At 49.7% G+C, this 91,936-nt stretch carries 80 protein-coding genes, 1 tRNA gene and 1 riboswitch (1 of these 82 only partly in view); of the genes, 31 read left to right on the top strand and 50 right to left on the bottom strand.

All coding sequences use genetic code 11. The features are described from left to right. Positions 1-28: 28 nt before the first annotated feature. A tRNA-Met gene (locus L2712_RS12790) sits at positions 29-105 on the top strand. A 692-nt stretch (positions 106-797) separates the two neighbouring features. Here L2712_RS12790 and L2712_RS12785 read toward each other — a convergent pair. The 13 genes from L2712_RS12785 to L2712_RS12725 form a co-directional block, all read right to left on the bottom strand. Then, the gene (locus L2712_RS12785) at positions 798-1,331 is read right to left on the bottom strand and encodes a cell division protein ZapC (protein WP_248977993.1); all 534 of its coding nucleotides are present in this window, start codon (positions 1,329-1,331) and stop codon (positions 798-800) included. A 158-nt stretch (positions 1,332-1,489) separates the two neighbouring features. Then, on the bottom strand, positions 1,490-2,515 hold the full coding sequence (gene pyrD / locus L2712_RS12780) for a quinone-dependent dihydroorotate dehydrogenase (RefSeq protein ID WP_088904737.1): 1,026 nt from the start codon (positions 2,513-2,515) through the stop codon (positions 1,490-1,492). 67 nt (positions 2,516-2,582) lie between these two features. Next, on the bottom strand, positions 2,583-7,421 hold the full coding sequence (locus L2712_RS12775) for an NAD-glutamate dehydrogenase (RefSeq protein WP_033538336.1): 4,839 nt from the start codon (positions 7,419-7,421) through the stop codon (positions 2,583-2,585). A 264-nt stretch (positions 7,422-7,685) separates the two neighbouring features. Next, positions 7,686-9,989, bottom strand: a complete 2,304-nt coding sequence (locus L2712_RS12770; RefSeq protein WP_033538335.1) for an efflux RND transporter permease subunit — start codon at positions 9,987-9,989, stop codon at positions 7,686-7,688. Between the two features lie 12 nt (positions 9,990-10,001). Beyond that, the gene (locus L2712_RS12765; protein ID WP_248977992.1) at positions 10,002-11,015 is read right to left on the bottom strand and encodes a WD40/YVTN/BNR-like repeat-containing protein; all 1,014 of its coding nucleotides are present in this window, start codon (positions 11,013-11,015) and stop codon (positions 10,002-10,004) included. A gap of 83 nt (positions 11,016-11,098) precedes the next feature. Continuing rightward, on the bottom strand, positions 11,099-12,463 hold the full coding sequence (locus L2712_RS12760; protein ID WP_248977991.1) for a DUF1329 domain-containing protein: 1,365 nt from the start codon (positions 12,461-12,463) through the stop codon (positions 11,099-11,101). Between the two features lie 18 nt (positions 12,464-12,481). Continuing rightward, positions 12,482-14,530 (bottom strand): DUF1302 domain-containing protein, encoded by a 2,049-nt coding sequence (locus L2712_RS12755; protein ID WP_248977990.1) that lies wholly within the window; start codon positions 14,528-14,530, stop codon positions 12,482-12,484. Between the two features lie 324 nt (positions 14,531-14,854). Beyond that, positions 14,855-15,070, bottom strand: coding sequence for a DUF2835 domain-containing protein (locus tag L2712_RS12750; RefSeq protein ID WP_033538331.1), 216 nt, complete (start codon positions 15,068-15,070; stop codon positions 14,855-14,857). A gap of 53 nt (positions 15,071-15,123) precedes the next feature. After that, positions 15,124-17,685: an aminopeptidase N gene (gene pepN / locus L2712_RS12745; protein ID WP_248977989.1), complete on the bottom strand. Its 2,562-nt coding sequence runs from the start codon at positions 17,683-17,685 to the stop codon at positions 15,124-15,126. Positions 17,686-17,757: 72 nt separating this feature from the next. Then, the gene (gene prc, locus L2712_RS12740) at positions 17,758-19,803 is read right to left on the bottom strand and encodes a carboxy terminal-processing peptidase (RefSeq protein WP_248977988.1); all 2,046 of its coding nucleotides are present in this window, start codon (positions 19,801-19,803) and stop codon (positions 17,758-17,760) included. Positions 19,804-19,833: 30 nt separating this feature from the next. Beyond that, entirely contained in the window at positions 19,834-20,475 is a 642-nt protein-coding gene (gene proQ / locus L2712_RS12735; protein ID WP_248977987.1) for an RNA chaperone ProQ, read from the bottom strand. A 275-nt stretch (positions 20,476-20,750) separates the two neighbouring features. Then, positions 20,751-21,209, bottom strand: a complete 459-nt coding sequence (locus L2712_RS12730; RefSeq protein ID WP_033538327.1) for a GAF domain-containing protein — start codon at positions 21,207-21,209, stop codon at positions 20,751-20,753. 18 nt (positions 21,210-21,227) lie between these two features. Next, a complete protein-coding gene (locus L2712_RS12725; protein ID WP_033538326.1) occupies positions 21,228-21,512 on the bottom strand; it encodes a YebG family protein in 285 nt (94 codons plus the stop codon). Positions 21,513-21,755: 243 nt separating this feature from the next. Here L2712_RS12725 and L2712_RS12720 point away from each other — a divergent pair, with 243 nt between their 5' ends. The 4 genes from L2712_RS12720 (at position 21,756) to L2712_RS12705 (ending at position 26,788) form a co-directional block, all read left to right on the top strand. Then, positions 21,756-22,382: a paraquat-inducible protein A gene (locus L2712_RS12720; protein WP_033538325.1), complete on the top strand. Its 627-nt coding sequence runs from the start codon at positions 21,756-21,758 to the stop codon at positions 22,380-22,382. Continuing rightward, entirely contained in the window at positions 22,375-23,007 is a 633-nt protein-coding gene (locus L2712_RS12715) for a paraquat-inducible protein A (RefSeq protein WP_033538324.1), read from the top strand. Before L2712_RS12720 ends, L2712_RS12715 begins: the two co-directional genes overlap by 8 nt. Then, on the top strand, positions 22,994-25,618 hold the full coding sequence (locus L2712_RS12710; RefSeq protein ID WP_248977986.1) for an MlaD family protein: 2,625 nt from the start codon (positions 22,994-22,996) through the stop codon (positions 25,616-25,618). Before L2712_RS12715 ends, L2712_RS12710 begins: the two co-directional genes overlap by 14 nt. Before the next feature lie 150 nt (positions 25,619-25,768). Beyond that, a complete protein-coding gene (locus L2712_RS12705; RefSeq protein ID WP_088904746.1) occupies positions 25,769-26,788 on the top strand; it encodes a GGDEF domain-containing protein in 1,020 nt (339 codons plus the stop codon). On the opposite strand, the gene L2712_RS12700 is transcribed toward L2712_RS12705, so the two are convergent. The 3 genes from L2712_RS12700 to pdsO all read right to left on the bottom strand — a co-directional run bounded on the left by L2712_RS12700 (position 26,759) and on the right by pdsO (position 30,435). Next, a complete protein-coding gene (locus L2712_RS12700) occupies positions 26,759-27,430 on the bottom strand; it encodes a class GN sortase (protein ID WP_248977985.1) in 672 nt (223 codons plus the stop codon). The genes L2712_RS12705 and L2712_RS12700 overlap by 30 nt on opposite strands. After that, positions 27,427-29,565, bottom strand: a complete 2,139-nt coding sequence (locus L2712_RS12695; protein ID WP_248977984.1) for a marine proteobacterial sortase target protein — start codon at positions 29,563-29,565, stop codon at positions 27,427-27,429. The genes L2712_RS12700 and L2712_RS12695 overlap by 4 nt, the downstream gene beginning before the upstream one ends. Positions 29,566-29,688: 123 nt before the next feature. Beyond that, positions 29,689-30,435, bottom strand: a complete 747-nt coding sequence (pdsO, locus tag L2712_RS12690; protein WP_033538321.1) for a sortase-associated OmpA-like protein PdsO — start codon at positions 30,433-30,435, stop codon at positions 29,689-29,691. A gap of 219 nt (positions 30,436-30,654) precedes the next feature. On the opposite strand from pdsO, the gene pdsR reads away from it, so the two are divergent. The 3 genes from pdsR (at position 30,655) to L2712_RS12675 (ending at position 34,816) form a co-directional block, all read left to right on the top strand. Next, a complete protein-coding gene (pdsR, locus tag L2712_RS12685; RefSeq protein WP_033538320.1) occupies positions 30,655-31,347 on the top strand; it encodes a proteobacterial dedicated sortase system response regulator in 693 nt (230 codons plus the stop codon). A gap of 2 nt (positions 31,348-31,349) precedes the next feature. Further along, positions 31,350-33,524 (top strand): proteobacterial dedicated sortase system histidine kinase, encoded by a 2,175-nt coding sequence (gene pdsS, locus L2712_RS12680; protein ID WP_248977983.1) that lies wholly within the window; start codon positions 31,350-31,352, stop codon positions 33,522-33,524. Positions 33,525-33,628: 104 nt separating this feature from the next. Next, complete coding sequence (locus L2712_RS12675) at positions 33,629-34,816, top strand: cystathionine beta-lyase (RefSeq protein WP_248977982.1); 1,188 nt, start codon at positions 33,629-33,631, stop codon at positions 34,814-34,816. A gap of 186 nt (positions 34,817-35,002) precedes the next feature. Here L2712_RS12675 and L2712_RS12670 read toward each other — a convergent pair whose 3' ends face one another. Together L2712_RS12670 and yegD are read right to left on the bottom strand one after the other, a co-directional pair. Then, the gene (locus L2712_RS12670) at positions 35,003-35,491 is read right to left on the bottom strand and encodes a CreA family protein (RefSeq protein WP_248977981.1); all 489 of its coding nucleotides are present in this window, start codon (positions 35,489-35,491) and stop codon (positions 35,003-35,005) included. A 17-nt stretch (positions 35,492-35,508) separates the two neighbouring features. Next, entirely contained in the window at positions 35,509-36,876 is a 1,368-nt protein-coding gene (gene yegD / locus L2712_RS12665) for a molecular chaperone (RefSeq protein ID WP_248977980.1), read from the bottom strand. Between the two features lie 114 nt (positions 36,877-36,990). Here yegD and L2712_RS12660 point away from each other — a divergent pair, with 114 nt between their 5' ends. Together L2712_RS12660 and L2712_RS12655 are read left to right on the top strand one after the other, a co-directional pair. Further along, positions 36,991-38,454 (top strand): NfeD family protein, encoded by a 1,464-nt coding sequence (locus L2712_RS12660; RefSeq protein WP_248977979.1) that lies wholly within the window; start codon positions 36,991-36,993, stop codon positions 38,452-38,454. After that, positions 38,454-39,257, top strand: a complete 804-nt coding sequence (locus tag L2712_RS12655; protein ID WP_033538314.1) for a slipin family protein — start codon at positions 38,454-38,456, stop codon at positions 39,255-39,257. Before L2712_RS12660 ends, L2712_RS12655 begins: the two co-directional genes overlap by 1 nt. On the opposite strand, the gene L2712_RS12650 is transcribed toward L2712_RS12655, so the two are convergent. From L2712_RS12650 to trhO, 4 genes are all read right to left on the bottom strand, one after another. Next, positions 39,254-40,282, bottom strand: coding sequence for a DUF2955 domain-containing protein (locus L2712_RS12650; protein WP_248977978.1), 1,029 nt, complete (start codon positions 40,280-40,282; stop codon positions 39,254-39,256). The two genes, L2712_RS12655 and L2712_RS12650, sit on opposite strands and share 4 nt — an antisense overlap. Positions 40,283-40,291: 9 nt before the next feature. Beyond that, positions 40,292-41,350, bottom strand: coding sequence for an HlyD family secretion protein (locus tag L2712_RS12645; protein WP_248977977.1), 1,059 nt, complete (start codon positions 41,348-41,350; stop codon positions 40,292-40,294). A 5-nt stretch (positions 41,351-41,355) separates the two neighbouring features. Beyond that, positions 41,356-41,835 carry a transcriptional regulator SlyA gene (slyA, locus tag L2712_RS12640; protein ID WP_248977976.1) on the bottom strand — a complete coding sequence of 160 codons (480 nt, stop codon included), beginning with the start codon at positions 41,833-41,835 and terminating at the stop codon, positions 41,356-41,358. A gap of 508 nt (positions 41,836-42,343) precedes the next feature. Then, positions 42,344-43,330: an oxygen-dependent tRNA uridine(34) hydroxylase TrhO gene (trhO, locus tag L2712_RS12635; RefSeq protein ID WP_088904755.1), complete on the bottom strand. Its 987-nt coding sequence runs from the start codon at positions 43,328-43,330 to the stop codon at positions 42,344-42,346. Between the two features lie 220 nt (positions 43,331-43,550). On the opposite strand from trhO, the gene L2712_RS12630 reads away from it, so the two are divergent. Then, on the top strand, positions 43,551-44,201 hold the full coding sequence (locus L2712_RS12630; protein ID WP_033538309.1) for a glutathione S-transferase: 651 nt from the start codon (positions 43,551-43,553) through the stop codon (positions 44,199-44,201). Between the two features lie 81 nt (positions 44,202-44,282). Here the strand turns inward: L2712_RS12630 and L2712_RS12625 are convergent, their stop codons facing one another. Then, complete coding sequence (locus L2712_RS12625; protein WP_248977975.1) at positions 44,283-46,145, bottom strand: choice-of-anchor I family protein; 1,863 nt, start codon at positions 46,143-46,145, stop codon at positions 44,283-44,285. 233 nt (positions 46,146-46,378) lie between these two features. Here L2712_RS12625 and L2712_RS12620 point away from each other — a divergent pair, with 233 nt between their 5' ends. The 5 genes from L2712_RS12620 (at position 46,379) to L2712_RS12600 (ending at position 52,457) form a co-directional block, all read left to right on the top strand. Beyond that, the gene (locus L2712_RS12620) at positions 46,379-47,251 is read left to right on the top strand and encodes a class II glutamine amidotransferase (protein ID WP_033538307.1); all 873 of its coding nucleotides are present in this window, start codon (positions 46,379-46,381) and stop codon (positions 47,249-47,251) included. 196 nt (positions 47,252-47,447) lie between these two features. Continuing rightward, complete coding sequence (locus tag L2712_RS12615) at positions 47,448-48,671, top strand: multidrug effflux MFS transporter (protein ID WP_248977974.1); 1,224 nt, start codon at positions 47,448-47,450, stop codon at positions 48,669-48,671. A gap of 404 nt (positions 48,672-49,075) precedes the next feature. After that, entirely contained in the window at positions 49,076-50,797 is a 1,722-nt protein-coding gene (locus tag L2712_RS12610) for an acetolactate synthase 3 large subunit (RefSeq protein WP_088904760.1), read from the top strand. Further along, on the top strand, positions 50,797-51,291 hold the full coding sequence (gene ilvN / locus L2712_RS12605; RefSeq protein WP_033538304.1) for an acetolactate synthase small subunit: 495 nt from the start codon (positions 50,797-50,799) through the stop codon (positions 51,289-51,291). Before L2712_RS12610 ends, ilvN begins: the two co-directional genes overlap by 1 nt. A 245-nt stretch (positions 51,292-51,536) precedes the next feature. Next, complete coding sequence (locus L2712_RS12600) at positions 51,537-52,457, top strand: LysR family transcriptional regulator (protein WP_248977973.1); 921 nt, start codon at positions 51,537-51,539, stop codon at positions 52,455-52,457. Positions 52,458-52,532: 75 nt separating this feature from the next. Here the strand turns inward: L2712_RS12600 and L2712_RS12595 are convergent, their stop codons facing one another. From L2712_RS12595 to L2712_RS12565, 7 genes are all read right to left on the bottom strand, one after another. Then, entirely contained in the window at positions 52,533-53,120 is a 588-nt protein-coding gene (locus L2712_RS12595) for a cytochrome c3 family protein (RefSeq protein WP_033538302.1), read from the bottom strand. A gap of 10 nt (positions 53,121-53,130) precedes the next feature. Further along, a complete protein-coding gene (locus L2712_RS12590) occupies positions 53,131-53,610 on the bottom strand; it encodes a nitrate reductase cytochrome c-type subunit (RefSeq protein WP_248977972.1) in 480 nt (159 codons plus the stop codon). A gap of 11 nt (positions 53,611-53,621) precedes the next feature. After that, complete coding sequence (napA, locus tag L2712_RS12585) at positions 53,622-56,111, bottom strand: nitrate reductase catalytic subunit NapA (protein WP_248978000.1); 2,490 nt, start codon at positions 56,109-56,111, stop codon at positions 53,622-53,624. Positions 56,112-56,113: 2 nt separating this feature from the next. Next, complete coding sequence (locus L2712_RS12580) at positions 56,114-56,371, bottom strand: chaperone NapD (protein ID WP_033538300.1); 258 nt, start codon at positions 56,369-56,371, stop codon at positions 56,114-56,116. A 40-nt stretch (positions 56,372-56,411) separates the two neighbouring features. After that, complete coding sequence (locus tag L2712_RS12575) at positions 56,412-56,570, bottom strand: periplasmic nitrate reductase, NapE protein (protein WP_033538299.1); 159 nt, start codon at positions 56,568-56,570, stop codon at positions 56,412-56,414. Between the two features lie 419 nt (positions 56,571-56,989). Continuing rightward, the gene (gene hrpA / locus L2712_RS12570; RefSeq protein WP_428848618.1) at positions 56,990-60,901 is read right to left on the bottom strand and encodes an ATP-dependent RNA helicase HrpA; all 3,912 of its coding nucleotides are present in this window, start codon (positions 60,899-60,901) and stop codon (positions 56,990-56,992) included. 157 nt (positions 60,902-61,058) lie between these two features. Beyond that, on the bottom strand, positions 61,059-61,475 hold the full coding sequence (locus L2712_RS12565; RefSeq protein ID WP_088904763.1) for a CBS domain-containing protein: 417 nt from the start codon (positions 61,473-61,475) through the stop codon (positions 61,059-61,061). A 343-nt stretch (positions 61,476-61,818) separates the two neighbouring features. Here L2712_RS12565 and hyaA point away from each other — a divergent pair, with 343 nt between their 5' ends. The 12 genes from hyaA to L2712_RS12505 all read left to right on the top strand — a co-directional run bounded on the left by hyaA (position 61,819) and on the right by L2712_RS12505 (position 73,881). After that, positions 61,819-62,955 carry a nickel-dependent hydrogenase small subunit gene (hyaA, locus tag L2712_RS12560; protein WP_248977971.1) on the top strand — a complete coding sequence of 379 codons (1,137 nt, stop codon included), beginning with the start codon at positions 61,819-61,821 and terminating at the stop codon, positions 62,953-62,955. A gap of 4 nt (positions 62,956-62,959) precedes the next feature. Beyond that, on the top strand, positions 62,960-64,666 hold the full coding sequence (hyaB, locus tag L2712_RS12555) for a nickel-dependent hydrogenase large subunit (protein WP_248977970.1): 1,707 nt from the start codon (positions 62,960-62,962) through the stop codon (positions 64,664-64,666). A gap of 10 nt (positions 64,667-64,676) precedes the next feature. Next, positions 64,677-65,348 carry a Ni/Fe-hydrogenase, b-type cytochrome subunit gene (gene cybH, locus L2712_RS12550; RefSeq protein WP_033538295.1) on the top strand — a complete coding sequence of 224 codons (672 nt, stop codon included), beginning with the start codon at positions 64,677-64,679 and terminating at the stop codon, positions 65,346-65,348. An 11-nt stretch (positions 65,349-65,359) separates the two neighbouring features. Continuing rightward, the gene (locus L2712_RS12545) at positions 65,360-65,923 is read left to right on the top strand and encodes a HyaD/HybD family hydrogenase maturation endopeptidase (protein ID WP_033538294.1); all 564 of its coding nucleotides are present in this window, start codon (positions 65,360-65,362) and stop codon (positions 65,921-65,923) included. Beyond that, entirely contained in the window at positions 65,904-67,661 is a 1,758-nt protein-coding gene (locus L2712_RS12540; RefSeq protein WP_248977969.1) for a NiFe hydrogenase, read from the top strand. Before L2712_RS12545 ends, L2712_RS12540 begins: the two co-directional genes overlap by 20 nt. Before the next feature lie 2 nt (positions 67,662-67,663). Beyond that, positions 67,664-70,033 (top strand): carbamoyltransferase HypF, encoded by a 2,370-nt coding sequence (gene hypF, locus L2712_RS12535; protein WP_248977968.1) that lies wholly within the window; start codon positions 67,664-67,666, stop codon positions 70,031-70,033. A gap of 143 nt (positions 70,034-70,176) precedes the next feature. Further along, entirely contained in the window at positions 70,177-70,959 is a 783-nt protein-coding gene (gene hypB / locus L2712_RS12530) for a hydrogenase nickel incorporation protein HypB (protein ID WP_248977967.1), read from the top strand. 2 nt (positions 70,960-70,961) lie between these two features. After that, on the top strand, positions 70,962-71,210 hold the full coding sequence (locus L2712_RS12525; RefSeq protein ID WP_033538291.1) for a HypC/HybG/HupF family hydrogenase formation chaperone: 249 nt from the start codon (positions 70,962-70,964) through the stop codon (positions 71,208-71,210). After that, positions 71,207-72,322 carry a hydrogenase formation protein HypD gene (gene hypD / locus L2712_RS12520; protein WP_248977966.1) on the top strand — a complete coding sequence of 372 codons (1,116 nt, stop codon included), beginning with the start codon at positions 71,207-71,209 and terminating at the stop codon, positions 72,320-72,322. Before L2712_RS12525 ends, hypD begins: the two co-directional genes overlap by 4 nt. Positions 72,323-72,324: 2 nt before the next feature. Further along, a complete protein-coding gene (gene hypE, locus L2712_RS12515) occupies positions 72,325-73,341 on the top strand; it encodes a hydrogenase expression/formation protein HypE (protein WP_248977965.1) in 1,017 nt (338 codons plus the stop codon). Continuing rightward, entirely contained in the window at positions 73,341-73,691 is a 351-nt protein-coding gene (locus L2712_RS12510) for a hydrogenase maturation nickel metallochaperone HypA/HybF (protein ID WP_248977964.1), read from the top strand. The genes hypE and L2712_RS12510 overlap by 1 nt, the downstream gene beginning before the upstream one ends. Before the next feature lie 25 nt (positions 73,692-73,716). Beyond that, a complete protein-coding gene (locus L2712_RS12505) occupies positions 73,717-73,881 on the top strand; it encodes a hypothetical protein (RefSeq protein WP_011865552.1) in 165 nt (54 codons plus the stop codon). 371 nt (positions 73,882-74,252) lie between these two features. On the opposite strand, the gene L2712_RS12500 is transcribed toward L2712_RS12505, so the two are convergent. Next, on the bottom strand, positions 74,253-76,235 hold the full coding sequence (locus tag L2712_RS12500; RefSeq protein WP_088904772.1) for an ORC-CDC6 family AAA ATPase: 1,983 nt from the start codon (positions 76,233-76,235) through the stop codon (positions 74,253-74,255). 736 nt (positions 76,236-76,971) lie between these two features. On the opposite strand from L2712_RS12500, the gene L2712_RS12495 reads away from it, so the two are divergent. Beyond that, positions 76,972-77,208: a hypothetical protein gene (locus L2712_RS12495; RefSeq protein ID WP_248977963.1), complete on the top strand. Its 237-nt coding sequence runs from the start codon at positions 76,972-76,974 to the stop codon at positions 77,206-77,208. 74 nt (positions 77,209-77,282) lie between these two features. On the opposite strand, the gene L2712_RS12490 is transcribed toward L2712_RS12495, so the two are convergent. The 5 genes from L2712_RS12490 to L2712_RS12470 form a co-directional block, all read right to left on the bottom strand. Then, entirely contained in the window at positions 77,283-77,672 is a 390-nt protein-coding gene (locus tag L2712_RS12490) for a hypothetical protein (RefSeq protein ID WP_248977962.1), read from the bottom strand. Between the two features lie 195 nt (positions 77,673-77,867). Next, positions 77,868-78,272: a hypothetical protein gene (locus L2712_RS12485; RefSeq protein ID WP_248977961.1), complete on the bottom strand. Its 405-nt coding sequence runs from the start codon at positions 78,270-78,272 to the stop codon at positions 77,868-77,870. Between the two features lie 51 nt (positions 78,273-78,323). Next, positions 78,324-78,776: a GNAT family N-acetyltransferase gene (locus L2712_RS12480; protein ID WP_033538282.1), complete on the bottom strand. Its 453-nt coding sequence runs from the start codon at positions 78,774-78,776 to the stop codon at positions 78,324-78,326. A gap of 32 nt (positions 78,777-78,808) precedes the next feature. Next, a complete protein-coding gene (locus L2712_RS12475; RefSeq protein WP_248977960.1) occupies positions 78,809-79,414 on the bottom strand; it encodes a GNAT family N-acetyltransferase in 606 nt (201 codons plus the stop codon). Between the two features lie 228 nt (positions 79,415-79,642). Beyond that, positions 79,643-80,146, bottom strand: coding sequence for a GNAT family N-acetyltransferase (locus L2712_RS12470; protein ID WP_033538280.1), 504 nt, complete (start codon positions 80,144-80,146; stop codon positions 79,643-79,645). A gap of 76 nt (positions 80,147-80,222) precedes the next feature. On the opposite strand from L2712_RS12470, the gene L2712_RS12465 reads away from it, so the two are divergent. Both L2712_RS12465 and L2712_RS12460 read left to right on the top strand, forming a co-directional pair. Continuing rightward, complete coding sequence (locus L2712_RS12465; protein WP_088904776.1) at positions 80,223-80,840, top strand: chemotaxis protein; 618 nt, start codon at positions 80,223-80,225, stop codon at positions 80,838-80,840. A gap of 41 nt (positions 80,841-80,881) precedes the next feature. Continuing rightward, positions 80,882-81,613, top strand: a complete 732-nt coding sequence (locus L2712_RS12460) for an oxygen-binding di-iron domain-containing protein (protein ID WP_033538278.1) — start codon at positions 80,882-80,884, stop codon at positions 81,611-81,613. Positions 81,614-81,780: 167 nt separating this feature from the next. Here L2712_RS12460 and L2712_RS12455 read toward each other — a convergent pair whose 3' ends face one another. From L2712_RS12455 to L2712_RS12390, 14 genes are all read right to left on the bottom strand, one after another. Continuing rightward, positions 81,781-82,329, bottom strand: coding sequence for an NAD(P)H nitroreductase (locus L2712_RS12455; RefSeq protein WP_248977959.1), 549 nt, complete (start codon positions 82,327-82,329; stop codon positions 81,781-81,783). Positions 82,330-82,453: 124 nt separating this feature from the next. Beyond that, positions 82,454-83,044: an HvfX family Cu-binding RiPP maturation protein gene (locus tag L2712_RS12450; protein ID WP_248977958.1), complete on the bottom strand. Its 591-nt coding sequence runs from the start codon at positions 83,042-83,044 to the stop codon at positions 82,454-82,456. A 138-nt stretch (positions 83,045-83,182) separates the two neighbouring features. Further along, positions 83,183-84,223: a phosphotransferase gene (locus L2712_RS12445; protein ID WP_248977957.1), complete on the bottom strand. Its 1,041-nt coding sequence runs from the start codon at positions 84,221-84,223 to the stop codon at positions 83,183-83,185. A gap of 38 nt (positions 84,224-84,261) precedes the next feature. Next, positions 84,262-84,915 (bottom strand): nicotinamide riboside transporter PnuC, encoded by a 654-nt coding sequence (gene pnuC, locus L2712_RS12440; RefSeq protein ID WP_248977956.1) that lies wholly within the window; start codon positions 84,913-84,915, stop codon positions 84,262-84,264. Between the two features lie 41 nt (positions 84,916-84,956). Continuing rightward, positions 84,957-85,217: a hypothetical protein gene (locus L2712_RS12435; protein ID WP_248977955.1), complete on the bottom strand. Its 261-nt coding sequence runs from the start codon at positions 85,215-85,217 to the stop codon at positions 84,957-84,959. Between the two features lie 48 nt (positions 85,218-85,265). Beyond that, complete coding sequence (locus L2712_RS12430; protein WP_248977954.1) at positions 85,266-87,407, bottom strand: TonB-dependent receptor; 2,142 nt, start codon at positions 87,405-87,407, stop codon at positions 85,266-85,268. Between the two features lie 72 nt (positions 87,408-87,479). Then, positions 87,480-87,600, bottom strand: a riboswitch (TPP riboswitch). A 107-nt stretch (positions 87,601-87,707) separates the two neighbouring features. Then, positions 87,708-88,097, bottom strand: coding sequence for a YcfL family putative periplasmic lipoprotein (locus L2712_RS12425; protein WP_088904782.1), 390 nt, complete (start codon positions 88,095-88,097; stop codon positions 87,708-87,710). Positions 88,098-88,130: 33 nt separating this feature from the next. Continuing rightward, positions 88,131-88,595 (bottom strand): PaaI family thioesterase, encoded by a 465-nt coding sequence (locus tag L2712_RS12420; protein WP_033538271.1) that lies wholly within the window; start codon positions 88,593-88,595, stop codon positions 88,131-88,133. Continuing rightward, the gene (locus tag L2712_RS12415; RefSeq protein ID WP_033538270.1) at positions 88,592-89,089 is read right to left on the bottom strand and encodes a PaaI family thioesterase; all 498 of its coding nucleotides are present in this window, start codon (positions 89,087-89,089) and stop codon (positions 88,592-88,594) included. The genes L2712_RS12420 and L2712_RS12415 overlap by 4 nt, the downstream gene beginning before the upstream one ends. Before the next feature lie 30 nt (positions 89,090-89,119). Next, positions 89,120-89,473: a purine nucleoside phosphoramidase gene (gene hinT / locus L2712_RS12410; protein ID WP_033538269.1), complete on the bottom strand. Its 354-nt coding sequence runs from the start codon at positions 89,471-89,473 to the stop codon at positions 89,120-89,122. 188 nt (positions 89,474-89,661) lie between these two features. Further along, positions 89,662-90,228 (bottom strand): hypothetical protein, encoded by a 567-nt coding sequence (locus L2712_RS12405; RefSeq protein ID WP_088904784.1) that lies wholly within the window; start codon positions 90,226-90,228, stop codon positions 89,662-89,664. Between the two features lie 258 nt (positions 90,229-90,486). Next, entirely contained in the window at positions 90,487-91,335 is an 849-nt protein-coding gene (locus tag L2712_RS12400) for a CsgG/HfaB family protein (RefSeq protein WP_033538267.1), read from the bottom strand. Between the two features lie 2 nt (positions 91,336-91,337). Then, complete coding sequence (locus L2712_RS12395; RefSeq protein ID WP_283104838.1) at positions 91,338-91,757, bottom strand: curli assembly protein CsgF; 420 nt, start codon at positions 91,755-91,757, stop codon at positions 91,338-91,340. Positions 91,758-91,772: 15 nt separating this feature from the next. Beyond that, positions 91,773-91,936, bottom strand: the final stretch of a protein-coding gene (locus L2712_RS12390) for a curli production assembly/transport protein CsgE (RefSeq protein WP_248977953.1). It continues 304 nt past the right edge of the window; 164 of the gene's 468 nt are visible here — the last part of the coding sequence; the start codon falls outside the window, past its right edge; it ends in the stop codon at positions 91,773-91,775.

Here is a 91,936-nt window from a genome sequence, read left to right as displayed (position 1 = left end):
TCAAAACAACTACAGCGTTTCTTACGGACGCGGGATGGAGCAGTTTGGTAGCTCGTCGGGCTCATAACCCGAAGGTCGTCGGTTCAAATCCGGCTCCCGCAACCAATTTCTAATGATATAACTTTTCTAAATACTCCCTTGTTACCCCCCCTTTTCTCATACAGGTAGCAAAAAAGCTAAAGTAAAAAGCTCGTCGGGCTCAGCTCTTATAAAGCCGCGAAGGTCGTCGGTTCAAATCCGGCTCCCGCAACCAATTTCTAATGAAACACCTTTTCTAAACTCTCTCTTGTTTAAATCCCTTTCTCAAACAGCTAAAACCAAAACGCTAAAGCAAAAAGCTCGTCGGGCTCAGCTCTTATAAAAGCCGCGAAGGTCGTCGGTTCAGATCCGGCTCCCGCAACCAATTTCTAATGAAATAACTTTTCTAAACACTCCCTTGTTTAAATAGCTACCGCCAAAACCTAAAGTAAAATGCTTGGCTGCCCTACACCAATCGGGCCGTTTCAAAATTTTCTGCATGCTCAAAACCGATATCCGGTTAAAAAATAATCTATAGCCGTTAACTGTTTTCTCGCGCTTTAATTTACCTTAGCAAGCTAGCCCTTCTATAAAGGCCTTCTATAAAGGATATGGGAGTTGTCGATTTTATAAGCATTAAGCGAGAAAAACGCGAGAGGTTGATTTAATCAATAGATCGGAAAAATGATTTACGAGCAATCGTCGTAATAAAATAAATTGATCAAAAAACAGGCATAAAAATAGGGAGCATCTGCTCCCTAAATAAATCTTGAAATTTTTTAAGCTGCCGCGATCTGACGATTGGCTTTTAATGGATGCAATCTATCATTCATCACTTTAATGCAGTCAAACTGGCGCATCGTCTTACTGTCACTCAACTGCAACTGGGGTGATAACAGCATAACCAGGGAGGCCTGAATATTCGATTCGACCACTAATACCTGTACCACTTCCCCTTGGCATTTCAACTGGAAGACCTTGCCTAGCTCACTGTAAACACACACCGCCGATGTATCAAAAAACCATGACTTAGGCATCTGTGGCTTTAACAAATAATGAGCCGCTGTTGCGTTCAACGCCAACTGAACCCTCACCGCATCGGCAATATTTAAAGACTTTCCAATACGCTCAATAAATTCGATATAGAACTTGGCATGTTCTACACTAAATTCCGTCGTTGCCAAGGCATCTGGAATAAGTGCTTTCGTTTGATAGGGAGTCAGAAATTCCATATCCGAACCTAACGAAACGCTTAATACCCCATACGAATCGTTATATATCCATTGCCAATCCCTTTGTGGCATTAATAACATAACGTGTACCTATATACCTTAATACAGCTCGATAATAGATTATATTTCACCCAATATCAAAAAAAATTTTACAAATATGATATAGATAACAACATGTTATATTGATCTAACGCGATCTAAATAAGATCGCGCGATCGTTTTGAGATCTAAATAAGATCTTATTTATTTTTTACGCGATATGCGTCGACGATCTCTTTAATTAATTCTGGACCACGATAAATAAAACCAGAATAAATTTGTACCATAGTCGCTCCTGCATCCAATTTATCAAATGCATCCTCCGCACTATTAATACCACCAACACCGATAATAGGTACTTGGCCTTTAAGACAAACCGCTAACTGTTTGATCACTTTAGTTGATAATGAATTCAATGGCTTACCACTCAAACCACCGGCTTCATTAGAATTAACCAAACCACTAACACCATCACGTGTCAGGGTTGTGTTGGTGGCAATGGCACCATCAAACTCATTACGGATCAAAGATTCAGCAATCTTTTCAATTTCTTCAGGTTGCAGATCCGGGGCAATTTTTAATGCGATCGGCACATACTTACCATGCTGCTCGGCAAGATCTTTTTGCTTGGCTTTTAATGATCCAAGGAGATCATCAAGCAGGTCTCCATACTGTAAACTGCGCAGGCCAGGAGTGTTAGGCGAGGAGATATTCACGGCAATATAGGCCGCATAAGGATACACCTTGTCCATACAGATAAGGTAATCTTCCTTGCCCTGCTCTACCGGTGTGTCCTTATTTTTACCTATGTTCACCCCAACCATGGCGCCAGACTTAGCCGCTTTTAGATTGGCCACCAAGTTATCAACACCTTTGTTGTTAAACCCCATACGGTTAATGATCGCCTTAGCCGGCTTCAAACGAAACAAACGTGGCAAGTCATTCCCAGGTTGAGGTCTCGGTGTAACAGTACCAACCTCTATATGTCCAAAGCCCATCGCATGGAACGCATCGATACATTCACCATCTTTATCCATGCCGGCAGCGAGTCCGACAGGATTTGGAAATGTAAGCCCCATAAACTCTACCGGCGCAGCTTGCAGCTTCTGCGCGTAAAAGCAGTTTAACGGCGAATTCGCAGTTGATTTCAGACTACCTATAGCTAAGTTGTGCGCCTTCTCTGGGTCCATCTGAAACATCACTTTCTGTGCGATTTTGTAAAACATGCATTCTCCTAGACCGAAAAAAGCCCCGGCATTTGCCAGGGCTGATGACTATATTTTAGTTTTATGATTAACCTTCACAATGAAGGATCAACAGATTTAGCTCACGTAGGGCGACTGAGAACTTAGCAAACTCATGAGTCTGCGAGGTCTTAAAGTCTGCAAGCATGTGGAACCATCTTTCCAATAAGCCCTGATTGGATTCGACCCACTGTTCAATAATGGCATCAGCGTCACAAACCGATGTGCAAGTACGTAACACCGCTGAACTCAGTGAACGTTGCTGCCAATCAAGCTCTTCCCTAAATGCCGCTCGCGCCAACGCTTGCCAATGGTTCGCCACTGGTTGTGCGCTGATCTGCTCAAGGAACCAGTGCAGGTCGATGCGCGCACCAAGTTTATAGTAAGTCTCGGCAACTAAGGCTACCGGCTTATCTTCCAACTCAGCAATTTGCGAGATATCCAAGGCGGAGAACAGCGTACTCATATTAACGACATCAGTCGCTACCTGCTCTGGCACACCTTCTCTCACTAGGGCAGCGATCTCGGCGCGTATGCCGTTGACTTCATCTTCCACCATATATTGGTGAACATTTTGACGAAGCTCTTGGAATACAGGGCTGAAGAAGGCCACTACCTGTTCAATCGTCTGGTTACGATTACGATGACGTAAGAACCAACGACATGCGCGGCGTAGATTACGACGCAACTGGTGTAGCATCTCACCCTGAACAACCGCAGGAACCACACCATTTAGCGCCGTGATCGATTTAGTTAATTCAGCTAAACCAAATACTTCACGTGCCATAGTGTAGCAGATCGCTGCTTCAGCGACTGAGGCACCAGTCTCATCTTTCATACGCTGTACGAAATTTAATCCCATATCGTTGACCAACTCGTTGGCCAACGAAGTCGCGATAATTTCAGCTCGCAGCGGGTGAGTCACCATACGGTCGCTATACTTCTCTTGTAGCTGACGCGGGAAATACTCAATCAACAGCTGACTCAAGAATGTATCGTCAGTAATTTCCGGTGTCAGCAACTGCTCTTTCAATACCATCTTGGCGTAAGCCACTAATACCGACAGTTCAGGACGAGTTAGTGCTTTGCCATTAGCTAAGCGCTCTGCCAGCTCATCATCAGTTGGCAGGAACTCTAAGGCTCTGTCGAGCTTGTCTTCTTTTTCCAAGTAATGGATGAAGCGGATCTGCTCTTTCAACTGCTCGGCGCCGCGCACCTGAGTCACAGAGATGGTACGGGTCTGATCCTTACAGTCTTGCAGTACGATGCGGCTGACTTCGTCAGTCATCTCAACCAACAGACGATTACGCTGTTTCACCGTCATCTCACCTTCGGCCACCATAGCGTTTAGCAAGATCTTGATGTTAACTTCATTGTCCGAACAGTCCACACCACCCACGTTATCCACGAAGTCGGTGTTCATACGGCCGCCGTTTGCAGCATATTCGATACGACCAAGCTGGGTACAACCTAAGTTACCACCCTCGCCTATGATGCGAGCCTGAACTTCTTTACCGTTAACACGCAGTGCGTCGTTGGCACGGTCGCCTACTTCAGCATGAGTTTCGCTGGTAGCCTTAATATAAGTACCGATACCACCGTTCCAGATCAGATCCACCTTCATCTTCAGCAGCTCTTTAAGCAGCTCGTTAGGTGTCATAGATGCTTTCTTAGTATCAAGCATCTTCTTCATCTCTGGTGTCAGTGTGATTGACTTGGCAGAGCGCAGGAAGATGCCGCCACCCTTTGAGATCAAGTCTTTATTGTAATCTTCCCAGCTAGAACGCGGCATTTCGAACAAACGTGCACGCTCTTTGTAACTGATCGCCGCATCCGGATTAGGGTCGATGAAGATATGCATATGGTTGAAGGCTGTGACCAGACGGGTGTGCTCAGAGAGCAGCATACCGTTACCAAATACGTCACCGGCCATGTCACCAATCGCCAAACAGGTGAAATCAGTTGTCTGGCAGTCGATACCAATTTCGCGGAAGTGGCGCTTAACCGATTCCCAAGCACCACGTGCCGTGATACCCATCTTCTTATGATCGTAACCGTTGCTACCACCAGATGCGAAGGCGTCACCTAACCAGAAGCCATACTCTTCAGAGATAGCGTTAGCGATATCTGAGAAGGTCGCGGTGCCTTTATCGGCCGCCACAACCAAATATGGATCGTCTTCATCATGACGTACCACATTAATAGGAGGAACGATTTCACCTTCGACAATATTGTCAGAGATATCCAGCAGTCCACGGATAAACAGGCGGTAACATTCTTGACCTTCGGTAAAGAAGGCATCTCGTCCACCGTCTGTTGGCAGTTGCTTACAAACGAAGCCCCCCTTGGCACCTACAGGGACAATTACGGTGTTCTTCACCTGCTGGGCTTTCACCAGACCCAACACTTCGGTACGGAAATCTTCACGACGATCTGACCAGCGCAGACCACCACGAGCCACCTTACCACCACGAAGGTGAACACCCTCTACTCTTGGAGAGTATACAAAGATCTCAAACTTCGGCAGCGGACGTGGCATTTCTGGGATCTCTTCAGGCGAGAACTTAAATGACACGTAAGGCTTGTTACTACCATCTGGCAGCACCTGATAGAAGTTGGTACGCAGCGTTGCATTGATCAGATCCAGGTAACGACGAATGATACGGTCGTCATCCAGGCTAGACACATCTTCCAGACGCATATCAATCTGTTCAACAAACTTAGCTAAAGTACGAGTCTTGAGCTTAGGGTTGAACTTACGGATAAACATCTTCACCAGAAGATCGGCTATCTGTGGGTAGCAACTGAAGGTCTCTTCGATATACGCCTGACTAAAGGTCGCATCGATTTGACGCATATATTTTGCGTAGGCACGTAGCACTGAAACTTCACGGCCCGATAAGCCAGTAGCCAGAACCAGACGGTTAAAGCCGTCATCTTCAAGCTCTTTACGCCAAACCTGTGATAATGCTGTCTGGAATCTATCTTGGCTATCGGCCAAATTATCGACCGCAGCACCTTGTACCGTCATCAAGAAGTCCAAGATCCAGAAAGTTGCACCATCTGCGGTGATCACTTCATAAGGACGCTCATTGATCACACGTAGGCCGAAATTTTCCAGCATAGGCAATACGTCAGATAGATGGATCGGCTCATCTTTATGGAACAGCTTTAGACGGACTTTGTTGTCTTTTAATGCCGTTTCCTGTGGCTGATAGAAGAGCATGCCCAGTTTATGGTCATCGTCAAGCGCCTCTAGGTGCTCGACATCGACCACGGCTGAGCTAGGCAACACATCTTCTTTATAGCTACGGGGGAACGCATTAACATAACGCTTCACCAAACGGTTACCCGACTCTTCACCTTGGGCAGTGATCAGCGCTGTGTTTAACTTATCTTCCCATGAACGCGCAGCTTCAATTAGATTGTTTTCGATGGCAGCCACATCTACATCCGTAATATTATTTTCAACTTTGACTATGTAATGAGTACGCGCGAGCGTTGACTCAGAAAAATAAGTCGTAAATTCAACATCTTCTTTAGTATTGAAGTGTCGAGCCAAGATACGCTGAGTATCTTCACGCAGCTTAGTGTTGTATCTGTCCTTAGACACATACACCAGGCAAGAGAGAAAGCGGCCAAAGCCATCTTTACGAACAAATAGCTTAAGCTTGTCGCGATCTTGCATCTCAAGCACGCCGCGGGCCATGTTAGCCAGTTCAGTTTCGCGCGCCTGAACAATCTCGTCTCTTGGCAAGGTTTCGAGAATATGCATCAAAGCCTTGTAGTCATGAGAGTGTGGCGTCAGGCCAGAGTCGTCGAGCACACGCTGGATCTTCTCTGCCAGCAGCGGGATCTCACGTGGGCTGCGGTTGTAAAGATTAGAGGCGTACAGACCGATGAATCTATCTTCACCTATCACATTGCCTTGCTCGTCAAATCGCTTAATACCGATATAATCAACATATGCAGGACGGTGAACACGGCTCTTCTCTGTGCTCTTGGTCAGAATAAGCAAGCTACTATCCAGTGCTTCCTTACGAGCAGAATCAGACAAGCTAGAAAGCATCAAGCCTTTAGTATTCTTAGGTTTTCCCGGTACGTTCATCAGGCCGAGACTGGTCTCATTTGCCGGTACCAATTCTAGATCGCCCTCCACCTTATGCAGGTCGTAACGACGATAGCCCAACAAGGTAAAGTGATGATTGTTAAGGTAAGTTAAGAAGTTAATCGCTTCATCTAACTCACGCTTCTCACCAGGAAAAGGACGGTCTGGCAGCTCGGCAATGGTCTCGGTCAACTTGTTAGACATGGCCTGCCAATCGTTAACCGAAGCGGCGACATCACCCAGAACAGACTGAATCTCTTTCTCAAGGCTCTTGATATCAGCGTCGCTGCTGAGTCTATCGATCTCAATCAGGAACACAGCCACTCTATCGTTATGTTCGTCCTTATCGTCGTTATAGCTGACACTAGTGATGTCGCCTTGCTCACGCTTCACGGTCAAAGGCGTATGCAGCATCATATGGGTAGTGATCCCCATACGGTTTAGCGCCATCCCCACAGAGTCAACCAGGAAAGGCATATCAGGTTGAATCACCTCGATAATCGAGTGGGATGATTTCCAACCATGCTTAGATTGACTCGGATTAAACACGCGAATATGGGTCTCGCCAACAGGCGTTTTGTTCGCGGCATTCCAGAGACTGAGTACGGCGCCGTAAAGATCACTGTCATTGCGGTGTTGCAAGTCATCTTTCGACATATGGGCATAAATACAAGTTGCGAACTGTTCAACTTGTTTGGCTTGTGTATTGGGAACTTTGGAGTGAATGAGGCTGACTACGTTCTCAAGTAGTACTGAAGGCATTGCATCTTTCAAGGCCATGTTGCTGTTTCCTTTAGGGTCTATGGCAGCGTTTTTGTAATTTTATGGATGCTTGAGCATATGACAGGCCAAATCTAATTATGTGACCTAAGTCATAGCGCGAAGTTTATTACTAAATGTGCCAATTTTCGAGAACTATTTTAGTGGTAGATCCTCATCCCTCGGGGTTTTGCGGCCATATGGAAGCTCATGATGAAAAAACAATCGTAAAGTAAGCGTAACTATGCAAAAAAAGAGAGAGCCAATGCTCTCTCTTTCAGTCCACTATCGCGGCTTACGCCAAAAAACAGCGCCGATCGCCGGTAAAATAATTATTGCGCCTAACATATTCACTAAAAACATGAAAGTTAACAGGATCCCCATGTCCATTTGGAACTTTAGCGCAGAAAAGAACCAGGTACTTACGCCTATGGCTAAGGTCAGGCCGGTAAAGATCACCGCACTGCCCCGCTCGACTAAGGCCTGATGATAGGCCGTCTGTACTGGCATACCGTCTCTGAGTTTCACCGCCATGGTCGACAAGATATAGATGCCGTAATCGACACCTATCCCCACGCCAAGGGCAATAACAGGTAAGGTACTCACCGCCAAGCCGATGTCGAGTTGAGTCATCAGCGCCTGGGCCAGTGTGGACACCACATAGAGCGGCAGGATCACGGCAATAGTTGCTCTAATCGACCTAAAGCTGATTAGACAGAGCACAAACACTGCGCCATAAACATAAAGCATCATCGGCATCTGCGCCTCGGCAACCGCCTCGTTGGTGGCGGCCATCACCCCCACCGGCCCCGATGCCAGCTTAAACTTAAGCTTGTCGTTGTCCATCTTGGCTGACAGGGTTTTAACCTTATCGATCACCGTCTCTATGGTTTCTGCCTTGTGATCTTTAAGAAACAGATACACAGGCATCACAGAGCAATTCCCGTCGAGCAAGCCCGAAGTGGTTGGGATCTGCCCTACCGCCTGAACCAGACTCGCTGTGGTGCGCGGCAACACCTGCCACTTGGGATTACCTTCGTTAAAGCCGGCGTTCACCCGCTTAGCAACAGACGCCAGGCTCGCAGTAGACTCCACACCAGGGGTATTAGCCACTAACCACTCAAACTCATCTATCTGTGTCAGCACATCATGGTAGGTACAGGCCTCAGGGAAGGCTTCGACAATCACAGTCATCACATCTGTGGTGATAGAGAAGTGATCGGTAATATAGAAAGTGTCCTGATTGTAGCGACTGTCAAAATGTAGCGCCGGCGCCCCACCTTGCAGATCGCCTATCTTCATCTTGTTCGCTTGCTGCAATCCGACGCCATACAACACCACAGTGGCGACGAGTACTACGGCTGCATATTTAGGCGTGGCAAAATAAGAGAGTTTACGCCAAAGCTCATCGACACGGCTATTTTCCTTGGGTGGCAGCGCCTTCACTTCGGTATATGAGATTAGCAGTGGCAGAAGCACCAGGTTGGTCAGAATGATCACAGCCACACCCAAGGAGGCCGAAATTGCCAGTTCGCGGATGATACCGATATCAATCGCCAGCAGAGTCATAAAACCAACGGTATCAGAGAGCAGCGCAATACCGCCCGGGATCAGCAGACTTCTAAAAGCCAGCGCCGCCGCGGCTTTGGTGATCTCGCCTTCACCAACACGGCGTCTGACCGCGTTGATCATCTGCACCCCATGACTCACCCCGATGGCAAACACCAAGAAAGGGATCAGTATCGACATGGGATCTAGGCCAAAACCCACCACAGTGAGCAAACCTAGCTGCCAAACTACGGCCACCAAACTACATACTAGAGGCAGCAGGGTCAGTTTTACGGATTGTGAGAACAGATAAACCATCACGGCGGTCACTAAGATGGCAATCGCGAAGAAGAGCACGACGCCCTTGGCGCCTTCGGCAACATCGCCGGCCATCTTTGCAAAGCCGATAATATGAACCTTTATCTGATCATTTTCATATTGACCTCGCAGCTCATTTTCAAGCTGACTGGCAAAGGCCAAGGTATCGAGGGGCTCACCGGTTTGCGGGTCAAAATCCATCAATTGAGCCGTTACCATGGCTGCCGAGTAATCTTCCGCTATGAGTCGCCCGACGATACCGGCCTTCTCAATATTACTGCGGACCACCTCTAGCCCGGCGGGCGTTGTGGAAAAATCAGCCGGAATCACCGGACCACCGGCAAACCCATCTTCCACCACCTCGGTAAAACGGGTAGAGGGTGAATAGAGAGACTTTACCTGAGCACGATCGACCCCAGGAATGAAGAACAGCTGATCATGGACCTGCTTAAGGGTATTGAAAAAATTGGGGTTAAATATGTTACCGCTGGTGTCCTCTACCGCCACCATGATGCTGTTAGCGCCGCCGAACTGCTTCTGATGCTTCAGATAAGTCTGCATATAGCTATGATTAAGCGGAATATTCTTAACAAAAGCCGCATCCATCTTCAGATGACTGGCTTGAAACCCGAGAAACAGAGTTGCCAGCAAAAAGGCGAATATTACATAGGCCCGTTGCCGAAACAGGAAGGACTCTAATCCATTAACTAATTTATCTAACATGCCTGGGCCTTATTATTCTTGTTGTAATGCAACGAAGCCTTTTGTACCAGCAAGCCAAAGCTTGCCTTTGGTATCCTTACCAATTGACACTAGGTTTTCCCCTTGGCGCTGTGCCACCAACTCGACGCTATCATCGGCGGTAACATCAATGACCACACCACCGTTGCCCACGAGCCTGACTTTATCGTCACTGAGCACTATGCCGCCATTGAGGGTAGAGTTAGTGGTGAGCGCTATTTCCTGCCACTGCTCAAGATCCCCATCGCTCTTAAACAGATTCCCCCTGAGACCGAGCACATAGATCCCCTGCTTAGCCACTAACACATTAAAGAGTGACCCTTCATAAGGGAAATCAATACGTTGCCAGCTCAGACCATTGTCTTGTGAAACAGCAGCTAATCCGAGCTCGCCCACCATCAAAAGACGGTTATCGGCTAAGCGTACAACGCGATTAAAATGCGGCAATAAAGTACTACGCTCTTGAAGATAAAGGCTTTCATCCTCAGCCTTTAGCTCATCTAGATAAGCCTGATCTTCTTCATATAACAGCTCAGTATGAAACTCCTGATGCCACTGCTTACCGCCATCTAGAGTACGATAGAACAAGCCATAGGCGCCAATGGCAATCCCCTGCTGCGCATCAAAGAACAGCACATCTAAGAAAGGCTTTTCGATTTCAGCAGAGCTCATCTGTTTTGCCCAAGTCTTGCCGCCATCTTGAGTATGCAAAATGGTCGCATCATGCCCCACTGCCCAGCCAAGCGAAGGCGTTAGCAGCGTCGCCTTGGTTAACAGTGCACGGGTTGGTGAACTAACCTGCTGCCATTGATCGGTAAAATGAAATAGATGACCACGATCGCCAACGGCAATCACAGTCTCTCCCTGCTTGGCAATATCCAATACCAGAGAGTGAGTAGCCAAGGGTTGTTTATCTGAGCCAACCACTTCTTCCGAGCTATAAGCAGGAAACGTGGAGGCAATAAACAGAGAAGATAACGCGACAAGCCGAAGCATGCTAAACCACATACAAACTTCCTTTCGTGAAATGAGGGGCCTGTTGGCCCCTCTCCCCTAATTCTTTATAGAATTAGTCCATAACGCATAAGTGCTTAACGAATACCAGCACGTCTCAATGCCGCTGGCGTAAAGTTGGCTTCACTCAGCTTGGCATCAAAGTTATACATACGTCCTTCGTTATCGAGGCCCATAGCCAGATAACGACGTGACTGTAAATCATGGATCACTTCTAGCGTGGTCCAGTGTGTTGGTACTTCATAGTAGTTAATCGCATGGGCGACGGCGACACGATATAACTCGTCGCGGTTGTCATACATATCCGACAAAGACACCTGCCATGAATCTTCATCTAGGTAGAAGACACGTGTCTTATAGATATGACGCATCCCCTCTTTTAGTTGCGCCTTGACCACCCAAACACGGTGTTTCTCCCAACGAACATGCTCTGGATTGATATGACCAGGCTGTAGGATCTGCTCATATTTTAGCTTGTCTGAATGGAGCTTGTAGTCGTTGTAGGGAATGTAGATCTCTTTCTTACCCATTAACTCCCAGTTGTAACGAACTGGCGAGCCGTTGAACATATCGAAATCATCTGTGGTGCGCAGACCATCAGACACTGTGCCCGGGGTATCGAAAGCGACATTTGGCGCCTTACGTACGCGGCGCTGCCCTGTGTTATAGGTCCATGCCTGACGAGGCAAGGCTTCCTGATCCATGGTCTCTTTAACCAAGAGCGCGGTACCTGCAAGACGAGCAGGCTGTGTCACGACCTGCTTAAAGTAAAACAGGGTATTAGACTCTTTCAATTTATCCAGTGTCATCTCTGGGCGAGAATACTCAAAACGTATCTCTTCGGCGGTTTCTACTAAGGTGTAGCTACCCGATGCCGTTGGCGCTGCCTGGCTACGGGCAGTCTCAACGTCTACGCCACGAAAACGCAGTACGTGGTTCCAAATCGCTTCTAAACCATTTTGTGGAATAGGAAACGGCACACCAATCGAGCCCCCAGAAATCCCGTTACCATCGGCAACCAATTCGGCGCGAGTGGCATTGGCTTTTGTGGCGTCGTACACAAACTGAGGAACAGAAGCGGTGCGGCGCGTCTGATACACATTCATCTTGAACGTATCAGGATAAAGATCAAATAGCTTTAGCTGACCTTCGGTGAGATGGTCCTTGTACTGATCTTTATTGGCATTGGTGATAGTAAACTCAATCTTATCGGCTGCGAAGGGATCGGGATGATGCATACCTTTCTCATAACCCGCCACTGCTTGGGTAATACCGCCATCCCAGGCTGGAATAGAACCGTCGGCGTTACCCGCCTTTTCACCACCTAGCGGCGTCAGTTCGGTACCGAGTTTTGCCGCCTGCGCCTCTGATACTTTCGCAAAGGCCGTTGGCGCAGTTAAAGCAACGATCACAGCTGCCGACAATAGTGTTAATTTTTTCATTCTTATTGTCCTTGTGAATTAGATTGAATACTTGATGTTAAATGACACGTAATCACGATCTGACATCAGATTCGTGGTGCCAACACCACCGAAGAAAGAGTTATAGGAAACATCGGCTCCCCAACGGCTCTGGTAATCGAAGTTAATGCCGATAGCGACTGACTTCTTACCTTCGGTGAACAGGAACATAGGATCGGGTGTGATCCCTTTAACATCATGGGAGAAGATGATGCGCGGTGCCATGTTGACCCCGGCAAACAGGTTGTTGTATTCAGCCTTGGCCACAAAACGATAGCCCCAGGCAAAATCGGTCGGGAATGGGTTGGTTTCAGGGCCATTGTGAACAGCCTCGATGATCCCTGGCATATCAGGGTTACCGCCTGAACGTGCCGTCCCCGGTCCATTGAGACGCAGCTCGTCAAACCCAGGCATATCATGGATCCATACGCCACCGACCTCGGCCAACACCACCAGGTTATCAGTGCCCAGAGTCGGACCAAATAGATGAGTAAAGGTCACCTGCGCTTGCGTAGTATCACGCAGAATATAGCCTTCTGCCGCTTCACCCGAGCCTATACCCTTCACCTGAGAAATACCGTCTAAATCTGGGCGAAGACCCGCGTTGGCTAGCTGCTGTGGCATAGCGGCAAACAGCAATTCTACATCATCGATCTGCAGTGGCTCATCTTGACGATGGGCAATTTCACCAGCTACCGAGGTATCGCCAACCAGAGTATTGAAACTAAAGCCGTATAGTTTGATATCTTCCGGGTATTCAATCTGCGCCTTGGAGAAGGTCTCTAACCCCAGCAAGGTTTGACGGTCAACTTCACCACCTGTCGCGCCAATGGCGGCCAGGGTCGCTAAATCTTTACCTATTGCCTCTTGGGTAAAGTTAGCTGCTGTACCGCTGATCAACGGACGTCGACTATGGTAATTCATGTAATAGAAACCAAACTCTGTCTCACCTAGCTCAGGGGCATAGTAACCTAGCTTAATACCATATTGGCCCGAGTCACTGGCGCTGGCCTGATCTTGCATCAGGGTCACTTTGGTTGGATAAGCCAAGGCAAGTGATCCTAAAGTCGCAGCATCATAGCGGCCTGACGCCACCATAGCGGACAGCTGTTGATACTCTTCGATCAGAAAATCTAGATTAATATCTGGGTTGGCGTTAAAGCCAAGCTGAGCGTTTTGCGAGTAACCACCGTAACCGGCGAAATCATTGGTTGAGAAATAAGAACCAGGTGTTGGAACCCAAACAGGCTGCCAATCATACTGATAAAAGGCTTCAAGGGAGAGCGATTCACTAATACCCAATGATGCCCAAATCATCCCTTGAGGTCTGAAGGCTTCTTTAAGTTCTGCACCCGGTGCATTAAGAATATTCAGGTCAACTGGGTTGATCACACCAATACCATGTGGAATAAGGGTACTTTCACCCCATGACACCACTTGGTTACCGATACGGACGCTAAGTGGATTGGCACCATCGTTAAAGTCGAAATCACCATAGATGAATGCATCCAGCAAGCGCACATCTTTACATTGCACTTCAGAAGCTTCTGAGTCGGCACAAGGATCATATTCCTTGCCCGTTATCGGATCGCTGTAGCCGTAGCTACCATTGTTGGCTTTCTGATCGTAGAAATACATGCCACGAGCAAACAAACCGAAATTCTTATACTTTAACGACAACTCGTGCAGGCCTTTAAAGACCATGGAGGTCACATCGCCCTGTGAGTAGAGCAAGTTACCCAAATCACCGTTGCTTGAGTAAGACCCTGGCTGAGCCCAAATCTCAGTCGAAGTGTACTTAGTATTATTAAATGCCGAATAATTAGACCAATCGAAGCGCGGGTGATTAACCTTACCAATCTGGTCATTCCAATCACGCTCTTCTACCCGCCAACTTGCACCGGCACTGAAGGTTGAATCGAATGAACCTTGCACTTCTCCCCAATCGAATGACACGGCTTGTACGCCAGATGTCACCCCAACACTCAACGCCGCAACGATCCCCAAAGCTAGCGCTGACTTGTTAAAGCCATTTTTAACGTTTTTCATTTTTAGCTCTTCTCCGTAACCTGCTGGATTCTTTGTTATAGGAATGATGGCCAACATCTTGTTAGCGTACAGGTAACACCATTGTTACAGCATTTAGGTGGGATGAGCAAGGCGAAAAAACAGAAAATTACCTTGAGATTTGTACACTTAAGCTAAAGGACTTATCTATTTTCAAACGACTGATTTAAATTCTTTCTAACAAGTCATACCAGATGAAAAACGGCTATTGAAAAAACAAGCAGAAACAGGCAATTAAACTTTTACATTGGGAGACAAAATTTTGAGTGGAGCACAATCATTCGTTTGAAGTATATACTCTAAAACTTATAGTGGAGTGAGGGAAACGAACTGTCCGTTATCATCGAGTTCCAGTCGAAAATAACCCTTTATGCCTGACGTGGTTAAAAAAGGCCGAAAATGGCGAGCGTGTATCCAGAGGATCTTCCCAGAAATATCTCTAACCTCAATTTTATCAATACTTCCTTGATAGTAATTGAGAAAATCCTGGTAACTCACCTGAATAGGAAAAGTAAATATCATCATAGTCTTAGTTTAAAAAAGTGGCGAGATGCAAAGCACCTCGCCCTGCTAACTTATGCCAGCGCCTTAGACACCTTCTCGTAAAGGTCTTTCGACAGATCTGGCAAGGCCAATATCTCTTCTAGCGCAGCTCGCATCAACTTCTGACGCTGCTCATCAAACTTCTTAAATTGGATCAATGGCGTGATAATACGCGCAGCAACCTGAGGATTTAAGGTATTGAGCTTGATGATTGCCTCGGTCAAAAATCGATATCCGCTACCATCAGGCTGATGGAACGAGAGCGGATTAGCCGCAGCAAAAGCGCCAATCAAGGAACGTACGCGATTAGGGTTGGAGAAGCTAAAGGCACTGTGCAGTGTTAACTCACGCAGCGCCGTCACGCGATCCTCGCCCGGACAACAGGCATGTAGAGTCAACCACTTGTCCATCACCAATGGCGTATCGGCCCATTTCTGTTGAAAATCAGAAAGTAAACTGTCTCGTAATTGCGACGCTTCCTGATTCAACGCAGCCAGGGCGCCTAGGCTGTCGGTCATATTGTTGGCCTGTTCATATTGTCGCTGTGCCAAGACTTGATAAGCATCAGACATCTGCAATAGCAGGGTTAAACAGGCATTCTTTAAGGCTCTGGCTCCGGCATCATCCTGGGAGGCCAACTCACGATAGCGCGCCACAAGTTCATCTTCACAACCTGAGGCAATTTCCTCAATCAAAAACTCTCGCGCCGCCGCCAATGCGTCCAGATCGACCTGTCCCACCTGCTCTACCAAGGTATTCAAGCTTGGGAAGTTCAGCACCTCTGCAAGTAACGCCTTGTCCAAGGCTTCATCGAGCAGCAAGCCTTTAACCGCATCGACGAGTCGAGGGTCAACATACATAGACTGCTGCGCCTTAAGATGTTCAACGTTACCCCAAACGGCCTGACTAAATAAGGCTGCAGAAGCCTCCCATTTAGCCACTTCACTACTCGCATAACGCATCAAATGAATGAGTTGCTCGACGCTATAATCAAACTTGAGTCTGACTGGCGCTGAGAAGTTTTGCAGTAAAGACGGCACAGGGCGCTCAGCCATCTCACTAAATACCAGCTCTTGCTCTGTCTCTGTGACGCTAAAGACTTGACTGAGTAGCGAACGACCATCGCTAGCGATCAGCTCAAGATCCAACGGAATATGCAAAGGCAGCTTCTCGCTTTGATCAGGCGTTGCCGGAGTATGCTGGCTAACAGTAAGGCGATACTCTCGCTTATCCGCATCATAGGCCTCAAGGATAGTCAGCTCAGGCGTACCGGATTGACTATACCAACGCCTAAACTGGCTCAGATCAACGCCGCTGGCGTCTTCCATCGCCGCCACAAAATCATCACAGGTTACCGCCTGTCCATCATGACGCTCGAAATAACACTTCATCCCCGCCTGGAAGCCCTGCTCACCTAATAAGGTGTGCATCATGCGGATCACTTCGGCGCCCTTGTTATACACTGTCACGGTATAAAAGTTGTTCATCTCGATGACGGAGTCTGGACGGATCGCATGGGCCATCGGCCCACTATCTTCGGCGAACTGCTGATTCTTGATCACCTTGATCGCATGAATACGATTAACCGCGCGTGAGCCCATATCGGAACTGAATTCTTGGTCCCTAAAGACAGTCAGCCCCTCTTTCAGGCTCAATTGGAACCAGTCGCGACAAGTCACTCGGTTGCCGGTCCAGTTATGGAAATACTCATGCCCTACCACAGACTCAATACCGTGATAATCTTCATCGGTGGCTGAGTCTTTATCGGCCAACACATATTTTGTATTAAATACATTCAGACCTTTGTTTTCCATGGCGCCCATGTTGAAGAAATCCACCGCGACGATCATGTAGATATCAAGATCATATTCTAGGTCGAAGCGGCTTTCATCCCAGGCCATCGACTTTTTCAGTGACAGCATCGCATGATGTGCCTTGTGCAGATTACCTTTATCGACAAATACCTGCAGCGCCACTTCGCGGCCGCTCTTAGTGGTAAAGCTATCGCTAAGCAGATCAAAATCACCAGCCACCAAGGCGAACAGGTAAGCGGGTTTGGGGAAGGGATCTTGCCAACAGACAAAATGACGCCCATTGCCCAGTTCGCCACTGTCGACGCGGTTACCATTACTCAACAGATAAGGAAAGGCTGCCTTATCGGCTTCGATACGCACCGAATAGACAGCTAGAACATCGGGGCGATCGAGGAAATAAGTGATACGTCTAAAGCCTTCCGCCTCACACTGAGTACAATAGGCGCCATCAGACATATATAGCCCTTCGAGTGCCAAGTTTGCCTGGGGATCCAGCTGAGTCACTATGGTTAGCTCAAAGGATGCTAAATCGGTATCAAGATGCAACTGGCCTTCGACCTCGCGGTACTCATGAGCTTGGCCATTGACCAGCAACTGACTCACTGTCAGGCTCTCACCATCAAGTACCAAGGTCTTGGCTGTGTCGTTAACTCGGCGAACCTGGCTCACCGCCGTTACCTGAGTGTTAGCACCATCCAATACAAAGGAGAGATCCACCTGGGTTATTGTGTGGTCCGGTGCTCGATAATCTTTTAAATATTTGGCCTTAACCTGTGCCATTCACATTCCCTCATCTGAAAAGATTATAAAAAAACGCGCCAATAGCGCGTTTTTATTAAGTCTGGCTCAATACTATTTCACCTGATTTTTAGCCACTTTATCCATATCCACCAGATCCAGTGTGATATAGACAGTTTCATCTAAAAACGCATCAGGCGCTTTCACATCATCTTCGGCGTCATCTAGCGATTTAAGGGCTTCTAATCCTTCCACCGCTCGGCGCTCGTTAAGACGGGCAAGTTGCTTATCGTCATTGGCTTCACGCTCGGCGATACGCTCTTTCTCCACCAGAGAAACACTGGTTTCTTTATGGCTCTTCTTAAACTCTGCGATATCTTGTTCAATATAGCCAAATTCAACATCATTCTTAATACGCTGCTGATGACGTGAGTCCAAATGGGTCACTAGCTCAGGGTTTATATCGCCAAGGGTACCGTATTGAGCAACAGGCACCTTGTCCCATGGCAGTGCATTGTCTTCTTCAGCTTCGCCATACTCACCAGGCTCTAGGGCACTCGGGAATGGAATATCCGGTGTGACCCCTTTTAGCTGTGTACTACCACCATTGATACGGTAGAACTTAGCGATAGTGTACTGCACATGGCCTATCGGCTTGTCGTACATATCATAGATACGACCAAGACTCTTATGCTGTTGTACCGTGCCTTTACCAAATGTCGACTCACCGACGATCAATGCTCGGTCATAATCTTGTAAAGCAGCAGCAAAAATTTCTGATGCCGAAGCACTATAGCGATCTACCATCACGGTAAGTGGCCCTGAATAGGTCACACGGCCGTCGTTGTCGCGATTTTGTGACACCTTGCCGTTTGCGTCACGGATCTGAACCACTGGCCCCTGCTCGATAAACAGACCGGTTAACAGTGTTGCTTCGGTTAAGGCACCACCACCATTACCACGCAGGTCAATCACCACACCTTCGACTTTAGCTTCTTTGAGTTTCACCAACTCTTTGGTGACATCCTGTGACAGGTTCATGTAGAAGCCAGGGATCTTAATCACTCCCACCTTGCGACCAGCATAATCACCGGTTGATGGTTCAATCACTTCTGAGGTCGCGGCGCGGTCTTCTAAGCGTATCTTGTCACGAACTATGGTGACATCGATAGGCTTAGCCGCTGAGCCCCCCTTCTTAGGCAGGATCTGCAAAATCACCTTGCTGCCTTTAGGGCCCTTGATCAACTCGACCACATCGTCCAGTCGCCAGCCGATCACATCGACTATCTCTTTACCTTCCTGGCCGACACCCACAATACGATCTTCCGGCGCCAGTTTTTCACTGTTAGCCGCAGGGCCGCCAGCAACCAGGCTCTTGATCACCGTATAATCATCATCCATTTGCAATACCGCGCCTATGCCTTCAAGGCTTAGGTTCATCTCCATCTGGAAACGTTCGGCGTTGCGAGGTGACAGGTAACTGGTGTGCGGCTCGACGCTACGAGAGAAGGCGTTCATCACACCCTGGAATACATCTTCACTCTTGGTCTGACTCAGACGCTTGATTGCATTGTTATAACGCTTCTCAAGTACCTCAACGATCTCATCCCAGTTCTTACCGGTCAGTTTAAGGTTTAAGGCATCGTATTTAACACGTTGACGCCACAGCTCGTTAATTTCAGCCTCATCTTTCGGCCAGGCGGCTTCATCTCTGTCGTACTGGTAACTATCACCAGGGAGATTAAAGTCCATCTCCTTATCCAGCAGGGATAAGGCATAGGCGAAACGATCGTAACGACGCTGCTGCACCAGATCGAACATCTTATAGGCCGGCGCTAAATCACCACTCTTCAGCATATCGTCGAACTGATTTGAATACTGTTTGAAACTGTCGATATCGCTTTGAAGCAGGACATTGCGACGGTAATCGAGCTGCTTGAGATAGCGCTCGAACACCTGCTGTGAAAAGGCATCATCCAGATCGAATCTGTGATAATGGGCGCGAGTGAACAGGCCTGTCACTCGCTTGCTTGCCACTTTATGTTGCGGCTCTTGTGTTAAAGAGGGCAACTCGCTAGATGGAATACTGGGCGTCAGTGCCCAAGCCGAGAATCCTACAAATATGCTGGCAATGGATGCTGCCAGAGTGAGTTTTCGCATCAACAAGTTACTCCTTTATACGATGAACAGTTATAGCAGGATATGTTCTACAGGTACTTTTACCGTCAATCCCGAATCTAACTGCACTTGAACATCTTCTTTCTTGATGTCCAGAATAACGCCTGCGACAGGCGATTTACCTAGTTTGACACTCACGCGTTGATTTGGTTTCAACTCGGTGAGTACGGCAGGACTTAAATTTTGCGCCTCAACTTGCGGCTTAGTCACCTTAGGAGCAGGCTTGCTGCGCTTAGGTAATGGCTTTTTAAAGGCCTTTTTTTCTACCTTAGGGCCTGGCTTGTCAGTCTTCTCCGCAGCGGCTTTCGCTGCACGCTTAGCCTTGGCCTTCTCCAGACTTTCTTTCAGTGTAGCCTGAGCATGATCAATATGCTCTTGCTCCAGCTCGCCACACTCATTACCGTCAAGATCGACACGCTGCGCCCCAGCTTTAACGCCTTTAAGATAACGCCAGCTGCTGGTGTAACGGCGTAAGGCGATTCTTAATTGCGTTTTACTGACTTTAGAATCATCAGCTAACCTTTCAGCCAAGTCTTGAAACAATCCTATTTTTAGAGGCTTAGTTTCACCTTCAGCGATAAAGCATAAAGGAAATGTTTCATATAAATACGCAAGAATTGCGTTGGTGTCGGTCAACTTTTCTGTTGATTCCATCATTACTTCCACAGTTTAAAAGGGACTATCACCTTGTCACGTTATGGCGTGGGTCGGCGTGTCGTTCATATTGGTTAGACATCGGGTCGTTAATTAAGGCATTTCAGCCCTCGACCGCACAATCCAACATACCTTATCAATTACATTAAACAAACGCCAAGTATTCATTTCAACTAATGAAATGTAAAAGCGTGTAATTTTGCATTCATCAAGCGGCCTATTATAAAGGTGCGCGAGATGAAAGCGACCATCAATTGTGCAAAATTGGTTGTAGTTTAAGCAAATAAAGCCTTTTCTAGGCTTTTTACGCAGGACTCCAGCCCCAATTGATCTTTCTCATCGAAACGGGAGAAGGATGGACTATCAATATCTAACACGCCAATGACCTCTCCATCACGGCGCAGCGGAATCACAATTTCTGAATTACTTGCCGAATCACAAGCAATGTGCCCTTCGAAACTATGCACATCGGCAACGCGTTGGGTACTATCTGTTTGAGCAGCAGTGCCACACACCCCCTTCCCCATAGGAATGCGCGTACAGGCTACTTTGCCTTGAAAAGGCCCCAGGATCAGTTGCTCACCTTGAAGCAGATAAAATCCCACCCAATTGATATCCTCAAGGTGCTCATTAAGCAGCGCTGAGAAGTTCGCTAACGCCGCGATAAGATTATCTTCCCCGGCGAATAAGGCGTCAACTTGACGGGAGAGTGTCGAATAACAAGGTGCAGTCATACTATTTTCCTAACTATATTAAGTTTTTGCTTCAGCTTTTTTCGCCGGTTTCTTCGCGGGTGCGGTCTTAGTCGTCGCGCCACCTTTTAACAGGCCCATCAACTGATCTTTATTTTCTGCCATGTAGAAACATAGCTGCTCGATTGCATTTTCGTCTAAGCCTAAATCAACTTGCTCGATAAAAGGAAGAAGATTATCTGCAATATCGAGCATCTTATCGTAGGCATCGGCCTCCTTCTTAGATGTGAATGTCATCTTCTCCACCCCTTCTCTGACTACGACAAATTTCGTTATAACTGCCATATCACCCTCACACTGTTTTTATATACAGTTGTAGAATCTCATAAATACAACTTCTTATGCAAGTATCAAACTTTATCTGATAGAATCTGCTGCACTATTGGCTCCAGTTTAAGGGGTATCCTTAATAAGGATTTCAATAGATTGGCTATAGTAATATCTTATAGGCAGTAGATTACTGGTCTATATCAAGAAATTGCTCGTTAATAGATGACCATAGCAAACAGGAAACGCCCGAATATAAGTATGAAAACAGAGGTGTTAGACAAGAGTATTGTGCTTTGCCGCGCTTGCGATCTCGTCGTAAGAAAGCGCGCTTTGCCTACGGGCGTTAGGGCTCTGTGCCCCCGCTGTCATACCAATCTATATGATACTCCCTACTGTTCCATCAACGGCATGCTAGCCCTTTGTATTACGGCGTTGATCCTCTATTTTCCCGCCAATTTTTTCCCTGTGCTCGAGATGCATTTTCTCGGTAGTATTCGTACCACCACCATCACTGGCGGCGCGATGTCGGTCGCGTCGCAAGGCTATTGGGTCGTGGGCATAGCAGTATTAGTCGCGGCGGTCATTGCACCAGGACTGCTAATATTATCCATACTGAGTCAGATACTTATCATCAAGTATCGATTGAAAACCCCCTTCTTTCGTGCCATCTATAAGAAGTTGCTCAAACAACACAGTCTTCTGGCACAGCTTTCTATGTTAGAGATCTACATGATCAGTATCTTCATATCGGTTTTTCAGCTTTCAGATTACACGGATCTCTACTTCGGCATAGGTACCTTTAGCTTTACCATGCTGTTTATTATGGTGATTTTCATGCAGCGCGAATATGACATAGAGCATATGTGGAGTGTACTGGATGAGTAAGCAAGTACAGTCAGCACAGGGCGAAGCACTGGGGTTAACTAACTGCCCAACCTGCAAATATTTATGTCATGTAGAACAGGGCACCTGTCCACGCTGTGGCCAACCCGTGCAAAGTCGGGATCGCACCAGCGTGCAAAAAAGTTGGGCCTTATTGATCACCGCTGCCATCTTATTATTTCCTGCCAACCTCTACCCCATCACGATTATGACCAGTCAGGGGCAGGTACGACAGGACACCATTTTGAGCGGGATCAGCCATCTGGTGCATCTGGATCTCTTACCGATTGCCATTATTCTTTTTACCGCCAGTATCTTAGTCCCTATGCTAAAAATCTTTGGCCTGGCGCTATATTTGACCGCCATCAGTTACCGCTTGCCTATCTCGAAAAAGACACTGATGACCGGCTTTCATATCATCGAATGGATAGGACGCTGGTCTATGTTAGATCTATTTGTGATCTCCATTACCGCAGCGCTGATCAATATGGGACAGATATGGGATGCCAAACCCGCGCCAGCGGCCACCGCCTTTGCCTTAGTCATTTTGCTCACACAACTTGCCGCAAAAGTATTAGATACACGTTTACTCTGGGACCGATTGGAATCGAAAGATGACACAAATTGAAACACCAAAAGTCGTTAAGAAAAAGCTCTTCTCTCCCATCTGGTTGCTGCCGTTAATTGCGCTAGCACTTGGGGCTTGGCTCGGTATTAAGAGTATTCGAGAATCAGGTGTCGAAGTGCGTATCCATTTTCCCAGTGCGTCCGGGATAGATGTTGGCAAGACATTAGTCAGATACCAAGGCTTAACCGTAGGTAAGGTGGTCGACATCAGTATTGACGATCAGCTGCAAGGGGTTTATGTCGATCTCTTGATGGACTATCGCTCTACCCCTTTCCTTAAAGATGAAACTAAGTTCTGGTTGGTTACCCCTAAGGCCTCCATTACCGGCGTCGAAGGCTTAGATGCACTTTTCTCAGGTAACTATATTGCCATTCAGCCAGGCGATGGCGACTACAGAAACGAATTTATTGCCGAAGATCAGGCACCGCCCGTGGCCCCCGGCGCAGATGGCTTGATGATAGAGCTCACCAGTGAGGGACTAGGCTCACTTGATGTCGGCTCACAAGTGTTTTATCGCCAAATCCCGGTCGGCAACATCGTCGGTTATCGTCTGGTTAACGACGACAGCATCTTGTTTAATGCCTACATCGAAAAGAAATATGCCCACTTGGTTAAACAAGACTCGCGCTTTTGGAATGTCTCGGGCTTAGCGCTGGATGCAACCCTCTCTGGTATCAAGGTCAAAACTGAGAGCCTGGCAGCGATCTTAGCCGGCGGCGTAAGCTTCTCCTCATCACCTGACAGCGACAAAGCCGAGGCCAACCAAACCTTTGCCATTTTCGAAGATAAAGACAGCGCGCTGGGCGGTATTAGCTTTACCTTGACCGCAAAGGATGCCGATAGCCTGAGTACTGGCGCCGATATCGTATATAGAGGGATTAATATCGGCCGCATCACCCATACCCAGCTTAGCGAAAGCGGGGTGAGCTTTGATGCAGTGATAGAAAACCAGTATGCGGATCTTGTAGGCCAAGACAGTCAATTTTGGCTCGAGGGCGCCGACCTGTCGCTAAGCGGCATCAAACATGCTACTCGTCTAGTCACAGGCAATGTGGTGGCATTCCTACCTGGCAGCGGCGAACGTCAAGCGAGCTACAAACTACTGGATACAGCGCCGCAGCAAGGCTTATCCCCTGTTATTGTGCACCTGACATCCGATGAAAACCCTGGGATCCGAACTGGCGCCCAGGTACGCTATAAACAACTGCCCATAGGCGAAGTCAGCGCCCTCGAGTTTAAACAAGATTTTTCCGCGCTGGACTACCAAATTAACATCTGGCCAGAGTTTGCTTCCCTACTGCGCCAAGACAGCTATTTTGTTGCCGAATCGGCGCTGGCTATCGACGCATCACTCGAAGGGGTTTCGGTAAGCACCCGGGATCTGGACACCTTTACTAAGGGTGCTATCAGTCTCAACCCAGGCAAGAGCCACAAAACATTTAACCCCAAGCAACCACTGCCTTTGTTTGCCAACACTCAGCAGGCAGAGAGCTATTTTAGTCAACTAAATCGTCTCAGAGTCGAGTTAAGCAGCGCAGATGGTGCAGGCCTTTCAGCACACTCTCCTATCTATTATAAGAAGATGCAGATCGGCGAAGTCGAGCGGGTCGACTGGCACAGTGATAGTGAGCAATTCAAGTTAGTGCTTGGCATAGACAAGGCCTTTGCTAAGCTAGTGAAACCCAACAGCGTCTTTTGGCGCAATGGTGCGCTGAGCGTCGACGCCAGTTTAAATGGGCTAAAGGTCGATCTGGCACCTCTTGAAGGCGCAATTAAAGGCAGTGTGTCCCTGGGTCTATTGGATGCCGATAGTCAAGGCAATCAAACCCACCTCTATGGCTCTGAGGAGATGGCCCGCGCCAAGGCAACGCCCATCAATATAAGCTTTGACGCCAGCACACGATTAAGTGCCCATGCCCCCATACGTTACCTGGGTCATCAGATAGGCGAAGTGGAGCGCGTTAAGCTTAATCAAGATCTACAAACTGTCACGGTCGATGCCTACCTCTATGGCGACTACGCAGCCCCTTTCCTTGCCGATGATGCCCAATACTTCATCGTCGATGCCGAGATCTCACTCTCAGGCGTCTCAGCGGCAGAAACCTTACTCACAGGCCCCTATGTCTCTGTGCTACCTGGCCAGAGTCAACACAGCATCAGTCAGTTTATCGGGCGTGTCGAGTCACCAGCTAAGCTCAGCCAGGATGCCCTCACCTTTACCTTAGTCGATGACAACCTGGGCTCCATGAAGGTTGGCACACCTATTGTGTTTCGCGGTATAAAAATAGGTGAAATCAAGCAGGTGCAGCTATCAGATAATGGCACTCAGGTACTGATGACGGCGCAAATCGCCAAACATTATCGTCATCTGGTCAATCAAACCAGTCAATTCTGGGATCTCTCAGGGATCAAGGTCGACCTAGGTCTCTTCTCTGGTGCCCAGATTGAAACCGGCTCATTAGAAACCATCATCGCAGGTGGTATAGGCGTGGCAACCGAAAGCAGCAGCTCACAAACCAATCAAATCGCCGAGGGACAGCAGTTTGAACTGCACCCCAAAGTCGACCCCAATTGGCTAAAGTGGGCGCCAAATCAACAAACTATTGATTAGCAAGCACTAGTATTAAACTGCAGCGACCCCCTTTCGCGACTATGCTTGAAGAAGCCAGCGCTTAGGGGGCATAGCCAGGCACTAAGCGCGAACAGAGTGACAAGTTTCCCCTTACAGGCTAGGCCCAGACCAGCTGTTTTAGGAGTCGATATGAGCAAAGATTTGATGCGCGAAGCCGCTATCAACCTCAAGAAAGCCGTACCCTTGATGTTAAAGCATCAAATCCCAACGACACCAACCAACTACGCCTTGTGGTATGCCTATGTCGGTCAACAAAATCCCCTACTCATCGACAAATTAGACAAGATAGTTAACCAGTACAACACCTGCCCACCAGTGACCGCCGAGTTGCTCTACCGCGAGCATATCGCCGACCCCAACGAGGTCAATGTCCTCAACATGCGTCAGAACCTTGAGGCCATGACCATAGAGCTGTCGCAATCCATTAAAGACACCAACCAAGATGCCACGGTTTTTCAGCAGCGTATCGACAGTAACTTTAATCGGCTCAATCGCATCGAAGAAGAAGGCTTAAGCCTGGAGAAGGTGTTAGGTCTGGTGCGGGATCTGGTGAAAGAATCTGATGAGATCCGTCAGACCACCGAATATTTTACCGGACGATTGGACAAGGCCCAGGAGGAGATCGCAGCCCTGCGCGCCGAGTTACAACGCTCCGAGCGTGACGTTTACCATGACGCCCTTACTGGCGTGCTTAACCGCCGCGCCTTCGATCAAGATCTGAAAGGCCTGTTAGCACAGTCTCCTGAGGGAACCTGTCTCATCTTGGCCGATGTGGATCACTTTAAAAACGTTAACGACACCTACGGCCACCATCTGGGCGACAATGTGTTAAAAGCGGTTGCCAAACGCCTGGGTGAATCCTGCCGAGATGGCATTAAGCTCTACCGCTACGGTGGTGAAGAGTTTGCTTTGCTGGTGCCTAACAGTCATCAGCGTAAGGCACGCCAACTGGCCGATGCCATGCGCCGCTCACTCGAGAAGATCACCTTGAAAGATAGACGTAAAGATCAGCTTATCAATAAGATCAGCGCCTCTTTTGGTGTCAGCGAATGGCAGACGAAGGACACCTTCGAGTCGCTGATCGAGCGAACTGACGGTTTCTTATATGATGCTAAGCATTTAGGCAGAAACCGGGTAATGCCTCTGTAACTCCGCCGACTTAGGTGGCGCAGGCTCAATGAGCGCTACCTCACTTTCTAGCGGCGCAGCAACCACCACAAAGCGCTGTCGACTCTGACCAAGTAGACTATCGAAGGGATAGCAGGTCACCAGAGTCAAGCGCAGTTCAGATTCATTAGCCAGCAAGCGCGTATCTTCCTCATCCACTACCTTGGTCCCCAGGACGCGGTAGCGCACTATCTGAGACGAGGCATCCTGCACAGTGATCATCTGGCCCGAATGTATCCCCCGAAGACGCGAGAAATGAGTGTCTCTGTGACCGGCAATAACTGTGTTCCCCCAATGATTGATCTGATTATCCGCCAAAATAGCGGCGGGACCAAAAGCCAGGTTACGTCCTGAGGCGCCCGCCAACACATAAAGGGGGTCACCGTGCTGTCTGCCCTGCTCATCGATAAAATGCAGCTTAGCCACGGGGTAGGTATCGGCCCAGCTCCAGGGCTTATGCTGCTGACGATCGCTGAGGGTTTTATCCCATGCTCGCTCAATCAAAAACTGAGCAAAATGCGCCTTAGCTTGCATATATCCTCCTTTGAATATCAGTGTCATGGCCGCCATCAGTGCGGTAAACAGCAACACATGCCTCAGGCCCAAGCGTCTGCGACGGTTCATGAATGCACCTCACTTAAACGTCTTCGCCACAAACGGTGCAAACAGGGCAGATAACTAAACCAATACGCAGCGATTAAGGCGAGCATCATAGCACCAACAGCCAGATACAGACGGCTCTCGGTTGCCGTCTGAGGCCACTGCTGTTGAACGGGAAGCATAGAGGGTTTAAACAGCTCCATTGCATCGACGCTTTCAGGACGCGACGGTGTCTTATCCACGGCAATCAGGCTGGTATAGGGACTGACCAGATGATAATCCATCGCCAAACGGGTCACACTTGCCTTCACCGCATCGAGATTATGGGGGTTTTTACCAAGCTCCAGACTGGCAATTTGATTGCGAGCCCAGATAAGATCGATGCCGCGCGGCTTTTCCTGTACCGACAGGGCCAATCTTCGCTGCCAGTTCTTACCATCCAGATCCCCAGAAATGATTAACGCATCGCTCACGGCGCGCTGAGTAGCGGTTAATCTCAGGGCCACCATAATGGGTTCATGGGCATAGAGATCCCCAATCTGCACCGGCCAGTAATCTGGGATAGAGCCATCATCTAGGGTGAGAGTCACATTGCTGATCTGTGGCGACTCTATCTTTTCTAACAACTCCCCTATCTTGGCGTCCACCTCGCTGATCTTGCCAACATAGGTATAAGTGCCGCGCCCAGCCCTGGCGGCGCGCTCCATAAAGTAGCCATTGGGGGCCGCGCCTATCCCTACGGTAAACAGGCGCTGGCGACCGATATTGGCGGCAATCAGGGCAAACAGAGAGGCCTCGTTACCTATGGCACCATCGGTAATAAACACCACCTGTTTTAGTCGTTGTGACATAGAAGTGGCTGGCTCCGGCTGACTCAAAGCCCGCAGCAGTGCCGGCGCCATCTCAGTTCCGCCATCGGCTTCAAGACTTTGCACGAATAGATTAGCCTTACCTAAGTTTGCCGCGGTCACCGGCAGCGCCATGGGTGATAGGCTGCGCACTGAGCTGTCAAAGGCGATCACATTAAAGGTGTCCTGGCTACCAAGTCCAGCTAAGGCATTTAAAATGGCGGATTTGGCCTGCATAATCGAATCCCCCGACATGGAACCAGAGGTGTCAATAACCAAGGTCAGCTCCCGAGGCAGACGCACACGAGCCTTATCTTGAGGTGCCATCAACATCACCAACGCGTAGCTATCTTGCTCTTTGACCTGAGCTGACGGCTCTCCATGAGTCTTACCTAATTGGCTAAACATGACCGCGCTGGGCTGCTCGGCCAGCTGCGGGCGCCACTTAAGCATAAAATCCCTGTCGGGACGCAAGTTATTGGTCAAACTAAGGCCAATTTTAGTGCCACCAAGTTGCGTCTGACGCATCTTGTGATACGGGGTTTCCAAGCGACTGATGGCCATGCCGGCATCTAGTACCACGTCCAGATAAAGCTTCTGCTCTCCTGATGCTTCTGGGACTCTATTGCCGAATGCCGATTGACCATCTCTCAGGTTAGCCTTTGCGTTTGGATCATATCTTGGGGTTATGGCGGTTGGAAAACGCAGGCTAAATTCGCCATCTTGATAACGCACCTGCTGCTGATAGGCTATCTCCACCACTAAGGCCTCACCCGGTCCAAGGTTAGCGACCTCAGATGAAAAGATATTCGGTCTTTGCTGACTGACCAGACTGGCCTTCTTACCACTGGCCTTGGCTTGCTCAAAGGTTTGCCGTGCCACCGCCTTAGGTTGGATCTCCCCGACGATCACGCGCTGACCTATCTGCAGTGTCAGACTATCGACCGCCGCATCGTGAGGCAGAGGAAACTGATAGCGGCCATTGAGCCAATGGTCGCTGTCGTTCACAAAAATTTGCTTTACTGAGACACGGTTGATCCAGCCAGAGATATTCATCTTCACTTGCGTATCCACAGCCAACGCCGTGGATGACACTGACTTCTGACCCAGCTCGCCACCGAGCTGATACTCCAGCACGCCTTGTCCAAGCACCTCAAGCTCATCTTGCTTAGTTTGAGTAAAGTGGCTTTCACTGACACTAGGGATTGCCCGCCCCCAAGCCGGGGCTGTCAGGCCAATCGTAGTCAAGCCAAATGCAGTTAAACTCGTCATGGCGAACAGGGTAATGTTCACTTCCCATAGCCGCGCCAATAGGCGGCGTCCTAGGGGAAAAAAAGCCCCCCTTGGGGGGCAAGGGTCGGTCTGGGATTTCCTTAGACTCGCGCGCGGCAACATTTTAATTCTCCTTCTTACACGCTGCTTCATGGGCCTGACTTAGTTAGCTGCCAGTGCGGTATCGCCTGGCACTAACTTGATGGTCACGCGGCGATCGAAAAAGTCATTCTCGAAACTCTGTTCATCTTTCACTGGCGCGCTGGCACCAAAGGCCTTAGCGTCAAGGCGAGATGCATCCACCCCTTTGGCAAGCAAGTAACTTCTTACCTCGGCAACCCGCTGCTCAGAGAGCGCCTGGTTATAGCTGCTGTCACCTCGTCTGTCGGCATAACCGGTAAGATCTAACTTGAGCTGAGGTGATATCACCATGGCATCGGCTACTTCATCGAGTTGGCTCTGAAAATGGGGCTCAACGGTAGAGGAGCCGGTTTTAAACTGAACATTCAACCCGAGCGCCAACTCCTCAAGGCGAGTGCCCTGATGCTGTCTGAGCTGGGCCAGTTCCACCTTGGCCTCTTGATACTCCTCCTGCACGGTCATGAGCGCCTCATTTTGCTGCTTGAGTGCCATCAGCCGAGACTCTTTTTCTGCCAGTGCCGTCTGTTGCTGTTTAATCTCACTGTCATTGGCCACCGTCTGACCTATCATGCCGCCGGTAAATGCGCCGATGATCGCGCCCACAGGGCCTGCCACCACGGCGCCCAGCACTATGCCTGATCCAACGCCGATCAGCGCTTCTTTATCACTCGATACCTCGGTTGTCGCTTGAGTGTTAGGGGCAGCGAAGGCCGCTGAGCTGCCAAATAACGAAACACTGATTAACACGGCAATGATCTGCTTCTTCATGGGAAATTCCTCAAGTTGACATGGATGGGTTATTTAGAACCTTGTGGTTCCTGTCGATGAGGTCATTAAATAACAGTGAAATGGCAAGTCAGGGGTGCAAAAATGACGATGCAGCGACCAAATGTGGCAACAAAATGGCATTTTAGCCACACCACTTTTTTCGCCGAAAATTTGCTGTATAGTCACTTCCCAGAAACACGAAGCTGTATTGGATAGATAATGAAGCGTATTGCAATAGTGGAAGATGAAGCGGCTATCCGCGAGAATTACAAAGAGGTGCTACAGCAGCAAGGCTATAGTGTCCAGGCCTATGCCAACCGCCCTAGCGCCATGGAAGCCTTCAATACTCGTTTACCGGATCTGGCGATCATCGATATTGGCCTGGAAAATGAGATTGATGGCGGCTTTACCCTGTGCCAATCCCTCAGAGCCATGTCTAACACTTTGCCGATCATCTTTCTGACTGCCCGTGACAGCGATTTCGATACCGTCTGTGGGTTGAGACTCGGCGCCGATGACTATTTGAGTAAAGATGTCAGCTTTCCCCATCTGATCGCCCGCCTGGCGGCACTATTTCGACGCTCGGACATCCAAAATGGCGCTAACCCCCAGGATGGCATGATAGAGCACGGCAACCTGACCATAGATGTCAACCGTATTCAGGTCTACTGGAAACAGCTGCCTATCGAGCTGACGGTTACCGAATTTTGGATGGTACATGCCCTGGCCAAACACCCCGGACATGTACGCAGTCGCCAAGCGCTGATGCAAGATGCCAAGATCTATGTGGACGACAGCACCATCACCTCCCATGTAAAGCGGATCCGTAAGAAATTTATTAGCCAAGATCCTGAATTTGATTGCATAGATACCGTATATGGCATGGGTTATCGCTGGGACAACCAAGACTAAGCATGTTTAATCTGCCCATCGGCCTGCGCACTAAGGTCGCCATCCTCTCCCTGTTTCTGCTCTGCCTGCCTTGGTTGGGCTACCAGTATGTGTGGGAGATGGAAAAGTACCTGCGCTATGGTCAGGAAAAAACATTGGAAGGGACCACACAGGCACTGGCCACCGCGCTACACGAACGCCCTAAGCTATTCGACAAACAAGCCAGTTTCCTGTCACAGGTAAAAAAAGGACGGGATCTCTATGCCTATCCTTTAAGCGGTCCCATACACCTAGATGGCAAATTAGGCGAGTGGCAAACCAATCGTCATCGCGCCTTGGTTTATGGCGCCGACCACCAGCTATTTAAGGCCGATGACGGCAAGCCCCTTAATGTCAGTTTTACCCATATGGTGGGTAAATACGCCGGTTACCTGTACGCCTATTTCGAGGTGACCGATCCTAAGGTGATCTACCGCGGCACTAACAGCCTGAGAATCGACAATAACGACCATCTGGCCATCGCCACCTTGGCACCCGATGGCCATTTTCGCCGCTATATCGTCGCCACCATACGCGATGGCTGGATAAGTGCCTTCGAACTGCCAGCCGATCCCAAACGCTCTCAACCGGTTACTCCAGAAGTGCGCATTCAGGGCAAGTGGCTCAAAACCGAAAAAGGCTACAACATAGAACTCAGAATGCCGCTGGAGATGGTAGGCAGCAAGCTGGGCTTTGCCATCGTCGATGTCAACGACAGGCGTAAACGCAATGTTGAGGCGATTGTGGGTACTTCGGCCACCGACGATGTCACCAAGCTAGGTACTGTGCTTGTACCTTCGCCAGAAATTGAAAGCATCATCAAGGGGATGAGTCATAACAGCTCACGGATCTGGGTGGTGGATCGCCATGGCCGGGTATTGGCTAAATCCGGCGATATCTACAGCAGCACCAATGTCTGGGCGCAAACCGCCACAGAACAGACACCGGACAGCTTCTGGGGGCGATTTAAGCAAAACTATTTGCATCCCCTCTACTACCGTATTTTGACCACGCCGCCGAAACATTTTGTCGACTCCCTGAAAGACTCGACCGTATTGGAGGGCAGCCATATTCGCAAGGCATTAGCCGGTCAGTTTGGCTCCACCTGGCGCCTGTCGCCCGATGGCAAAGCGGTGATCCTCGCCGCCGCCAGCCCCATCTGGATCGATAACACCGTCATGGGCGTGGTGATCGCCGAGGAAACCACCCACGGCATCCGTACCCTGCGCAACAAAGCGCTCGAGAAATTGTTCAACGTGATCTTAACCGTGATGAGCATGGGCACCTTGGCACTCTTCTTCTTCGCCTCCAGTATCTCCAGCCGTATTCGCAAGTTACGCGATGACGCCGAGCAGGCGATCGACAGCCAGGGACGGATCAGAAAGGCGATTGTCGGGTCAAAGGTGCGCGATGAAATTGGCGATCTTAGCCGCAGTTTCGCCAGTATCGTCAGCCGTTTGAGCCAATATACCCATTATCTGGAGAATATGTCCTCCCGCCTGGGCCATGAACTGCGCACGCCGGTGGCCGTGGTTCGCTCATCGCTTGAGCACCTCAACAGCCAGGGACTGCCGCCTCAGCATCAAAAATATGTGGACAGAGCCCATGAAGGGGTTAGCCGCCTCAATATGATCCTCAATAACATGAGTGAAGCGACGCGCCTCGAAGAAGCCCTGACCGATGCCGATGTCGATAACTTCCCCCTCGACAAGGTGATCGCCGGCTGTATGCAGGGCTATCAGATGACCTACCCCAACCAGCGCTTTGAACTGGAGATCGATAAGGAGCCGATGCCGATGCGCGGCGTGCCTGAATATATTGCCCAGTTAATGGACAAGCTGATCGCCAATGCCATCGAATTTAGCCAACCTGAAACGCCCATCAAGGTGTCACTCAAAGCCAAGGGCAAACAGGCACTGCTGTGCGTCAGCAACCAAGGGCCATCTCTGCCGGCGAACATGGGCGAACAGATCTTCGAGTCCATGGTCTCTGTACGCGACCAGAAAGTGCAAGACAAGCCTCACTTAGGGCTAGGACTCTATATTGCCAGGCTGATCACCGATTTCCACGACGGCAGTATTCGCGCCGAAAATCTGATGCAAGACAATCAAGCCATAGGTGTCGCTATCCACATCCGTCTGCCACTTAAAACCCAATAGATGCAGGCCGATTTGCAAGGGTAAACACATAAGTAAATCTCACTTTCATTTAGCCGTATAGATGTTAAGATGGCTGCATTGCCTAGCCAAGATGAGTAGATGGGATGAAAAAAGAGACCAAGATAGTTAGCGTCGGCCGTGACAAGAAATGGAGTAAGGGGGTGATCAATCCCCCGGTATTTCGCGCTTCCACCGTGGTATTCGACACCATAGAAGAGATGCGTTACGCCACCAAAAACCGCGCCAATGGCGAGATGTTTTATGGCCGCCGCGGCACCCCTACCCACTTTGCCTTTCAGGCGGCCATTGCCGAACTTGAAGGTGGCGTGGGCACCGCGCTCTTTCCCTCTGGTTCAGCCGCCATCTCGGGCGCACTACTCTCTTTTCTCAAAGCAGGTGATCATCTCTTGATGGTCGATACCGCCTATGAACCCACACGGGATCTGTGCGACAAGCTGCTCAAAGGCTTTGGCATAGAAACCACCTACTACGCCCCGCTGATCGGCAAAGGTATTGAGGCGCTTATCCGCCCCAATACCAAGGTGCTGTTTCTTGAGTCTCCCGGCTCTATCACCCTAGAGGTGCAAGATGTGCCGACCTTGAGCCGCATTGCCCATGAGCATGGTCTGGTGGTTATGCTGGATAACACCTGGGCCTCCCCTATCAACAGCCGTCCGTTCGAACTGGGCGTCGATATCTCCATTCAGGCCGCCACCAAATATATTGTTGGCCATTCAGATGTGATGCTGGGCACGGCAACCGCCAACGAGGCTCATTGGGAGCAGCTTAGAGAAAACAGCTACCTCATGGGGCAATGTACCTCGGCGGACGATATCTACCTCGCCAGCCGTGGGTTGCGGACCCTTGGGGTTCGCATGGCGCAACATGAAAAAAATGCCCTTAAGGTTGCCAATTGGTTGGCTACGCGCCCAGAGGTGGATCACCTGCGTCACCCCGCCTTTACCACCTGCCCTGGGCATGAGTTTTTTAAGCGTGATTTCAGCGCGTCTAACGGCCTCTTCTCCTTTGTACTCAAGCAAGGCAACATCAAGTCGATCACCGCCTTTGTGGAAAACATGCAGCACTTTAAGATGGGCTTCTCATGGGGCGGCTATGAAAGTCTGATTCTGGGCGTATTTGGTATCGACAAACTGCGCACCGCCACTCAGTGGGACAGCAGCAAACCCTTGATCCGCTTGCATGTGGGGCTGGAAAACCCTGACGATCTCATCAAAGATCTCGAGGCCGGCTTTGAGCGCTATAATGCGGTATTAGATGGCCGCAACGAGTAAGGCATTGCCCAAGTAGAATAAGGCATTACCTAAATCAAGTAAGGCATTGCCTGCGTCTTACCCATAGCGATTAAACAGTGGCAACTCAACTGCAGCAATTACACAGGCGCAAATAACCCACAGCAAAACGCCGTCAAAGATGACGGCGTTTTGTTTTTGGTTGAACTTATTTTGGTTTTACTTATTTTAGTTTGACGCTGGCTGTCCATTTGCTGAGCCACTCGTTTGCCAAGCCTTTGTGCCATAAAGCGGCACGGTGGACAGGCTGTGTTTATGGCTACCATCAGTCTCCTTAGTCGAATAGGAGAGATAGATCAGCGTCTGATTTTCAGCATCATAGATGCGTCTCACCTTTAGCGACTTAAACAGTATGCTTAGAGATGCCTTAAACACCACCTCGCCCTTTGGACTCTTGTCGATATTGGCGAGATCCCCAGGCAATATAGGCCCGGTTTGACGACAAGCAATCCCCATATCTGAAGGATCGGCAAAATCAAGATTGGCCTCGACACGACTAATATGACAGGTCACGCCAGGGATCATAGGGTCACGGCGCGCTTCGATGATCACATCTTTAGTGGTAAACAGGCCCAGGCTCACCTTACCCACATCATCACCGCAGCCACTGAGTACAAATAGCGCCGCGACGCCCGCCAGCCGAATTAATGCTTTCATGCTTACTCCATCTCTTCTTAGGAAAACAGCTTTTGAGCCCAGCGCGTCAGACCAGCTGTCACACTGCCAAAATGATCGCCTACCACTATCTCTGTCTCAGGATACATCTGGGCGATCTTTTGATAAATCGCCGGGCTCTTGGCCGTGCCGCCTGTCACATAGATAATATCTGCCTGTGTGGCTGCCTGGTCCATCGCCTGACGCATCAGCGATTGGATCAGGCTAACGGGTTGATCGATAGCCAGGCCAAAGCGCTCAAGGTCGACATCGGCATTAAGCGCCGGGTCGATATACTCCAGGGTAACACAGGTGGCTGGCGCGTCCGACAGCGCAATCTTTGCCACTTCGGCGCTGCGCACCAAACGGTAACCCAGTTGCTCCACTTGCACTTTTAGCAATCTCGCCAAAAGATCGGCACGCGTAGCGTCCTTGATAAGCTCCTCAATCATCTTGCGGCTCGTTAAACTGGCAAAATCGCGCTGAGCACTGATGTCATTAACCGCCACCGCATTCCAAAATGGCTGACTCGGCACCGGCAGTCCATTCACCATATGAGAACCAAGCCCCAGGTGCTGCATAAAGGCCTTCATCGCCAGGGCGATATCCAGATCGTTTCCGCCGATACGTTGACCACTATGACCGAGAAAGTCTTCACTACGATCTGCCTTATTGATATGAGATGGTCCCATCTTCACCACTGAGCAGTCGGTCGTGCCGCCACCGACATCCACCACCAACACTGTCTTATCTTGGTTAAGACTGGCCTCAAAATCCATACCCGCAGCCAAAGGCTCAAACAGAAAACTCACCTGCTCAAACCCGGCGCGTTTAGCGGCCAGGGCTAAAATGGCTTCGGCCTGACGATTACTCTCCTCACCGCCTATGCCTTGAAAATTCACCGGACGCCCGATCACGGCATGAGTGGCAGTGCCGTGAGCCTGGAGCTGCTTATCAGCCAGTTGTTTAATATGCATCATCATCAGGGTGACGATATCTTCAAATAGGGCGATTTGGTCTGCTCGCAAGCCAGTGGCACCGAGAAAAGATTTGGGCGAGCGTACATAAAAGCCCTCTTCGGGCATATCCAGATAGTGCTGCACCGCCTGCTCACCGACAAACACCGCCTGCTCGTCGCTATCAAGATCCAACGCCTGACGGGCGTGGCGTGCGCGGCTTAACTGAGCCGAACGAAGCTTGGCATAATCCGCCTTAAGATCGCTCGCAAGCGCCTGATACACAGCTTCGCTGATCAGTTCCCGATCGAACGCATACAGGGTCGATACCAGATAGTGAGAATCCCCCGCAAGAGGCAAAAGCTGCACCTTGCCATCCAACATCACACCAACGGCGCAGTTAGCGCTGCCATAATCGAATCCAACAAACATGCTTAGCGGCTCCCGCCCATCAAAAAGCCGAGAAAAATAACACACTGAGCTGAAAAGACAAGCAAAGGCGGCGCGCAAAATCGACTAGACTTAAATAAGTCATAAGGAGTCGCTATGCGGGTTTGTGTTGGGCGCATCATACGTTTAATAACTCTGTTCCTACTAATCGTACTGAGTCTGGGTCAGGCTATGCCCGAAACGAACACAAACGCCTCAACCGTCTCATCTGAGCCACAAGTTAAAGCTGTGCCACTGATGCGTTTTAGTGGCGCCATAGGTCCCGCCATCGCCGAATACCTAGGCAGTGAGATCCAACATGCCAACGAGCTACTCGTTGCTGAGCGCCCGCCGTTGCTGATCATTGAACTCGATACGCCTGGCGGCTTAGTGTCAAGCTTACGCAGCATTAACCAAGCTATCCTCAGCTCCAAGGTGCCTATCGCCTGTCTGGTCGCTCCTTCAGGGGCTAGAGCCATGAGCGCCGGTACCTATATGCTATACGCCTGTCATATCGCAGCCATGGCACCCGCCACCACTTTGGGCGCCGCCACACCTGTACAAATGGGAATGCCCAGCCAAAATGAGAAACCATTAAACCCAAGGGACAAAGATCCATCCAAAGGGGATGACAGCAAGCAGCAGGGATCTAACGACAACGCCATGACCCAAAAGATACGTAACGATGCCATCGCCTATATTCGTTCCCTCGCCAATTTAAGAGGCCGCAATGTTGAATTTGCCGAGCAAGCGGTGAGTGATGCCGCAACGCTCACTGCCACAGAGGCTCTGGAGCAGAATGTGATCACCCTGATGGCAAGTGACGCTGGTGAACTCCTGACAAAACTCGACGGTATGGAAATTGTTTTAGACGGCGAGCCCCATAGCTTCAACCTTAAGCAAACAAGGCTAGTGCCCCACGAACAAAGCTGGCGAAGTCACTTCATCGCCACCATTACCGACCCCAACATCGCCTATATCCTGATGTTAATCGGTATCTATGGCTTGCTGCTTGAATTTTATAGCCCTGGCGTAGGTATCGCAGGCGTCATTGGGGGCATCTCCCTTCTGGTCGCCCTCTACGCATTTCAGTTGTTGCCCATCAACTATGTGGGTTTGGGTCTTATCCTGTTAGGCATAGCCCTGATTATCGCCGAGTCTATGGTGCCGAGTTTCGGCATTCTCGGCCTTGGCGGGATAGTCGCCTTCGCGCTGGGGTCCCTGTTTTTGATCGACGCCGACGGCGGCGACCTCTCCATCTCGCTGCCATTGATAGCGGCAGTAACCGTCACCGCCGCTGGCTTTTCTCTCTGGGTACTCTCAAGTCTGTGGAAAACGCGCAAGGCCGCCAATGTCAGCGGCGATGATCTCATCATAGGCGCCATGGCTACCGTGGTAAGTGGATTTGAACACTATGGTCTGGTCAGGCTCAACGGCGAATGCTGGCAGGCCCGCTGTGACACTCACACCCAAACAGGGCAAACCGTCATTGTGCAGGGCCGCGAACGACTCACTTTAATCGTCGCCCCCATACCTAGCCCTACCGAGGCAAACCCGCCTCAGGACTCCGGAGGTCGCTAATGGAAACCTTTACCTACGATACGCAACTCTTTTTCGTCGCGCTTATCTTCTTATTGCTAACATTGCTGCTCAGCGCCTTTAAGATATTGCGAGAATATGAGCGTGGAGTGATCTTTATGCTGGGCCGCTTCTATCGCGTCAAGGGACCCGGTCTCATCATAGTGATCCCTTTGATTCAACAGATGGTACGGGTCGATCTGCGTACTGTGGTGATGGATGTCCCCACTCAGGATGTGATTAGCCGTGATAACGTCTCGGTACAGGTCAATGCGGTGATCTATTTCAGAGTGATCGATGCGCAAAAGGCGATCATCAATGTGGAGGATTTTCTGCAGGCCACCTCACAGCTTGCCCAGACCACGCTACGATCTGTGCTGGGGCAACATGAGCTGGATGAGATGCTGGCCAACCGTGACATGCTCAACACGGATATTCAATCTATCCTCGACAACCGCACCGATGGCTGGGGAATAAAGGTCTCCAATGTCGAGATAAAACATGTAGATCTTAACGAAACCATGGTACGTGCTATTGCTAAACAGGCCGAAGCTGAGCGGATCAGACGTGCTAAGGTTATTCATGCCTCAGGGGAAATGGAAGCCTCAACCAAGTTAGTTGAAGCGGCACAAAACCTGAAAAAATCCCCCAACGCCATCTTACTGCGCTACCTGCAAACGTTAACGGAAATCGCCGGCGAGAAAAACTCCACCATCCTATTCCCCTTGCCAATGGATCTGCTTAAAGGGGTCATGCGCCGCTCGGCCGAAACTGACGAAGCGGCGGAGAAAAAGCCTCGGGACTAATGGCCGAAGCGAGTCACTTCAAAGCGATTGAGGAGCCGATGCACCAGATAACAGGCCATCAGGGTTAACACTATGGCGCCAAAAATACTGGAAGCCCGATAGAGACTGCTATAAAAAAGATCATTTGATGGCGTCAGGTTTTGACCATAAAGCGTCCCTAAGGTGGTCATAGCACCAAACCCGACACCCGACCCCATCGCCTCGGTCATGTGGGCCTGGCTGAACAGCAGGGTCACTAACCAAAACAGCGGCAGCAAGAGCAGCAACTCATGGGACCAGGTATAGAGGAATAACTGCATTAAGAGACCGCAACTCACTCCAAGTACAGTCCCTATGGCGCGGCGTCTGGCATAACCTAAGGCGCCATTCCAATGCATGGGAAAAAGTAACATCAAGGTCGTCCCTTGGGCTGCCAGGGAGTCCCGCAGATCAAACACCTGAAACACCACAAAAGATAGGGTGGCGATAGTCGCCCCCATCAGCGCCTCGTGACGCATGCGATGAGGAGCCTTGGGAATGGCCGCCATCGGCGCCCGCTCTTCAACGTCAGGAAACAGATACATCATCAGGTAAGCGATCAGGATGGAAACGCCACAGCCCATAAAGTTGTTGATCGCCAACTCGGTCACATCGGTATCTGGATAACTGGCAAAATGCAGCATGATGCTTAGGCTAATCACCCCGGTGGCACCAAATAGAAACAGGCTCCCGCGGGACATACAGGCAAAACGATAGAGAAACAGCAAGAAGGCTACCATGGACATCACCAAAGGGTGTGAGCCCAAATACTCGGCCAGCAGCGCCACTTCTATGATGGCGATGGCCGAGGAGGCCATCACCTGTCGCACCACATGCAGCGACATCTTAGGTAAGATCCCCAGCATCAACATGGGCAGTACGGTAAAGAACACCCCATAATTGAACTCAAGCACCTTACAGCAGAGAAACCCCAAAGTCGCACCGGTAGCGATTCGCAGACACTGACGCAGATCGTTAGCGCTTAAGGCATGATGACGAATTAACACACAACGCCCCTAGTAGATATAATGCAGCAGGCTGATGAATTTTATCTGCAGCTTGGCTAAGAACTCATAGATCACATTACTAGGCTGAAGTTGTACCGTTGCCTTGGCACCTGCCGGCAGTGTCATGATCACATCTGGCGCCAACTGGAGGTGAAGACGAAAACGCTGAGCATCACGCACCCAACGATTGGATTCTGTCGGAGTTGCCAGGCGTCCATTGGCATCGAATTGCGCCTGACTGACACCAGCATCGACACTGCTTACACTTGCCTGAAACAGCTCACCAGGGCGGCCATCGAAAGCCACCAGCGCGCTTGCACCTGGGTGAACATTTCGCAGGTTTTTCTCACGAAAATCGGCTATCACATCGACATTATCGAGCAGCAGTGCCATCACAGGCGTAGACTGGTTCACCATGTTACCAGAGGCTAACTGCACGTTAGTGACCACACCATCATGCTCGGCGCGGATCTGGGTATAGCTCAGGGCCAGTCTGGCCTGAGAAAGACGATTCTGCGCTTGACGCAACTTAAGGTTATCTTCTCCAGCCTGACCTCTTAGTGTCTTAACCTTGGCAAGCTGCGCCTTGGCAGCCAAGAGCTGTGAACGACTGGCTTTCACTTCTGTTTGCGCCTGATCGATCATCTGTTGTGACACGCTCTGATTGGCATAAAGAGATTGCACACGTTTGGCCTCACGCTGCTTAAGTGCGTAGGCGATCTCCTTGGCATTCACCTCAGCGTTAGCCGCCGCGATGGCCGCATCCAGTTCAGCGTTATCTTGTCTCGCCTGCTCCAGCGCCAGTTCAGCCTGCTCCTGAGCCAGCAAGAACGGCGTCTTGTCCAGGCTGAACAGTAGATCCCCACGCTTAACCTTCTGGTTATTGGCGACCTCAACCGCTACAACCCTACCACTCACCTGAGGGGCCACCTGGGTAATGGTGCGAGTGGCCATCGCCTGGGTAGTCAAAGGCATCTTAAGATCGGCAAACAAAAAGTAGCCAAACAGCATAATAAAGCCAATACAGGCAAACTTAACTAAACGGGCAAATTGCTGATCCGGTGTCATTGTCTTTATTTTTTCTCTTTGGTCATTGTGTGTGATTGTAATTTTCTCGTGGCGTTTTCACTGATACGGTTAAGGACAAGCTCAAAAACCTTGAGCTCCTCTGGGCTGATCCCCCGATAGAGTTCGGCGCGCAGATCGATAATGCGCTGACAAATGAAGGTCAGCAGATCTTGCCCTGCCGGTGTTAAGGAGACGCGTCGGACCCGCTTATCATGCTCACAACAGTGGCGCTCGATAAGCGACTGCTGCTCTAGCTGGTTTAAGGTACGCATGAGCGAAGCCAGCTCAATCTCAAGGGCTTCGGCAAGGGCTTTCTGGCTCGTTTCCTGACCCATGCGAAAGAGCTTCCATAGCACGCTCCAACGACTATGGGTTAAGCCCAAAGGCGCCAGTTCAACATCGGCGACCATGCGCCACAATCGCGCCAATCTGGCCACGCGCTCGGCATTGGATGACTCAGTCCAATCTCTGTCTTGATCTGTCATATTGGCTCTCCTTGCGAGGTTATGACACTTGACATATTACTTAGCAGGCTAAGCATTGTATTTATTTAGCAGGCTAAGTAAATAGCTAAATGAAAATTAAAGACAACATGTCATTAAACTAAAGCGCCTAAAACCTTAATCTTTAATCACTTAATCTGTCTTATTCTGCAATGGCTAATCAGGTTCCAAAACAATAGACAAAAAATAAGCAGCAAGTGTAAGACAAGCTGAAACACACAAGAGGTAGACAAGATTGGGATATTGACAACAACGCCACTTAAGCGGCTGGGAAAAGATGGCGGAAATAAAAAGCGAGCATTGCATAACACAACACTCGCCTTTGCTTCTTACGTTGAATACATTGGCAGACACGCTCTAAACTCAAGCTACCTAAACCTCTGCCAATACTGCTCTTCAAGCAGACAGTCGCCCGATGCAACTCATCTCTAGCAGCCATTTAAGTATAGACTCAGATCTTAAAAAACGCGCAAGTTTCGAGGTAAAAAAATTAGCGAACACCCTGCTCTGCTTGGCGCTGACGACGCTGTGTCTTGTCCTGACGTCGCTGATCAATAACCTGTTTTACATCACTACCAATATGGGATTCGCCGCGCGCCTTGGCTAACTGCACCTGACGCTCGCGCTCGAGGAAACGCTTGCGCTGCTTTTCAGACAGCTTGTCGATGCAGTGAGGACAGCTGACGCCCTGCACATAGTGCTCGCTTTGCTTGTCTTCCTCTGTGATCGGCAGGCGACAGGCATTACATTGATCGTATTGCCCTTTTTCCAGGTTATGGTTAACCGACACACGGTTATCGAACACAAAGCATTCACCTTCCCAGAGACTCTCCTCAGGTTGCACCTCTTCCAGGTACTTGAGCACACCGCCTTCTAAGTGATAGACCTCATCAAACCCTTGCTCTTTCAGGTAGGCAGTCGACTTCTCACAGCGAATGCCGCCGGTACAGAACATGGCCACCTTCTTATGCTGGCTAGGATCCAGATTCTGCTTTACGTAATCGGGAAATTCACGAAAGGTTTGTGTCTTAGGATCGACGGCATTTTTAAAGGTGCCTATGCTGACTTCATAGTCGTTGCGGGTATCGATAAGCAGCACCTCGGGATCAGAAATTAGTTTATTCCAATCTTTAGGCTTCACATAGGTACCGACCACCTTACGAGGGTCGACACCTTCGACTCCCATGGTCACTATCTCTTTCTTCAGCTTAACCTTAGTGCGATAGAAAGGCATCTCATCATCAAACGACAACTTGTAGACAATGTTATCGAGTCCTGATTGACCATCTAACCAAGCCAGCAGTGCCTCAATTCCGGCCTGACTGCCGGCAACGGTACCGTTTATTCCTTCACTGGCGAGCAGGAGAGTCCCTTTGATCCCCAATGATTCCATCTCCTTCAGCAAAGGCTGCTGCAGGGCGGCAAACCCTGGCAGAGAGACGAACTTATATAACGCACATACAACGACTTGAGACATATTGACCTCTTTTACTGCTCCCTGAGGCTTAATCCCCAGTGCATAACAAAGCGCCTGTGTGATCTATGGCGCAAAATGGAGGCGAATTCTACCTAAATCACAGTCAAACAAACAGGGAGAAAAAGTAAGGGTATTAGGCCACGGGGCCTGACCGTAAAACTATGGGGTTGCGATCTCGACCAAAGCCATGAAAAATAGCGTGCTCAACAAGGAGACTTACATGCCAAGGCCTATTTTATACTCATTTCGTCGTTGTCCCTACGCTATGCGCGCCCGTCTGGGGCTCTATTTAGCCCAGCAAGAGGTGGAACTGCGGGAGATAGTGTTAAAGCATAAGCCTGAGCCCATGTTAGCGGCGAGCCCAAAGGGCACAGTGCCTGTGTTAGTACTCGATGATGGTCGCGTCATCGATGAAAGCCTTGAGATCATGCTCTGGGCATTAGCCCAGCAAGATAGTCACCAACTACTTTGCGCTGCACCGCAAGTTCATCAAAGCGCCATGGCACTGATAAGCGACAACGATAACCAGTTCAAACCTTGGCTAGACAAATATAAATATGCCGATCGTCATCCAGAGCACTCGGCAAGTGACTATCGCGCCAAAGGTGAAGCGTTTGTTCGCACCCTTGAAGCGCGGTTAACGCAATCAGCGCAGCTTGTCTCAGATAGGCCTAGCCTCGCTGACTATGCCATCTTCCCCTTTATACGTCAGTTTGCCCATGTGGATAAACAGTGGTGGCAACAGGCTCCCTACCCTAAGGTGCAAGCTTGGCTCAGCGAGCATATCAATAGCCAGGCTTTTGTTGCGATCATGAAGAAGTACCCCACCTGGCTTGAAAGTGGTGAGAGCTTCTCTCTGTTTTCAAAATAAAACATGATTTAACCCACTAATAATATGTAAAAAGGCGCCATATTGGCGCCTTGATCATCCTCTAGCCGTTAAACAGGCTCATCAGTGCAGTGACAACTGATACACGCTGGTGCTACCGCTGACCTCGTTACCTATGATGAGCAGAGGCTGAGCGGTTGGGCTGTCGCTGGCGGAAACAAAAGCCATGCCTTCAGGGCCGAGATCTCCTGCCACTTCAGGCGTGCCAGTGACATCACTGCCATCAATTTCGAAACCCACCTCAAAATCACGATTAACGACATAATCAACAAACTTAGGCGCAAATGGATTGGTGATCTCATAGATCATAAAACCCGACGTTCGTTCTAAACCGATAAAGGCGTAACGCTTACCGTTAACCTCACCAATCGCCAGCGCCTCAGGCTCGGCGCCTTTATCGTCACTGCGACTGTCCCCCTTGTTCTCTTCATTGCTGTTGTTAAAGTTGCTGCCCAGCAACGCGGCGGTAATGCGGGAAAAGTCGCTGCCGCTATCAAACACCTGCTGACCATTTTGATCCCAAATAGAAAAAGACCGACCACCATAGGCCACTATCTTGTCATAGTCGCCATCACCATCTTGATCGCCCATGGAGGTCGTCACCTTTAGACGTCCTAACTGCGTCTTATCCTGAGCCGCAGCATATTGAAGATGATTGGGATCGAGCAGCAGGTCGGCTGCACGCACTTCTTCAGAAAATCCCCCATAATCGCGCGAGTCACCTTCGTTGGCCGTCACCACAAAGTCACTGCCATGCCACTGAAAACTGGCGATGGTATCGGGCTGATACAGACCCACTACACCTGGATAGACCTGAAGGTTAACGCGATCGTCTTTGTCACTGGCATCGATGGCATTTTGCGCTGCGCCAAAATCCTTCTCCCCCAAAGGCCAGATACTAATGACCTGCTTCTGAGCAATATCGATCACCGCGATGGCATTGTTTTCCTGCAGGCTGACATAGGCACGGCGACTATCTGCCGACACGCTGATATATTCAGGCTCTAAATCCTGCGCCACGCTGGCATCTGGGCCATTGATCTTAATGTTAGCGGCCAATTCACTCTCTCTGGCGGCGCCCACATTAAAGTCACTGAAATTGAGCAGCGTGGCACTGGTTGCCGGTACGCCATCGACCACATCGATGAAGGCAATCGTCCCGAGGGGATCGACCAGATAGTCATCGCTTGGCTCCCCCTCACCCGCCACCAAGACCTGTTTACCGTCATGGCTAAATACCAGGTTATCCGGCAACGCGCCTACCTCGACTCCGTGCATAAAACTCACCTCGCCCGATGTGCCGATTCGGTAAAAGGCGACGTAGCCCAGGTCTTGCTTGCTGTTGCCAAGGGTATCGCCGCGCTCAATGGCCGCCGCCAGCAGATCGCCATGAATGGCCAGACTATTAACGCCTCCAAGGCGCTCATGACCAAGATCTTGCGCGACATCCAGTTCACGCAACTTAGGTAAATTGTTAAGGGTCAATGCCACCTCAGCACCTACTGGCTGCCCGCTAAGACCCGAGGCATCGATGATATCCACCTTACCACTCTGGGCATTGACCACAAAAACATGACCGGTTGCGCCATGAAAACCCAAGATCTCCGCGGCGCTTTGGCCAAACACACCCGAGGCGTAGCGACCAATCAAGTCGGCCCTTAGCTGCTGCTCAACCTCTCGACATAGATATTGGCTCTGCTCAGCGTTGATTTCGGCGCTATCGAGCATGCCATTGCCATTGAGGTCCAGTCCCGTCTGTATCAGCTGGCCACCTAACGGGCACTGGCTATCTCCTGCGGCAACCTCTGTCAATTTCACCAGGCTATTGGCGCCATGACTGCCATCCACACCGTCCTTGCCGTCGTCACCATTACAGGCCGTCAGACCTATACTTGCCACCACCAATGCTATTACCGTTTTTTTCATGGGATTATCCTTTGTCGTTAGCGCTAATCGGCACGATTTACCATCCTAAAAAAGAATGATAAGTGGCCTGTAAATGGCGCTAAGCTAAAAGGCAGATAAGGCAAACTCATGACAGGTAGATGACAATTTAACGACACTCAACCACCATTTCGGGGTCGTTGGTAAAATTTCACTTTGTCACTGATTAAAATCGCGCTAAATTTTGGTTCGGTATGATTACGGATAGAGAATCCATGTGCAGATTTTTAACCTATAGTGGCCCCAAGGCCCTGATGTCCCCCTTGATATTTAAAGCATCCAACTCTTTAGTGATGCAAAGTAAATACGCGCAAAAACGTAAGGTGCCCACCAATGCCGACGGCTTTGGCTTGGGCTGGTACCCTACCCAGGATGATCCCATTCCGGCCACTTTCGTCAATGTCGACCCCGCCTGGAGCAACCGTAACCTTAAGATGATCGCTGAAAAAGTGGAGACACAGCACTATTTCGCTCATGTGCGTGATGCCTCCAAGGGAATGCCCGTCAGCCAGGCTAACTGCCATCCCTTCTCCTGCATGCACTACCTTTGGATGCACAACGGCCGTCTGGATCAGTTTGATAAATTTCGCCGTCAGTTACTTAATCAACTTTCAGATCGTGCCTTTGCATTGATCAAGGGCAACACAGATTCTGAATATGCCTTTGCTCTTTTCATGGATAAACTCGGCTTTGCCGAGCAGGCCAGTCTGAGTCAACTGGAACAGGCGATGGAAGACACTATCGCCAGCATCATGAGTCTTCGAAAAGCAGCTGGTGCCGACACCAATGCCTTCATTAATTTTGCGGTAACCGACGGCAGACATACCGTTGTGACCCGTTTCGCCACCTTAGAGGGCGCTAAACCGGCCTCACTTTTTTATGGCCGCGGCCTGATAGGTGAAACGCAAGAGAGCATCGACTTTATTCCCCATGACGGCAAAGATGCCTGCATCATCATCTGCTCCGAGCCCCCTACCGATCAGAGTGAGTACTGGACTAAGGTGGAGCGCAATCACATGGTCAGTGCCATAGGCAACGAGCTGGTGAGCCAGCGAAAAATTCTCCTGCCTTATCAGGCAGAGCTCTAACCCAGATCTGGCGGGCTCGTCCCGCCAGATACCTGCAAGGTCTTGTTACAAAAGCACCAAAGGCGCTTTGGTCAAAGCGCAATAAAGCATTAGCCAAGACTTGGCCAGATCCCTTACAATATCCCTTCCCCCGGATAACACCCTTTCTCTGTTATCACACCCAAAAATAACCCTAAACCCGTCACAAGAGGTATGAGTGAACAATACGTCGATCCCGCCATTTCAGTCTTCAAGACCACAGGGCACTCTGAGTCTCGCCCTGTTAATCCCCATGTTATCCGCTATCGTGGCCATCACGCCGCTGGCGATCGATATGTATTTGCCTGCCATGGCGACCTTGGCAAGCAGCTTTAATTCCAGCATCACCACAGTCCAGCAGTCACTAAGCCTCTACCTAGCCGGTTATGCCATGGGCATGCTAACTTTCGGCCCTATCGCCGATCGCATTGGGCGTCGCCCCTTAGTGATCATCGGTCTGACGGGCTTTATGCTGGTGAGTTTGGCGCTCGCCTTTGTGACGAATGTCGAGCTGTTTTTGGGACTGCGCTTTGTGCAGGCCTTCATTGGCGCCGCGGCCACTGTTGTTGTGCCTGGCTATATCAAAGAGGTGTACGGCCAAAATACCGCTAAGGGGATGTCTTACGTCAGCCTGATCATGATGCTCGCTCCCCTTGTGGCGCCCACTTTGGGCAGTCTGATCCTGGAATTTGGCGACTGGCATCTGATCTTCTTTATTCTCGCCTTTTATGCCAGCCTGTTACTCTGCTTGGTGCTCACTAAGCTACGCATGCCCAGTGACAGTCAACATGAGGGGCGCAGCCAGAAATCTTTCTTCGGTGCCTATGCCGTTGTCTTTACCAAACCTGGCGTTAAGCTGCATATCGCCAGCGGCGTCATGACCTCGTTTGCCTTTTTCTGTTACCTCACCGCCTCACCATTCGTTTACATGGAGGTGTTTGGTCTGGATAAGAGCCTGTTTGCTATTCTGTTTAGCACCAATGTGGGCGCCCTGATGCTGGCCAATGTGATCAACAGCCGTATTGTGGTCAAATATGGCTCTCGCAGAATGTTAAAAGTCGCGACCTTCCTCGCGGCGATTTCTGGTATCTGCCTGCTGAGCGTCAACCTCCTCGGGCTCAGTTTTCACTTTACCATTGCTATGCTAATTCCCTTCATGGGCTTTTTAGGCATCATGTCGGTCAATGCCGATGCCATCGTCTTGATGAAATTCCAGCAAGAAACTGGCACAGCAACGGCTGTCATTGGCACCTTAAGATTTGGTTTTGGCGCCCTGGCTGGCCCCTTGCTGGCACTCTTTTATACAGGGACGGCCGTCCCCTTCTCAGCCCTCATGCTGGGTGCTGTCACCTTAGTAGGACTGTTTCAGTTTCTTGCCCATAACCAGCATAAAAAGTATTAACTATGCCAAGATAACCCAAAAGGTCGCCGATACCAGCCATGTCGGCGCCCTATCAGGTTAACTAGCCTAACTATATGATACTTATGTCTAATGACACACAAAGCATATAAGCGGCCCCTTGATACATCACAGTATACCTCGACTAAAAAGCGCTATTTTCCCCTCTTAAACGTGAGTTTTGCTCAAGTTGTCATTTATTTACAGAGAAAAGGCTTGAATTCATCATTCTTTGGCATATGATGAAATTCTGTTCATTAGCAACAGTCACCTGAACTTAGGAGCCATACACTGGCTTTTAAGATAAAGCGCGAGTCTGAATTACCCTTCAGACTCTTTGTTTAGAGCGATTACCGTCGCTGTAGCAAGATACTGCATACCGTCGCGGTAACTATGAGGGATCAATAATGGAAAAACTTTCCGGCGCCAGCATGATCGTCCGATCATTAATCGATGAAGGCGTTAAACACATTTTCGGCTACCCTGGTGGCTCAGTTCTCGATATCTACGATGCTCTGCATCAAAAATCTGGCATTGAACATATTCTCGTACGCCATGAACAGGCCGCCGTGCACATGGCTGATGGTTATGCCCGCGCAACAGGTAAAGTGGGCGTGGTACTTGTCACCTCAGGCCCAGGTGCCACCAATGCGATCACAGGCATCGCCACCGCCTACATGGATTCGATCCCACTGGTCGTGCTCTCGGGTCAGGTGCCCAGCAACTTGATTGGTAACGATGCCTTCCAGGAATGCGACATGATCGGCATCTCTCGCCCCGTGGTGAAACATAGCTTCCTGGTCACTGATGCCAAGGATATTCCGGGCATCATTAAGAAAGCATTTTATATCGCCTCAACCGGTCGCCCCGGCCCTGTGGTGGTAGACATTCCTAAAGATTGCCTTAACCCACAAATTTTGCATGAATATCAATATCCAGATGAGATAAACATGCGCTCTTATAACCCAACGACTACGGGACACAAAGGGCAGATCCGCCGCGGACTGCAGGCACTGATAAAAGCCAAGAAGCCTGTACTCTATGTGGGCGGCGGTGCGGTGATTTCCGGCTGCGACCAACAGATCCTCACCCTGTCTGAGCGTTTAGGCATTCCTGTCGTCAGTACTCTAATGGGCCTAGGGGCATTTCCTGGCACCCACGCCAATAGCGTCGGCATGCTCGGCATGCACGGCTGTTATGAGGCCAACATGGCGATGCACAATGCCGACCTTATCTTCGGTATAGGGGTAAGATTTGACGATCGCACCACCAACAATGTTGAGAAATATTGTCCCAATGCCACCATATTGCATATCGATATCGACCCCTCATCCATCTCTAAGACGGTCAGGGTCGATATCCCTATCGTAGGCTCGGCGGATAATGTGCTCGATAATATGCTAGCCCTGCTGGACAGTGACCCAGCAATGAAAAACGATGAAGGTGCCATCGATTATTGGTGGAGCGAGATCAATCAATGGCGCAGTCGCAATAGTCTGGCCTACGACACCAATAGTGAGCGTATTAAGCCGCAACAAGTGATCGAAACGCTGCATAAGCTGACCCAGGGCGATGCCTATGTGGCCTCTGACGTGGGACAGCATCAGATGTTTGCAGCCCTCTATTACCCCTTCAACAAGCCGCGTCGCTGGATCAACTCAGGCGGCCTGGGCACCATGGGATTTGGCCTGCCAGCCGCCATGGGGGTGAAGATGGCGATGCCTGAAGAAACCGTTATCTGTGTCACAGGTGATGGCTCCATTCAGATGAATATTCAGGAGCTATCAACGGCGCTACAGTACGACACACCTGTAAAAATTATAAACCTAAACAACCGTTTCCTTGGCATGGTAAAACAGTGGCAGGACATGATCTACTCGGGTCGTCACTCCCACTCCTATATGGACTCAGTACCTAATTTTGCCAAAATTGCCGAGGCCTATGGCCACGTGGGCATGACCATTAGCGATCCCGCCGAGCTAGAAGCTGGCCTGGAAAAGGCCCTTGCAATGAAAGACAAGCTGGTTTTTGTCGATATCAGTGTCGATGAAACTGAGCACGTCTATCCCATGCAGATCCGTGGTGGGGCAATGAATGAAATGTGGCTAAGCAAAACGGAGAAAAGCTAATGCGTCGAATTATTTCTGTATTACTCGAAAACCAGCCCGGCGCCCTATCTCGTGTAGTAGGCCTTTTCTCTCAGCGAGGCTACAACATCGAAAGCCTGACGGTAGCGCCGACAGATGATATCACCCTGTCACGACTGAATATTACCCTGGTGGCTGACGAAGCAGTACTTGAGCAAATTGAGAAGCAGCTACACAAACTCATTGATATCCTTAAGGTATCTAACATTACCGAGTCCAGCCATATCGAGCGGGAGCTGGCCTTGGTGAAGGTAAAGGCCAAGGGAGCGGGTCGCGAAGAGGTCAAACGCACAGCAGACATCTTCCGAGGTCAGATAGTGGATGTGACGGCCGAGCTCTATACCATTCAAATGGCAGGCACCTCAGACAAACTCGATGCCTTTATCACGGCTATCGGTGAGGTCACTAAGGTTATCGAGGTATCACGCTCTGGCGTTGTCGGTCTGTGCCGCGGCGAAAAAGCGATGCGTGCCTAAAACGATAAATTAATCTTATTTAGGCCACAACTAAAAACGCCAGCAGCTGCTGGCGTTTTATTATTGATGCTGGACTGATGCGCTTAGTAACCACCCTCGGCAAGTTTGACCTCCTCCAATAGGCAGCATAACCAACACCTTAGCTAAAGCTAGCTAGCCCAAGACAAACTTTGAGATAGGGCTACCTAAAAAACGGCCAGCTGGCTATCATGAAACCAGCTAAGCCATCCCTGACGGAACACCCATTGAAAACATTCGACTTTAACCTGCTGCCCTTGCTGGAAGTTTTACTCGAGGAGCAAAGTGTCACCGCTGCAGCAGAGCGCCTACACCTCAGCCAGTCTGCGGTAAGTAAGCAACTCAATAAGCTCAGAGAGTCCTTCGACGATCAACTGTTTGAGCGCACCGCCCACGGCCTTCGCCCAACACCTAAGGCTAAACAGCTGGGGCCTGAGATCCGCCAGATCCTGAACCAGGTCTCCTCTCTTACCCGCCCCAGTGACTTCGATCCCTCTATGAGCCACAGGCGTTTTCGCCTTGAATTGGTCGAGATAGCTTACTCGCTAACCTATCCGCGTTTCATGCCAACCCTGCTTAAACAAGCGCCTAAGATCACTATAGATAGCCAGACCTGGCACAACGAGAGCATGGAGCGTCTGCTGCGCTGCGATACCGATCTGGGAATTGCCTGCCGAGAATGGGACGAACGCTCACTGCAGCATGTCAATAACCTGCCCAGCGCCTTGCGCTACGTCGAACTGACCCGCGACATCTCTCTATGTCTGGTACGCGAGGGCCACCCACTGCTTAGCGAAGAATGGAACCTCAATACTTTCCTCAAGTATCGCCACATACAGGTCACCTTCGGCGGCATCTCCCACTGGCTGCTTGATGATGTACTGCAGATAAAACACCTTAAACGGGATATTGCGGTTAACCTCACCGATTTTAATAGCGCCATGCAACTGTGTGAACAGAGCGATCTTATCCTCTGTTCACCGGCAAAATACGCCAAAGAGATGATGGGTCAATATAAGCTGGTCTCCTTGCCCGCCCCCACACAAATGGTTCCCGGCACTTATCTGCTGCTCTGGCACAAACATTTCGATCTCGACCCCAGTCATCGCTGGCTGCGGGAGTTAATCATCGACTCTGTGCAAGGGTAAGAAACTTGAGAAAGGCCCATAAAAAAACGCCAGCGAGATGAAGGCTGGCGTTTTGCTTGGAGATGGAATCTTAGGCTAGAAGCCTTCGACTCCTTTCATGTCAGGTAAGTGGTGAGCAATACCCTTATGACAATCGATACAGGTTTTCTCGCCACTGGCCAATGACGTGGAGTGCATATTGGCCGCACGTGTCGATTGACGAGTAAAATCCATGTAGTCGAAATTGTGGCAGTTACGACATTCGAGCGAATCGTTGGCTTTCAGTCGTGCCCATTCATGCTCGGCCAGTTCACGGCGCTTGGCCTCAAACTTTTCACGAGTATTAATAGTGCCAAATACCTTACCCCAAACCTCTTTTGAGGCCTGCATCTTACGGGCTATTTTGTCTGTCCAGTTATGGGGAACATGACAGTCAGGACAGGTCGCACGCACACCACTTCGGTTAGTAAAGTGTATGGTTGTCTTCAACTCTTCATACACGTTATTTTCCATCTCGTGGCAACTGATACAGAAAGCTTCCTGGTTGGTCGCTTCTAAGGCAGTGTTGAATCCCCCCCAGAAGATGACCCCGGCAATGAAGCCGCCTAAGGTGAGAAAACCTAAGCTGTAGTGCACGCTGGGCTTTCTTAACACCTGCCAGATTTTTTTCAACTTATCTAACATACGGCCGCTCCTAGTGCTTAGTTGCTTCAGCTTTGATTAAGTGGTCGATATCGATAAATTCATTATCTACCAGAGTTTTAGCATCCAGCTGTGGCACGTGGCACTGAGTACAAAAATAGCGACGTGGTGATAGATCCGCTAAGAAGTTGTTCTCTCTATCCATGTAGTGAGTCACACTCACCATAGGCGCCTGTGAGTCCCCTGTACGCTTGCGGGCGTGACAAGACATACACTTGTTTGCCTTAAGGTCAACCTGATAACCGTCGATCTTATGTGGGATCACAGGCGGCTGCATGGGGTAGTTACGCACCTGCTTGATGTCTGTGTTACGAACCTTAGGCATCACAGGTGGTGTCGGGTTAGTGTCAAGCGGCGCCTGTCTCAGGGTGGCCACCTTTTCATCTGGCACACTGGCAGCGCTGACGTTAAATACTGCAGCCGCAGAGAGACTCACCAGGGTCGCAAAAGTTACAAATTTCAATGTTTTCATGGTGATCCTCCTTATGCCTTAACTACTTTAACTGCACACTTCTTAAAGTCAGTCTGTTTAGACAAAGGATCCGTCGCATCTAGCGTCACCTTGTTAATCAGCTGGCTGGCATCGAACCAAGGTACAAAGACCAGGCCGACGGGTGGCTTGTTGCGACCACGGGTCTCGACGCGTGTCTTTATCTCACCACGGCGTGACACCACCTTCACCTCATCACCACGGCGCAGGCCGCGCTTCTTGGCATCATCTGGATGCATGAAGCAGACTGCATCGGGGAAGGCGCGGTACAGCTCAGGCACACGTTGAGTCATAGAACCTGAATGCCAGTGCTCAAGCACACGACCGGTCGATAACCAGAGGTTAAACTCTTCATCTGGTGACTCAGCGGCAGGCTCGTATGGCAGTGCGTAGATAACCGCCTTACCATCTGGCTTACCGTAGAACTGGAAGCCTGTACCTGGTTTCACATAAGGATCGCTACCTTCACGGAAACGCCACTTGGTTTCTTTGCCATTCACTACAGGCCAGCGTAGGCCATGCACTTCATGGTAGGTATCGAAGTCCGCCAAGTCATGGCCATGACCGCGACCGAAAGCAGCGTACTCTTCAAACAGGCCTTTTTGTACATAGTAACCAAAGTGCTTGGCTTCATCGTTCATGTACTTAGGATCTGCCTGCTCTAGCGGGAAGTTATCGACATTACCGTTTTGATAAAGAACCTGGAACAAGGTCTTGCCCTTGTATTCAGGATTGGCCGCCAGCACCTCTTTTGGCCAGACTTCGTCGGTAGTAAAGCGCTTAGAGAACTCCATCAACTGCCAGAGATCTGAGCGAGACTCGCCCGGCGCTTTGACCATCTGATGCCAGAACTGGGTACGACGCTCTGCGTTACCATAGGCGCCCTCTTTCTCCACCCACATAGCGGTAGGCAGGATAAGGTCAGCAGCCTGAGTCGTCACCGTTGGGTAGGCATCTGACACTACAATGAAGTTTTCAGGGTTACGGTAACCAGGTAAGCCCTCTTCATTCATGTTAGGGGCGGCCTGCATGTTGTTGTTCACCTGCACCCAGTAAGCATTGATGTCGCCATCTTTGAGGCGGCGATTCTGCTCTACCGCATGATAGCCAGGCTTAGGTGGAATGATGCCATCAGGGATCTTCCAAATCTTCTCGGCAATTTTTCTGTGCTCTGGGTTATTCACCACAAGATCTGCTGGCAGACGATGTGAGAAGGTGCCCACTTCACGAGCGGTACCACAGGCTGAAGGTTGACCTGTCAACGAGAATGGGCTGTTACCCGGCGTTGAGATCTTACCTGTTAGCAGGTGGATGTTATAAATCAGGTTGTTACACCACACACCACGGGTATGTTGGTTGAAGCCCATGGTCCAGAATGAGGTGACCTTGGTATTCGGATCGGCGTAGAGTTTCGCCAGTTCAATCAACTTATCTTCTGGCACGCCTGAAAGCTTGCTGACTGATGTCACATCATAGTCGGCAACAAAGGCCTTGAAGGCGTCAAATTCAATCGGGGTAGACTTGCCAGCCGTCTTCACGTTCTTAGCTTTTTGTTGTAGCGGATGGCTTGCACGCAGACCGTAACCTATGTCGGTTTCACCCTGACGGAAGTTGACATGCTTTTTAACGAAGTCCCAGTTCACCGCATCGTTTTGAATGATGTAGTTGGCAATGAAGTTGAGGATTGCCAGATCTGTCTGCGGCGTAAAGACGATACCGAGATCGGCTAAGTCGAACGATCTGTGAGTAAAGGTCGATAGTACTGACACCTTAACATGCGGCGCACTCAGACGACGGTCGGTGACACGGCTCCAAAGGATGGGGTGCATCTCGGCCATGTTAGAGCCCCAAAGCACAAAGGCATCGGCGTGCTCCATGTCATCATAACATCCCATAGGCTCATCGATACCGAAGGTGCGCATAAAGCCACCCACAGCGGACGCCATACAGTGACGGGCGTTAGGGTCAATGTTGTTCGAGCCAAAGCCTGCCTTCATCAGCTTAGAGGCGGCATAACCTTCCCAAACTGTCCACTGGCCTGAGCCAAACATACCAATAGCGGTTGGGCCCTTTTTCTTAATGGTGGCTTTCCATTTTTCCGCCATAGTGTCGAAGGCGGTGTCCCAGCTAACCGGCGTGAATTCACCATGCTTGTCGTACTTACCATTGGTCATACGCAGCATAGGGGTCTGTAGTCTGTCTTTGCCGTACATGATCTTCGACAGGAAGTAACCCTTGATACAGTTCAGACCGCGGTTCACCTCACTCTCAGCATCACCATGGGTGGCAACGACTTTACCGTCGCGTGTTGCAACAATGACCGAACAGCCAGTGCCGCAGAAACGACAAGGTGCCTTGTTCCACTCAAGCTTAGTCTGCTCTGAACTGGTAATCAGGTTGCTTGCTGTTGCAGGCAGGGCTAAACCAGCTACTGAGGCAGCGGCCATAGCCGCATTTGCCTTCATAAATTCGCGTCGATTCATCTTCATTTTTCAACCTCTTCAAGCACTTCACTCTGGTGATACACCATGGCTGCGGACAGCACGCCCTCAATTTTGTTGATCGCCTCAATGTCAGCCATCAGCCCCTTTTGGGTCATGCCTTCGAGCACAACAACCAACTTGATCTCATCATTGACAGACAAATCAGCGTTTTCCATCTTCATGATTGTCTGTCTGACACTGGACATAAATTCAGGCTTAACCTGAACCACTAAACTGGTGACGTGAAGTTCATTGCTCATTGATATTTTCACTCTTTTATATTTGTTTGATAGCAGTGGTTTAACCTGCACCTGGTGGTCCGGTTAGTATCTGGCTAAACCAGATAGCAAACCCCAACCCAGAAACGAGTATCACTGACAGCAGGGGAGCAAGAAAAACGGTTAGAAACACAAATATTTTCAGCTCTAAACTTTTCTCTTCATTAGGTGTGGAACTCATGCATCCTCCAACGGGTCATGCCGATTTTCATCTCAGATAAAGCCGGCTTGCCAGTGGTTGGTGTGGGCCAATCAATCGATAAAACCGTACTTTTTTTCCTGATATTGATGGTATCAATAACTTATTAACATTCTGTATACCCCTAAATCGGTAAATTCTATGCTGGTTTGATCTGGATCATCCTTTTGAAGCAGATAAAACCCGGATCACTTCTCCTAGACATATTTTTCGATTGAGAAAGCAACAAAATGAATAAATTAGCTATTCATAAACAACTAAAACATAGTCATAAAATCGCGATTTAGTAAGTCAAAACGTGATCTAAATCGTAAAAATATATCAATGGGGGTAGACTCGGTTTTCCAGAGGTAATAAAAAAGCACCCATTGCGGGTGCTTTTTTAGTCATAATGACAACAATCAGGCTTCGGCGATACGGTTCAGGATACGCTTCTCAGAGATGGGATAGGCGGTACCCAGCACCTGAGCGAAACAGGAGACGCGATACTCCTCTATCATCCAGCGCGCCTCTTGCAGCGCCTCGGGAACGGCTGCACTACGCGGCACCTTGGCCAGCTGTGCCGCCAGCGTCTGCTGCACATTATTGATACTGTGCAGGTGCAAACGATCGCGATTGGGATCGACCGGCAGCTTATCCAAGCGATTATCAATCGCCTTAATATAACGAATTAAATCTGCCAGGCGCTGCCAACCGCACTGCTCTACAAACCCTTTAAACACCAGGTTATCCAGCTGAGTTTGAATATCACTCATCGCAAAGGCGATATCCAGACTAATCTTGCCTTTAAGACGCTTTTTCACCTTTTGATACAGGGTCAAAATCTCCTCTACCTGCAGGGCTATCTTGGCCGCCATAGGGTTAAGATCCTGACGCACGATATCTTTTGCCTGTTCAAACTGCGCTTCGCTGCGCACATCTAAGCCCTTCTGATCCAGCAGCTGCTGCACCGCCGCCGACAAGATATCATCGATTAAATACTGCACCTGCCCAAAGGGATTAAAATACATCGCCAATTTAGCCTTGTTGGGCAGGGTATTCTGCAGGTGCTTAACTGGCGATGGCATATTGAGCAGCAAGAGGCGCTGCAAACCGGCCTTGTGACTGCGACTGGCTTCATGCTCATCGTCAAATAGCTTAATCGCTACACTAGTCTTATTATCCACCAGCGCAGGAAACGCCTTCACCTGGAAATTACCGCGGCGCTTTTCATACTGCTTGGGCAGCTCACCGAAGCTCCACTGAGTTAGCTCACTCTGCTCAATACCACTCTCGGCCACATTGCGGATCGCCTGGGTCACCTTACCCTGTAACTTATCTTTAAGCTGATCCAGCTCCCGCCCTTGGGCCAACAGTTGGCCGTTATCATCTTCAACCTTAAAGTTAATAAGCAGGTGCGGCGCCAATTGAGAGAGGTCAAAATCATCTGGCGAGATACGCACGCCGCTCATCCGCAGCAGCTGCTTACACATGGCCTCCAGCAGACTCATCTCACCGCTGATATTCGTGCTGCTCTTAATGCTGCTCTTAATGCTAGTCATCGCCTGCAGGCAGGCTCTGGCGTAATCTGGTGCCGGCACAAAGTTACGTCTAAGGGTTTTCGGCAAAGATTTGATCAGCGCAGTGATCTTCTCTTCCCTCAGCCCAGGCACTAACCAATCGAAGCCTTGAGCCTCTATCTGATTAAGCAGCGCGACGGGGAGATGCACTGAGACGCCATCGTCAGGATCGGCGGGTTCAAAATGGTAGGTCAGAGAGAGGTTAAAGTTGCCCTGATGCCAGCTGTCGGGGAAATCCAGCGCAGAGACATGCTCATCGCTGCGTTTCATCAGCTGCTCACGCTCAAAGTCCAGCAGATGGGGCTGGCGCTTCTTCTCCTGCTTCCACCAGGTCAATAACTTAGGCGCATTGTAGATCCCCTCGGGGATGCGCGCCTGATAGAAATCCACCAGCGCCTGCTCGTCCACCAAGATATCGCGGCGACGGGACTTATGTTCCAGTGCTTCGATATCTTCCAGCAGGGCGCGATTTTTAACGAAGAAGGCTTCCTTGGTGCGAAGTTCCCCTTCTGCCAATGCACTGCGAATAAAGATCTCGCGGGCCTCAACAGGCTCGATCGGGCCATATTGCACTCGGCGACGATTGACTATGGTTAACCCATAGAGCTGCTGATTCTCCAGCGCCACCACACTGCCCTGCTTGGCCTCAAAATGAGGTTCGACATAACTCTTCTTTACCAGATGGCCGGCCAGTGGCTCAACCCATTCCGGCTGGATCTTGGCACAGCAGCGGGCAAACAGGCGCGAGGTCTCGGTCATCTCCGCCGCCATAATCCATTTTGGCCCCTTCTTCGCCAGCGGCGATCCTGGGAAAACGAAGAACTTGCGATTGCGGGCGCCAAGATATTCGTTGTCCTTATCCTTAAAACCGATATGGCTCAGCAGGCCAGTCAGCAGGGATTTATGCAGCAGCTCATAGTCGGCGGGCTCACTGTTGAGCTTCCACTTGAGGTCATGCACTGCCTGACGCAATTGCGTATAGAGATCCTGCCACTCACGCACCCGCAGGTACGCCAGGAATTCCTGCTTACATAACTTGCGGAACTGACTGGCCGACAGGGCCTTTTGCTGCTCCTTGATATGATCCCACAGCTTAACCCAGGCGATAAAATCGGAATCCTTATCGTTAAAGCGGCGGTGGGCCTCATCGGCGGCCTGCTTCTTATCCATAGGACGCTCACGAGGATCCTGAATCGACAAACCCGCAGTGATCACCAATGTCTCATGCAGACAGCCATAGTCTTTGGCCTGTACCACCATGCGCGCCAGGCGCGGATCCACCGGAATACTCGCCAGCTGGCGTCCAAGAGGCGTCAGTTGCAATTGCCCCTTGTGTTTGCTCACCGATTGCAACTCTTCCAGCAGCAGGAAGCCGTCGCGAATGTAACGCGCATCGGGCGGCTGAATAAAGGGGAAACCTTCGATGTCGCCAAGGCCAATGGAAAGCATCTGTAGAATCACCGAAGCCAGGTTGGTTCGTAAAATCTCGGGATCGGTAAACTCGGGGCGATTGTTAAAGTCGGCTTCATCGTAGAGACGAATACAGATCCCCGGCGCCACGCGGCCACAACGACCCTGACGCTGATTGGCGCTGGCCTGAGAGATAGGCTCAATTGGCAGGCGCTGCACCTTAGTGCGGTAGCTATAACGACTGATACGTGCCGTACCCGGGTCAATTACATACTTGATCCCTGGTACCGTCAGCGAGGTTTCCGCCACGTTGGTGGCCAGCACAATACGTCGCCCGCGATGGCTCTTAAACACCTTAGACTGCTCGCCGTAGGAGAGGCGCGCATAGAGAGGCAGAACCTCGGTATCTCGGTATTGCTGCTTATTGAGTTGATCTGCCAGGTCGCGGATTTCGCGCTCACCATTGAGGAAGATCAGGATATCGCCGGGCCCCTCGGCCATCAGCTCCTCTACCGCAGCAAAGATGCCGTCGGTGAGATCCAAGTCTTCATCCTGTTCGCGCACTAAAGGACGGTAGCGGGTCTCCACCGGATAGGTTCGACCCGACACCTCGATAACGGGCGCATTGTTAAAATGCTTGGAAAAACGATCCACATCTATGGTGGCCGAGGTGATGATCACCTTGAGATCCGGGCGGCGCTTGAGCACACTCTTGAGGTAACCCAGAATAAAGTCGATATTCAGGCTGCGTTCGTGGGCCTCATCAATAATGATGGTGTCATATTGATCCAGGTATTTGTCTGAACTCAGCTCCGCCAACAAGATACCGTCGGTCATCAACTTAATATAGGAGGTCGGCTTGATGGCATCGGCAAAGCGTACCTTAAAGCCCACCACTTCGCCTAAGGGACTGCCTAGCTCTTCGGCCACACGGCTTGCGACGCTGCGGGCAGCAAGTCGACGGGGCTGGGTGTGACCGATAAGGCCGCGACTGCCAAGGCCAAGCTCGAGACAAATTTTAGGCAGCTGAGTCGTCTTACCCGAGCCGGTTTCACCGGCCACAATCACCACCTGATGGTTGGCGATCGCCTCGGCAATTTCCGCACGTTTTTGTGAGATTGGCAGGGCTTCGGGATAGCTGATCTCGGGTCGGTTTTGTAAACGTTCCTGTGCCTTGGCCGCTGCAGCAATGGCCTGCTCAGCTAACTTAGCCAATTGCTCATTTTTCTGCTCACCATCGGCCTGTTTTTTTAACCTATGTAAGCGGCGTTTGATACGTGAGGCATCGGCCTGATAACACTGATTCAAGAAGGCATGAGACAAGGGGTGACGTGGCGAATTCAAATGCAAAACCCATATAGCAAAACACAAAGCAGAGATCCTACCAAGTAACGGTCCACTTTGGTATGGAAAATCGCGCCAGACGGGCTAATTTGTTCACCTTTTCTCTTACTGAGGCCCCAATACTGGGATACGAAAAAAGGTGAACTGAAGCATAAGCTTAGGCAGGCTTGAGATAACACTCCTGCATAGAGTTATTGATCGCCCTCAGCACGGCATTTCTATCTATGATGCCAATGACCCTGCCCTGATCGACAACCGGATAGATTTTTGGCTTAGGCAGCAGCATCTGCTCGGCAAGGCTTATGATGGACTCATCTTTAGCAACGCTAAGCACATCGGTGCGCATACAGTCGCTCACGTTGGCGGTAAGATCACAATGATAGGTACTCTTTAGCATCACGGCTAAACAATCTTGTTGCGACAAAAACCCCACTAAATGACCCTGTGTATCAACCACAGCCGCGCCTAATTTTTTTTGTGTTAACAGCTTTTCGACTGCAGCAGCCAGTGTCATATCCGCCTGTAATAACACGGGTTGGCGATCCATATAATCAACGACTTTCATCGACTCCATATTCTGACTCCTTTTTAGTGTCTGCACCTTAAGTGTATATAAGGTTGGTCTAAAAAGCCGAAGATTTGACCAATTTTATTTATAAGCAGACAAAACAGCCACTTACTTGACAATCAAAAAATTTGAAGCCGATCAATTTCACCCGTCAAATTGGGACATTTTGACCCACATTTTAAAATTAACTTGATCCAGCTCATATCGCGGCAAGCTTAAAAGCCCTTGCGATTCACAAGGTTTACAAATGTTGACATATATCAACATTCGCGCAGAACTTGAGGCCTAAACTAAGTCATTGAAACGTGCCACTACATTTTCGCATCAAAAAGAAAACAAAGGGTTAACCATGGACACACATGCCGCCTTATATCAGCAAGGCCAAGCACGCCTCGAAGAGTTACGTCGCTTAGCGCCTCGTCATGCTCATACATTGCAAGACAAGATGGAAGAGCATGGCATTAGCCGTCGAGACTTTATGAAATGGAGCGCCGCCGTTACCGCGATGCTCGCGCTACCATTACCATTTAGTACCTTAGTTGCCGAAGCCGCCGAACTGGCCGATCGGGTACCGCTCATTTGGCTGCACATGGCCGAATGTACTGGCTGCTCCGAATCATTAGTTCGCGCAGACGCGCCTAACCTCGACTCCCTTATCTTCGATCATGTTTCATTGGAATACCATGAGACCTTGATGGCCGCTGCGGGTTGGCAGGCTGAAGAGAACCTGGAGCATGCCCTAGAAGCCTATAAGGGCAACTATCTACTCGCGGTCGAAGGGGCTATACCTACGGCCAACAACGGTGCCTTCCTAACGGTAGGATGTAAGGGCCATACTGGACTTGAGATCGTCACCCATGCAGCCGAGGGCGCAGCCGCCATCATCTCTGTGGGTACTTGTGCCGCCTTCGGTGGCGTTCAGGCCGCAGCGCCGAACCCAACCGGCGCTAAAGGTGTCGACAAGGTGATCGATAAGACAGTGGTTAACTTAGGTGGCTGTCCACCGAGCGAAAAGAACATAGTCGGTACACTCATGTACTTCATCATGTTCGGTAAACTTCCCGCACTGGATATGTTTAACCGTCCTAAATGGGCCTATGGCGCACGGGTACACGATAACTGTGAACGTCGCGGCCGCTTCGATGCCGGCGAGTTTGTCGAAGAGTTTGGCGATCAAGGTGCAAAAGACGGCTACTGCCTCTACAAAGTGGGCTGTAAAGGACCTTATACCTATAACAACTGCCCCACAGAAAGATTCAACCATCACACCAGTTGGCCAGTACTCGCAGGTCATGGATGCATGGGCTGTTCTGAACCTAACTTCTGGGACGATATGGCCGACTTTGAAAAACCCCTTGGTAGACAGCTCCTTCATGGACTGGACGCAACGGCCGATACTGTCGGCGCAGTGATCTTGGGTGCCACAGCTGTAGGTATCGGCGCTCACGCTGTTGCCAGCGTATTTGCCAATTCTAAGGAGGACTAATTCAATGAGCAAACGTGTAGTTATCGACCCTATCACTCGAATCGAAGGCCATCTGCGCATCGAGGTCGAAGTCGACGAAAATAATGTTGTTCAAAAAGCCTGGTCCTCTTCCACTCTTTGGCGTGGCATCGAGGTGATCCTTAAGGGACGTACCCCGATGGATGTTGGCCTTATCGTACAACGTATCTGTGGTGTCTGTACCTATTCCCACTATCGCTGTGGTACTGAGGCGGTTGAGAACGCCTTAGGATTGAAGATCCCACTAAACGCCAAGTATCTGCGCTCGCTGATGCAGACCTCGCTTTATATGCACGACCATATAGTACATTTCTACCACCTCCACGGGCTGGATTGGGTAGATGTGGTCTCAGCACTAAGCGCCGATCCTGCTGCAGCGGCACAAGTTGCCCTTAAGTATACCGACAAGCCAATCGCCGCCGGTGAAGGTGAACTACGTGCAGTACAAGAGCGTGTTAAAGGCTTTGTCGAAACTGGTAAACTCGGCCCCTTCGCCAACGCCTACTGGGGTAACAGCACCTATAAGTTTACCCCAGAGCAGAACCTAATCGCCCTGTCACACTACCTTAAGGCACTGGAAGTACAGCGCGTTGCCGCCGAAATGCTGGCCATCTTTGGTGGTAAGCAGCCGCATCCACAGTCACTGGTAGTCGGCGGTGTTACCTCGGTACGTGACATGCTCAGCCCTGCCCGTCTGCAGGAGTGGAAACAGAAGCATGCCATAGTGACCGACTTTATCCATCGTGCCTACAAGGCCGATATCGTCATGGCAGCAGAAGCCTTCGGCGGCGAGCCTAGCGTGCTGGGCGGCGTCAATGTGAAGAACTTCATGGCAACTAATGACTTTGTCTTAGCCGATGGTCAATACATGTTTGATCAGGGTGTGATCATGAATGGCGATCTGGCCAATGTCAGTGATTTAAACCCAGACCTGATCAAAGAAGACGTTAGCCACGCCTGGTACGATGCAGAGGGTCCTCAACATCCATATGACGGCACCACTATCCCTAACTACACAGGTTTTGTAGAACGCGACACTGTGTACGGTAAGTTGCCGACACTGGATGGCGACGGTAAGTACAGCTGGGTGAAATCACCACGCTATCAAGGTGAGCCTGTCGAAGTGGGCCCACTTTCTAGTCTGCTGGTCAGCTATGCCCGCGGAAACAAGGTGGTTGTCGATGCCGTTAACGGTCTGTTGGAAGTGACAGGTCTGCCGGTTGAGGCGCTGTTCACCACGTTAGGGCGCACTGCGGCGCGCATGCTGCAAACAGTGATTGTTGCCGAAGAAGGCCTTAAAACTTTCGACGCCCTCATTAGTAACATTCAAGTCGATGAAGCGACCTATGTGAAACCTGAAATAGATTCAAACAAGGAGTATGTGGGTCACGCCATGATTGAGGCGCCACGCGGCATGCTCAGTCACTGGATCCGTATCAAAAATGGTTTAGTCGAAAACTACCAAGCTGTGGTGCCCACCACCTGGAACGCAGGTCCTGTGGACGCAGCGGGTAAGTTAGGTCCTTATGAGGCATCGCTAATAGGACTGAAGATGGAAGATCCGACTAGGCCCCTTGAGGTGATACGTATCATCCACTCATTCGACCCTTGTATGGCCTGCTCGGTACACGTAATGGACTATAAGGGTCAAGACTTGGGTGAGTTCCGTATCGACCCAAACGGCAATAACTAAGGAGCAACTCATGGCTACACACAATGTACCCTATGAGAGAGCCTTTATCTTCAGCGCCGCGATCAGGATTTTTCACTGGTTGCGAGCGCTAGCCATATTGGTTCTTGTCATTACAGGTTTCTATATTGCCTGGCCGTTCTTGGTCGCACCAAGTAGCTCTGATGTCTTGGTTCAGGGATGGATAAGATTTGCTCATCAAGTGTTTGGCTTTCTGCTATGTGCCATCACTTTAGTGCGAGCTTATCTGTTCTTTTTCAGCAAGAGTGATATTGAGCGGCGATCCTTTAAAGATGTCACCAGTGTCAACAGCTGGATAGTGCAACTTAAGTCCTATCTCTGGATGGGACACCTGGACAAGAAAGGTGTCTACGGCCCATTACAGTTTGTCACCTACTTTGCCATTTCTGTGGTCGCAGTACTTATCTGCATTACGGGACTGGCACTGTATGCCAATGTCTACCACTTAGGTCTAGGCGGCATGTTGGCTGATATGGCTGCTTGGGTAACCAGTGCCATGGGCGGTTTGGCTCAGGTACGTATCTGGCACCATTACTTTACTTGGGTGTTTATTATCTTTGTCGTCATTCACGTCTACATGGCGGTATGGACCGGCATTAGATTTAAACATAATTCGGTAGATTCTATTGTCTCTGGCTATGACTACCACCCTAAGAAACATTAAATAAGGGCGCCATGAAAATACTGTTACTCGGTATTGGTAATGTGCTGTACGCCGATGAAGGGATCGGCGTACATTTTGTCAATTACCTACAAGAAAACTATCGCTTTAACCATCCGTCGCATCAGCTCGATGTGATGGATGGTGGCACCTTAGCCCAAGGGCTAATTCCCATTATCTGTAAATACGACTATCTTGTAGTAGTCGATACGGTCAACGCCCACGGCGTAGGCCCAGGAGAAGTTTATTTTTTCGATTTCGACAAGGCTCCCAGCGAAATCGATTGGCAAGGAAGCGCCCATGAGGTGGAGATGTTACAGACATTGACCATGATGGAGATGGTCGGAGACAGACCTAAGACCTTCGTACTTGGCTGCACGCCAACCGTACTCGAACCTATGACACTGGGGCTCACCCCGAGTGTCGCCGCCGCCGTTCCCCTGATGGAAACGACAATACTGACCCATTTCAAGTCCCTCGGATTCGAGATCGAACGAATCAACCACGTGGCGATTGAAACTCTCATTCCAGATTCTTATAAGCGCGGTGTATCACTAAATGAAGACAATAAAATTTGAGTTTACCTGTTCACGACAGGTGCCGCTTTACGCGCATTTATGTAACCGATACCTAAATTATGGTGATCTAAACATCCATGTCGGTTATCAAGGTGGCGCCTATTTTATCGAAGCCCAGGGCCAGCAGAGTGAGCTAGAAACCTTAGCTGATGCCATCGCGCAAGACTTCTTAATTTCTGTCTGGCTCACCGATTCTCGTATCGCCCTAATCGACGCCCCAACGGGCACAAGCAAACCTTTACCCACAGAGTCCCTCTCCCAAGAATTTTGTCAGCAGTGTGCGCCGCACTTTGGTGATAACCAAGCGTCCCAATTTGGTCAACTGGATCTTGTGTGCGACTGCTGCCACGGCGAGCAACGCATTCATCAGGACTATCGAGGCCTGACCGCCACCGACATTCAGGCCATGTATCACACCCTGATGGCAGAGGGTGAAATTAAATTGGCAGGCGGTATTCACCTTAGTCTCAATCCGCTAGCTATCCCTACTCGTCCGCGCCTGCTTGTCTGTAACCCGAATACCCTCAATGCGCAGTTCCACCTTAGCGATCCTCAGGTGCTGGCCCTGTCGAGCATTGAAAAACCCCTTATCTGTGTCCGCCCCATCAAAGAGCATCCAAAGCTCGCCGAGCCACTATACGATCTCTGCTTTGCCTACAACCGCCTACTGGTGATCTTGGCTGAGCACCTGCGCCAACATGGCACAGATTGGGTCTACCTAGACGATCCCGCTCAAGGCGAGGCACTGGCCTATATCGATGGCCAATGGGCCGACATTCACAGCTCACAGCCCAGCTGTATCGGCATTGATTCGGCAAAACAACCATTGCATGAGGCTGTGCTGTTAGCAGATCAAGACACCTATTATTACGCCAGCCACAGCGATAAGCCGAAAGGACACTATCGGGTGGAAAAAGGGCCTAAGAGCAAGGCGCAACATAGAGAGCTAAACGAGGCAATTCTCGGCGATGACGAACTGGCGCTGTGCGCCTTGCATAGCGTCAATCTTGAACATGGCCTTAGCAAAAACAGCGCCGTTATCTATCTTAGCCGCGAACATGGTGGACAGATCTACACCTTAGATAACAAGTGTGAAGCCGAGCGTTTCTTTGCCCTGCCCGAGCTGCCTGAAAACGGCTATGAGATCTATCATCAGTTGGAACAGAGTCCACAGCGTAAGGTGCTCGAAAAATTCAAACAGCATTATCCTGAAGATTACCTGCGCCTTCTCGATCTTAAACTGCCTGCAAAACGCCATAGTCTCAGCGCCCTCTGGGCAGTTGGCGCCGTGATTCTGGGGCTAGAGAGCCGCTCATTAAGCCTTAGTGATCTTAACGATGCCCTGATTGCCAGCGCGCTGGCCCATCGCGGCGCGAACTCTCCGCGCATCGACTATCCACTCACCCGAGGCGAGGCCTATCGCAGCCTCAACTGGTGCAAGACGCTGGGCAGCTTGATCAGTTTCCGTCTGGCAGATGACAGAGACAGCAATAAGCTCGCCTTTGGCATGCACGACTCCTTTGCCGACTATCTGGCCAACTGGATTGAGCATCTGGACCTCAACCTTGGGGTCAAGTCAGTTGCCCTGGCCGGTAGCGAGTGGGCTAACCCGCTTTTGTGTCAGCGAGTTGCCCTGCGGATCGGCAAAAACTTCCCCATCAAACACAATCAACAGCTTGAGATAGATGGCAACAACCATGCTGTCGGCGCCCTGCTGCTGAAAAAACGCAGGCTTTAACCATGTCACGCACTTTGCCAAAGGCCGCAACAGCGACCAAGCGAGTGAGACTTGAGATCACGGGTATCGTCCAAGGGGTTGGTTTTCGTCCCTTCGTCTATCGCTGGGCGATTGAGCTTGGGCTGCTAGGCTTCACCTTTAATCACAGCAAAGGGGTAACGGTAGAACTTCAGGGAAGCGATGCGGCCATTAACGCCTTCATTGAGACCCTTAGCCAGACGCCGCCCCCTTTGGCGCGCATCGACAGCTTGAGCGAGTTAGAGCTCCCCCTTGAAGATTGCGACAGCTTCGAGATCCAGCACAGCCAAGCCGATGCCAAGGCCGTGGTTGCAGTGTCCAGCGATAAGAGCAGTTGCCAGGAGTGTCTCGAAGAGATCATGGACCCGAGTAACCGCCACTACCAATACCCTTTTACCAACTGCACCAACTGTGGCCCCAGGTATACCCTGATCCGCGCCCTGCCCTATGACAGACCCAATACCGCCATGGCTAACTTCGCCATGTGTGACGCCTGCGCCGCCGCCTATCAAGACCCGCTAGACAGGCGCTACCATGCCCAGCCGGTAAGTTGCCCCCAATGTGGGCCGCAGCTGTCGCTACTCTCGGCTGAGCAAAGCCTAGTTGCCGAGAAAAATGCCGCGCTGGAGCAGGCCGTTGAACTGCTTACCCAAGGTAAAACCCTGGCCATCAAGGGATTGGGTGGTTTTCATCTGGTGTGCGATGCCACCAATGATGAGGCGGTGCAGAGACTGCGCAGACGTAAGCAGCGCCCCGCCAAGCCCTTTGCGGTCATGTGCGCCTCACTGGAGATGGCGAAAACCTTAGCCAGGGGCAGCGAGGCCGAATGGCAGCTGCTACAAAGCGCCGAGCGCCCTATCACACTGCTGCAAAAAGCGCCGCACCAAGGTGCCCTAAGCCCAGCCGTGGCACCCGGCATTGATAGATTAGGGCTATTTTTACCTTATACCCCCTTACATCAGCTACTGCTTGTCAGGCTTAACCGACCTCTGGTAGCCACCAGTGCCAACCGCAGCGGCGAGCCCATCATCACCCATGCAGCAGATATCTTCGAACGCCTAGCTGGCGTCGTCGATGCCGTGCTGGATCATAACCGTGAGATCCTTAACGGCTGTGACGACAGCGTGGTGCAGATGATTGATGACAAGCTGCAGGTGATCCGACTCGCCCGAGGCTACGCACCGCTGACTCTAGCCATGCCCGAGGCTGTTCCCCAAGAAACGTTGGCAGTAGGCGCTCAGCAGAAAAACAGCATCGCCTTTGGTTTCGATCACAACCTTGTGCTCAGCCCCCATATCGGCGATCTCTTTAGCCTTGAGGCAGAACAATATTTTACTGACACTCTGGCCACCTTTAAGCGCCTGTACCAGTTCAGTCCTAAGCTGTTGGTGAGCGACAAACACCCCGATTACGCCTCGACCCAGTGGGCGCAACAAGAGTGCCAACAACAAAACAAGGTGATTAGCTACACTCAGGTGCAGCACCATTACGCTCATATTCTCAGCGTGATGGCGGTCAATCAGATCACTGACAAGGTGCTGGGCTTTAGTTTCGATGGTACAGGCCTTGGTGATAAGCGCCAGCTTTGGGGCGGTGAAGCCATGCTTGCCGATGTCGCTAATTACCAGCGCGTCGCCCATCTGAGCCCCATGGCGCTGATTGGCGGCGAGCAGGCGATTAAAGATCCCCGCCGCATCATGCTGGCACTGTTATTCGAACGCTACTCGCCTGAAGAGATTAAGGCCCTCCCGCTCAACGCACTTAAGGCTCTGCCCGGCAGCCTTATCGGCAACCTGCACACCCTGTGGCATAAAGGCGTGGCCACCCAGATGACCAGTTCCATCGGCCGTCTGTTCGATGCCGCCGCCTGTCTGCTTAATCTGATGCAAACCACTCAATTTGAAGGCCAGGCGGGCATGTTGATCGAGGCAAAGGCCAATGCGGTTACCGAGGCGCAGCTTACCCAATCGGGAATAGGCTTTACCCTCAAGCAGATTGACGGTGTTTGGCAACTCTCGGCGCTCTGGCAAGAGATGGTCGATGCCCTGCTGCATTGGCAGGATAAGCCCGACGGCATCAGCCTTATCGCCCGCGCCTTTATGAATGCGCTGGCACAGGCGGTAACTGATTGCGCCGCGGAACATAAGGAGCTTGATGTGGTGCTCTGCGGCGGCGTGTTTCAAAACCGCTACCTGCTTAGCGAGACACGCAAGCGCCTGAATATGGCAGAGATTAAGGTACTGGATTCAGATCAGGTACCGGTGAACGATGGCGGCATTGCCCTGGGGCAACTCTGGTACGCCATACACAGTAATAGCAAGGCCCAAGGTGAGTGGAAAAGCAATATCGAATAACGATTTACGATAACCGTTATTTCCCACAACAACTTGAGCCAATTTGATTAACAGGATTTTGCCTAAAACTGACCCGCGTCAATGAAGTCTTTGGGTCCCTAGCGCAAAATGGCATTAACGCCTTAGATTTTTTGGAGTTCATTATGTGTAAAGACTGCGGTTGCTCTATCACTCGAGATCACAGCCATGAGCACGACCATCTTCATGACCACAGCCATGAGCACGGTCATTCCCATCATCACGACCACGGCACCCTGCGTAGCAATCCTCAGCTCAACGACAAGAAAACCCTGTCGGTGATCCATAAAATCCTCGATAAAAACGACCATGAAGCGGCCCACAACCGCGCCCACTTCGAGGCTCACAATATCACCGCCTTTAACCTGATGAGTAGTCCGGGCAGCGGGAAAACCACACTGCTGGAACACCTTAAAGAATACACAGATCTTAACTATGGTGTGGTCGAAGGCGACCTGGAAACCTCCCGCGATGCCGACCGCCTGCTGGCTAAAGGGATCCCCGCCTTTCAGATCCAAACCGGCTCCGCCTGCCACCTGGACGCCTTTATGGTGCATGACGCCCTGCATCATGTGGATCTGGCATCGCTGGATATTTGCTTTGTCGAAAACGTCGGCAACCTGGTCTGCCCCGCCTCTTATGATGTTGGCACCCATTTCAACGTGGTGCTGGTCTCAGTGCCCGAAGGCGACGACAAGATAGAAAAATATCCTGTAATGTTCCGCAAGGCAGACCTGGTGTTGATCACTAAGGCGGATCTGCTGCCCCACTTTGACTTTAGCGTCGAGGAAGCCAAGGCACAGGTAAAACGCCTCAATCCTGAGGCCGAGGTGATCATTACCTCCATTAAGGATGGCGACAGCATGCGCGCCGTTGTCGACTGGCTAAACGCTCACAGGAGCCATTAATTATGTGTTTGTCTATTCCATCAAGAATTGTCGAGTTGCATCCTGAGGAGCAGGCCGTCACGGTAGAGACCCTAGGGGTTAAGCGCAAGGTCAGCAGCCATTTAATGAGTGAGCCTCTGGAGATCGACGACTATGTACTGATCCATATTGGCTTTGTGATGAACAAGATAGACAAAGCCGACGCGGAGCAGAGCCTGGACCTGTATCAGGAGATCGTTGCCAAGATGAATGAACAGGAGGCCCAATCATGATAGAGCTAAAACAGCTGTATCAGGGCTTTAGAGATCCTGACACCATTCACAACCTGGCCAAAGAGATCGCCCTTCACACCGCCAAGCATGAGGGCAATATCTACATCATGGAGGTGTGTGGCGGTCATACCCACACCATCATGAAGTATGGGCTTAATCAGCTGCTACCAGACAATATTGAGTTTGTGCATGGCCCAGGCTGCCCCGTGTGTGTCATGCCCAAAGAGCGTATCGACCATGCCGCCATTCTGGCATCCCAACCCGATGTGATCCTGGTGACGTTAGGGGATATGATCCGCGTGCCCGGTTCAAACGGCAGCCTGGCCGAGTTTAGAGCCAAGGGCTGTGACATTCGCCCCCTCTACGACCCCATGGATGCCTTAGTTATCGCCAAGGAGAATCCGGATAAAAAGGTGATCTTCTTCGCTATCGGCTTTGAGACCTCAACGCCCATGACGGCGGTGTTAATTGAACAGGCTGAGCAGCAAGGGCTGGATAACCTACTGTTTCATATTAACCATGTGCTGGTGCCGCCGGCAATCGATGCCGTGATGGCCGATCCACAAGCCAAGGTAAATGCCTTTATCGGTCCCGCCCATGTCAGCGTGATCTCAGGCGCCAAACTCTACCGCCCCGCCGTTAATCAATACGGTACTCCGGTAGTGGTGTCCGGTTTTGAGCCTGTGGATGTGATGGAATCCATCCTGCGCATCGTTAAGCAAAAGGTCGAGGGGAAAGCCGAGCTCGACGTGCAATATAGCCGCGCTGTCAGCGAAGATGGCAATGTGCATGCCCAGCAAAAAGTGAATCAATACCTCACCATCAGACCACATTTTCGCTGGCGAGGTCTTGGGCCACTAAACGAGTCGGCATTAATGCTTAAGCCCGAATATGCCCACCGCGACGCCGAGGTGATCTATCGCGACATGCTCAATGTGGCCGATATCGACGATCACAAAGCCTGTCAGTGCGGTGACATCTTAAGGGGCATCGCCAAACCTAAAGACTGTAAAGTCTTCGGCCGCGGCTGCACCCCTGAAACGCCCCTTGGTAGCTGCATGGTCAGCTCAGAAGGTGCTTGCAACGCCTATTACCGCTATAACGGAGTCTAATCATGGCCGACAACAGCAATGAAAAGAAAGTACAACTCAGTCACGGCGGTGGCGGCAAAGAGATGAATCGTCTGATCCAGTCGATCTTCTTTAAAGCCTTTAACAACCCGATTTTAGCCAGTGAGGAAGACGCCGCCCTGCTCCACTTCGATGGCCAGACTGCCTTTACCACAGACTCTTTCACTGTCTCACCGCTGTTTTTTGCCGGTGGCAACATAGGCAAACTCGCCATCGCGGGCACGGTTAACGATCTGGCGATGATGGGCGCCGAGCCCCAATACCTAAGCTGCAGCTTCATCATCGAAGAGGGCTTTGCCATCAAGGATCTCAAGGCGATTGTTGCCAGCATGGCCGAGGAACTGCACAAAAGCGGCACCCGCATTGTCTGCGGCGATACCAAGGTAGTGCCTAAGGGCTGCGCCGATGGTCTGTTTATCAATACCTCTGGCGTCGGCCGCGTGTTAAAACCGCAGATCTCGGTGAAAAATCTGCAAGTAGGCGATGCCATCATAGTCTCAGGGGATATCGGCCGTCACGGCGCCGCCATCTTGATGGCCCGCGAGGGACTCACCCTAGAATCTGAGCTGGTCAGCGACTGCGCCAACCTCTGGCCCGTGGTCGAGCAACTTATCGCCTGCAACATCCAAGTTCACGCCATGCGCGACGCCACCCGCGGCGGCCTGGCAGCTGTGCTCAACGAATGGGCCAGTGCCTCAGAGGTCGGCATTACCGTGGAGGAGAGCAGAATCCCTGTGTGTGACGAGGTAAAAGGCCTGTGTGAACTCTATGGCTTTGAGCCCCATGACCTAGCTAACGAAGGCACCTTCATTATGGCGGTACCTGGCGACATCGCCGAGGGCGCACTAGAGATCATTCAGCGCTACGGCCAGTGCCAACAGGCAGCTATTATCGGCCATGTCGAACAGGTTCACACAGGTAAGGTGGTGCTCAAGACCCCATGGGGAAGCAGTCGCTATCTCGACCTGCCTCAGGGTGAATTGCTACCAAGGATCTGTTAATGCACGAATATTCGATTGTCACTGCCCTACTGGAACAATGCGAGCAGCATGCTATCGCCAACCAGGCGAATCGCATCACTAAGGTGGTGATAAAAATCGGCGTCTTGAGCGGTGTTGAGCCCGCCCTACTGGCTACTGCCTTTGAAACCTTCAAGCTGGAGGGGCGCGCCAGAGAAGCCGAATTGGAGATCATACATCAGGAATTGGTGCTCGAGTGTCAGGCTTGCCATAGCACTCATACCATCAAGGAACGAAGTGTCATTTGTCCTAGCTGCAACAGTTTTCAGACCCGCATTACCGAAGGGGAAGAGCTACTGCTGATGCAACTAGAGCTAGAAACCGATGAATAAAACTAAACATAAATGGAGTATTACAATGAAAAAAGCCTTACTGCTACTCGCTAGCCTTCTTCCCGCAGCAGCCTGGGCGCACCCAGGGCATAACGGCATAGGTCTGTTCCACCACCTTAACGACCTACTCCCTATCATCGCCCTGGTGATCATCGTCGCCGGCGTGATGCTGTGGAAGAAACGCTCTTAAACCAAGCGTTACCGCAAGACATATCGACAGCGTTAGACTCACCACAGAGTCTAGCGCCGTTTAGATCCGCCTAGCTAAAGCTGAATTTCAATTAATTAGCTTCAATAGGTTCACTGTGATACTCAGCATTTCGATTAAGCAAGCACCTCTCAACAAACCACGCACTCATCACTCTTCACTCTTCAGCGTGTCAGCAGCCCGTTTCCTCTCCCACCAATTAGACTTAAAACCGACTAGAGCAACTCAGATATGACTCTTCAAGCCTTGCAACGAGCCTTAACGATAAGCAAGACTAGTTAAATAAAATTAATTATATAAAACTTAACCAAAACATTTATTAAATTATACAGGAGGTGTCGTACATCCAAAATTTAAAGTCTTGGTGCTGGCATTCCAAAATATAGCTTCCAATGTGATTTCCATTTATCATTTAAAGAAAACAATGGCTTTCTACCATTCTCTTTAAAAACCAACCATTCCAAACCTAAAATATTATCTTTTCTAAGCTCACGAGACATATTGTTCGTAGCGATTTTTGGTCTGCTCACACTGAAAGTCACATGCTCGTTTATTACTTTAGTTAGCTCCGATGCATAGCTAGTGTCGTGCCCTTTTGCTTTTCTTAACACTAGTGCCACCAAGATAATTGGAATATAAATAGTACCACCTACTTTTATTGTTCCAATATTTACAGGGATCGCCTTCAAAAGATCTTTATCAAGAGATTTGTCAACAATTATTGTTCTTTTGTTTTTATTAATTGGTAATTGTAAATGCTCTGTTGAAGTAACTAAATCAAGCCTAGACTGACCCTTAACCATATCTAAATTTAATATTGAGTTTCTAACAGACCTATAGTCTGACTTAGGAACTTCAACATATTGATCCTCATCATTTTCATCCGCTTCAATGATCAACCCCTGCGGCGCATTTTTAGATGACATTAACTCAACGTAACATCCGTAGTCCAGCACATATAAAGTATACTTCTTACCAACTGTATTTTGCGCTGAAACCCCTTGTTTTAGCACGTGGATAATTCTCATATCATAAAGATAATCTATTAGCTCATGATTTCTTTCATTACTAATTAGGAAGCCACGTGATTTTCTAATACCTATTACTTCATTAATGATTTTATCTAGCAATGAAACTGCTGAAGGCCTACTGTTAAGCGCTGCATGTTTATTTACTTGGAACCATTTCCTAGCAGAATTACGAACATGTGGTATTGATATTTTGTAGTTAAGAGCAACTTGCGCCGCTAGAGAGATTATATTAATAGCATCACGTGGAACGCCTTCAGCTGCACGAACAAATTCATCAAATGATGAAGCTTGACTAAACACATCGTTTATAAACAGGTTAGCCTCTTTATCGCACAAAGAATTTTTATCTAAAGCAACAACATGTCGATGCAGTAAATTCTTAAAAAACTCTTTAGCTGCTTCACTGTCATTGTCAAAGACCATATACTCATCTAGATTTATTACTGATGAGGCATCAGATCCTAATTCAATACCGATACAGGCATTAGTATCTGATTCGCGTTCCATAAAATTACACCTATGAGAAATAGCAGCAATTTTTACGGTTATACCTGGAATAGGGAAAAGAATCCTTCGTAATAACTCTGCAAGATAGGGCTGAAGGTCTAAAGGGGTTTCAGACCATTCATCAATTAATACCCATAGTTCTTTGCGAGGTAATTTTGAAACAATTTTACTAAGTAATTTAGTTATTGCTCCAAAGTGAATTCTTAGAACTTTCTTACCAGTAACCTTATTTCTCTCGGCATTAGCTAAATTATTTGACTCTGTAGCTGAAAATCCGACCGACATGCCATTTAAAGACAAATCAGCCTTCGATAAATTACTATTAATTAACTGTCTAGATGAGTTTAACTCCTTTTCTGATATACCATCTATACTTATGGCTGTAGCTTGCTCAATAAATTCATTCAGTAGCACAGCTATTTCAGTCGCATTTTCTAGATTATTTTCAAAAACATATTCGAGAATAACTTCATGGATAATGCATAATGTATCAGATAAAAGTCTTGTAGCTCTTTCACTCAATGGAATATCTTGGTCAGAAAAAATACCACCCGAAGAACCTATTAATCTCATGTCAACAGGAACACTGATAATACCATTATTATTTATTTCATTATTAAGCACGGCAAAAAAGTGTGTCTTGCCAGTCCCTCTTCGGCCAAACATTATTTGATTGTCTGTACTTGAGAGCAGAGTGTATGTGGGGCCAACATCAACAAATGACTTCACTAAATAATCAGGCTGCAATTTCTCTGCTCGTTTAGCGAGTCTCATTAAAATTGAATTAATAGCTCTCATAACAATCCATTATTTACTAGTTTTCATAATATTAACTGAATGAATACTTATAATCCAGAGACTTTCAAGCTACCTTTTGACTCTCTACTCTTCCTAAATGCAGCCAAATCGAAGAGACATTGGATACCGAGTGTAGATACGCCGGTGAGCTTCCGAAACAGGGATGTTTCGGTAGAGCCTATATGGATATATTTACGGCGTCTCACAGGCGTATCTGCACGCCCCCCCGCCGGGCAGGCGATTGATTACTGTGAAGGTACAACCTTAAACCCACTCAACAGATAAAATTGCCGTCAAAAGCTACAAATTAACTTAGAAGCGGCACCCAGAAACCCAACTATTGAAATGTCACGTCAATATCCATAAACATCCGACGACAAACCGATTTAGGTCTAATCGCTGGACAGGCAATTAACAATAATAAAGATCCGAGCGCCCAAACCGCTCGCTAAACAATCCACCTCAAATTACAACTTCGCACTCATCGCGCCAATCAAAAATAATGCCAACTCTCCCAGCACTTCCGACAAAGAGTCAAAAAACAGGCTGCTCGCTAATAAACTGACAGCGTCATTTTTACCTACATAAGCAACCCCTTAATAAATTTTTAACCATACAATACAAATGGTTACATCGTAGATTGATACACTAAAAAGCGGCAAAACATTGACAGTTTATTTCTTGAAATTTAGGGCGTATAGTGCGTTTCTAGTTAAGTGATACCAGGGTGAAAATGATGTTTCGTTTTACAATGTACGCCATCGTGGCTTATGCCTTTTGGCTAACCTTTGTCGATGTTTCCACCTACTTGGAGCAAGAGACAGACAACCGCTGGCTGACGAGCATTAAACAGGAATGGGCGAGCTTTAAACAAGATGAGCAGCCTGTCGATGTGAGTAGCATTAGCGTGCAATATGATGATTGCGAGGCCCGCAATAGCTGTAACGATCAGAGTGTCCCAGTGGGCGAATAGCCCATTGGCCTCAATTTGATATCTGAACTTGCAAACGCTAAGTCTAGCCTTGGGTTAATTTCTAAATCGCCTAGTCAGCCCTGGAAGATCCCCGCAAACGTAAAACCACTGACCACCACGAAGAAGATCCACTGAAACAGGGAGCGAAATGCCCCCTTTACCTCCGCAAAATAACCTATATAGATCTGCCAGATCGCAAACAGCACAAAGTTTAGCGCGATAAACAGCAATAAGGCATAGCTCTGCATGTTCGACATCAGCTCAAAAGCGCAGGCGATCAGCACTAAGGCCGATAACACCAAAAACACTGAGATATAGTGAAACACACAGTGCATGATGGACTTGGCGATAGGGTCAAAGTCTGCCTCAAGCATAGGCTTGAGAAAGCGCTGCTTTCCTATGGTGAAGTGGCCGATACAGGTAAAAGTGGCGATAACGCCAGCGATGAGCAAATAGATATTCATCGAGTCTCCATGAAAACAAGCATTAAGAATCACTCCTAACTAGACCAGTCTAGTCGATTCCCTGTTTCATGTCCGATAACAAAAGAGTGCGCAAGCGCACTCTTTTTAATGACTCTTTAATGACTCTGCTTTCATGACTAAATTTTAACTTTAATCACTGAGCGGGGACGGTTTAGTCTCTAAACCTATATAGGCCTACATGGTCGCCATGATCCAGTAATCCAGACGTTCCTGTGGATTGGCCATCAGCTTCTGGCAAGGGCCCTTATAACGCCCCATCAAGCTACCCAGGTTATTATTGCTTGGTAGACTAGCCCTTTGCTTGGCGACTGTGGTTTCAAGTTGCTGCTCAACTTGGTCGGCAGCCTGGTATTTCTTCGCCAGTATGACGGCATCTTCGCCAGACTTTTTTAAACGCTCGCCAACCGGTTTCATTTGCGGTGCATTCATACCCGCAATGGTTTCTGACGCAATTTGATAATAGGCGGCACATTCCAGCGCCTCTTTATTAAATGCCAGTTCCGCGTCTGAGGGAGTGTTAGCGGCCACTGCGCCGTTGGCCATCAGGGCTAACAATGAAATTATAAGAGTCTTGCGCATCAATACTGTCCTTGTGCAGTGATAGATAATGAACCATTTCTACTTTAGATGTCACTGAATATCAAGGCTATAGCTTAAAAATTCTTGCTCGAGGGTAAAGCCAAGAGATTCATAGAGAGCCTGCGCCTGGTGGTTTTCTTTATGGGTTTCTAAGAATATCGACGCAACGCCTTTGGCCTTGGCATAGTCGATAGCAATATTCATCAATCGGCGCCCCACCCCGACACAGCGGGCGTGCTGAGTCACGTAGAGATCGCTTAAGATCAGCATGCTACTAGCATGAATTGAGCTAAAGCTAGGGTAAAGCTGGCAAAATCCCAAGGCATTGCTCTGACCATCGAGGACCACAAAAATCACAGCATCCTGATTGCTTAAACGTGAATGAATAAATTTAGTAGCGAGTTCGATATCACTCTTTTGGTGATAGAACTGGCGATATTCATCAAATAACGCAGCCACGACTGCCGTGTCTTCCAACCTTGCTCTGCGTAATTCTCCTGACATTAATCCTCCCTGTTGTTGAATCGTCACTTAGATTAGCCTGCATCTTGATATTGCTGTATACGAAACTTAAGCCCCTGCTTAACCGATGGCCACTCAGAGTCTATGATGGAATAGACTACTGTGTCTCTGATGGTGCCATCTTTGAGGATACGGTGGTTTCTCAACACCCCATCCTGCTTGGCCCCCAGACGAGTGATAGCCTCACGGGATGGTTGATTGTGCCAGTGAGTTCTAAACTCTACTGCAATCACATCTAGCACCTCAAAGGCATAGGTCAGCAGCAACAGCTTACACTCGCTGTTGATCCCGGTGCGCTGAGCGCTCTTGGCATACCAGGTATGGCCAATCTCGATCCGTCTATGGGTCTGATCCCAAGACATCAAGCGAGTACAGCCAACTATCTGACCAGAGCGTTTGTCTCGCACCGCAAAGGCTAAAGCTTCCCCACGTTGTTCGCTGGCTAACGCCTGCTCCACATAGGCCTTCATCTCATCGGGATGGGGCGCAGAGGTGTACCATAAGTTCCACAGCTCACCATCGCTGACCGCAATAGACAGCGCAGGTATATGCTCCTCTTGCAGTGGCTCTAACACCACATGCTCACCGTTTAAACAGCCTCTCAAGAGATCTTGATTCATGCTCATGCTCCGATGCTCTGGTTATAACAAATTCAGATGAAGAATCGATGAAACTAACATGGCACTTAACGCCAGTAGGATATATTAGGAGCTCTGCCCCCGCCCCTATTTAGCTTGTCCAGCCTTGCATTATCTCCTTGGTACTTTCACACCATGATGTAAATCTTGGTGCCTTGCTACACCTGTAGACTAGGCGATACCAACACGCTAACAAAATAATCAATTTAATTAAAGTGTTATCTTATATAGCATCACCTCATCATCCTCAGCCCAAGGCATGGTCCCTTGGCTCTCGAACCCGAGTTTAGTCAGTAGCGCACGCGATGCTTGATTGTCGTGATTCACTATTGCCAGCAATGTTTGCAGCTTAAGCTGTTTGGCATGAGCCAGCACTGCCTTACTCGCTTCTAACGCATAACCTTGGCCTAAAAACTCAGGTAGCAGCGCATAGCCCAGATCCGTCTCGGGTAGCTGCTCTCTGCGAACCAAACCAGCCAAACCTATGATCTCTCCACTGGCCTTTAGCACTATGCTATACATGCCATAACCGTGTTGCTGATAGCTGCTTATCGGCCCTTCGATAATATAGTTTTCTGCCTGCATTAAGGTGCGCACACCGCGATCACCAATATTATTAATAAAGCCTTCGCTATTGAGTAGCCTAAGCATAAATGGGGCATCTTTTACCGTCATCTCACGCAGGAGAAGACGCTCGGTTTCTAGGGTAAGCAATTAATTCTCCTAGGTTACTTTCAGTTCAGATTATCTCGACTATACTGTGATTGGTTCTACATAGGAAGTGGCACTAATGACAAAACATACGCCGAAAATCAGTCAATATCATGTCATTGCGGCTGTGGTCGCAGCGGAGCTCAACCAAACCTTAAGTTACTGTAAACAGATCAATTTGACCGCTAGTAATGCTCAGGCCGCTTCAGCTCGGGTGGGCAATGCCGCCTTGGGATTTAAAGCCTTAACGGGTTTTATCGATGACCTGGCGTCCTACACAATGAAAGCCGCAACAGATATCAATCAACTTGCCCATAGGGCCAGTCGACTCGCCACCGAAACCGCCAGAGCAGCGGTTGCCCTCAACCATTTCCAACAGGCTAAAGTAAAAGCTGCTAATGCGCCCTATGGCAATACCATTAACCCCGCCGTCGAAGCCACTGAAGCTAACCACAGTCGCCTGCGGCACGAATTTGATCGCCTCATCGATAAGATGGAAAACCAACTCTATGAGCTGAAACGCAATCTGCGCACCGCCAATATTCTTGCCTCTATCTGTCGCATCGAAGCCTGCCGCGTCGACACGGCCAACCAGGCCATCTTTAACGATGTGGCGAATCGGGTCGACGATGTAGCCCAGCTGATCCGTAAAAGGGTCGACCATGCCATCGCCCTGTTTGGCAACACAGCCCCCTAACCACGGCACCACCCATAATCATAAAACAAGGAGTCGATTCCATGAAAAGTGAGCTGATCATCGAAACCCCCACCCATAAGTGGCTCTACTTTGGTCGCGACCCCGAAAAACCCGATAAGATCATCGACACCAACCAGTACATGGTCGTCAGCAGCCATAAGGCCCTCTTGATGGACCCTGGTGGCATAGAATTATTTGCCGCTATGCTGGCCAATATTGTCAAACATATTCCTCTGGAGCAGTTAACCCACCTGTTCGCTTCTCACCAGGATCCGGATATTATCTCGTCGCTGGGACTATGGGATCAGACGCTACCCAAGGCGAAACTCTACTCGCCCTGGCTGTGGGAAGGCTTTATTCGTCACTTTGGCATGAACAACATCAGTTATGAGCCCATTGCCGATAATGGCGGCAGTCTCGCCCTAGATCAGGTGGAGCTGCAATTTATTCCCGCCCACTACCTGCATGCTTCAGGTAATTTCCATGTCTATGATCCTGTGACTAAGGTCTTGATGAGCGGCGATGTTGGGGCAGCCCTAGAAGATGCTCAAGCCGATATCTATGTGGATGATTTCGAGCAGCACTGTGCCAAGATGGCCTATTTTCACCAAAGGTGGATGCCCTCGAATCGGGCCAAGAATGATTGGATAAACCGGGTGAGAAAGCTGGATATTCAATACCTCTGCCCGCAACACGGCAGGATATTTCGCGGTCCTCAGGTCAAGCAGTTCCTTGACTGGTTCGAAACCCTTAATGTCGGCGTGGGCGTCTAGGCCTGGCATTGATAACACACCACAAAAAAATGCCCGCTAATCGCGGGCAACACAATCACTTAGGGTGAAAACCTTGCATAGGTAGGATGCAGGCTCCCCTTCACTTTGCCAGTTTTCTCCACAGTGTAAACCCGACCAAAGTCGAAGTTTTACCCATAAAGTGCGACCTAAAGATAGCGCACCGCTGATTCGGGTGACTTTTGCGGCTTTAAAGGCGCCTTCACGGCAGGGGTACCCAGATAAAGAAAACCCACTATCTGATCTTGCGCCGACAAGCCCATCGCCTGGTGCAGATGGCGATTAAACGCCAAGGGACCTGTACGCCAAATCCCCCCTAACCCCATGGCAAAGGCTGCTTGCTGCATCGCCATGCAGGCACAACCCGCGGCAATATGCTGTTCAAGTGGCGGCACCTTAGGGTGCTCCGTCACCTTAGCCACCACAGTCACGACCATAGGGGCGCGCAGCGGCATATTGCCCGCCTTGGCCAGCGCCGCTTCATCGGCACCTTCACTTTGCATGGCTTCGACAAATAAGGCGCCCAGACGTGTTAAGCCTTCATCTTTGGCAATAATAAACTCCCAGGGAGTGAGGCTGCCATGATCCGGCACGCGCACAGCCGCTGCCAGGATCTGATTTAACTGCGCTTCATCGGGCGCTGGCGCCACTAATCTGGGACTAGACTGACGGGTTAACAGAAGTTCGATAGCATCCACGAAGATTATCCTGTAATTAAAATCTTGCTCGAGAGTAGCAAATTGGCAATAAAAATCCCACCAAATTGGTGGGATTTCATCACTCTAGGCCAAGGTGATTGCTTAGCCTATATCTATGACTTGCCTATGTTTTAACTAGGTAACGCCGCGCGATAAAATAATCTAGGCTGGTGTAACGACCACCGCCTATCACCAGCAAGGCCAACAACATAAACAGATAAGTGATGGCAAATTCGATACCATTGTTCAAGATCACAAAGTTACCCGAGGATGTTAGCCAATCATAGTGACCATGTTCCTGAAGCAAAGACTTGGCCGCAGCCAATTTCTCCGCCGAGGCCAATACCTGCTCGTTGGCCAGCCAGGAATTAGGATCGGCTATCGCTAACCAGCCATTCTTCCAGTGCACGCTAAAGGCCGCCACCGCCATGGTGACCATCAAGGGGATAGATATCAGTCGGGTGGCTAAGCCCAGGATCAACAATATGCCACCCAAAAACTCACTGCCTGCAGCCAGAGCCACCATCACCTCGGGCATTGGCAAGCCAAGACCCCACTCGGCATTACCAAACCAAGCCGCCGTATCGCTAAAATTGGACAGCTTATTGTAGCCTGCTTGCATGAGAACCGGCGCCAGATAGAGTCTGAGGGCCAAGGCCGCGACCCCGTCTAGCTGACCTATGGCTTTGATAAATTGGGCGTACAACTTCTGCATAGCTTACTCTCTCATTAATTTGTTATGACCTAATAGACCCAAATCAGAGGATTTAAATTTCGGCCGATAAATCAATCGCGTCAAATCTGTCTATTTGAAGATAGTCTATGACACTAAAAATGAGAGTTCTGAATAGAATTAGGCTATTAACGCCATAAAGTCATCGAAACATTGCAGGTAGTCAGCCACACTATGGGGCAGACTCGCATCAGGCTGGGTCTGCACGCCTTGAAAGCATGCCCCCCCCTGGCTTGCCATCAGCAGAGCCCAACAGGCTGCAAACACCCAGTAGAGGGCGACCGCGTTTGGAATCGCTGCCTGCGCCCTGTCGTTAAGGTGGGGATGTTCACTTAGGTAGCCCAAGATCAAACTATGACGCTGGTTTGAGGAGAGCCTGTGGCTCGCCAGTACACTGGCAAGATCCACTAGAGGATGGGAGCTACAGGCATATTCATAATCGATACACCACAGACGCCCCCCACTCATCAACAGATTATGAGGATTCAAGTCCCTGTGACTGAATTGGGGCGACACCATGCAGGCATCTAAGCTCAGCAGTAACTCATCGACTCGCTCGCTAAGGGCCTTTAGTGCCTGCCATCTCTGCTGCCATGCCTGCTGGTAACTTTCGGGCAAACTTGGGCCATCGGCAATCGTCTGAAGCTGCTGATAATAGCTATGCCACTGTTCCCCTACCGACATAGAATTAGCCGGTAACGGCAGTTCGCTGAGTCCTTTCAGCAGCCTCAACAGCGCCTGCTCGCCACCAGGCCAACACTCATGTTCCTCTATAAGCGGATGAGCGGGATTAGCCGTCATCAGCTGACTCCAGTCCTGCTGGGTCTGAATATAACGGCTCAGATAAAAACGACTGTCGTCTGACACATAAAGTAACTCAGGCGCCAGTTGCGCTGTTTGGGCCAGGCGCCAATTCATCACCTCATCGTCTCGCTTGCAGATCTGACTGCTGGCCTGGCTATTGATCCGCAGCACAAACTGCCCGTTGCCAGTCACCAGGTGATAGTTCTGATTACTTAGGCCGCGGGACAAGGGAGCGACTGCCCAGCTGTCATCTATGTAGCAACCCAGCTTTGCGAAAACCCTTTCCACCTCGCTTAGTACATTAGAAGGCAGATGGCGTTGCAACCAAGTTGTTGCCCCTTGACGATTAAGCGCCATAGTGGCCCTTACTTATGCGTAAAGGGTAACAAGGCAGCTTATTCATAGGAGTAAGCGCCATCCTCGCCCATCCCCTGATGCATGCTGGTTCGCCACAAAAAGTAGCCACCTATGGCCATGCCCACATACAGAATAAACAGCAAAGAGGTCAGCATCAGTCCCTTATTGAGATACAGGTAGATGGAAACAAGATCGATCACCACCCAATAAAGCCAGTTTTCCAGTACTTTACGGGCCACCAGGTAGGTGGTCATCACGGCAAAGCAGCTGGTTGCTGCATCGAGATAGGGATAGGACGCCTGGGTGTAGCTAGCCATCAAGTGACCGACCACTAAGGAAACGACGCTGGTAGCCAGGATAAGATAGAGATGTCGCCCTAGCGACCAGCTAACCACCTCTACGCCGTTCTCATCGCCACCACCGTATCGCCACAGCCAGAAGCCATAAACCGCCATCACCATGTAATAAACATTTAGCAGCGACTCCATCAGCAAAGAGACCTCCCAAAACAGCACGGTATAGATAGCCGTACTCACTAAGGCTGCCGCCCAGCACCAGATGTTGCCGCGCATGGCGAGCGCCAGATAGGCCAAGGCCAGTAATACCGCCACGGCTTCCCAGGCTGTCAGGCCATTGGCCTCGGCGAAGGCGCCGGAAAGTGTCGCCAATAAGGCAGACCAGAGATCTGTCATAGCTTAAGCATCGCTCCTGTTATCAGTGGGTCAGTCTTGAATTACTGTTGGTGAGAGAGATCCAACTCGCCGCCAATAAACTTGACCACAAATACCGCCTTGCCCCACTTCTCATGTGCCGCCTGCATTTCGGTTGCCAACATCGCCATCACCTCGCCATACTCGCCGCACACCTGTGTGGCCATAGCATTGGTTCGCCGCTCGATATTGGCATAGGTATCTACCCTATCGATAAACCATTGAATGGGTTCGATATAATTATCCTTTAACGGATACATGCTGATTTCAGCTGTTAGTTTCATCTTAGTTCCTTTTGGGGCGATTGAATGCTCGCCCCTTAGTGAGGGTTATTACATGAATTTGACGTTAAGGGTGACGCCTAGCTGACGCGGATCGCCGTAACGAATATACTGTTTATCCGCCCAGCCGTTATCAGGCTCATTACCGAAATAGAAACCGCGCACGCCGTACTTTTCATCAAGCAGGTTGCGTCCCCACAGATAAGCCGACCAGGTCTCTGTCTCATAGCCTAAGCGGGCATTAAACAAGGTATAGGCCTCAGACTGAGAGTCGTTACTGTCAGAGTAGTAGAACTTACTCTTCCCACTGGTCGTTAAGTTAACAAACCAGCCCATGTCACTACGATAGGTGGCGCCAGCACTGTAGGTAAAGTTAGGCGAGTGAGCCAATTCGCGTCCGCTCAGATCCACTTCCCCACCATATTTATCCTGGTAGACATAATCGCCATAGGCTGTCTCGAGCCAGCCCAGTGTGCCATAGAGTTTTAAGTTATCGGTGGCATACCAGTTGGCTTCAAGCTCGGCACCATAGTTGTGTGAGCTGCCCGCGTTTTCGACGTATAGGATAAATTTCTGTGGCTCATCGGGGTTTTGCTGAGAAGCCGAGACCTGTTGATCCCGTCTGTCCATGTAGAAGAGTGAGAAATGGGTGCTTGCATCACCATCGAGCCACTCAGACTTGATGCCAAGCTCATAGTTATACAAGGTCTCTGCCTGGAACTCTTTTTTGTCGCTTAGCGATAGGGGAAGTGACATGTTAAAGCCACCAGCCTTGTACCCTCTGGCAATACGGGCATAGGCTTGATGCTGATCGCTCAAGGCTTTACTCAGGGCGATATGACCGCCCCACATGTTTTCCGATGGTGCAAAGGCATCTTCGGCCGAGTCACTGTATTCGCTTTCACGGCGCTCGAAGCGTACGCCGACAGAGAGCGCATAGCCCTGACCTAGCTCGCTATCTAACTGACCGAAGAGTGCTAAATTGGTTGCCTCATATTCGGCAGTCAGCCCATCTTCCCAGCCGTTATAGAATTCAAGGGTGTCATTGTCTTCGGTGAGTCTGAGACCATAGATGCCCACCAACCAGTCGGTACTGTCGTTAAAGAGTCGGCCTGCATCCGTCGAGCTTAGACGAAACTCTTGCGATAGCGTGGTGCGATCCCCCAGTTTGTTCCAAGTATAATCATACTGACAAGGCTCCCCGTCGCAACTGCGCGCCGCCCAATATTCAGGGTTGGCCCAGTCACCATCATAGCCATGATGAGTATCACTTTGTGCCATAGAGCTTAAGGAGACCAACTCGAAATGCTCGGCGCCCGAATAGGTCAATTTTAGCGAGCCGCCCGTAGTGCGCTGCTTATCCACGCCCGGTTCATCGGTTAAGGTATCAAAACCGTTATTATCTAATGTCCAGGCATCATAGCCGTTATTGAAATTGGCGTGCATCAGGTTGAAATCGGCCACTAAATCATCGGTGGCATACCAGCGCAGTTTGATGCGCCCGGTAAATTCATCCCGCGCATTGGTATCATCACGGCCCAGGTAAAGGTTATCTCGGTAGCCATTTTGATCATGTTGTTGCAGCGACACGCGATACAACAGCTTGCCTGAATCACTTAAGGGGCCTGAACTAAAGCCGCTAAAGGTACGCAGATTATCGTCACCTAGCTGCAGCTCGGCGCCATGCTCAAATACAGAGGTCGGGTCGTTACTCTTAAGGTAGATAAGGCCTGCCAAGGCGTTAGCTCCATATCGCGTCCCTTGCGGTCCGCGCAGTACTTCCACCTGCTGCAGGTCATACATGCTGGAGACCATCCCCAGACCCGACAGATCGATATCGTCTATGATGTAACCCACAGAAGAGTTAGGCGCTCCCTGATACTCTTCCTGCTCACCCACACCGCGGATCTGAAAATATTTGGCTCTGGAGCTACCGCCAGACCAGTTAAAGTTAGCAATGGAGTTGAGCACATCTTCAAAATGCTGCGCCCCTTCATCTTCTATCTGCTGCTGGTCGATAACGCTAATGCTGGAAGGCACCTTATCTAAGCTCGACTGACGAAAGTCTGAGGTGACAACAATCACTTCCATCTCATCTGTGGTGACAGGCGTATCGCTGGCGAAAACGGTGGTTTGGGTTAATGCAGCCGCCACGGCAAGGGCGACAGGAGAATAGGATTTTAATGTAAACATAGGACCTCAAATAAATATTGAGATCCGGCACTTAAAAAAGCGAGAAAGAATGCACAGTTAGATAGTGTTAAATCTAGTGTTGTGGCCCATTCCTACGCCGGTATTAGCCGGATCAGGTTCTAAGGGTTTGTCTAGCGAACATCTCAGTCAATGCGAAGCCTTTAGCTTGGCGTTAACACCCCTTGGCGAGGCCGATTATACATGAGTCATACAAAGAGTTGACATTTTTAACGCATATTTTGCGCATGGCCCATAAAAAAACGCCGGCAATGCCGACGTTTTAATCAATATATAGCGACCTTAGTTTGAATAGGCCTGTCTAACATAGAGCTCACACCGCACTGCATTAGCATTGGGGGACAAAGCGGTCACCTGCATCTGCTGCTTTCCATGTAACTTAAGGGACTTCCAGCTAACTCCCTCATCTTCGATGGTGGCGCCGTTAATGTCATACCAGGTAAACTTATATTGCAGCTGCAAATCTGTCTTTGCCTTACTGATAATAGTGCCGCGGGCCCTTAAAAATCCCGCATCTACTACAGTCAGGACTCCTGTGACATCCACGTCGGAATGAAAGGAGCGGTTATCAACCCTGCTTTCACCTGTAGAGCTCGCCATGATCCCGCCGGTATGGGGCGCACAGGCACTCAGCCCGAACAGAATGGCAACTATGGCTAATCCCTTCTTCATCAGTATTCTCCTTACACGCCGAAGCGTATCTGATCACTCAATCAAAAAGTGGGCTCGGGCAGTGGCAATGAGCGCCTTACGATTGGTTTGCCAGCAGTTGATATTCACATTGGCCACACGGCGGCCCTGACGGGTAATTTTACACTCGGCAAAACTATCTCTATGGTGTCCCGCCCTTAAATAGTCTATCGAGAAATCGACGATCTTAGGCACCTTAGTGGTTTGCATAAACACCATTAACTGCACAATAGCCGACATCTCCATAAATCCGGCAATCACGCCACCATGGAGTGCTGGTAAGGTAGGGTTGCCGATATTTTCATCTTTTTTGGGTAACTGAAACACCAACTCATCACCGAAACGCACCACCTGCATACCAATAAACTTAGCATAAGGTACGTGATCTAAGAGATGGCCGAAATCATTAAGCTCGGTCGCCTTCTTAACGATATCTTTAACATTCAAAGCTTTGTGGGTATCTTGCTCAGGTACTGTCATTGGCCCTCTCCCATTAGCGCCTGTCTAAAGGCTTCACCCACCATTTCAGGACTGATACGCATAAATGAACCCACGGCATGGGCAATAGGATCATCGATAGAATCCTGATAGGCGATCGCCCGGGTAAAAGCCACGCTCGATGACAATTTATAGCACTCGGCAAAACCGTAGACACTCTTGTTTGGCTCGGCGGCCTTCATATAATCGACCCGCAGATCTAAGGTTGGCGACAACTCCAGCGACTTATACTTGTCAAAGATATTACAGACCACTGCGGTGCCACTGGCGGTATCCATAAGCGTGGTGATCACGCCGCCGTGGATCACACCTGTATCAGGGTAACCAATCAGTTCGCTACTGTAGGGAAGCTCGATCAACACATGCTGTTCGCTGGCTTCAAGCACGCTGAGGCCGAGACGGCGACACTGTACCAGCTGGTCCACAAAGCGAGTCGCCAAATCAGTCAGCGGAAAAAAATCAGGATTTGTCTTCATATGCTCTCCAGCGTTTTTCAGCAATCGCCATTAGCGATGAGATACTAGCGGGCCTAAGAAATCACCGCCTAGCAGATGCATATGAATATGGAATACTTCCTGCCCACCATGTTTATTGCAGTTCATGATCAGGCGGTAGCCGTCTTCGGCAATACCAGCCTCGTCAGCGAGCTTTGCCGCCACTGTCATCATCCGGCCCAGGGCCTTTTCGTCCGATGCCTTGACATCATTCACTGTGGGGATCAGATGATTAGGCACAATAAGAATGTGCGTCGGTGCCTTTGGCTCAATATCTCTAAAAGCTGTCACTAATTCATCTTGATATAAAATATCGGCAGGGATTTCGCGTCGAATAATTTTACTGAAAATGGTCTCTTCGGCCATTGCACTATCCTCGATATAGGGTTAACCCTGTCAGTATACTCACAAAATACCATTTTGTGATCCGTCATATAAATAAAGGAGTTATGCCCTGTATCGAGTGGCGAAATTTATATCAGCTAAGCTGTTTAATACATAAAAAAAGCCCGCCACCTTAAAGGTGCCGGGCCACTATAGGTGCTAGCAGTTATCTAATCGAACGCTAATTTATCGCTATTTAATTTATCTTGCTGCTTGAGCTGCTTCAACTCTTCGCGCTCGGCTTCAATCTCCATCAACTCGGGTGATTTGAAGGTCATTTTGATATAGGCATCCTGGCGGGTTTTTGCCAGCTGCTCGAGCGCAACATAGGTACCGTCTTCATCGATAGCATACCAACGTTTACCCGAACAGGTTCCCTGCAACACGCATTGATAAGAGCTCAACTCACTGGCAACATAGTCTGTCTTTAGATAGCCAGACTTAATAAGAGACTGTTTAACGATTTGAAAATCATCATTTAGCTCATCGGCATGCACGCCATATTTGTAACTCGTCATGGTAACTTGCAACAAGCCATGCTGCACATCACCGGACAGCAAATAATGTTCTGCGATAGAGAGGGCCTTAGGTACAACTTGGGTCTGCACCCAAATATCATCTCCCTGATGCTTAGCCTCTTCATACAGGCTAACATCATCGCCCCATTTAAGACCAAAAGGTGCCACTCCATGTGCATAAAGAGGCAATAACACTAATAATAATGCTAACTTTTTCATGGCTTTTTATTCGGCAAGTCAAAAACTTGACGAATTGTACTAAAAGCTTGCTGAGTTCGACATAGACACAGAAAGAATAAGGCAATAATCTTTTTAAAATTAGCTACTAAGTCACACTAAGTGATAAGAACTATTACTTAGTCACATTATTTTTTTGCGTCAGTTTTTTAGCGTTTAATAAGCACATCAAATACATTTTTGTTGCCTAAACCACTAAGAGAATAGAGATGTATCCAGTTTTGGCTTGTTCTGACTGACTTATCCCTGGCTGACTTTGGCCATCACCCTGGCTTCCGAGTGTGCCTCTAACCAATATTTTTGTAACACAGGGCTGCGAAGGCCACTGGCTTGATCTGCTAAATTCCACGCACCTTTCCAAATCCCATCGGCGATCATATGCACTACGGCACTTTCAATTGCCGAGGCAACGCACAAACTCACTGGCTCATTGGATGTATAGCCTAGCTCTGATTCAAGCAGCTCCTGGGCATCGATAAACTTAAATACACCAGCGGTGATCTCTTTAGAGAGGATAGACTTAGTCGTCGTCACGCTGCTGAGCAAGCGTCCGGTTCGAATATCCACAGCCCTCAGGTTAACCGTGACGGTATCAACCCTAAACTGGGTAGCAGCACCGATGCCTAAATAGCGAGCACCCGCCCCGCCAGTTCTTACATTGGTGTCATAGGCGACAATACCGCCCTCCATCAGAATCTGCGCCGAATTCAACTGGGGGAGCTTGTTGGCATCGCCTTTTAAACCCGCCCTAACAATTTTGCGCTCAGTGAGCAGATTCTGCAGACCCTCACGCTCTACCGGAATAAACCAACTTGAATCATTTAATGCCTGCGCCAAAAAGGCGGTACCGCTTTGGGGGACGGCGGTAGAGAAGTTACTCGAGGGGATCGGCTTATACTGGCCCGTCTGGTCGCGAAAATCATAAACAGCGGCGAGCATGACACCTTGAGGCGCGGGTAAGTTAATGAGATCGTAATAACTCTCACCTTTTGGCATCAGACTTGATGAGGCCTGTACTCGCTCAAGCTCACTAGTGCTTGAACATCCGCCCAAGATCACTAGGCTAATGACTATTAAAAAATGCTTCATTTTTAGCCGCCTACACTCGAACTGTCACTCAGGCCACCCACTTCGATCACTGTCGTTTCCCCAGTAAGCAGATCGGTAATATGCACCAGCAGCGTGCCATCTTCGTTGACGACTTGGATCTCAAAATCTGTGGTTTTAAGGTAGCCTTCGCCGCCATTGGCCGCATCGTTAAACAGCTGACTCATTAAACGAGACTCTAAGGAACTTGCCATTCGTTCCAGCGCACTTGGCGGTGTGTAACCTGAGCCGCCCTTATGATCATTTTGCGCTGAGGCATTGGCCAACAGATAGGAGCCATTAAGGTAGCTGCCGCCAAAATTGGGGTTAACTGGAGTGTAGATAAGCTGTGTTGCCTGACTATTGAGGCTTAGTGTGCCCATCAATAGCGCAGCGACAGCCAGATAAGGCTTAGCGTGATTCATCATTCAATATCCCTATTAAAATTCATCAGGCGCTAAATCGGGATCCAACCACTGAGCCCAGCTCGCCTGTTGCTTATTTTGCTTCAAAATCGCATCAACCCGCTTTGCCGACTGAAGTGCCAGCTTATCCAGCTGACGGCTTGCCGGTGAAACGACTGTCACAAACACGGGCTTGCGAT

The organism is Shewanella marisflavi (assembly GCF_023283925.1).
In the GTDB taxonomy this organism is placed as follows: Bacteria; Pseudomonadota; Gammaproteobacteria; order Enterobacterales; family Shewanellaceae; genus Shewanella; species Shewanella marisflavi.
The sequence above is the reverse complement of the archived record's forward strand: the minus strand, read 5'-3'. Positions and strand labels throughout refer to the sequence as shown.

Bases quoted from the DNA above. Each gene is read 5' to 3' on its own strand.
- L2712_RS12715 (WP_033538324.1), top strand. From the start codon at position 22,375: ATGAGTAAGCAAGTACAGTCAGCACAGGGCGAAGCACTGGGGTTAACT.
- L2712_RS12595 (WP_033538302.1), bottom strand. From the start codon at position 53,120: ATGTTAGATAAGTTGAAAAAAATCTGGCAGGTGTTAAGAAAGCCCAGC.
- L2712_RS12485 (WP_248977961.1), bottom strand. From the start codon at position 78,272: ATGCGCAAGACTCTTATAATTTCATTGTTAGCCCTGATGGCCAACGGC.
- hyaA (WP_248977971.1), top strand. From the start codon at position 61,819: ATGGACACACATGCCGCCTTATATCAGCAAGGCCAAGCACGCCTCGAA.
- L2712_RS12430 (WP_248977954.1), bottom strand. From the start codon at position 87,407: ATGTTTACATTAAAATCCTATTCTCCTGTCGCCCTTGCCGTGGCGGCT.
- L2712_RS12630 (WP_033538309.1), top strand. From the start codon at position 43,551: ATGCCAAGGCCTATTTTATACTCATTTCGTCGTTGTCCCTACGCTATG.
- L2712_RS12525 (WP_033538291.1), top strand. From the start codon at position 70,962: ATGTGTTTGTCTATTCCATCAAGAATTGTCGAGTTGCATCCTGAGGAG.
- L2712_RS12755 (WP_248977990.1), bottom strand. From the start codon at position 14,530: ATGAAAAACGTTAAAAATGGCTTTAACAAGTCAGCGCTAGCTTTGGGG.
- L2712_RS12785 (WP_248977993.1), bottom strand. From the start codon at position 1,331: ATGTTATTAATGCCACAAAGGGATTGGCAATGGATATATAACGATTCG.
- L2712_RS12705 (WP_088904746.1), top strand. From the start codon at position 25,769: ATGAGCAAAGATTTGATGCGCGAAGCCGCTATCAACCTCAAGAAAGCC.
- slyA (WP_248977976.1), bottom strand. From the start codon at position 41,835: ATGACAGATCAAGACAGAGATTGGACTGAGTCATCCAATGCCGAGCGC.
- pdsO (WP_033538321.1), bottom strand. From the start codon at position 30,435: ATGAAGAAGCAGATCATTGCCGTGTTAATCAGTGTTTCGTTATTTGGC.
- hypF (WP_248977968.1), top strand. From the start codon at position 67,664: ATGTCACGCACTTTGCCAAAGGCCGCAACAGCGACCAAGCGAGTGAGA.
- L2712_RS12750 (WP_033538331.1), bottom strand. From the start codon at position 15,070: ATGATATTTACTTTTCCTATTCAGGTGAGTTACCAGGATTTTCTCAAT.
- L2712_RS12490 (WP_248977962.1), bottom strand. From the start codon at position 77,672: ATGAATATCTATTTGCTCATCGCTGGCGTTATCGCCACTTTTACCTGT.
- prc (WP_248977988.1), bottom strand. From the start codon at position 19,803: ATGCGAAAACTCACTCTGGCAGCATCCATTGCCAGCATATTTGTAGGA.
- L2712_RS12770 (WP_033538335.1), bottom strand. From the start codon at position 9,989: ATGTTAGATAAATTAGTTAATGGATTAGAGTCCTTCCTGTTTCGGCAA.
- L2712_RS12460 (WP_033538278.1), top strand. From the start codon at position 80,882: ATGAAAAGTGAGCTGATCATCGAAACCCCCACCCATAAGTGGCTCTAC.
- ilvN (WP_033538304.1), top strand. From the start codon at position 50,797: ATGCGTCGAATTATTTCTGTATTACTCGAAAACCAGCCCGGCGCCCTA.
- L2712_RS12425 (WP_088904782.1), bottom strand. From the start codon at position 88,097: ATGAAGAAGGGATTAGCCATAGTTGCCATTCTGTTCGGGCTGAGTGCC.
- L2712_RS12475 (WP_248977960.1), bottom strand. From the start codon at position 79,414: ATGAATCAAGATCTCTTGAGAGGCTGTTTAAACGGTGAGCATGTGGTG.
- hyaB (WP_248977970.1), top strand. From the start codon at position 62,960: ATGAGCAAACGTGTAGTTATCGACCCTATCACTCGAATCGAAGGCCAT.
- L2712_RS12465 (WP_088904776.1), top strand. From the start codon at position 80,223: ATGACAAAACATACGCCGAAAATCAGTCAATATCATGTCATTGCGGCT.
- L2712_RS12660 (WP_248977979.1), top strand. From the start codon at position 36,991: ATGCGGGTTTGTGTTGGGCGCATCATACGTTTAATAACTCTGTTCCTA.
- proQ (WP_248977987.1), bottom strand. From the start codon at position 20,475: ATGGAATCAACAGAAAAGTTGACCGACACCAACGCAATTCTTGCGTAT.
- L2712_RS12545 (WP_033538294.1), top strand. From the start codon at position 65,360: ATGAAAATACTGTTACTCGGTATTGGTAATGTGCTGTACGCCGATGAA.
- L2712_RS12720 (WP_033538325.1), top strand. From the start codon at position 21,756: ATGAAAACAGAGGTGTTAGACAAGAGTATTGTGCTTTGCCGCGCTTGC.
- L2712_RS12760 (WP_248977991.1), bottom strand. From the start codon at position 12,463: ATGAAAAAATTAACACTATTGTCGGCAGCTGTGATCGTTGCTTTAACT.
- cybH (WP_033538295.1), top strand. From the start codon at position 64,677: ATGGCTACACACAATGTACCCTATGAGAGAGCCTTTATCTTCAGCGCC.
- L2712_RS12610 (WP_088904760.1), top strand. From the start codon at position 49,076: ATGGAAAAACTTTCCGGCGCCAGCATGATCGTCCGATCATTAATCGAT.
- hypB (WP_248977967.1), top strand. From the start codon at position 70,177: ATGTGTAAAGACTGCGGTTGCTCTATCACTCGAGATCACAGCCATGAG.
- L2712_RS12450 (WP_248977958.1), bottom strand. From the start codon at position 83,044: ATGCAGAAGTTGTACGCCCAATTTATCAAAGCCATAGGTCAGCTAGAC.
- L2712_RS12445 (WP_248977957.1), bottom strand. From the start codon at position 84,223: ATGGCGCTTAATCGTCAAGGGGCAACAACTTGGTTGCAACGCCATCTG.
- L2712_RS12495 (WP_248977963.1), top strand. From the start codon at position 76,972: ATGTTTCGTTTTACAATGTACGCCATCGTGGCTTATGCCTTTTGGCTA.
- L2712_RS12480 (WP_033538282.1), bottom strand. From the start codon at position 78,776: ATGTCAGGAGAATTACGCAGAGCAAGGTTGGAAGACACGGCAGTCGTG.
- L2712_RS12580 (WP_033538300.1), bottom strand. From the start codon at position 56,371: ATGAGCAATGAACTTCACGTCACCAGTTTAGTGGTTCAGGTTAAGCCT.
- L2712_RS12710 (WP_248977986.1), top strand. From the start codon at position 22,994: ATGACACAAATTGAAACACCAAAAGTCGTTAAGAAAAAGCTCTTCTCT.
- yegD (WP_248977980.1), bottom strand. From the start codon at position 36,876: ATGTTTGTTGGATTCGATTATGGCAGCGCTAACTGCGCCGTTGGTGTG.
- L2712_RS12435 (WP_248977955.1), bottom strand. From the start codon at position 85,217: ATGAAACTAACAGCTGAAATCAGCATGTATCCGTTAAAGGATAATTAT.
- L2712_RS12500 (WP_088904772.1), bottom strand. From the start codon at position 76,235: ATGAGAGCTATTAATTCAATTTTAATGAGACTCGCTAAACGAGCAGAG.
- L2712_RS12725 (WP_033538326.1), bottom strand. From the start codon at position 21,512: ATGGCAGTTATAACGAAATTTGTCGTAGTCAGAGAAGGGGTGGAGAAG.
- pnuC (WP_248977956.1), bottom strand. From the start codon at position 84,915: ATGACAGATCTCTGGTCTGCCTTATTGGCGACACTTTCCGGCGCCTTC.
- pdsS (WP_248977983.1), top strand. From the start codon at position 31,350: ATGTTTAATCTGCCCATCGGCCTGCGCACTAAGGTCGCCATCCTCTCC.
- L2712_RS12670 (WP_248977981.1), bottom strand. From the start codon at position 35,491: ATGAAAGCATTAATTCGGCTGGCGGGCGTCGCGGCGCTATTTGTACTC.
- L2712_RS12730 (WP_033538327.1), bottom strand. From the start codon at position 21,209: ATGACTGCACCTTGTTATTCGACACTCTCCCGTCAAGTTGACGCCTTA.
- L2712_RS12620 (WP_033538307.1), top strand. From the start codon at position 46,379: ATGTGCAGATTTTTAACCTATAGTGGCCCCAAGGCCCTGATGTCCCCC.
- L2712_RS12510 (WP_248977964.1), top strand. From the start codon at position 73,341: ATGCACGAATATTCGATTGTCACTGCCCTACTGGAACAATGCGAGCAG.
- L2712_RS12655 (WP_033538314.1), top strand. From the start codon at position 38,454: ATGGAAACCTTTACCTACGATACGCAACTCTTTTTCGTCGCGCTTATC.
- L2712_RS12565 (WP_088904763.1), bottom strand. From the start codon at position 61,475: ATGGAGTCGATGAAAGTCGTTGATTATATGGATCGCCAACCCGTGTTA.
- L2712_RS12675 (WP_248977982.1), top strand. From the start codon at position 33,629: ATGAAAAAAGAGACCAAGATAGTTAGCGTCGGCCGTGACAAGAAATGG.
- napA (WP_248978000.1), bottom strand. From the start codon at position 56,111: ATGAATCGACGCGAATTTATGAAGGCAAATGCGGCTATGGCCGCTGCC.
- L2712_RS12505 (WP_011865552.1), top strand. From the start codon at position 73,717: ATGAAAAAAGCCTTACTGCTACTCGCTAGCCTTCTTCCCGCAGCAGCC.
- hypD (WP_248977966.1), top strand. From the start codon at position 71,207: ATGATAGAGCTAAAACAGCTGTATCAGGGCTTTAGAGATCCTGACACC.
- pdsR (WP_033538320.1), top strand. From the start codon at position 30,655: ATGAAGCGTATTGCAATAGTGGAAGATGAAGCGGCTATCCGCGAGAAT.
- trhO (WP_088904755.1), bottom strand. From the start codon at position 43,330: ATGTCTCAAGTCGTTGTATGTGCGTTATATAAGTTCGTCTCTCTGCCA.
- pyrD (WP_088904737.1), bottom strand. From the start codon at position 2,515: ATGTTTTACAAAATCGCACAGAAAGTGATGTTTCAGATGGACCCAGAG.
- hypE (WP_248977965.1), top strand. From the start codon at position 72,325: ATGGCCGACAACAGCAATGAAAAGAAAGTACAACTCAGTCACGGCGGT.
- L2712_RS12590 (WP_248977972.1), bottom strand. From the start codon at position 53,610: ATGAAAACATTGAAATTTGTAACTTTTGCGACCCTGGTGAGTCTCTCT.
- L2712_RS12765 (WP_248977992.1), bottom strand. From the start codon at position 11,015: ATGTGGTTTAGCATGCTTCGGCTTGTCGCGTTATCTTCTCTGTTTATT.
- pepN (WP_248977989.1), bottom strand. From the start codon at position 17,685: ATGGCACAGGTTAAGGCCAAATATTTAAAAGATTATCGAGCACCGGAC.
- hinT (WP_033538269.1), bottom strand. From the start codon at position 89,473: ATGGCCGAAGAGACCATTTTCAGTAAAATTATTCGACGCGAAATCCCT.
- L2712_RS12540 (WP_248977969.1), top strand. From the start codon at position 65,904: ATGAAGACAATAAAATTTGAGTTTACCTGTTCACGACAGGTGCCGCTT.
- L2712_RS12420 (WP_033538271.1), bottom strand. From the start codon at position 88,595: ATGACAGTACCTGAGCAAGATACCCACAAAGCTTTGAATGTTAAAGAT.
- L2712_RS12575 (WP_033538299.1), bottom strand. From the start codon at position 56,570: ATGAGTTCCACACCTAATGAAGAGAAAAGTTTAGAGCTGAAAATATTT.
- L2712_RS12395 (WP_283104838.1), bottom strand. From the start codon at position 91,757: ATGAATCACGCTAAGCCTTATCTGGCTGTCGCTGCGCTATTGATGGGC.
- L2712_RS12700 (WP_248977985.1), bottom strand. From the start codon at position 27,430: ATGAACCGTCGCAGACGCTTGGGCCTGAGGCATGTGTTGCTGTTTACC.
- L2712_RS12625 (WP_248977975.1), bottom strand. From the start codon at position 46,145: ATGAAAAAAACGGTAATAGCATTGGTGGTGGCAAGTATAGGTCTGACG.
- L2712_RS12400 (WP_033538267.1), bottom strand. From the start codon at position 91,335: ATGAAGCATTTTTTAATAGTCATTAGCCTAGTGATCTTGGGCGGATGT.
- L2712_RS12645 (WP_248977977.1), bottom strand. From the start codon at position 41,350: ATGACACCGGATCAGCAATTTGCCCGTTTAGTTAAGTTTGCCTGTATT.
- L2712_RS12415 (WP_033538270.1), bottom strand. From the start codon at position 89,089: ATGAAGACAAATCCTGATTTTTTTCCGCTGACTGATTTGGCGACTCGC.
- L2712_RS12405 (WP_088904784.1), bottom strand. From the start codon at position 90,228: ATGAAAAAGTTAGCATTATTATTAGTGTTATTGCCTCTTTATGCACAT.
- L2712_RS12775 (WP_033538336.1), bottom strand. From the start codon at position 7,421: ATGGCCTTGAAAGATGCAATGCCTTCAGTACTACTTGAGAACGTAGTC.